113 protein-coding genes (2 of these 113 running past the window's edge) are annotated in these 113,459 nt (G+C 73.3%); 89 read left to right on the top strand and 24 right to left on the bottom strand.

Features of this window, described 5'->3' with window-relative positions:
- From secD to ABD976_RS12705, 4 genes are all read left to right on the top strand, one after another.
- A protein-coding gene (secD, locus tag ABD976_RS12720) for a protein translocase subunit SecD (protein ID WP_345362333.1) crosses the window boundary here: on the top strand, positions 1 to 642 show its end. The gene continues 930 nt to the left of window position 1, outside the view; 642 of the gene's 1,572 nt are visible here — the last part of the coding sequence; its start codon lies beyond the left edge, outside the window; it ends in the stop codon at positions 640 to 642.
- 1 nt (position 643) lies between these two features.
- Positions 644 to 1,831 carry a protein translocase subunit SecF gene (gene secF / locus ABD976_RS12715; protein WP_345362330.1) on the top strand — a complete coding sequence of 396 codons (1,188 nt, stop codon included), beginning with the start codon at positions 644 to 646 and terminating at the stop codon, positions 1,829 to 1,831.
- A 20-nt stretch (positions 1,832 to 1,851) separates the two neighbouring features.
- Positions 1,852 to 2,388 (top strand): adenine phosphoribosyltransferase, encoded by a 537-nt coding sequence (locus ABD976_RS12710; RefSeq protein WP_345362327.1) that lies wholly within the window; start codon positions 1,852 to 1,854, stop codon positions 2,386 to 2,388.
- Positions 2,389 to 2,575: 187 nt separating this feature from the next.
- Positions 2,576 to 4,888 carry a RelA/SpoT family protein gene (locus ABD976_RS12705; protein WP_345362323.1) on the top strand — a complete coding sequence of 771 codons (2,313 nt, stop codon included), beginning with the start codon at positions 2,576 to 2,578 and terminating at the stop codon, positions 4,886 to 4,888.
- A 237-nt stretch (positions 4,889 to 5,125) separates the two neighbouring features.
- On the opposite strand, the gene ABD976_RS12700 is transcribed toward ABD976_RS12705, so the two are convergent.
- Entirely contained in the window at positions 5,126 to 5,962 is an 837-nt protein-coding gene (locus ABD976_RS12700) for a peptidylprolyl isomerase (protein ID WP_345362320.1), read from the bottom strand.
- Positions 5,963 to 6,152: 190 nt separating this feature from the next.
- Between ABD976_RS12700 and ABD976_RS12695 the strand changes: the two genes are divergently transcribed.
- The 4 genes from ABD976_RS12695 to ABD976_RS12680 all read left to right on the top strand — a co-directional run bounded on the left by ABD976_RS12695 (position 6,153) and on the right by ABD976_RS12680 (position 9,437).
- Entirely contained in the window at positions 6,153 to 6,854 is a 702-nt protein-coding gene (locus tag ABD976_RS12695) for an MBL fold metallo-hydrolase (RefSeq protein WP_345362317.1), read from the top strand.
- A complete protein-coding gene (gene hisS / locus ABD976_RS12690; protein WP_345362314.1) occupies positions 6,854 to 8,116 on the top strand; it encodes a histidine--tRNA ligase in 1,263 nt (420 codons plus the stop codon). Before ABD976_RS12695 ends, hisS begins: the two co-directional genes overlap by 1 nt.
- On the top strand, positions 8,113 to 8,748 hold the full coding sequence (locus ABD976_RS12685; RefSeq protein ID WP_345362311.1) for a hypothetical protein: 636 nt from the start codon (positions 8,113 to 8,115) through the stop codon (positions 8,746 to 8,748). The genes hisS and ABD976_RS12685 overlap by 4 nt, the downstream gene beginning before the upstream one ends.
- Before the next feature lie 104 nt (positions 8,749 to 8,852).
- Entirely contained in the window at positions 8,853 to 9,437 is a 585-nt protein-coding gene (locus ABD976_RS12680) for a hypothetical protein (protein WP_345362308.1), read from the top strand.
- Here the strand turns inward: ABD976_RS12680 and ABD976_RS12675 are convergent.
- The 7 genes from ABD976_RS12675 to ABD976_RS12645 form a co-directional block, all read right to left on the bottom strand.
- Positions 9,400 to 10,812, bottom strand: coding sequence for a YibE/F family protein (locus tag ABD976_RS12675; protein ID WP_345362305.1), 1,413 nt, complete (start codon positions 10,810 to 10,812; stop codon positions 9,400 to 9,402). The two genes, ABD976_RS12680 and ABD976_RS12675, sit on opposite strands and share 38 nt — an antisense overlap.
- Positions 10,813 to 11,032: 220 nt before the next feature.
- Positions 11,033 to 12,178 (bottom strand): adenylate kinase family protein, encoded by a 1,146-nt coding sequence (locus tag ABD976_RS12670; protein ID WP_345362302.1) that lies wholly within the window; start codon positions 12,176 to 12,178, stop codon positions 11,033 to 11,035.
- Between the two features lie 109 nt (positions 12,179 to 12,287).
- The gene (locus ABD976_RS12665; RefSeq protein WP_345362299.1) at positions 12,288 to 12,581 is read right to left on the bottom strand and encodes a putative quinol monooxygenase; all 294 of its coding nucleotides are present in this window, start codon (positions 12,579 to 12,581) and stop codon (positions 12,288 to 12,290) included.
- Positions 12,582 to 12,706: 125 nt separating this feature from the next.
- Positions 12,707 to 12,907, bottom strand: coding sequence for a DUF397 domain-containing protein (locus ABD976_RS12660; protein ID WP_345362296.1), 201 nt, complete (start codon positions 12,905 to 12,907; stop codon positions 12,707 to 12,709).
- Positions 12,908 to 13,068: 161 nt separating this feature from the next.
- Positions 13,069 to 13,269: a DUF397 domain-containing protein gene (locus ABD976_RS12655; RefSeq protein WP_345362569.1), complete on the bottom strand. Its 201-nt coding sequence runs from the start codon at positions 13,267 to 13,269 to the stop codon at positions 13,069 to 13,071.
- 183 nt (positions 13,270 to 13,452) lie between these two features.
- Positions 13,453 to 13,647 carry a DUF397 domain-containing protein gene (locus tag ABD976_RS12650; RefSeq protein ID WP_345362293.1) on the bottom strand — a complete coding sequence of 65 codons (195 nt, stop codon included), beginning with the start codon at positions 13,645 to 13,647 and terminating at the stop codon, positions 13,453 to 13,455.
- Positions 13,644 to 14,510 (bottom strand): helix-turn-helix domain-containing protein, encoded by an 867-nt coding sequence (locus ABD976_RS12645; protein WP_345362290.1) that lies wholly within the window; start codon positions 14,508 to 14,510, stop codon positions 13,644 to 13,646. Before ABD976_RS12645 ends, ABD976_RS12650 begins: the two co-directional genes overlap by 4 nt.
- Positions 14,511 to 14,633: 123 nt before the next feature.
- On the opposite strand from ABD976_RS12645, the gene ABD976_RS12640 reads away from it, so the two are divergent.
- From ABD976_RS12640 to ABD976_RS12630, 3 genes are all read left to right on the top strand, one after another.
- A complete protein-coding gene (locus ABD976_RS12640; protein WP_345362287.1) occupies positions 14,634 to 14,870 on the top strand; it encodes an HC3 family zinc finger protein in 237 nt (78 codons plus the stop codon).
- Between the two features lie 70 nt (positions 14,871 to 14,940).
- Positions 14,941 to 15,528 (top strand): hypothetical protein, encoded by a 588-nt coding sequence (locus ABD976_RS12635; protein WP_345362284.1) that lies wholly within the window; start codon positions 14,941 to 14,943, stop codon positions 15,526 to 15,528.
- Between the two features lie 128 nt (positions 15,529 to 15,656).
- A complete protein-coding gene (locus ABD976_RS12630) occupies positions 15,657 to 16,703 on the top strand; it encodes an Rv2578c family radical SAM protein (protein WP_345362280.1) in 1,047 nt (348 codons plus the stop codon).
- Between the two features lie 35 nt (positions 16,704 to 16,738).
- Here ABD976_RS12630 and ABD976_RS12625 read toward each other — a convergent pair whose 3' ends face one another.
- Positions 16,739 to 17,755 (bottom strand): hypothetical protein, encoded by a 1,017-nt coding sequence (locus ABD976_RS12625; RefSeq protein WP_345362276.1) that lies wholly within the window; start codon positions 17,753 to 17,755, stop codon positions 16,739 to 16,741.
- Between the two features lie 270 nt (positions 17,756 to 18,025).
- Here ABD976_RS12625 and aspS point away from each other — a divergent pair, with 270 nt between their 5' ends.
- The 13 genes from aspS to ABD976_RS12560 all read left to right on the top strand — a co-directional run bounded on the left by aspS (position 18,026) and on the right by ABD976_RS12560 (position 33,179).
- A complete protein-coding gene (gene aspS, locus ABD976_RS12620) occupies positions 18,026 to 19,840 on the top strand; it encodes an aspartate--tRNA ligase (protein WP_345362273.1) in 1,815 nt (604 codons plus the stop codon).
- A gap of 237 nt (positions 19,841 to 20,077) precedes the next feature.
- The gene (locus ABD976_RS12615) at positions 20,078 to 21,292 is read left to right on the top strand and encodes a phosphotransferase (RefSeq protein WP_345362269.1); all 1,215 of its coding nucleotides are present in this window, start codon (positions 20,078 to 20,080) and stop codon (positions 21,290 to 21,292) included.
- Between the two features lie 460 nt (positions 21,293 to 21,752).
- Positions 21,753 to 22,136 (top strand): hypothetical protein, encoded by a 384-nt coding sequence (locus ABD976_RS12610; RefSeq protein ID WP_345362266.1) that lies wholly within the window; start codon positions 21,753 to 21,755, stop codon positions 22,134 to 22,136.
- Between the two features lie 69 nt (positions 22,137 to 22,205).
- Positions 22,206 to 22,796, top strand: a complete 591-nt coding sequence (locus ABD976_RS12605; RefSeq protein ID WP_345362263.1) for a carbonic anhydrase — start codon at positions 22,206 to 22,208, stop codon at positions 22,794 to 22,796.
- Between the two features lie 40 nt (positions 22,797 to 22,836).
- The gene (locus tag ABD976_RS12600) at positions 22,837 to 24,351 is read left to right on the top strand and encodes a SulP family inorganic anion transporter (protein ID WP_345362260.1); all 1,515 of its coding nucleotides are present in this window, start codon (positions 22,837 to 22,839) and stop codon (positions 24,349 to 24,351) included.
- 54 nt (positions 24,352 to 24,405) lie between these two features.
- Entirely contained in the window at positions 24,406 to 25,758 is a 1,353-nt protein-coding gene (locus ABD976_RS12595; RefSeq protein WP_369775176.1) for a replication-associated recombination protein A, read from the top strand.
- A gap of 362 nt (positions 25,759 to 26,120) precedes the next feature.
- On the top strand, positions 26,121 to 27,086 hold the full coding sequence (locus tag ABD976_RS12590) for a 2-hydroxyacid dehydrogenase (protein ID WP_345362257.1): 966 nt from the start codon (positions 26,121 to 26,123) through the stop codon (positions 27,084 to 27,086).
- Positions 27,087 to 27,228: 142 nt separating this feature from the next.
- Entirely contained in the window at positions 27,229 to 27,636 is a 408-nt protein-coding gene (locus ABD976_RS12585; RefSeq protein ID WP_345362254.1) for a DUF948 domain-containing protein, read from the top strand.
- Complete coding sequence (locus ABD976_RS12580) at positions 27,633 to 27,932, top strand: hypothetical protein (protein ID WP_345362252.1); 300 nt, start codon at positions 27,633 to 27,635, stop codon at positions 27,930 to 27,932. Before ABD976_RS12585 ends, ABD976_RS12580 begins: the two co-directional genes overlap by 4 nt.
- 70 nt (positions 27,933 to 28,002) lie before the next feature.
- Positions 28,003 to 30,675, top strand: a complete 2,673-nt coding sequence (gene alaS / locus ABD976_RS12575) for an alanine--tRNA ligase (protein WP_345362249.1) — start codon at positions 28,003 to 28,005, stop codon at positions 30,673 to 30,675.
- Positions 30,672 to 31,142, top strand: a complete 471-nt coding sequence (gene ruvX, locus ABD976_RS12570; RefSeq protein ID WP_345362246.1) for a Holliday junction resolvase RuvX — start codon at positions 30,672 to 30,674, stop codon at positions 31,140 to 31,142. The genes alaS and ruvX overlap by 4 nt, the downstream gene beginning before the upstream one ends.
- The gene (mltG, locus tag ABD976_RS12565) at positions 31,139 to 32,338 is read left to right on the top strand and encodes an endolytic transglycosylase MltG (protein WP_345362243.1); all 1,200 of its coding nucleotides are present in this window, start codon (positions 31,139 to 31,141) and stop codon (positions 32,336 to 32,338) included. Before ruvX ends, mltG begins: the two co-directional genes overlap by 4 nt.
- Positions 32,328 to 33,179, top strand: coding sequence for a shikimate dehydrogenase (locus ABD976_RS12560; protein ID WP_345362240.1), 852 nt, complete (start codon positions 32,328 to 32,330; stop codon positions 33,177 to 33,179). The genes mltG and ABD976_RS12560 overlap by 11 nt, the downstream gene beginning before the upstream one ends.
- On the opposite strand, the gene ABD976_RS12555 is transcribed toward ABD976_RS12560, so the two are convergent.
- From ABD976_RS12555 to ABD976_RS12545, 3 genes are read right to left on the bottom strand one after another with little or no spacing between them, the layout of a single operon-like run.
- Positions 33,180 to 33,443 carry an HPr family phosphocarrier protein gene (locus ABD976_RS12555; protein WP_345362237.1) on the bottom strand — a complete coding sequence of 88 codons (264 nt, stop codon included), beginning with the start codon at positions 33,441 to 33,443 and terminating at the stop codon, positions 33,180 to 33,182.
- A 25-nt stretch (positions 33,444 to 33,468) separates the two neighbouring features.
- Positions 33,469 to 34,698, bottom strand: a complete 1,230-nt coding sequence (locus tag ABD976_RS12550) for a PTS transporter subunit EIIC (RefSeq protein WP_345362234.1) — start codon at positions 34,696 to 34,698, stop codon at positions 33,469 to 33,471.
- The gene (locus ABD976_RS12545; protein ID WP_345362563.1) at positions 34,695 to 35,450 is read right to left on the bottom strand and encodes a GntR family transcriptional regulator; all 756 of its coding nucleotides are present in this window, start codon (positions 35,448 to 35,450) and stop codon (positions 34,695 to 34,697) included. The genes ABD976_RS12550 and ABD976_RS12545 overlap by 4 nt, the downstream gene beginning before the upstream one ends.
- Positions 35,451 to 35,727: 277 nt before the next feature.
- On the opposite strand from ABD976_RS12545, the gene ABD976_RS12540 reads away from it, so the two are divergent.
- The 8 genes from ABD976_RS12540 to ABD976_RS12505 all read left to right on the top strand — a co-directional run bounded on the left by ABD976_RS12540 (position 35,728) and on the right by ABD976_RS12505 (position 42,123).
- Positions 35,728 to 35,964, top strand: coding sequence for a PTS sugar transporter subunit IIB (locus tag ABD976_RS12540; protein ID WP_345362231.1), 237 nt, complete (start codon positions 35,728 to 35,730; stop codon positions 35,962 to 35,964).
- Positions 35,961 to 36,416: a PTS sugar transporter subunit IIA gene (locus tag ABD976_RS12535; protein WP_345362228.1), complete on the top strand. Its 456-nt coding sequence runs from the start codon at positions 35,961 to 35,963 to the stop codon at positions 36,414 to 36,416. The genes ABD976_RS12540 and ABD976_RS12535 overlap by 4 nt, the downstream gene beginning before the upstream one ends.
- Before the next feature lie 101 nt (positions 36,417 to 36,517).
- Complete coding sequence (locus ABD976_RS12530; RefSeq protein ID WP_345362225.1) at positions 36,518 to 37,141, top strand: prepilin peptidase; 624 nt, start codon at positions 36,518 to 36,520, stop codon at positions 37,139 to 37,141.
- 123 nt (positions 37,142 to 37,264) lie between these two features.
- Positions 37,265 to 38,470 carry a chorismate synthase gene (gene aroC / locus ABD976_RS12525; protein WP_345362222.1) on the top strand — a complete coding sequence of 402 codons (1,206 nt, stop codon included), beginning with the start codon at positions 37,265 to 37,267 and terminating at the stop codon, positions 38,468 to 38,470.
- Positions 38,470 to 38,994, top strand: coding sequence for a shikimate kinase (locus ABD976_RS12520; protein WP_345362219.1), 525 nt, complete (start codon positions 38,470 to 38,472; stop codon positions 38,992 to 38,994). Before aroC ends, ABD976_RS12520 begins: the two co-directional genes overlap by 1 nt.
- 52 nt (positions 38,995 to 39,046) lie before the next feature.
- Positions 39,047 to 40,153: a 3-dehydroquinate synthase gene (aroB, locus tag ABD976_RS12515; protein WP_345362560.1), complete on the top strand. Its 1,107-nt coding sequence runs from the start codon at positions 39,047 to 39,049 to the stop codon at positions 40,151 to 40,153.
- A complete protein-coding gene (gene aroQ / locus ABD976_RS12510; protein ID WP_345362216.1) occupies positions 40,150 to 40,581 on the top strand; it encodes a type II 3-dehydroquinate dehydratase in 432 nt (143 codons plus the stop codon). The genes aroB and aroQ overlap by 4 nt, the downstream gene beginning before the upstream one ends.
- 102 nt (positions 40,582 to 40,683) lie before the next feature.
- Positions 40,684 to 42,123: a glycoside hydrolase family protein gene (locus ABD976_RS12505; RefSeq protein ID WP_345362213.1), complete on the top strand. Its 1,440-nt coding sequence runs from the start codon at positions 40,684 to 40,686 to the stop codon at positions 42,121 to 42,123.
- A gap of 463 nt (positions 42,124 to 42,586) precedes the next feature.
- On the opposite strand, the gene ABD976_RS12500 is transcribed toward ABD976_RS12505, so the two are convergent.
- Positions 42,587 to 42,790, bottom strand: a complete 204-nt coding sequence (locus tag ABD976_RS12500; RefSeq protein WP_345362557.1) for a cold-shock protein — start codon at positions 42,788 to 42,790, stop codon at positions 42,587 to 42,589.
- Between the two features lie 234 nt (positions 42,791 to 43,024).
- Here ABD976_RS12500 and ABD976_RS12495 point away from each other — a divergent pair, with 234 nt between their 5' ends.
- The 4 genes from ABD976_RS12495 (at position 43,025) to nusB (ending at position 45,993) form a co-directional block, all read left to right on the top strand.
- A complete protein-coding gene (locus ABD976_RS12495; protein WP_345362210.1) occupies positions 43,025 to 43,699 on the top strand; it encodes a spermine/spermidine synthase domain-containing protein in 675 nt (224 codons plus the stop codon).
- 72 nt (positions 43,700 to 43,771) lie between these two features.
- On the top strand, positions 43,772 to 44,881 hold the full coding sequence (locus tag ABD976_RS12490) for a M24 family metallopeptidase (protein ID WP_345362207.1): 1,110 nt from the start codon (positions 43,772 to 43,774) through the stop codon (positions 44,879 to 44,881).
- Between the two features lie 74 nt (positions 44,882 to 44,955).
- The gene (efp, locus tag ABD976_RS12485; protein ID WP_345362204.1) at positions 44,956 to 45,519 is read left to right on the top strand and encodes an elongation factor P; all 564 of its coding nucleotides are present in this window, start codon (positions 44,956 to 44,958) and stop codon (positions 45,517 to 45,519) included.
- Between the two features lie 36 nt (positions 45,520 to 45,555).
- Positions 45,556 to 45,993, top strand: coding sequence for a transcription antitermination factor NusB (nusB, locus tag ABD976_RS12480; RefSeq protein WP_345362201.1), 438 nt, complete (start codon positions 45,556 to 45,558; stop codon positions 45,991 to 45,993).
- 152 nt (positions 45,994 to 46,145) lie between these two features.
- On the opposite strand, the gene bldD is transcribed toward nusB, so the two are convergent.
- Positions 46,146 to 46,634, bottom strand: coding sequence for a transcriptional regulator BldD (bldD, locus tag ABD976_RS12475; protein WP_010311046.1), 489 nt, complete (start codon positions 46,632 to 46,634; stop codon positions 46,146 to 46,148).
- A gap of 288 nt (positions 46,635 to 46,922) precedes the next feature.
- Between bldD and pyrR the strand changes: the two genes are divergently transcribed.
- The 21 genes from pyrR to metK all read left to right on the top strand — a co-directional run bounded on the left by pyrR (position 46,923) and on the right by metK (position 67,144).
- On the top strand, positions 46,923 to 47,510 hold the full coding sequence (gene pyrR / locus ABD976_RS12470) for a bifunctional pyr operon transcriptional regulator/uracil phosphoribosyltransferase PyrR (protein WP_345362198.1): 588 nt from the start codon (positions 46,923 to 46,925) through the stop codon (positions 47,508 to 47,510).
- Entirely contained in the window at positions 47,510 to 48,442 is a 933-nt protein-coding gene (locus ABD976_RS12465) for an aspartate carbamoyltransferase catalytic subunit (protein ID WP_345362195.1), read from the top strand. Before pyrR ends, ABD976_RS12465 begins: the two co-directional genes overlap by 1 nt.
- Positions 48,439 to 49,737, top strand: a complete 1,299-nt coding sequence (locus tag ABD976_RS12460; protein ID WP_345362192.1) for a dihydroorotase — start codon at positions 48,439 to 48,441, stop codon at positions 49,735 to 49,737. The genes ABD976_RS12465 and ABD976_RS12460 overlap by 4 nt, the downstream gene beginning before the upstream one ends.
- Positions 49,737 to 50,282, top strand: a complete 546-nt coding sequence (locus tag ABD976_RS12455; protein ID WP_345362189.1) for a PH-like domain-containing protein — start codon at positions 49,737 to 49,739, stop codon at positions 50,280 to 50,282. Before ABD976_RS12460 ends, ABD976_RS12455 begins: the two co-directional genes overlap by 1 nt.
- Positions 50,279 to 51,400, top strand: a complete 1,122-nt coding sequence (carA, locus tag ABD976_RS12450) for a glutamine-hydrolyzing carbamoyl-phosphate synthase small subunit (RefSeq protein WP_345362186.1) — start codon at positions 50,279 to 50,281, stop codon at positions 51,398 to 51,400. Before ABD976_RS12455 ends, carA begins: the two co-directional genes overlap by 4 nt.
- Entirely contained in the window at positions 51,400 to 54,717 is a 3,318-nt protein-coding gene (gene carB, locus ABD976_RS12445) for a carbamoyl-phosphate synthase large subunit (protein ID WP_345362183.1), read from the top strand. Before carA ends, carB begins: the two co-directional genes overlap by 1 nt.
- Positions 54,714 to 55,550, top strand: a complete 837-nt coding sequence (gene pyrF, locus ABD976_RS12440) for an orotidine-5'-phosphate decarboxylase (protein WP_345362180.1) — start codon at positions 54,714 to 54,716, stop codon at positions 55,548 to 55,550. Before carB ends, pyrF begins: the two co-directional genes overlap by 4 nt.
- Before the next feature lie 72 nt (positions 55,551 to 55,622).
- On the top strand, positions 55,623 to 56,168 hold the full coding sequence (locus ABD976_RS12435) for a hypothetical protein (RefSeq protein WP_345362177.1): 546 nt from the start codon (positions 55,623 to 55,625) through the stop codon (positions 56,166 to 56,168).
- A gap of 84 nt (positions 56,169 to 56,252) precedes the next feature.
- A complete protein-coding gene (locus ABD976_RS12430) occupies positions 56,253 to 56,759 on the top strand; it encodes a YbaB/EbfC family nucleoid-associated protein (RefSeq protein WP_345362174.1) in 507 nt (168 codons plus the stop codon).
- A 102-nt stretch (positions 56,760 to 56,861) separates the two neighbouring features.
- A complete protein-coding gene (locus ABD976_RS12425; protein ID WP_345362171.1) occupies positions 56,862 to 58,013 on the top strand; it encodes a WXG100 family type VII secretion target in 1,152 nt (383 codons plus the stop codon).
- A gap of 24 nt (positions 58,014 to 58,037) precedes the next feature.
- Positions 58,038 to 58,742 carry a hypothetical protein gene (locus ABD976_RS12420; RefSeq protein WP_345362168.1) on the top strand — a complete coding sequence of 235 codons (705 nt, stop codon included), beginning with the start codon at positions 58,038 to 58,040 and terminating at the stop codon, positions 58,740 to 58,742.
- 8 nt (positions 58,743 to 58,750) lie between these two features.
- Positions 58,751 to 59,419 (top strand): hypothetical protein, encoded by a 669-nt coding sequence (locus ABD976_RS12415; RefSeq protein ID WP_345362165.1) that lies wholly within the window; start codon positions 58,751 to 58,753, stop codon positions 59,417 to 59,419.
- 319 nt (positions 59,420 to 59,738) lie between these two features.
- The gene (locus tag ABD976_RS12410) at positions 59,739 to 60,248 is read left to right on the top strand and encodes a hypothetical protein (RefSeq protein WP_345362162.1); all 510 of its coding nucleotides are present in this window, start codon (positions 59,739 to 59,741) and stop codon (positions 60,246 to 60,248) included.
- Positions 60,238 to 60,795, top strand: coding sequence for a DUF3558 domain-containing protein (locus ABD976_RS12405; RefSeq protein ID WP_345362159.1), 558 nt, complete (start codon positions 60,238 to 60,240; stop codon positions 60,793 to 60,795). Before ABD976_RS12410 ends, ABD976_RS12405 begins: the two co-directional genes overlap by 11 nt.
- Positions 60,796 to 60,806: 11 nt before the next feature.
- On the top strand, positions 60,807 to 62,090 hold the full coding sequence (locus ABD976_RS12400) for a hypothetical protein (RefSeq protein ID WP_345362156.1): 1,284 nt from the start codon (positions 60,807 to 60,809) through the stop codon (positions 62,088 to 62,090).
- 70 nt (positions 62,091 to 62,160) lie between these two features.
- On the top strand, positions 62,161 to 62,940 hold the full coding sequence (locus tag ABD976_RS12395) for an ESX secretion-associated protein EspG (protein WP_345362153.1): 780 nt from the start codon (positions 62,161 to 62,163) through the stop codon (positions 62,938 to 62,940).
- 358 nt (positions 62,941 to 63,298) lie between these two features.
- Positions 63,299 to 63,616, top strand: coding sequence for an integration host factor, actinobacterial type (gene mihF / locus ABD976_RS12390; protein WP_345362554.1), 318 nt, complete (start codon positions 63,299 to 63,301; stop codon positions 63,614 to 63,616).
- On the top strand, positions 63,613 to 64,215 hold the full coding sequence (gmk, locus tag ABD976_RS12385) for a guanylate kinase (RefSeq protein ID WP_369774586.1): 603 nt from the start codon (positions 63,613 to 63,615) through the stop codon (positions 64,213 to 64,215). Before mihF ends, gmk begins: the two co-directional genes overlap by 4 nt.
- 99 nt (positions 64,216 to 64,314) lie before the next feature.
- A complete protein-coding gene (gene rpoZ, locus ABD976_RS12380) occupies positions 64,315 to 64,608 on the top strand; it encodes a DNA-directed RNA polymerase subunit omega (protein WP_345362146.1) in 294 nt (97 codons plus the stop codon).
- Positions 64,605 to 65,864: a bifunctional phosphopantothenoylcysteine decarboxylase/phosphopantothenate--cysteine ligase CoaBC gene (coaBC, locus tag ABD976_RS12375; protein ID WP_345362143.1), complete on the top strand. Its 1,260-nt coding sequence runs from the start codon at positions 64,605 to 64,607 to the stop codon at positions 65,862 to 65,864. Before rpoZ ends, coaBC begins: the two co-directional genes overlap by 4 nt.
- 68 nt (positions 65,865 to 65,932) lie before the next feature.
- Positions 65,933 to 67,144, top strand: a complete 1,212-nt coding sequence (metK, locus tag ABD976_RS12370) for a methionine adenosyltransferase (RefSeq protein WP_345362140.1) — start codon at positions 65,933 to 65,935, stop codon at positions 67,142 to 67,144.
- A 124-nt stretch (positions 67,145 to 67,268) separates the two neighbouring features.
- Here metK and ABD976_RS12365 read toward each other — a convergent pair whose 3' ends face one another.
- On the bottom strand, positions 67,269 to 67,724 hold the full coding sequence (locus tag ABD976_RS12365; protein WP_345362137.1) for a tRNA (cytidine(34)-2'-O)-methyltransferase: 456 nt from the start codon (positions 67,722 to 67,724) through the stop codon (positions 67,269 to 67,271).
- An 87-nt stretch (positions 67,725 to 67,811) separates the two neighbouring features.
- Between ABD976_RS12365 and ABD976_RS12360 the strand changes: the two genes are divergently transcribed.
- Positions 67,812 to 69,824: a primosomal protein N' gene (locus tag ABD976_RS12360; RefSeq protein ID WP_345362134.1), complete on the top strand. Its 2,013-nt coding sequence runs from the start codon at positions 67,812 to 67,814 to the stop codon at positions 69,822 to 69,824.
- A gap of 3 nt (positions 69,825 to 69,827) precedes the next feature.
- Here the strand turns inward: ABD976_RS12360 and ABD976_RS12355 are convergent, their stop codons facing one another.
- On the bottom strand, positions 69,828 to 70,838 hold the full coding sequence (locus ABD976_RS12355) for a polysaccharide deacetylase family protein (RefSeq protein ID WP_345362131.1): 1,011 nt from the start codon (positions 70,836 to 70,838) through the stop codon (positions 69,828 to 69,830).
- Positions 70,839 to 70,992: 154 nt separating this feature from the next.
- Here ABD976_RS12355 and ABD976_RS12350 point away from each other — a divergent pair, with 154 nt between their 5' ends.
- The 17 genes from ABD976_RS12350 (at position 70,993) to ABD976_RS12270 (ending at position 88,236) form a co-directional block, all read left to right on the top strand.
- The gene (locus tag ABD976_RS12350) at positions 70,993 to 72,570 is read left to right on the top strand and encodes a putative glycoside hydrolase (protein WP_345362128.1); all 1,578 of its coding nucleotides are present in this window, start codon (positions 70,993 to 70,995) and stop codon (positions 72,568 to 72,570) included.
- A gap of 59 nt (positions 72,571 to 72,629) precedes the next feature.
- Positions 72,630 to 74,429, top strand: a complete 1,800-nt coding sequence (gene ggt / locus ABD976_RS12345) for a gamma-glutamyltransferase (protein WP_345362125.1) — start codon at positions 72,630 to 72,632, stop codon at positions 74,427 to 74,429.
- Positions 74,430 to 74,646: 217 nt separating this feature from the next.
- Positions 74,647 to 75,192 (top strand): peptide deformylase, encoded by a 546-nt coding sequence (gene def / locus ABD976_RS12340; protein ID WP_345362123.1) that lies wholly within the window; start codon positions 74,647 to 74,649, stop codon positions 75,190 to 75,192.
- 1 nt (position 75,193) lies between these two features.
- Positions 75,194 to 76,117, top strand: a complete 924-nt coding sequence (fmt, locus tag ABD976_RS12335; protein ID WP_345362121.1) for a methionyl-tRNA formyltransferase — start codon at positions 75,194 to 75,196, stop codon at positions 76,115 to 76,117.
- Entirely contained in the window at positions 76,114 to 77,541 is a 1,428-nt protein-coding gene (locus tag ABD976_RS12330; protein WP_345362119.1) for an RsmB/NOP family class I SAM-dependent RNA methyltransferase, read from the top strand. The genes fmt and ABD976_RS12330 overlap by 4 nt, the downstream gene beginning before the upstream one ends.
- 402 nt (positions 77,542 to 77,943) lie before the next feature.
- Complete coding sequence (locus ABD976_RS12325; RefSeq protein WP_345362117.1) at positions 77,944 to 78,402, top strand: nucleoside deaminase; 459 nt, start codon at positions 77,944 to 77,946, stop codon at positions 78,400 to 78,402.
- Positions 78,399 to 78,800 carry an OsmC family protein gene (locus ABD976_RS12320; protein ID WP_345362115.1) on the top strand — a complete coding sequence of 134 codons (402 nt, stop codon included), beginning with the start codon at positions 78,399 to 78,401 and terminating at the stop codon, positions 78,798 to 78,800. The genes ABD976_RS12325 and ABD976_RS12320 overlap by 4 nt, the downstream gene beginning before the upstream one ends.
- Before the next feature lie 135 nt (positions 78,801 to 78,935).
- A complete protein-coding gene (locus tag ABD976_RS12315) occupies positions 78,936 to 80,255 on the top strand; it encodes an amino acid permease (protein WP_369774594.1) in 1,320 nt (439 codons plus the stop codon).
- An 83-nt stretch (positions 80,256 to 80,338) separates the two neighbouring features.
- Entirely contained in the window at positions 80,339 to 81,019 is a 681-nt protein-coding gene (gene rpe, locus ABD976_RS12310; RefSeq protein ID WP_369774595.1) for a ribulose-phosphate 3-epimerase, read from the top strand.
- Between the two features lie 31 nt (positions 81,020 to 81,050).
- On the top strand, positions 81,051 to 82,064 hold the full coding sequence (gene ribD / locus ABD976_RS12305) for a bifunctional diaminohydroxyphosphoribosylaminopyrimidine deaminase/5-amino-6-(5-phosphoribosylamino)uracil reductase RibD (RefSeq protein WP_369774596.1): 1,014 nt from the start codon (positions 81,051 to 81,053) through the stop codon (positions 82,062 to 82,064).
- A 51-nt stretch (positions 82,065 to 82,115) separates the two neighbouring features.
- Positions 82,116 to 82,760, top strand: coding sequence for a riboflavin synthase (locus ABD976_RS12300; protein ID WP_345362103.1), 645 nt, complete (start codon positions 82,116 to 82,118; stop codon positions 82,758 to 82,760).
- Positions 82,757 to 84,064, top strand: coding sequence for a bifunctional 3,4-dihydroxy-2-butanone-4-phosphate synthase/GTP cyclohydrolase II (locus ABD976_RS12295; protein ID WP_369774587.1), 1,308 nt, complete (start codon positions 82,757 to 82,759; stop codon positions 84,062 to 84,064). The genes ABD976_RS12300 and ABD976_RS12295 overlap by 4 nt, the downstream gene beginning before the upstream one ends.
- Complete coding sequence (gene ribH, locus ABD976_RS12290) at positions 84,061 to 84,540, top strand: 6,7-dimethyl-8-ribityllumazine synthase (protein WP_345362100.1); 480 nt, start codon at positions 84,061 to 84,063, stop codon at positions 84,538 to 84,540. The genes ABD976_RS12295 and ribH overlap by 4 nt, the downstream gene beginning before the upstream one ends.
- Before the next feature lie 9 nt (positions 84,541 to 84,549).
- Positions 84,550 to 85,002, top strand: a complete 453-nt coding sequence (locus ABD976_RS12285) for a PH domain-containing protein (protein ID WP_345362097.1) — start codon at positions 84,550 to 84,552, stop codon at positions 85,000 to 85,002.
- Between the two features lie 17 nt (positions 85,003 to 85,019).
- On the top strand, positions 85,020 to 85,781 hold the full coding sequence (locus ABD976_RS12280) for a nucleotidyltransferase domain-containing protein (protein WP_345362548.1): 762 nt from the start codon (positions 85,020 to 85,022) through the stop codon (positions 85,779 to 85,781).
- Positions 85,782 to 86,005: 224 nt separating this feature from the next.
- Entirely contained in the window at positions 86,006 to 87,028 is a 1,023-nt protein-coding gene (locus ABD976_RS12275) for a beta/alpha barrel domain-containing protein (protein WP_345362094.1), read from the top strand.
- Positions 87,029 to 87,156: 128 nt separating this feature from the next.
- On the top strand, positions 87,157 to 88,236 hold the full coding sequence (locus ABD976_RS12270; RefSeq protein WP_345362091.1) for a glycoside hydrolase family 172 protein: 1,080 nt from the start codon (positions 87,157 to 87,159) through the stop codon (positions 88,234 to 88,236).
- 34 nt (positions 88,237 to 88,270) lie between these two features.
- Here the strand turns inward: ABD976_RS12270 and ABD976_RS12265 are convergent, their stop codons facing one another.
- Positions 88,271 to 89,194, bottom strand: coding sequence for an MBL fold metallo-hydrolase (locus ABD976_RS12265; RefSeq protein WP_345362088.1), 924 nt, complete (start codon positions 89,192 to 89,194; stop codon positions 88,271 to 88,273).
- Positions 89,195 to 89,261: 67 nt separating this feature from the next.
- Between ABD976_RS12265 and uvrC the strand changes: the two genes are divergently transcribed.
- The 13 genes from uvrC (at position 89,262) to ABD976_RS12200 (ending at position 102,028) form a co-directional block, all read left to right on the top strand.
- The gene (gene uvrC, locus ABD976_RS12260) at positions 89,262 to 91,346 is read left to right on the top strand and encodes an excinuclease ABC subunit UvrC (protein ID WP_345362085.1); all 2,085 of its coding nucleotides are present in this window, start codon (positions 89,262 to 89,264) and stop codon (positions 91,344 to 91,346) included.
- Entirely contained in the window at positions 91,339 to 92,217 is an 879-nt protein-coding gene (gene rapZ / locus ABD976_RS12255; RefSeq protein ID WP_345362082.1) for an RNase adapter RapZ, read from the top strand. Before uvrC ends, rapZ begins: the two co-directional genes overlap by 8 nt.
- Before the next feature lie 17 nt (positions 92,218 to 92,234).
- Complete coding sequence (locus ABD976_RS12250) at positions 92,235 to 93,191, top strand: gluconeogenesis factor YvcK family protein (protein WP_345362545.1); 957 nt, start codon at positions 92,235 to 92,237, stop codon at positions 93,189 to 93,191.
- On the top strand, positions 93,182 to 94,168 hold the full coding sequence (gene whiA, locus ABD976_RS12245; RefSeq protein WP_345362079.1) for a DNA-binding protein WhiA: 987 nt from the start codon (positions 93,182 to 93,184) through the stop codon (positions 94,166 to 94,168). Before ABD976_RS12250 ends, whiA begins: the two co-directional genes overlap by 10 nt.
- A 221-nt stretch (positions 94,169 to 94,389) precedes the next feature.
- The gene (gap, locus tag ABD976_RS12240) at positions 94,390 to 95,400 is read left to right on the top strand and encodes a type I glyceraldehyde-3-phosphate dehydrogenase (protein WP_345362076.1); all 1,011 of its coding nucleotides are present in this window, start codon (positions 94,390 to 94,392) and stop codon (positions 95,398 to 95,400) included.
- Between the two features lie 287 nt (positions 95,401 to 95,687).
- Entirely contained in the window at positions 95,688 to 96,890 is a 1,203-nt protein-coding gene (locus ABD976_RS12235) for a phosphoglycerate kinase (RefSeq protein ID WP_345362073.1), read from the top strand.
- Positions 96,890 to 97,675, top strand: coding sequence for a triose-phosphate isomerase (gene tpiA, locus ABD976_RS12230; protein WP_345362070.1), 786 nt, complete (start codon positions 96,890 to 96,892; stop codon positions 97,673 to 97,675). Before ABD976_RS12235 ends, tpiA begins: the two co-directional genes overlap by 1 nt.
- Positions 97,676 to 97,884: 209 nt before the next feature.
- Entirely contained in the window at positions 97,885 to 98,118 is a 234-nt protein-coding gene (gene secG / locus ABD976_RS12225) for a preprotein translocase subunit SecG (protein ID WP_345362067.1), read from the top strand.
- A gap of 48 nt (positions 98,119 to 98,166) precedes the next feature.
- Positions 98,167 to 98,511, top strand: a complete 345-nt coding sequence (locus ABD976_RS12220) for an RNA polymerase-binding protein RbpA (RefSeq protein WP_345362064.1) — start codon at positions 98,167 to 98,169, stop codon at positions 98,509 to 98,511.
- Positions 98,512 to 98,660: 149 nt separating this feature from the next.
- The gene (locus tag ABD976_RS12215; protein ID WP_345362061.1) at positions 98,661 to 99,056 is read left to right on the top strand and encodes a YciI family protein; all 396 of its coding nucleotides are present in this window, start codon (positions 98,661 to 98,663) and stop codon (positions 99,054 to 99,056) included.
- Between the two features lie 62 nt (positions 99,057 to 99,118).
- Positions 99,119 to 99,592 (top strand): ribonuclease E activity regulator RraA, encoded by a 474-nt coding sequence (rraA, locus tag ABD976_RS12210; RefSeq protein WP_345362058.1) that lies wholly within the window; start codon positions 99,119 to 99,121, stop codon positions 99,590 to 99,592.
- A gap of 221 nt (positions 99,593 to 99,813) precedes the next feature.
- Positions 99,814 to 101,325 (top strand): FAD-dependent tricarballylate dehydrogenase TcuA, encoded by a 1,512-nt coding sequence (gene tcuA, locus ABD976_RS12205; protein ID WP_345362055.1) that lies wholly within the window; start codon positions 99,814 to 99,816, stop codon positions 101,323 to 101,325.
- A gap of 85 nt (positions 101,326 to 101,410) precedes the next feature.
- Complete coding sequence (locus tag ABD976_RS12200) at positions 101,411 to 102,028, top strand: GntR family transcriptional regulator (protein ID WP_345362052.1); 618 nt, start codon at positions 101,411 to 101,413, stop codon at positions 102,026 to 102,028.
- 235 nt (positions 102,029 to 102,263) lie between these two features.
- On the opposite strand, the gene ABD976_RS12195 is transcribed toward ABD976_RS12200, so the two are convergent.
- The 7 genes from ABD976_RS12195 to tkt form a co-directional block, all read right to left on the bottom strand.
- Positions 102,264 to 103,484 (bottom strand): glycoside hydrolase family 10-like protein, encoded by a 1,221-nt coding sequence (locus tag ABD976_RS12195; RefSeq protein WP_345362050.1) that lies wholly within the window; start codon positions 103,482 to 103,484, stop codon positions 102,264 to 102,266.
- A gap of 378 nt (positions 103,485 to 103,862) precedes the next feature.
- Positions 103,863 to 104,618, bottom strand: coding sequence for a 6-phosphogluconolactonase (gene pgl, locus ABD976_RS12190; protein ID WP_345362048.1), 756 nt, complete (start codon positions 104,616 to 104,618; stop codon positions 103,863 to 103,865).
- Entirely contained in the window at positions 104,615 to 105,571 is a 957-nt protein-coding gene (gene opcA, locus ABD976_RS12185; protein ID WP_345362045.1) for a glucose-6-phosphate dehydrogenase assembly protein OpcA, read from the bottom strand. Before opcA ends, pgl begins: the two co-directional genes overlap by 4 nt.
- The gene (gene zwf, locus ABD976_RS12180; protein ID WP_345362542.1) at positions 105,568 to 107,049 is read right to left on the bottom strand and encodes a glucose-6-phosphate dehydrogenase; all 1,482 of its coding nucleotides are present in this window, start codon (positions 107,047 to 107,049) and stop codon (positions 105,568 to 105,570) included. The genes opcA and zwf overlap by 4 nt, the downstream gene beginning before the upstream one ends.
- 53 nt (positions 107,050 to 107,102) lie before the next feature.
- Complete coding sequence (locus ABD976_RS12175) at positions 107,103 to 108,731, bottom strand: glucose-6-phosphate isomerase (RefSeq protein ID WP_345362042.1); 1,629 nt, start codon at positions 108,729 to 108,731, stop codon at positions 107,103 to 107,105.
- A gap of 208 nt (positions 108,732 to 108,939) precedes the next feature.
- Positions 108,940 to 110,046 (bottom strand): transaldolase, encoded by a 1,107-nt coding sequence (gene tal, locus ABD976_RS12170; protein WP_345362039.1) that lies wholly within the window; start codon positions 110,044 to 110,046, stop codon positions 108,940 to 108,942.
- 14 nt (positions 110,047 to 110,060) lie between these two features.
- Complete coding sequence (tkt, locus tag ABD976_RS12165; protein ID WP_345362036.1) at positions 110,061 to 112,160, bottom strand: transketolase; 2,100 nt, start codon at positions 112,158 to 112,160, stop codon at positions 110,061 to 110,063.
- A gap of 438 nt (positions 112,161 to 112,598) precedes the next feature.
- On the opposite strand from tkt, the gene ABD976_RS12160 reads away from it, so the two are divergent.
- On the top strand, positions 112,599 to 113,459 hold the 5' portion of the coding sequence (locus tag ABD976_RS12160; RefSeq protein WP_345362033.1) for a heme o synthase. Its footprint extends 66 nt past the window's final position; the window shows 861 of its 927 coding nt (coding positions 1-861); its start codon is at positions 112,599 to 112,601; its stop codon lies off the right edge, out of view.

Genomic DNA, 113,459 nt, shown 5'->3' with positions numbered 1-113,459 from the left:
CAGTCCGAGGCGGAGACGGTCTCGGCCACCCTCGGCGTCGCCTCGCTGGAGGCCGGGCTCATCGCGGGCGGTATCGGCCTGGCGCTCGTCGCGGTGTACTGCCTGTTCTACTACCGCCTGCTGGGCATCCTGACGATCCTGTCGCTGGTGCTCTCCGGTGGCATCGTCTACGCGGTGCTCGTGCTGCTCGGGCGATGGGTCGGATTCACCCTCGACCTCGCCGGGGTGGCCGGGTTCATCATCGCCATCGGCATCACGGCGGACTCGTTCATCGTGTTCTTCGAACGGCTCAAGGACGAGATACGCGAGGGACGCACGTTCCGCTCGGCGGTGCCGCGGGCGTGGCCGCGCGCCCGGCGCACCATCCTGTCGGCGGACACGGTCAGCTTCCTGGCCGCCGCGGTGCTGTACGTGCTGGCGGTGGGGCAGGTCAAGGGCTTCGCCTTCACCCTCGGCATGTCCACCGTCCTCGACCTGGTCGTGGTGTTCCTGGTGACGCACCCGCTGGTCGCGATGGCCTCCAAGAACAAGTTCCTGTCCAAGCCCTCGGTCTCCGGGCTCGGCGCGGTGCAGCGGATCAGCGACCGGGCTCGCGCCGCTCGCCGCCGGACGGGTCAGCCGACGACCGCCGAGGAGGCGTGACGTGACGACCCCAGGGAACGAGCAGCGGACCAGCATCTTCCACCGGCTCTACACCGGCACCGGCGCGTTCGACATCATCGGCAAGCGCGCCCGCTTCTACGTGTCGCTGGGCCTGCTGGTGCTCGTCTGCCTCGGCGCCGTCGGGTTCAAGGGCTTCAACCTCGGCATCGACTTCGAGGGCGGCACCAAGATCCAGATGCCCGCCGTCGGTGCGCAGGGCCCGATCGAGGACGACGCGGTCCGGGCCTCCTTCGAGGAGGCGCTGGGCCAGCCCGCCGAGACCGTCCAGACGGTCGGTGCGGGGGACAGCCAGAGCATCCAGATCCGGACCGAGTCGCTGGACGCCGCCGAGGTCTCGCAGGTCAAGGAGGCGCTGTTCGCCGACCTGCGGCCGTTGGACGTCCAGGGGCAGCCGAACCCGGCCGTGATCAGCGACAGCGCGGTCAGCGGCACCTGGGGCGGTGAGATCACCCAGCAGGCGCTGATCGCGCTCGGCGTGTTCCTGGTGCTGGTGACGGTCTTCCTGGCGTTCTACTTCGAGCGCTGGATGGCGGTCGCGGCGCTGGTCTCGCTGCTGCACGACGTCGTGGTCACCGCGGGTCTCTACTCGCTGATCGGGTTCGAGGTCACGCCCAGCACCGTGATCGGCCTGCTCACCATCCTGGGCTTCTCGCTGTACGACACCGTGGTGGTCTTCGACAAGGTCAAGGAGAACACCCGGGGCCTGCTGAGCACGACGCGGCGGACCTACGCCGAGGCGGCGAACCTGGCGGTCAACCAGACCCTGGCGCGCTCGATCAACACCTCGGTCATCGCGCTGCTGCCGGTCGCCGGTCTGCTCGTGGTGGGCTCCGGGCTGCTCGGCGTCGGCGTGCTCCGCGACCTCGCGCTGGTCCAGCTCATCGGGATGCTGGCCGGGGTGATCTCGTCGATCCTGCTGGCCACGCCGCTGCTGGTGGACTTCAAGGCGCGGGACCCGAAGTACCGCGAGCACACCGCCAAGGTGCTGGCGCGCCGCGAGCGGGCCGCGGCCAAGGAGGCCGGGATCGAGCCGCCGGAGCGCCCCGTCGTCGCGGCGGGCACCGCGAGCGGCCGCCGGGCCCAGCGGTCGAACGGCAATCCCGCGGCCGGTCCGGGCAAGACCCCGACCGGGAAGACGCGGCAGCCGTCGGGCAAGCGGCGGCGTTGAGCAGGAGGAGTGCGGGTTCCGTGCAGGTGGTGGACCAGACCGACAGCGCGTTGCGCGCGGCGGCCGAGCTGGTCCGGGAGGTCCCGGACTTCCCGGAGCCGGGAGTGCTGTTCCGCGACATCAGCCCGATGCTCGCCGACGGTCCGGCGCTGGCCGCCGTGGTCGGGGCGCTCGGGCGCGACTTCCGGTTCGACGTGGTCGCCGGGGTCGAGGCGCGCGGGTTCCTGCTCGGCGCCGCCGTCGCCCAGGCCGCCGGCACCGGGGTGATCGGGCTGCGCAAGCCGGGCAAGCTGCCGGAGGTCGCCGACCGCGTGGACTACACCCTGGAGTACGGGCGCGCGACCCTGGAACTGCCCGCGGGCACGCTGCGGGCCGGGCAGCGGGTGCTGGTGGTGGATGACGTGCTCGCCACCGGCGGGACCCTGGGCGCGGCGTGCCGACTGGTCCGGCAGGCGGGCTCCGACGTCGCCGCCGCGGCGGTGGTGCTGGAGCTGACCGCGCTGGAAGGTCGCGACAAGATCGCCGGGGAGGAGATCCGCGCGCTGCTCAGCGTGTGACCTGGACCACCCGTTCGGGTGGGTGTTCGATCGGTCCGGCCGATCGGTGGCGTGCCGGTCCCCAGCGCCAGGGGACCGCTGGGCGTTTCACACCCGCACCAGGGAAGGCCGATCACTCGGATGGCGTTATTCTCGACGTCTGGATCCCAGGAACGAGACCACGACGCCTTTGTGCCGGGAGCGTGCGTTGAGCCAACACGTCGAGTCCCCCGCTTCGGCGAGCGCGCCGCTCGCCGATCCGCGCCCCGCCTCGGCGACGCGACGTGTCCGGGCCCGGCTGGCCCGCCGGATCACCGCGCAGCGGGCGGCGCAGGTCAAGCAGGTGCTCGAACCGCTGGCCGCGGTGCACCGCGACCTGCACCCGCAGGCCGACCTGGGGTTGCTCCAGCGGGCCTACGACGTCGCCGAGGACAAGCACGCCAGCCAGCGCCGCAAGTCCGGCGACCCCTACATCACCCACCCGCTCGCGGTGGCCACCATCCTGGCCGAGCTGGGCATGGACACCACCACGCTCATCGCCGGGCTGCTGCACGACACGGTGGAGGACACCGACTACTCGCTGGAGCGGCTCGGCGACGAGTTCGGCGAGGAGGTGGCGCACCTGGTCGACGGCGTCACCAAGCTGGACAAGGTCAAGCTGGGCGCCGCCGCGGAGGCCGAGACCATCCGCAAGATGGTCATCGCGATGGCCCGCGATCCCCGGGTGCTGGTCATCAAGCTGTCCGACCGGCTGCACAACATGCGCACCATGCGCTTCCTGCCGCCGGAGAAGCAGGCCCGCAAGGCCCGCGAGACGCTGGAGGTGCTGGCGCCGCTGGCCCACCGGCTCGGCATGGCCACGATCAAGTGGGAGCTGGAGGACCTGGCCTTCGCCATCCTCCAGCCCAAGAAGTACGACGAGATCGTCCGGCTGGTGGCCAACCGGGCCCCGTCGCGGGACACCTACCTGCGCACCGTCGTCGACGAGCTCTCCGGGCAGCTCGACACCGCCCGGCTGTCGGCCAAGGTCGAGGGCCGCCCGAAGCACTACTACTCGATCCACCAGAAGATGATCGTGCGCGGGCGCGACTTCGACGACATCCACGACCTGGTGGGCGTGCGCATCCTGGTCGACGAGGTGCGCGACTGCTACGCGGCGATGGGCGTGGTGCACGCGCTGTGGCAGCCGATGCCCGGGCGGTTCAAGGACTACATCGCCCAGCCCCGCTTCGGCGTCTACCAGTCGCTGCACACCACGGTGATCGGCCCGGAGGGCAAGCCGCTGGAGGTGCAGATCCGCACCCACGAGATGCACCGCACCGCCGAGTACGGCATCGCGGCGCACTGGCGGTACAAGGAGACCAAGGGCCGCAACGGCGGTCAGTCGGGCGTCGAGGTCGACGAGATGGCGTGGATGCGCCAGCTCCTCGACTGGCAGCGGGAGGCCGCCGACCCCGGCGAGTTCCTGGAGTCGCTGCGCTACGACCTGGCGACCCGGGAGATCTTCGTCTTCACGCCCAAGGGCGATGTGATCACGCTGCCCTCCGGGTCGACGCCGGTGGACTTCGCCTACGCCGTGCACACCGAGGTCGGGCACCGCTGCATCGGCGCCCGGGTGAACGGCCGGCTCGTCGCGCTGGAGCGCAAGCTGGAGAACGGCGAGGTCGTCGAGATCTTCACCTCCAAGGCGGAGGGGTCGGGCCCGAGCCGGGACTGGCTGTCGTTCGTGGCGTCGCCGCGGGCCAAGGCCAAGATCAAGCAGTGGTTCGCCAAGGAACGCCGGGAGGAGGCGATCGAGTCCGGCAAGGACGCGATCGCCAAGGAGATCCGCCGCCTCGGGCTGCCGGTGCAGCGGTTGGTCTCGGCCGAATCGCTGGGCGCGGTGGCCCACGAACTGCACTACGTCGACGTCACCGCCCTCTACGCGGCCGTCGGGGAGCGCCAGGTCTCCGCCCAGCACCTCGTGCAGCGCCTGGTGACCATGATCGGCGGGCCGGAGCAGGCCGCCGACGAGATCGCCGAGCGGTCCACCCCGTCGACGCTGGAGGGGGGCCGCCGGACGCGCGGTGATTCCGGCGTGGTGGTCAAGGACGTCGACAACGTGTGGACCAAGCTGGCCCGCTGCTGCACCCCGGTGCCCGGCGACGAGATCCTCGGGTTCATCACCCGCGGCGGCGGGGTGAGCGTGCACCGCACCGACTGCACCAACGCCGACGAGCTGCGCAAGCAGCCGGAACGGCTGGTCGAGGTGCACTGGGCGCCGTCGGCCTCGTCGGTGTTCCTGGTGGCCATCCAGGTTGAGGCGCTGGACCGGCACCGGTTGCTCTCCGACGTCACGAAGGTGCTCGCCGACGAGCGGGTCAACATCCTCTCGGCCTCGGTGACCACTTCGAAGGACCGGGTGGCGGTGAGCCGGTTCTCCTTCGAGATGGGCGACCCGAAGCACCTGGGCCACGTGCTCAAGGCGGTGCGCAACATCGAGGGCGTGTACGACGTGTACCGGGTGACGTCCGCGGCCTGATCGGGTTCCCTGATCGGGTTCTTCGCGCCGGATCTGCTTGCCCGGCCCCCCGGCGGCTGGCAGCGTTCGGATGTCGCTCGCGGTGGGTGGGCGGCCGGTCCGGGGTGGTGCGCCTGCACCACCCCGGATCCTTGCTCGGGTGCCGGGTGGCGTTCGCGGGGCTCAAGCGGGTGAGGGGCACCTTCATCCGGCGTGGTTGGCTGAAGGTGCCCCTCACTCAGCTCCCGAGCGGGTGGGTCAGGCGTTCACGACGACGTCCTCGAAGGTGACGTCGACGTTGGGCTTGCCGCCCCCCGCGGAGGAGTCGAAGGAGCCGTCGTGGCCCTGCCGGGCGACCTCGTCGATGACCTGCAGGCCCTCCTCGGAGATGGTGCCGAACACCGTGTAGTCCGGCGGCAGCGGAGCCTCCCCGTAGACCATGAAGAACTGGCTGCCGTTGGTGTTCGCACCGGAGTTGGCCATGGCCAGGTAGCCGCGGCCGTACTGGAGCTCGGGGAAGGTCTCGTCGTCGAAGGCGTAGCCGGGGCCGCCGGTGCCCTGGCCGGTCGGGTCGCCGCACTGGAGCATCTGCAGGCCCTCGGTGCTGATCCGGTGGCAGGAGGTCTGGTCGAAGTAGTTCTGCTCGGCCAGGCTCACGAAGCTGTTCACCGCGCACGGGGCCAGCGCGCGGTCCAGCGTCACCGGGATCTCGCCTTGGCTGGTCCGCATCGTCACGCCGACGGTCCCGGTCGAGGAGACCTCGCCGCCCTCGGGCGGCTGCACCGGCTTGGCGGGCTCGCCCTCGGGGCGGTACTCGCAGCTCACCGGATCGGGCAGCGGGGTCGGCCGGGACGGCGGCGGGGCGAGCTCGGTCGGGATCTGGATCTCCGGCTGCGCCGGGGGTGGCGGCGCCGCCGCCGGGGTGTCCTCGCCGCTCCTGGTGAAGTAGAAGACGCCCACGACGATCACGATCACCACCGCGATCGTGGTGCCTGCCGTGATCATCCGGCGTCGCTTGGCCTGCGCCTCACGCCGCTCGAGCTGGCGTTCGAGCTTGCGCTTGGCCGCCTGGCGGCGTTGCTCGTTGCTGGGCACCTGCTCCCTCCCCGGGCCTTGGTGATGTTGTCGCGGGGAGTTTATGGGGCCGCTCACCGGTTGAACCTGAGAGCCCTCCTCAGGTTCGGCGAGCCATGCGGCGTCCGCCCCGGGAGCGGGGACGATAATCTGGACGTCGACCCGGGCAGCCGGGTCCGACACGTCGTCGTAGGTGGAAAGGTCGCGCCCCGTGCTAGTCCTCGGCTTCCCGGTCGGACCGCTGCAGGCCAACTGCTACGTGCTCGCCCCGGGGCGCGGTGGGCCCTGCGTGGTGGTCGACCCCGGTCAGGACGCCCTCGAACCGCTGGCCGAGCAGTTCGCCGAGAACGAGCTGACCCCGGCCGGGGTGCTGCTCACGCACGGCCACTTCGACCACGTCTTCAGCGCGGGCGAGCTGGGCGAGCGCTACGGGATCGCCTCCTGGCTCCACCCCGCCGACCGCCACATGCTCACCGACCCGGGCGCGGCGCTGGGCCCCGCCGGGCGGCAGCTCTTCGGCGACGGGCTGCGGATGAGCGCGCCCGCCGAGGTGCACGAGCTGGTGCCGGGCACCCCGGTCGAGGTCGCCGGGCTGCGCTTCGACGTCACCCACACCCCGGGCCATACCGGCGGGTCGGTGCTCTACGGCATCGAGGCCGAGGAGGGCGGGCGGCTGCTGCTGTCCGGCGACACCCTCTTCGCCGGTGCGATCGGGCGCACCGACCTGCCCGGCGGCGACCACGACCGGATGCTGGCCAGCCTGGCCGAGGAGATCCTCCCGCTGGCCGACGACGTGGTGGTGCTGCCGGGCCACGGACCGACGACGACCATCGGGCGCGAGCGCGCGGGCAACCCCTTCCTGCAGGGCCTGCCCGTTGCCGACGCCGTGACGAGGACAGAGAACCCCCGCTGATGAGCACCTTCACCGCCCCCAAGGGCATCCCCGAGTACTTCCCGCCGGAATCGGCCGCGTTCCTGGCGGTCCGCGACACTCTGTCGGACGCCGCCCGGCGCGCCGGGTACGGCTACATCGAGCTGCCGCTGTTCGAGGACACCGTGCTGTACGCGCGGGGCGTCGGCGAGTCGACCGACGTGGTCAGCAAGGAGATGTACACCTTCGCCGACCGCGGCGGCCGGTCGGTCACGCTGCGCCCGGAGGGCACCGCCGGGGTGATCCGCTCGGTCATCGAGAACGGCCTGGACCGCGGCCAGCTCCCGGTGAAGCTGCACTACGGCGGGGCCTTCTTCCGCTACGAGCGGCCGCAGGCCGGTCGGTACCGGCAGCTCCAGCAGGTCGGGGTGGAGGCCATCGGGGTGGACGACCCGGCGCTGGACGCCGAGGTGATCGCCATCGCCGACGAGGGCTACCGGCGGCTCGGCCTGACCGGCTTCCGCATCGAGCTGACCTCGCTCGGCGACAGCACCTGCCGCCCCGCCTACCGGGCCAAGCTCCAGGAGTTCCTGCGCGGGCTGCCGCTGGACGAGGCGACCCGGCAGCGCGCCGAGCTCAACCCGCTGCGCGTGCTCGACGACAAGCGGCCCGAGGTGCGCGAGCTGGTCGCCGACGCGCCGCTGATGGTCGACCACCTCTCGGCCGAGTCGAAGGAGCACTACGAGCAGGTCAAGGAGCACCTGCGGGCGCTCGGGGTGGCCTTCGCCGAGAACCCCATGATGGTGCGGGGGCTCGACTACTACACCAAGACGACCTTCGAGTTCGTCCACGACGGGCTCGGCGCCCAGTCCGGCATCGGCGGCGGTGGCCGCTACGACGGGCTGATGGCCGAGCTCGGTGGGCAGGAGTTCTCCGGCGTCGGCTTCGGCCTCGGCGTGGACCGCACCCTGCTGGCCTGCGAGGCCGAGGGGCTCACCGTGGGTGACCGGACGCGCTGCGACGTCTACTGCGTGCCGCTGGGCGAGGCCGCCAAGGCCCGGCTGGTCGCCGCCGCGGGCGGGCTGCGGCGCGCCGGGGTCCGGGTCGACCTCGCCTACGGCGGCAAGGGCCTCAAGGGCGCGATGAAGGCCGCCGACCGGTCCGGTGCCCGCTACGCGCTGGTGCTCGGCGAACGCGACCTGGAGTCCGGCGCGGCCCAGCTCAAGGAGCTGACCACCGGCGAGCAGCGGTCGGTGCCGCTGGATTCGCTGGTCGAGGTGGTCACCGAGGCCGTGGCGCGATGAGCACCGACGAGCCGGTCGCGCTCGACCTGCTGGACCGCAGGACCATCCGCGCCCGGGCGCGCAACGTGGCCATCGCCGCGCTGCTGGTCGGCGCGGCGCTCGGCGGCGTGGTCGGCCTGTTCGCGGGTCCGTTCGGCTTCGGCCTCACGTTCGCGGTCGTCGCGCTGCCGCTGCTGCTGCTGGCCTTCGCCGAGGCCCGCAAGACGGTGCGGCTGACCGGCACCGAGGTGTCGGTGACGGCGGTGGGCACCCGGGTGGTGGAGCTGAAGACGGTCGACCGGCTGGCGGTGTTCGTCACCGACATGCGCGGTGCCCGCACGGTGAACCTGCTGGTCGGCGGGCCGCCGAAGGGCAAGGCGATCAGCATCTCGCTGGCCATGTACGCCGGGACCGGCGGTCGGGAGCTCGGCGTGTACGCGCTGCGCAGGCTCGCCGACGCGCTGGCCGCCATCGGCGACACCCGGGCGCTGGTGCTCTCCGAGCTGATCGTCGCGCAACTGCGCGCCGAGGCCCGGGGCGACGCGGCGCCCGACCGCCCGCTGTACCGGCTCGCCTCGGCCGCCCCGGAGGGCCGCGTCGCCCAGCAGCTGCACCCCGACGCCGTCGCCCGCTTCGTCGCCGAACTCGGCTGAGCGCGCTCCGGCGAACGGGTGACACCCGCCGTCGGTGGGTTTGACGCGGCTCCACGTCGTCGATCCGGGTGAGGCGATGATGACGACGTAGGCGGAGGTGGTCCGTGCCGGGCTTCGCGCTGTCCGAATTCCCGCCGCTGGCGCTCGGTTTCTTCGGCCTGGGCACCGGTTATCTGATCTGGGGACCGCAGGAGTTGTTCGGGTTCCCACCGCGGAGCCCGTCGGTGGACCGGACGGTGGGCACCTGGGGCATCTGGATGCCCGGGTTCTGCCAACTGGTCACCGGGCTCATCCTCTTCGGCGGGCTGACCTGGTTCCCGGTGTTCACCGAACCACCGCTGTACATGGCGGCGCTGGCGTTCTCGGCCTACGGCATCCACTGGTTCTCGCTGGGGTGGAACCGCTACCAGGGCAACGACCCGCAGCCGAACGCGGGCATGGCGGTGGCCTTCGCGCTGCTGTCCATCCTCGGCGTCATCGTCTTCTTCAGCGCCGGGGAATGGCCGGTCGGCGTGCTGTTCGTCGGCTTGACCTGGGTCTACCTGAGCGAGGTGTTCGCCAGCGTCGGCAAGTCGGCCGCCGAGCGCTCGCTGGGCCTGGCGCACACCCTCACCGGCCTGTGGCTGATGTACCTGACGTACGCGGCGGTGCTCAACCTCGCCCTCGGGTACCAGCTTCCGCTGAACTGATCTCCGGGGCGCGGCGGAGCACCGGCATCGCCGCGCCCCGCTTCGCGCCGCGGGCCACCCGCTCGGCCACCGTGCCACCGGAGCCCGTGCCGTCGGTGGTGGGGGGAGCCTCCCGCACCGCGACCGCGGCGGCGATCGCGGTGGTGATCGGCACCGCCGCGATCAGCCCGATGCTGCCGACCAGGGTGCGCACCACCTCCTGCGCCACCGCCTGCGAGCTGACGATCTCGGCGAAGCTGCGGCCGGACAGCGAGTAGGCCAGCAGCAGCGGCAGCGCGGTGCCCGCGTAGGCGAGCACGAGGGTGTTCACCGCCGAGGCCACGTGATCGCGCCCGATCTGCAACCCGGCGGCGTAGAGCCGGCCGAACGGCAGCGTCGGGTTGGCGCGGCGCAGCTCCCACACCGCGCTGGTCTGGGTGACGGTGACGTCGTCGAGCACGCCCAGCGCGCCGATCACGATCCCGGCCAGCAGCAGACCGCGGGCGTCGATCTCGGTGCCCAGGGTGCCGATCAGGTTGGTGGTGTTCTCGTCCAGCCCGGTGAGCCGGGTCGCCGCCGAGAACAGGGCGCTGAGCAGCCCGATCAGGCTGAGGCTGAGCAGGGTGCCGAGCACCGCCGTCGAGGTCCGCGCCGAGAACCCGTGCGTCAGGTACAGCACCACGAACATGATCAGCCCGGCGCCCACCACGGCCACCAGCAGCGGGTCGCGTCCGGCCAGGATGGACGGCAGCACGAACACCACGATCAGCAGGAACGTGATGCCCAGCGCGACCAGCGCGGCGAGGCCCTGCCAGCGGCCGAGCACCAGCACGGCGGCGGCGAAGACCAGCCCCAGCACCAGCAGCGGCACCTCCCGCTGGAAGTCCACGACCTGGTACGACGAGGCCCGCTCCGGGTTGGCGCCCGCGTAGCTGAGCACGATCCGGTCGCCGACGCCGAACTCCGGCGTGCTCGGCCCGGTCGGCATCACCTGCTCGATGGTCTCGCCGGGCCGGGGGCCGTCGGTCATCCGGATGCGCAGCTCGACGCAGTCGTCGGCCGCCGGTCCGGTGGCGCCGCTGGTGCACGGGCCGGCCTGGGCGGCGACCACCTCGCCCCGCACCGGGTGCTGCCCGAGCCCCAGGTCCGCGCCGGTGCTCCGCTCCTGCCCGAACGGGTGCAGCAGCAGCACCCCGAGCACCGCGGCCAGCGCGAACGGCACCAGCGCCAGCGCCAGCAGCCGCTTCACCTTCCGCGACGAGGGCGGCGCGGCCCCGTGGCCGTGGCCATGACCGTGCCCGTGCCCGTGCCCGCGACCGGCCGCGCTCGACCGGCGGGCGGCCCGGCGCCTTCCCCGGCGGTGCGCGGGCGGTTCGGCGGGAGGCTGCTCAGTCACCCGGCAATTATGGGCGCCAAGGCCCCGCACCACCCCGAAGAGGGGCACCGGGGATCACGTCACCACCGCACCACCCGAACGAGGACCAGGTGAGGGGCACCCTTGCCCAAGTAACTGGAACAAGGGTGCCCCTCACCTAAATCCCCATCGGGTGACCGCCACCTGTTCGGGTGGTGAGTGCGGGGCACCTTCATCCGGCATAGTCGGATGAAGGTGCCCCTCACTCGCTTCCGGAGGTGTCTGCGGGGGTCTTGGTGAGCCGGTCGAGGAGGGGGTGTGCCGCCAGGAGCAGGGCGTCGGCGGTCTCGTCGGCGGTCCGCCCGGTGGTGTCGAGGACGATGCGGTCCGCCGCGCGGCGGCGCATCCGGTCCGCTTCGGCCGCGGCCCGCGCCGCCACCCGCCGCTGGACGGCGGTCGGCGCGCCGCGCAGCTCGTCGCCCGCGAGCAGCGGTGCCTCACCCGCGGCCCGGCGCCGGACCCGGTCGGCCAGGGTCGGGGCGTCGGCGTCGAGGTGGACCACGGTCACCGGCGCGTCCAGCAGCGCGGCCAGGTGTTCCGGCGCGGGCTCGCGGACCACGACGAGCAGCGCGCGGGCGCCCGCCCGGTGGTAGCCGCGTCGCAGGGCGGCGAGGTGGGCGGCTTCCAGCGCCGGATCGGGCCCGGGGTGGACGAAGCCGAGCTGGCCGAGGTCGACGTAGCCGGTCGGGACATCGCGTGCCCAGAGCTTCCGCAGCGCGCGCCACGCGGCGGTCGACTTGCCCACCGCGGCCGCCCCCGTCACGACCACCGCGGGCACCGGTGGGCCGTCGCGGGGCTCACCGGGCAGCTCGCCGGGCGGTGCGGGGCGCACGACGCACCGCTGGAGCAAGGCGTCCACGGTCTCCTCGGGACGCTGCCCGGACGTGTCGAGGACGGTGCCGGGGCCGTCGCGGTCGAGCTGGTCGGCCACGGCGAAGAGCTCGGTCAGCATCTCGGCCGACGAGCCGCGCCCGAGGAACCGCCGCCGCAGCTCCTCCCGGTCGCAGCGGAGCCGCACCAGCGCGAAGTCGACGTGGTCGGCCTCGGCCCGGTCTTCGAGGTGCGGCGCGATGCCCCGGAGCGGGTCCACGACACCGGACACGATCACCTGGCGGACACCGCGCTGCCGCAGGGGTCCGAGCATCCGCAGCAGGTTGTCGGCCTTGATGCGGTGGCTCGCGGAACCCCCGCCCGGGGGCGGCCCGACCAGGCCGAGCTGGTCGATGTCGACGTGCGCCACGCTGCCCCCGACTCCGGCGATGTGCGTGAACAGGCCCCAGCCGGTCGTGGACTTCCCCGACCCCGGCGCGCCGGAGATCCAGAGCACCCGGGTCCGCTCGTTTTCCACGCCCCGAAGCCTAGGCACCGGGGCAACCGGTTTTCGGCGCCGACGCCGCGCGGATCAGTCCACACCGGACCGCACGTCACCGCCGAGAGCGGCCGGTCCCGGGCGCCGATCAGCCGAACGGATGCCCCGACCGGCTGATCTCGTGCTTGCGGACGTGGTCGTCCGCGATGGCGACGGAGCCGGAGGGTGCTGGTGCGATCGCGCGCCAGGCGTCCAGGGCTTCCTGCGATTCCCAGTGCTCGAAGATGTTCACCCGCCCCGGTTCGGTGGGATCTGGTGAGATCGACAGGTCGAGGCAACCGGGGTACCGGCGCGCCTGCTCCACGAGGTCCTGGTGACCCGCGACGAACCGGTCCCGCTCGCTCGGGTCCACGTACACCTTCCCCGCGATGATCAGTGCCAAGGTGCTCTTCCTCCCCGTGTTGAGAACGTCCGGGGAGGAAGACCGGTTTCGCCCGCGAAATTCATCGGCGGCCCGGGCGGGAACGCGGAAGCGCCCTCCCCGTCGGGGGAGGGCGCTGTGCGGGGTCAGCGGTCGTAGCGGCCGGTCTTGATGGCGCCGAGGAACGCGGCCCACTGGGGGCCGGTGGTGGTGAAGTATCCGGTGGCGCGGTTCTTGGTGTCGCGGACCGCGGCGCCGTCGGCGACCCGGCCGACCTCGACGCAGGCAGAGCCATTCTGCGACCGGCTTGCCTTCCGCCAGTTCTCCGGCTCGTGCTCTACCGTCATGATTGCGCATCCATCCTGTTGATCACATCGGCGATGAGTCCGGATGTGAGGTCCGGGCTCATCGCAACATCTTTCACCCTTGCCGCCGCTTCCCGGTATGCCGCGACGTCAGCAGAGCTTCGAACGCGGCTGCGGTGTGGGAGCGCGGAGGTGGTGCGGGGTCAGCGGTCGTAGCGGCCGGTCTTGATGGCATCGAGGAACGACGCCCACTGGGGACCGGTGGTGGTGAAGTATCCGGTGGCGCGGTTCTTGGTGTCGCGGACCGCGGCGCCGTCGGCGACCCGGCCGACCTCGACGCAGCTGCTGTTCTGGCCTGATCGGCTTGACTTGCGCCAGTTGTCCGGTTCGTGCTCTACCGCCATCATCGCGCATCCATTCGGTTGATCGCATCGGCGATGCGTCCGGATGTGACGTCCGGGCTCATCGCAACATCTTCCACCTTGCTGCCGCTTAGCGGTATGCGGCGACCGGGTGCGCGGCGAGGCGGATATCGGTGCTGGAAGCGCGGAAGCGCCCTCCCCGCCGGGGGAGGGCGCTGCGCGGGGTCAGCGGTCGTAGCGGCCGGTCTTGATGGCGCCGACGAATGTGGCCCACTGGGGGCCGGTGGTGGTGAAGTATCCGGTGGCGCGGTTCTTGGTGTCGCGGACCGCGGCGCCGTCGGCGACCCGGCCGACCTCGACGCAGCTCGTTTGCTGGGCTGATCGGCTGGACTTCCGCCAGCCGCTAGGCTCCGTGTTCATTGTGCCCCTTCCAACTCGGTGATTCGCTGGGCAATAACCGTCGAGGACTGGTCGATGGTCATCGCTGCCCGCGCGACGCTATCGACTGCCTGTCGGTAGGCCGCCACATCCTCGGATTCCGAGAGGAACACGGAGGAACTCACGTGTTCCAGGTGGACGATCGGTGGGGCTTTCGGGAACTCGAAGTAGATGAACGGACCGCCGAGCGCTGCATGCCATGAGGTGAGAGAAGCGGGGATCACCTGGACTGTGACGTTCGCCTGCTCGGCCATCGTGGAGATGTGGTGAAGCTGTTCGGCCATCACGTCCGGGCCGCCGAGCTGCTTGTGCAGCGCGGACTCCTCGATGAACGCGTGGAAATCGGGAGCGTCGTTCCGCCGCATCAGGACATCACGGCGGCCGACTCGCATCGCAACGCGGGCATCCACCTCATGTGAGGGCATCCCGCCCATGACGGCACGTGCGTAGTCGGAGGTTTGGAGCAAGCCGGGAATCAAGATCGGCGATATGTCGGTGATCGATGTCGCGGTGCGCTCGAACTCCATCAGGTCGGTCAGTTCGTGGGCGATGCCGAGTGAACCCGCGGAGCCGGATTTGAGCCAGTTGACCCCGGTCACGTGCTCCCGTGCCATCTCGGTAAGGCGCTCGCGTTCGGCTTCGGAGGCGCCGAGCGCGGTCATGATCGAGGCCACCTCTTCGGGCGACGGCGAGCGAGTGGCCTGCTCATTGCGGGTGTATTTCGAGTGATGGCCGCCGATTCTCTGCGCCAGCTCTCGCACGGTCACCCCGGCGCGCTCCCGAATTTCGCGCAGCTCGGCGCCCAAGGCGCGATTGCGTGGTGATCCGGACCTGTTGCGGCTCATGCGCCAAGCCTAGATCCCCAGGGCTGCCCAGCGGAGGAGGTACCTGAACGGGTCATCGCCACCGTGGCGCAGTTGGCGCTAGCGTTGCTGCACCAACTGCTTGGTGCGGAGAGGGTGGCAGGAATGAAGTTCCGGCAGCATCCGTTCGGCTGGGTCCCGGCGGCCGAGCGGCGGCACGTGACGAGGGCGATATGGCGTGATGGCGACGAGATCGCGGCGTTGTGCGGCGAAGTCGTCGTAGCGGTCGACACCACCGAGTCGTGGTTCTGGGGGACGTGCGAGCCGTGCAACGTCGAGGCGCACCGCATCGTGGGCGTGCCGATGCCGGGCGCCCGGCGGCGCGGGACGGGTTCGCGATGACGGCGAACCTGGGGCGGCTGCTGGCGTTCGGCCGCATGGCGCGGATCGTCGGTGGCGGGGCGGTCGACCGGTGAGCGCCCGGACGGGGCTGGTCGCCGCGGGATTGGCGGTGGTGTCGGCCGCGATCGTCGCCGGACAGGTGGCGGGCGCGGGCTGGGTGGTGACCGCGGGCGTGCTGGCCAACGTGGGCCTGTTCGCGGTCTCCCGCGGCGGGTGGCCGGTCGAGCGGCCCCGGGTCAGCCGGTACCGGGCCGGTCCGAACCCCGGTCCGAATCCCAGGCCGAATCGGAGTGCTGCCGTGCCCGCCGATCCATTGATCAGGCGTGCCGAGTCGACGGTCCCGGAGCGGAGCGCGGCCGGTGCCTGCTGGGCGATCTCGTCGCGCGAGTCGCGCGTCCACCTGAACCGCGGCGGGGGTCGGGCGATGTGCGACCACCCGCTGCGCGGGGCGTGGCTGGAGGTTCAGGAGCTGGACGGCGTGGTCCGCCCCGGTGAGCACGTGCCGTGCAGCTCCTGCGTGGCGATCGACGGCACGGCGCGGCGATTCGCCCAAGCGCTCCGGGTCTCGGGCCCGCCGACGCCGACCGGGGCACCGCGGTGGGAGGTGTCCGACCCGATGCGGGAGACGAGACCGCTGCCGAGACCGATCGAGGCGTAGCGCCCCCGCGCGCGGGGCGAACGGCCGGTGCCCGGAGCCGTCGGATGAAGGGTGGCGCCGGAGGTCGTTCGGGTGGGGTGGGGCACGCGGGGTCGAGTTCGATCTCGAATCTGTGTTCGAATGTCCGTATGCGTTGGGAGGAGCAGCGGACCACCGCGGGGTTGGCGTCGGAGTTGCCGCTCGACCTGCCGGAGCCGGAGCGGCGCGGGGGACGGGCCGGGTTGCGGTTGCCGGAGCCGGTGCCGATCGAGGCCGGGACCGAGGAGGCCTACGCGATCGAGGTGCGGGCGAAGTCGATCCTGAACCGGGTGCCGGGGGAGTCGCACGTGCCGTTCCGGTGGACGGTGAACCCGTACCGCGGCTGCGGGCACGCCTGCCGCTACTGCTTCGCCCGCAACACCCACAGCTACCTCGACCTCGACACCGGGCACGACTTCGACAGCAAGATCGTGGTGAAGGTCAACGCCGGGACGTTGCTGCGCCGCGAGCTGGCCCGGCCGAAGTGGGCGGGCGAGCCCGTCGCGATGGGCACCAACACCGATCCGTACCAGCGCGCCGAAGGCCGCTACGGGTTGATGCGGGAGATCATCGGCGCGCTGCGGGACCGGGCCAACCCGTTCTCCGTCCTCACCAAGGGCACCCTGATCCTGCGCGACCTGGACCTCATCGCGCGGGCCGCCGAGGTCACCGACGTCTCGATCGCGGTCTCCCTCGGCTCGGTCGACGAGGAGCTCTGGCGCGGGGTCGAGCCCGGTGCGCCGTCACCGCTGCGGCGGCTGGACGTGGTGCGCCGGTTCACCGAGGCCGGGATCGGGTGCTCGGTGCTGATGGCGCCGGTCCTGCCCGGGCTCAGCGACGCACCGGAGCGGATCGAGGAGACGGTGGCCGCCCTGGTCGCCGCCGGGGCGCGTTCGATCACGCCGCTGGTGCTGCACCTGCGGCCCGGCGCGCGGGAGTGGTACCGGGCGTGGCTCCAGCGGGAGCACCCCGAGCTGCTGCCGCTGTACGCGCGGCTCTACGGCGACGGCTCGTACGCCCCGAAGTCCTACCAGCGCGACGTGGTGCGGCGGGTGACCGAGGCGATGCGGCGGCACGGGCTGGTCGAGCGGCCCCGGGCCGCCGCGGTCCGCTCCGAGGCCGACCGGGATCGGCAGCGGCAGCTCTCGCTGCTGTGAACGCAGTCCCCTGATCACCCCGCGTGCCGGTGGGTTCACCCGGTTGGTGCGGCGGGGGCCGCTCCTTCCGCCGGGTGCCAGCGGACGCCGAACACGCCCATGCCGAAGTCGAGGGCGACCGCGTGGGTGCGGCCGAACCGGTCCACCACCAGCGGTTTCGGCGGTTCCACCTCCTGCGTCGTCGAATCGCCGACGTAGCTCTCGGCCCTGGTCGGCGGGTGCGCCGGGTCGAACTGCACCTCCAGCACGTACTGCCGCACCGGCAGCCGGAACAGGCGGCAGAAGCTGTGGTCGGTCTCGTTCGGCCCGGTCGGGGGGTCGATGATCTCGAACTCCAGCAGCACCGTCTCCCCGCGCGCGAGCACGCGGTCGAACAGCAGCTCGCCCACCACCAGGTCCCGGGCGTGGTCGGTGAGGACCTGCCCGAGCAGGCAGGACCGGATCGGCCGCACGACCGGCGGGTTCAGCAGCGCCGACGCGCCGTCGAACATGATCACCCACCGGTCGACGCCGTTGCCCTCGGCGCGCACCAGCATCCGGGTGCGGATCTTGCGCAGCTCGCCCCGGTGGTCGACGTGCACCACGTCGTGGTGCGACAGCCGGGTGAGCTTGCTGTCGTGCGAGGTGTCGATCCTGGTCAGCAGCTCGGCGGCGGATTCGTTCTCGGCCCACAGCGCGCTCAGCGGCGGGGTGTCCGGCGGCGCCTGCCGGGTGCGCCCGCGCGGCCGGGGCGGCCCCAGCAGCGCCGACAGCGCGCCCTCCGGGACGCCGAGGACCTGTTCCAGCTCGTGCAGCGCCAGCAGCGAGTCCGGTCGCTCCGGGCGGCGGCGGCCGGACTGCCAGTAGCTCAGCGCGGTGATGCTCACCGGGGTCCCCCGGCCGCGCAGGCGGTGCTGGATGCGCTCCAGGCTGAGCCGGCTCGCGCGGATCGCCGCGCGCAGCGCCGCCTCGAACGGTCCGGTGCGCAGGAGCTGGGCGAGTTCGGCGGACAGGGCGTCCGGGTGCTGCGGGTTGCGGACGGTCGGATCGGGCCCGGTTCTCGAAGCGGTCATCGCTACTCCTCGTGTCCGCCGCGTGGTGGATTCACGCTCATCAGTGGGTCACCGCAGTGCGACGATCATGCCGCCGTCGGCGGTTCCCCGGGGGCGTCCCGGGGAATTGTGGCGCAGCTCCCCCGGCGCCGGTACCGACTTAGGGCGGTGCCCGTCCGGGCCTGCGCGCCGCGCCACCCGGCCCGTTGGCTAGCCTTGTTCCCTCGCCTCCGCCGCGTTCGCACCGGGGAGGCCCCACGAACGCCGAGCGCTGGAAGAGGAGCTCTCACCGTGATGCGCACGCACGAGGCCGGTTCGCTGCGAGCCGGTCATGCCGGGCAGTCCGTCACCCTCGCCGGGTGGGTGGCGCGCCGACGCGATCACGGCGGGGTGATCTTCATCGATCTGCGGGACGCCTCCGGCGTCGCCCAGGTGGTGTTCCGCGAGGGCGAGATGGCCGAGCTGGCGCACCGGCTGCGCGCCGAGTTCTGCGTCCAGGTCACCGGCGAGGTGGTCCAGCGCCCCGAGGGCAACGAGAACCCCGAGATCGCCACCGGCGAGATCGAGGTGACCGCCACCCGGCTGGAGGTGCTCTCGGAGGCCGCGCCGCTGCCCTTCCCGCTCGACGAGCACCTGGAGGTCGGCGAGGAGGCCCGGCTCAAGCACCGCTACCTCGACCTGCGGCGCAACGGCCCGGCCCGGACCATGCGGATGCGCAGCGAGATCAACCGGCTCGCCCGCGAGGTGCTGCACGGGCGGGACTTCGTCGAGGTCGAGACCCCGACCATGACGCGCTCCACCCCGGAGGGCGCCCGCGACTTCCTGATCCCGGCGCGGTTGCAGCCGGGCAACTGGTACGCGCTGCCGCAGTCCCCGCAGCTGTTCAAGCAGCTGCTCATGGTCGGCGGGGTGGAGCGGTACTTCCAGATCGCCCGCTGCTACCGGGACGAGGACTTCCGCGCCGATCGCCAGCCGGAGTTCACCCAGCTCGACATCGAGATGAGCTTCGTCGAGCAGGACGACGTCATCGAGCTCGGCGAGTCGGTCATCGCCGCGCTGTGGAAGGGCGTGCTCGGGCACGAGATCCCGCGTCCGATCCGCCGGATGACCTACGCCGAGGCGATGGCCGGGTACGGCACCGACAAGCCGGACCTGCGCTTCGGCCTGGAGCTGACCGAGCTCACCGAGTACTTCGCGGACACCCCCTTCCGGGTGTTCCAGGCGCCCTACGTCGGCGCCGTGGTGATGCCCGGCGGGGCCGACCAGCCGCGCCGCCAGCTCGACGCCTGGCAGGACTGGGCCAAGCAGCGCGGGGCCAAGGGCCTAGCCTACGTGCTCGTCGGTGCCGACGGCGAACTGTCCGGTCCGGTGGCCAAGAACCTCTCCGAGGCCGAGCGCGCCGGGCTGGCCGAGGCCGCCGGCGCGTCCCCCGGCGACTGCGTGTTCTTCGCCGCCGGGCAGCCCTCGTCCTCGCGGGCGCTGCTCGGCGCCGCGCGGTTGGAGATCGGGGAGCGCTGCGGGCTCATCGACCACGACGCCTGGTCGTTCGTCTGGATCGTCGACGCCCCGATGTTCGAACCGGTCGAGGACACCGACGACGTGGCGGTGGGCGAGGGCCGCTGGACCGCGGTGCACCACCCCTTCACCTCGCCGAACGCCGACTGGGCCGACACCTTCGAGCAGGACCCGGCCAACGCGCTGGCCTGGGCCTACGACATCGTCTGCAACGGCAACGAGATCGGCGGCGGCTCGATCCGCATCCACCGCTCCGAGGTGCAGGAGCGGGTCTTCGGGGTGCTGGGCATCTCCGAGGAGCAGGCCCGCGACAAGTTCGGCTTCCTGCTGGAGGCGTTCAAGTACGGCCCGCCGCCGCACGGCGGCATCGCCTTCGGCTGGGACCGGATCTGCATGCTGCTCGCCGGGGCGGAGTCGCTGCGCGAGGTCATCGCCTTCCCCAAGAGCGGCGGCGGGTTCGACCCGCTGACCGGCGCGCCCGCGCCGATCACCGCCGCGCAGCGCAAGGAGGCCGGGGTGGACGCCAAGCCGGCCCGGCCCCGGGAGGAGAGCCTGTCGGCGCCGCCCGAGGTCGTCGAGAAGCAGGGCTGATCGCGTTCCGGGGCGTCCGCGCGCGGACGCCCCGGTGCGACGCGCTGCCGCCGCGGTGCAACGCCGCCGTCGCCGCGTTCCGTCATCGGCGAAGGCGGCGGACGCGGGTGGGTGACCGCACCGAGGGGGTGAGGCCGATGGCCGGACACGCTGCGGACACGGGCGCTCACGGTTCGTGCGCCACTTGACCGGTCATGCCCGTCCGGGTGTGAGCTGTGGGGGTAGTGTCTGGAGACGATGAGCGTGGAGATCACCACCGGCCCACCGGAGGTCCGCATCCCGGCGAGCACGGAAGCGACCGACACCGTCGGCACCGCTGAAGCCGTGCTGGCCAAGCGCACGGGTGCCCCGGTCCGGCTCGCCGACGCGGAAGACCTGGGCGGCAGCGACCGCTCGGTGGTGCTGCGCGTCCGGGTCGCGGAGAGCCCCTTCGAGCTGCCCCGGACCCTGGTGGTCAAGCACTACGGCGAGTGCCCCGACGAGGCGCGCTCGGACCCGTTCGCGCACGAGGCGGCGAGCTGCCTGCTCAGCACCTCGCTGCCGCCGGAGGCCCGGGTGGGTCCGGAGCTGATCGCGCACGACGCGGGCGAGCGGCTCCTCGTCCTGGAGGACCTGGGCCGCGGTTCGACGCTGGCCGACGTGCTGTTCGCCGACGACCCCCGGGTGGCCGAGCGGGCGCTGCTGGCGTGGGCGCGGGCGCTGGGGCGGCTGCACAGCACCACGGCCGCCAGCGAGGCGGACTTCGACGCGCTGATGCGGCGGCTCGGGGAGCGGACTTGGACCGATCCGGTGGCCGACGACGTCATCCGGGCGGTCGACGAGCTGCCCGGCCTGCTGTCCCAGACGCTCGGGGTGCGGACCCCCGAGGCGATGGTGCGGCGGCTGGCCGACGCGTCCGAGCTGCTGGGCAACAGCCGCTACCGGGCGTTCAGCCCCTCCGACATCTGCCCGGACAACAGCCTGGTCACCGGTAGCGGCGTGCGGTTCCTGGACTTCGAGTGGGGCTGCGTGCGCGACGTCGCGCTGGACGCGGCGTACCTGCAGTACCCGTTCCCGTCGTCGTGGTGCTCCTACGCGCTGCCCGAGACGCTGGTCGAGAACATGCTGTCCACTTGGCGGTCGGAGATCGCCGAGGTGTGGCCGGAGCTGGACGACGACGAGGTGCTGCTGCCCCGGCTGTTCAGCTCGCAACTGCTGTGGGTGTGGGTCTCGACGTGGTGGTTCCTGCCGCGCACCGGGGAGACCGACCGGCCGATCGACCTGCACATGCCCTCGCCCCGGCGCAGCACGGCGCTGGTGGACCGCTGGCGGCGGCTGCGCGCCGACGCCGACGGCTCGGGGATGCCCGACATCGCCGAGTTCGCCGACCGGATGATCGAGGCGCTCGTCGAGCGGTTCGGCGCGGGCGCGCTGCACCTGCAGGCCTACCCCGCCTTCCGCGCCGAGGGCTGAGGACCGCTCTCGCCGGTGGCCCGGGCCGCCCCCGGCCGGGTGCACTTCGCCACATCGTCCGTCGCCCGGATTCATCCGGGCGGCGGTCGTCATGCGGGCGGTGCCGGGCGGAGCGGCGGCGCCACCGTGTTTCGCGCATGTTTCATGGCAAACCGTTCATGTTTTTCCGCGTTGCCCGATCCGGTAATGCTCGTCACAATCCGACTGGCCGAGTGGCCATCGTTGTCCTGACTCAGCGCAGCCGCGCAACCGGCTTACCGGCCACTTTAGAGTGAAGTCGGACGTACTCCACCGGGCTTCCGATAAACATATCTTCATTTTTCGTGGTCGTTCCCCCGAAACGCGACTTGCGCCTGCGCTACGCGGATCGGATATCTTGAGTTCAGCGTTTCGCTACTTCTTCCCCATAACGTCGGCGCGGCAGCCGAGGAGACGCGCTGCTCGAAAGGCGGAGGCAGTCATGTGCGGCAAGGCCTGGCAGACCGTGAGGGCGGGATCGTTCCTGCTCTTCGTGGTGCTGCTCGCCGTGGCCGGACCGCTGGACGCCCCGCCCGACGCCAAGGCGTCCCGCGTCGTCCCCTCCGAGGTCAAGTCGGAGACGAGTGAGCACCGCGAGGGCGAGAAGCTGCGCGAGCGGCTGCCCGGTGCCACCGTGCACCGCCGCTGCCTGATCCGGCACGAGGACCGGGGGCGCGTGGTGCCGTGGACGCCCGAGTGCGCCACGCTCCGGACCGGCTGCCGCTGCGCCTCCGGCGCCCCTCCCGATCGCGGGTGGCTGTCGAGAAGCGACGAATTCCGCTCGGAACGGCACTCGCCCGCCGCGCTCCAGGTTTTCCGGCACTGATCGCCCCGCTTTTCCGAATTGCATTCATCCGCGGTTTTCCGCGGAACCACTCGGAGCGAAGGCGAACAAATGAACTACGAAGACTTCGTGCGGAACGCCAGGCGTCATCCGCAGGCCCTTTCGCACGCCGCGCGCGGTGAACTCGCCGCAGGTCAGAAACCCGGCGCGCTGTTCATCGGATGCTCGGATTCGCGCGTGATCCCGTCGCTGATCACCGGAGCGGAACCGGGCGCCCTGTTCGAACTCCGCACCGCGGGCAACGTGGTGCCCAAGTACGCCCCGGATTCGGGATCCAGCGAAATGGGCACGATCGAGTACGCGGTGCTGCGATTGGGCGTTCCCGAGATCATCGTGTGCGGGCACTCGCACTGCGGTGCGGTCACCGCCCTCGCGGTGGCCGGGCAGGGGCTCGACGACCTCCCGGCGCTGTGCGGCTGGCTGGGCACCGGGAGCCGCAGCGGCGGACCCGTGCAGGACCCGGCGGTGCGCGCCGAGAGCCAGGCGCACGTCCGCGAACAGCTCGACGCGCTGCGCGAATACCCCTTCGTCCAGGACCGCGTGGCCGCCGGTGAGCTCCGGCTGCACGGCTGGTTCTACGAGATCGACACCGGCCGGGTCCACGCCCAGGACGCGGAGACCGGCGACTTCCTGCCGCTGTAACCCGGCGGCGACCTCCCACCCATCGACCACTGGAGTCACAGTGACCACTCGTACCTCGACGCCGCGCGCGGGAGGCCGCCGCTTCGGCGTCCCGGCGTGGCCGAAGGAGACCTTCGGCGCCGACCTCGGAGCCTCCCTGGTGGTGTTCCTGGTCGCGCTGCCGCTGTGCGTCGGCGTGGCCGTCGCCTCCGGCGTGCCCGCCGAGCTCGGCATCGTGACCGGCATCGTCGGCGGCATCGTCGTCGGTCTGCTGCCGGGCAGCACCATGCAGGTCAGCGGCCCGGCCGCCGGGCTGACCGTGCTGGTCGCCTCGGCGGTCAACCAGCACGGGCTGGCCGCCCTCGGCGTGATCGTCTTCGGCGCGGGCATCGTGCAGGTGCTGCTCGGCCTGAGCCGGCTCGGCACCTGGTTCCGGGCCATCTCGCCGTCGGTCGTGCAGGGCATGCTGGCCGGCATCGGGCTCGTCCTGATCCTGGGCCAGGTCTACCCGGTCGCCGGGATGGACCAGCCCGCCACCACCCCGGAGAAGTTCGCCGGGCTGCCCGACGTCGTGATCAACGCGGTGACCACCCCGGAGGGCCTGAGCGGTCTCGGGCTGGCCGTCCTCGTCCTCGGCGTGATGGCGGCGTGGAAGAAGGCCCCGGAGCGCATCCGGGTGATCCCGGCCCCGCTGATCGGCGTGGTCGTGGCCAGCGTCGCCGCGCTGGTGCTGGCGCTGCCGGTGGCCAACGTCGAGGTCGGTTCGCTGCTGTCGGCGCTGAACGTGCCCACCGGCCCGGAGTGGAGCGGCCTGCTCACCCCGGCGATGCTGGGCACGATCCTCACCGTCGCGCTGATCGCCTCGGCGGAGAGCCTGTTCAGCGCCGCCGCCGTGGACCGGATGCACGACGCGCCCAAGACCCGGTACAACACCGAGCTGGTCGCCCAGGGCGCGGGCAACACGGTCTGCGGTCTGCTGGGTGCGCTGCCGATGACCGCGGTGATCGTGCGCAGCTCGACCAACGTCAACGCGGGGGCCAAGACCAAGCTCTCCCGCGTCCTGCACGGCATCTGGCTGCTGCTGTTCGTGGTGGCGCTGCCCGGCCTGCTCGGCTTCCTGCCGTTCGCGGTGCTGGCCGCGCTGCTGATCCAGGCCGGGTGGAAGCTGCTGGAGCTGCCGCAGGTGGTGGCGCTGGCCAAGGAGCAGCGCGGTGAGGCCTTCGTGCTGGTGCTGACGGCCGGCATGATCGTGGCCACCGACCTGCTGGTCGGCACCCTGACCGGTCTGGCGGTGGCGATCGTCAAGACCGCGATCGAGGTCTCCCGGCTGTCGGTGAAAGCCGAGCACGGGGCCGAGCAGGTGCACGTCGAGCTCGGCGGCAACGCCACGTTCCTGAAGCTGCCCCGGCTGCTGGACCACCTGGAGAAGCTGCCCGCGAACAAGCACGTCCACCTGGACCTGACCACGGTGCGGCACCTGGACCGGGCCTGCCACCAGGCGGTCGAGCACTGGGCGGCGCAGCACCGGCGCGGTGAGGGCACCGTCGAGGTGGCGATGCCCGCCCGGGCCGGCTAGGGGGTCCGCACGGGCTCCCACCTCGCCGTCCGCCCCGGCCGGTAGCGTCGGGGTGTGAGCGAGGGGTTGTTCGACGAGGGCCTGTTCGGCGCCGAGGTCGAGGAGCGCGCGGGGGAGCGGTTGGCCGAGAACGCACCGTTGGCGGTGCGGATGCGGCCCCGCTCCCTCGACGAAGTGGTCGGTCAGGACCACCTGCTCGGCCCCGGCGCCCCGCTGCGGCGGCTGGTGGAAGGCGCCGCCCCGGCGTCGGTGCTGCTGCACGGTCCGCCGGGGACCGGCAAGACGACCCTGGCGAACCTGGTGTCGCAGGCCACCGGCCGCCGCTTCGTCGCGCTGTCCGCGCTGTCCTCCGGGGTCAAGGAGGTGCGCGGGGTGATCGAGGAGGCGCGCCGCAGGCTGGGCCGCTCCGGCGAGTCCACGGTGCTGTTCATCGACGAGGTCCACCGCTTCTCCAAGACCCAGCAGGACGCGCTGCTCGGCGCCGTGGAGGACCGGATCGTGCTGCTGGTGGCGGCCACCACGGAGAACCCGTTCTTCTCGGTCGTGGCGCCGCTGCTGTCCCGCTCGCTGGTGCTCCAGCTCCGCAGCCTCACCGAGGACGACGTGCGGGTGCTGGTGCGCCGCGCGGTGGCCGAGGAGCGCGGGCTCGACGGCGCGCTGCGGCTGGACCCCGACGCCGAGGACCACCTGGTCGCGCTGGCCGGTGGCGACGCCCGGCGGGTGCTCACCGCGCTGGAGGCCGCCGCCGAATCGGCCGGCTCGACCGGCGCCGAGGCGATCGACCTGGCCACCGTGGAGGCCACCGTGGACCGCGCGGCCGTGCTCTACGACCGCGGTGGCGATCAGCACTACGACGTGATCAGCGCCTTCATCAAGTCCATCCGCGGCTCCGACGTCGACGCCGCGCTGCACTACCTGGCCCGGATGGTCGAGGCGGGCGAGGACCCGCGGTTCATCGCCCGGCGGCTGGTGGTGCACGCCTCCGAGGACGTCGGGATGGCCGATCCCACCGCGTTGCAGACCGCGGTCGCCGCCGCGCAGGCGGTCCAGCTCATCGGCATGCCGGAGGGCAGGCTGGCGCTGGCGCAGGCGACCGTCCACCTGGCCACCGCGCCGAAGTCCAACGCCGTGATCACCGCGATCGACGAGGCGGCGGGCGACGTGCGCGCCGGGCGCGGCGGTCCGGTGCCGCCGCACCTGCGCGACGGCCACTACGCCGGGGCGGCCAAGCTCGGCAACGCCCAGGGCTACCGCTACCCGCACGACAAGCCCGAAGGCGTGCTGGCCCAGCAGTACCCGCCCGCCGAGCTCGTCGGCCGGGACTACTACCGGCCCACCGGGCGCGGCGCCGAACGCACCCTGGGGGAGCGGGTGCCCAAGCTAAGGGACATCATCCGCGGGTCTTGAGTGGTTGTTGTGGTCCCGTTGCTTGGGTGTGCCGGTGGCGGAACCTCAGCGGCCTTCTCGCTCCGGGCGCCCTTCCTCATGTACCAACCACGTACACAGCGTCAGGGCGTCCTCGCGAGAAGACCGCTGAGAACCCGCGGCGGTGCCGGTTGCTCAGGTGGGGCAAGGCGGAAGCGGCTTTCGCCGCTTGCCTGACGATGGTTGCGGGTGGCGCGTGTGTGGGGCGGGGCTGCGCCGTTCGCCTGGTGGTCCTGCTGGGTGCGGGCGCGTCTCCGCCGGGAGGCGTTGATCTCGTCGGGTCCGCCGCGGGTGGTGCCCGGGGTAGGTTCTGCCGCGACGCACTCGCGCGAGGAGGTTGTTCGGTGGACGAGCGGATCGTGGTGACCCGGGCGGTCCCGGAACCGGCGCTGGAGCTGCTGCGGGCGGCGGGCGAGGTCCGGGTGTGCGAGCAGGACCGGCCGCTGACCCCGGACGAGCTCCGCGCGGCGGTCGCGGGGGCGCACGGGATCGTGGCGATGGTGCACGACCGGATCGACGCCGAGGTGGTGCGGGCCGCCGGACCGGGGCTGCGGGTGGTCGCCAACGTCGCCGTGGGCTACGACAACATCGACGTGCCCGCGGTGACCGGGGCGGGCGCGGTGGTGACCAACACGCCCGGCGTGCTCACCGACGCCACCGCCGACCTGGCGATGGGCCTGCTGCTGATGGCGACCCGGCGGCTCGGCGAGGGCGAGCGGCTGCTGCGCGCCCGGCAGCCGTGGAACTTCCACCTCGGGTTCATGCTCGGCACCGGGCTGCGGGACAAGACCCTCGGGATCGTCGGCCTCGGCGGGATCGGGCAGGCGGTGGCCCGGCGCGCCCGCGCGTTCGGGATGCGGATCGCCTACACCGGCCGCAACCGGGTCGACGAGCGGATCGCCGCCGAGCTCGACGCCCGGTACCTGCCGATGGATGAGCTGCTGCGCACCTCGGACGTGGTGAGCCTGCACTGCCCGCTGACCGAGCGCACCCGCCACCTCGTCGACGCCGCCGCGCTGGCCGCGATGAAGCCCTCAGCGGTGCTGATCAACACCGCGCGCGGTCCGGTCGTCGACGAACGCGCGCTGGCCACCGCGCTGCGCGAGGGCACCATCGCCGCGGCCGGGCTGGACGTCTTCGAGAACGAACCCGAGGTGGAGCCCGGCCTGCTGGAGCTGGACAACGTGGTCGTGGTGCCGCACCTGGGATCGGCGACCACCGAGACGCGCACCGCGATGGCCGAGCTCGCGGCGCGCAACGTGGCGGCGGTGCTCGGCGGGGGCGAGCCGGTCACCCCGGTCGGCGGTTGAGCGGGGGCGAAACGCCGACGCGGCCCAATCGACCGGGTGCGGGTCCGGCGCGCTCGCCCCGGTAACGTGTCGCTCGATCAACCGCGCCGCGCGCCCAGTCCGCGCCGGTGCGCAGAACATGACGTTAATCACGGGAGGCGACGTGACGCCTACGCAGATCGCCGCACTGATCGCAGCCGGTGCGTTCGTGCTGCTGGTCGTGCTGCTGGCGATCCCGCTGGTCAAGCTCGGCCGCACGCTGGACGAGGCGACCACCGCGATCCGCAAGGCGCACGAGAACTCCGACCCGCTGTTCACCGGCGCCAACACCACGATCGATCACGTGAACACCCAACTGGAGCGGGTCGACGGGATCACGGCCAACGCCAAGACGGTCAGCGGCAACGTCTCGGCGTTGTCCTCGCTGTTCACGGCTACACTGGGTGGTCCGCTGGTGAAGGCGGCGGCCTTCTCGTACGGGGTGAGCAAGGCGCTGCGGACCCGTCGCAAGCGCAAGCAGGAGCCCGGCGGCAGGCACGTCCGCGGCAAGGGCAAAGGAGGGCGCAAGTGAGGCGCCTGTTCTGGTTCGGCGCCGGTGTCGCGGCCGGGGTCGCGGTGACCCGCAAGGTGAGCGAGACCACCCGCAAGGCGACACCGGCCGGGATGGCCGAGCAGCTCGGCGGCGCGATGCGCGAGCTGGCGGGTGCGGTCGGCTCGTTCGGCGCCGAGGTGCGCGCCGGGATGCAGGAGCGCGAGGAGGAGCTGCACGACGCGGTGGACGGCAGCAGCGCCGACACGGTGCAGTTCCGCCGGATCGAGGCCGACGACCGGGCGCCCGCGCGGCGAGCTCGGCGGGCGGGGCGCTGAGCGGCCGCGCCGCGCCGTCGTCCCGCCGCCACCACCGGCAGACCCGCTCCGAGACCTCCGAGGACCCATCGTGCAGACCCACGAGATCAACAACCGCTTCACCGAGCACTTCCGAGGCCGCGGCCACACCGTCGTCCCCAGCGCCTCGCTGATCCTCGACGACCCGACGCTGCTGTTCGTCAACGCCGGGATGGTGCAGTTCAAGCCCTACTTCCTGGGTGACGCCCCGGCGCCGTACCCGCGCGCCACCAGCATCCAGAAGTGCGTGCGCACCGGGGACATCGACGAGGTCGGCAAGACCACCCGGCACAACACGTTCTTCCAGATGGCGGGGAACTTCTCCTTCGGCGACTACTTCAAGGAAGGCGCCATCCGCAACGCCTGGGAGCTGATCACCGGCTCCCAGTCCGACGGCGGGTACGGGTTCGACCCGGCCCGGCTGTGGGTCACCGTCTTCGAGAAGGACGCCGAGGCCGCCCGGTTGTGGCAGCAGGTCACCGGCATCCCGGCGGAGCGCATCCAGGCCCGCGACGGCAAGGACAACTACTGGGACATGGGCGTGCCCGGTCCCGGCGGCCCCTGCTCCGAGATCTACTACGACCGCGGCCCGGAGTACGGCCGCGAGGGCGGCCCGATCGTCGACGAGGACCGCTACATCGAGATCTGGAACCTGGTGTTCATGCAGGACGTCCGCGGTGAGCTGTCCCCGAAGCTGGGGCACCCGCCGGTGGGCGAGCTGCCGATGAAGAACATCGACACCGGGATGGGCGTGGAGCGGGTCGCGTGCCTGCTGCAGGGCGTGGAGAACGTCTACGAGACCGACCTGGTGCGCCCGGTCATCGCCAAGGCCGAGGAGCTCTCCGGCCGCCGCTACGGCGCCGACCCCGAGGACGACGTGCGGTTCCGGGTGATCGCCGACCACGCCCGGTCCGGCGTGATGCTGGTCGGCGACGGGGTCACCCCGGGCAACGAGGCGCGCGGTTACGTGCTGCGCCGCCTGCTGCGCCGCATCATCCGCTCCACCCGCCTGCTCGGCGTGCAGGACCCGGTGCTCGGCGAGTTCAGCGCGGTGGTGCGCGACGCGATGGCCCCGAGCTACCCGGAGCTGGTCAGCGAGTACGACCGCATCGAGGCGGTGATGGTCAACGAGGAGAACGCCTTCCTCAGCACGCTGACCGCGGGGTCCAAGATCTTCGACGTCGCGGTCTCCGAGATCAAGGCGGGCGGCGGTTCCCGGCTGGCCGGGGACAAGGCCTTCCAGCTCCACGACACCTACGGGTTCCCGATCGACCTGACCCTGGAGATGGCCGCCGAGCAGGGGCTCAGCGTCGACGAGCAGGGCTTCCGGGACCTGATGGCCGAGCAGCGCCGCCGCGCCAAGGAGGACGCGAAGGCCCGCAAGTCCGGCCACGGCGACCTGTCGACCTACCGCACCCTGCTCGACGAGCACGGCAGCACCGAGTTCCTCGGCTACACCGACCTGCAGGCGCAGAGCCGGGTGCTGGGGCTGCTCGTGGGCGGGCAGCCGGTGCCGTCGGCCGGGGAGGGCACCGAGGTCGAGATGGTGCTCGACCGCACCCCGTTCTACGCCGAGGGCGGCGGGCAGATCGCCGACACCGGCACGCTGGTCGGTCCCGGCGTCGAGGTCCAGGTGCAGGACGTGCAGCGGGCGGTGCCGGGGCTGTTCGTGCACCGGGCCAAGGTCGTGGCCGGTGAGCTCGGCGTGGACACCCGGCTGGACGCCTCCGTGGACGTCACCCGCAGGCGGGCCATCGAGCGCTCGCACTCGGCGACCCACCTGGTGCACGCCGCGGTGCGCAGCGCCTACGGCAAGCGCGCCGCGCAGGCCGGTTCGCTGAACTCGCCGGGCCGGATGCGGTTCGACTTCACCGCGCCCGCGGCGGTCTCGGCCGAGGTGCTCGGCGGGGTCGAGGAGGAGGTCAACGACTACCTCCAGTCCGACGTCGAGGTGAACGCCTACACCACCACGATGGACCGGGCGATGGAGCTGGGCGCGGTCGCGCTGTTCGGCGAGAAGTACGGCGACCAGGTGCGCGTGGTCGACATGGGCGACTACTCCCGCGAGCTGTGCGGGGGCACCCACGTCGGCCGGATCGGCCAGCTCGGCCTGGTCAAGCTCGTCGCCGACTCCTCGGTCGGCTCCGGGGTGCACCGGGTCGAGGCGCTGGTCGGGATGGACGCCATGCGCCACACCAGCAAGGAGAGCCTGCTGGTCAGCCAGCTCGCCGAGCAGTTCAAGGTCCCCGCCGAGCAGCTCCCGGACCGCATCTCCGGGGTCGTCAGCCGGTTGCGCAGCGCCGAGAAGGAGCTCCAGCAGCTCCGCGTCCAGCAGGTCCTGCAGTCGGCGGGCGACCTCGCCGGCAAGGGCGTGGACGTGCGCGGCGTGACGCTGGTGGCCGAGCAGGTCCCGGACGGCGTGGACGGCGGCTCGCTGCGCGCCCTGGCGGCCGAGGTGCGCAACCGGGTCGGGTCCCGGCCCGCGGTGATCGCGCTGTTCTCCGCCGATGAGGGCAAGGTCGGCTTCGTGGTCGGCACCAACGACGCCGCCCGCGACCAGGGCCTCGCCGCGGGCGGGCTGGTGCCGTCGTTCGCCGCCGAGGTCGGCGGCCGGGGCGGCGGCAAGCCGGACATGGCGCAGGGCGGCGGTTCGCAGCCGGAGGGGATCCCGGCGGCGATCACCGCGCTGCGCGCCGGTCTGGACCGGGCGGTGTCCGGCGGGTGAGCGAGCTCCGGCCCGATCCCGGCCCGGGACGGCGCATCGGCGTGGACGTCGGTGCGGTCCGGGTCGGGCTCGCGCTCAGCGACCCGGCGCCGTTCCTGGCCACCCCGCTGGTCACGCTGCGCCGGGACGAGGCGGGCGGCGCCGACCTCGGTGAGCTCGCCGCGCTGGTCGCCGAGCACGAGGTGGTGGAGGTCGTCGTCGGCCTGCCCACCACGCTCGCCGGGCGGCACGGCACCGCCGCGCAGCTCGCGCAGTCCTACGGCGAGGCGCTCGCGGAGCGGATCGCACCGGTCCCGGTGCGGTTCTCCGACGAGCGGCTCACCACCGTGACCGCGAGCCGGATGCTCTCCCAGCGCGGGGTGAAGGGCAAGAAGCAGCGCGCCGTCGTCGACCAAGCGGCGGCGGTGGAGATCCTGCAGGCGTACTTGGACTCCCGGGGGCAGCAGACACGAGAGGAACTCCCGTGAGCGACGATCTGGGACTGTTCACCGACGAGCCGACCGACGTGCGCCGGCGCCGGTCGGACCCGGAAGCCTTCCGGCGCCGCAAGCGGCGGCGCTGGGTGACCGCGCTGGCCGCGGTGTTCGTGGTGGTGCTGGTCGGCGGCGGCGTGCTCTACGGCGCCAGCCAGATCGTCCAGCTCGGCGCCTACGAGGACTTCTCCGGCGAGGGCACCGGCCAGGTCGTCATCCGGGTCGAGTCCGGCGAGACGGTCAGCGCCATCGGCAGCACCCTCGCCGACCAGGGCGTGGTGGCCAGCACCAAGGCGTTCATCGAGGCCGCCGAGGGCGACCGCCGGATCAACGGCATCCAGCCGGGCTTCTACCTGATGCGCAAGGAGATGTCCGGCGAGGCCGCGGTCGAGCACATCATGTCGCCGGACGCCAAGGTCGGCCGGGTCGAGGTGCGCGGCGGGATGCGGCTGGAGGACCAGCTCGCCCCCGACGGCGGGACCACGCCGGGCGTGCTCACCCGGCTCGCCGAGGCCACCTGCGTGGGCACCGCGGAGTGCGTCAGCTCCGAGCGGATGCACGAGGTGGCGGCGACGGCGGACCTGCGCTCGCTGGGCGTCCCGGAGTGGGCCGTGGGCCCCGCGTCCGAGGCGGAGCCGCGGCGGCGGCTGGAAGGGCTGATCCTGCCCGCCGTCTACGACGTGAAGCCGGGCGCCAGCGCCGAGGACGTGCTGCGCGACGTGGTGACCCGCTCGGCGACGATGCTGCAGGCCGCCGGGCTGCCGCAGGCTGCGGAGGGCACCGGGCACACGCCGTACGAGCTGCTCACCATCGCCTCGATCGTGCAGAGCGAGGGCATCGGCAAGGACTTCGGCAAGATCGCCCGGGTGATCGAGAACCGGCTGGCGCCGCCCGCGATGCGGCTCGGGATGGACTCCACGATCAACTACCCGCTGGACAAGCCCGCGCTGCTCACCAAGCCGGAGGACCGGGACCGGCCGGGCCCGTACAACACCTACCTGAACTACGGGCTGCCGCCGACGCCGATCTCCGCGCCGGGCCAGGACGCCATCATCGCGGCGGAGAAACCGACCGAGGGAAGCTGGAAGTTCTTCGTGAAGTGCTACCCGGACGGCACCTCCTGCTTCGCCGACACCTACGAGCAGCACCAGGTCTACATCGAGGAAGCCAGGGCGCGCGGTGCCTTCTGAGCCGGCTCCCCGGCGGGCCGCGGTGCTCGGCTCGCCGGTGGAGCACTCGTTGTCGCCGGTGCTGCACGAATCCGCCTACCGGGCGCTGGGCCTGCCGTGGACCTACCAGCGGGTGGAGGCCGACGCCGACCGCCTGGTGGAGTTCGTCGCGGGGCTCGGGCCGGAGTGGGCCGGGTTGTCGGTGACCATGCCGGGCAAGCGGGCGGCGCTCGACGTCGCGGCCTCGGCCAGCGACCGCGCGGTGGCGGTCGGGGCGGCCAACACCCTGGTCCACCGGGCCGACGGGAGCTGGTACGCCGACTGCACCGACGTGGACGGGGTGCTGGGCGCGCTGCGCGGAGCAGGCGGTTTCCGGGCCGGGCACCGCGGACTCGTGCTCGGCGCGGGGGGCACCGCGGCGGCGACGCTGGCGGCCTTCGCCGAACTCGGGCTGGCCGACGTGGTGCTGGCGGTGCGGGAGCCCGCGCGGGCGGGCGAGGCGCTGGAGACCGCGGAGCGGGTCGGGATGCCGGTGTCGGTGCGCCGGCTGGCCGAGCTGGACCTGGCCGCGGCCGCGGCGGCGGCCGACGTGGTGGTGTCCACGCTGCCCGCGGGGGCGCTGGACCACCAGGCCGGGGCGCTGGCCCGGGCGCGGTGCCTGCTGGACGTGATCTACCACCCGTGGCCGACGCCGGCGGCCGAGGCCGTGACCCGGTCCGGCGGCCGGGTCGCCACCGGGCTGGACATGCTGCTGCACCAGGCGTTCGGCCAGGTCGAGCAGTTCACCGGCCGGAGCGCGCCGCGCGAGGTGATGCGCGACGCGCTCCAGGCCGCCGGCGGCGGGGTTCCGCTGCCGTTGTGATCAGTCCAGCTCGGACCCGATGAGCCCGGCGAGTTCCTCCAGCGCCGTTTCGGCCCCCGCGCCGTCGGCGGTGAGGACGACCTCGTCGCCGAAGCCCGCGCCCAGGGTCATCAGCCCCAGGATGCTGGCCGCCTCGACCGGGTCGGCGCCTTCCTTGCGGATGGTGATCGTCACCGGCGTGGCCGCCGCGGCCTTGGCCACCAGGGCCGCGGGGCGCGCGTGCAGGCCCACCTTGCTCGCCACGGTGACCCGTCGCTCTGGCATGTCCGTCCTCCGCTTCTTCCTGTGATCAGCTCTTGCCCGTGCTGTCGGCACCATTGTCCGCACCGGCGACCTCGGTCTCGTCGTCCTCCCGCCCCGGCGTGCGCAGGTTCCAGCGGATGATCACCCAGCGGAACACGAAGTAGTAGACCACCGCGTAGCCCAGGCCGATCGGGATCAGCCAGAGCGAGTTCTGCGAGATGCCGAAGTTGAGCACGTAGTCGATCGCGCCGGCGGAGAACCCGAACCCGGTGTGGATGTCCAGCGCGTTGACCAGGGCCATCGACGTGCCGGTGAGGACCGCGTGGATCAGCAGCAGCGGCCAGGCCACGAAGATGAAGGTGAACTCCAGCGGTTCGGTGACCCCGGTGAGGAACGAGGTCAGGCCCACCGAGAGCATCACCCCGCCGATGACCTTGCGCTGCGAGGTCGGGGCGCAGCGCCAGATGGCCAGCGCGGCGGCGGGCAGCGCGAACATGAAGATCGGGAAGAACCCGGTCATGAACGTGCCCGCGGTCGGGTCGCCCGCGAAGAACCGGGCGATGTCGCCCCGCTCGCCCTGGTAGTCGCCGAACAGGAACCACACCACGTTGTTCGGGATGTGGTGCAGGCCGAACGGCAGCAGCAGCCGGTTGATCACGCCGTAGATGCCGCCGCCGATCACGGCGTTGGCGGTGACCGCGTCGCTGAACGCGGTCAGGCCCGCGTCGAAGTACGGGAACAGCAGGCCCAGCACCACGCCCGCGATCAGCATCGCGAACGCGGTGATGATCGGGACGAACCGCCGCCCGCCGAAGAACCCGAGGTAGTCGGGCAGCTTGATCCGGTGGTAGCGCTGCCACAACCAGGCCGCGGTGAGCCCGGCGATGATGCCGCCGAGCACGCCGTAGGGGCCCTTGTTGTAGACGGTGCCGGCTTCCTGGTCGGTGATCTTCCAGAGGACGCCGGAGAGCACCAGGTAGCCGACGACCCCGGCCAGGGCGGTGGATCCGTCGGCCTTCTTCGCGAAGCCGATCGCCACGCCCACGGCGAACAGCAACGGCAGGTTGTCGAACAGCGCGCCGCCCGCCGCGCCGATCACCTCGGCGAACGGTTTGATCGCCGCGAAGCTGCCGAGCAGGTCGTCCTGCCCGAGCCGCTGCAGCAGCGCCGCGGCGGGCAGCACCGCGATCGGCAGCATGAGGCTGCGGCCCAGCCGTTGCAGGAGCGCGAACCCCCTTCTGCCCCCGCCGGGCCCGGTGGTGGTGCTGGCACTCATCGGTTACCTCCTGTGTGGCGGTGATCCCCGGAACCGTCCGGGTTCCGGTCGAGCTGCATCGTGACCTGGTACAGGTCCCCCCGGTACCAGGAAGTCATGTCCTCCACCGGACGTCCCCGCGCGGTGGAGACCCGGTGGAACACCAGGACGGGCGAACCCGGCCGGACGTCGAGCAGCGCGGCCGTCGCCGCGTCGGCGCCTTCGGCCAGCACGGTCTGGGTGCCGCGCTCCAGGTGCACGTCGTAGACCCGGGCGAGCAGCGTGTAGAGCGAGTCGGAGAGGTCCTGGCGCAGGAGCCCGGGCAGCAGCCCGGCGTGGTACCAGCCGCGCTCGACGGCCATCGGGGCGCCGTCGGCCTTGCGCAGCCGGTGCAGGTGGTGGGCCCGCTGGTCGCGGCGCAGGCCCAGCGAGGTCGCGACCTCCGGCGGCGGCGCCTGCTCGGTGGCCTGGAGCAGCACCGTCTCCGGTCGCATCCCGCGGCGGCGCATCTCCTCGGTGAAGGAGGCGAGGTGGAGCTGGGCGTCGACCCGGGGCCGGGTGGTGAAGGTGCCCTTGCCCCGGACCCGCCGCAGCAGGCCCTCGGCGACGAGCTGCCCGACGGCCTCCCGCACCGTCAGCCGGGACACCCCGTAGCGCTGGGCGAGCTCGCGTTCGGAGGGCACCGGGGAGCCGGGCAGCAGCTCGTTGCAGGCGATGTCGCGGAGGATCTCGCGGAGCTGGGCGTGCTTGGGCGTCGGGCCGTCGCCGAGCACGCCGCGGGTGGGGCCGCTCCGTCCCGGGTCGCCGAGCCCCGCACCGCCCGCCGGTCGTGATGGGGTCACGTCGCCTCCTCGCACCGCTTCCCGGCGCGTCCTGTCCAGCCGGTCCAGACGTTGGTACTGTCCGGTCTAAACCAGTTGGATGCGAACAATGCGCGGTCGGGCGATCGGGTGTCAAGACGGCGCCTGCTTCGTTGCCGCATCGACACCTCGCGGGCCAAGATCACCTGAACGGGGTTCCCCCGGGTGTCGGAGACGAAGGGAGCACGGGGTGGCGCAGGACAAGGCCGCGGCGATCCTGGCCGCACTGGGCGGCGGAGTCAACGTGGTGGAGATCGAACCGTGCATCACGCGGTTGCGGTGCGAGGTGGAGGACGCTGCGAAGGTCGACGAGGCGGCGCTGAAGGCCGCCGGTGCGCACGGCGTCCTGCGGCAGGGCGCGGTCATCCAGGTCGTCGTCGGCCCGGAGGCCGACACGCTGGCCGAGGACATCGAGGACCTGCGGTGAGCCTGGAGGTCGGGAGCCCGGTGGAAGGACTGGCCGCGGCGTTGTCCGACGTGCCGGATCCGGTGTTCTCCCAGGCGATGGTCGGCCCCGGGGTCGCGGTGCGGCCCGCCGGCGGTCGCGCCGACGCGGTCGCGCCGATCGCCGGCGTGGTCGCCACGGTGCACCCGCACGCCTTCGTGGTGGCCGCGCCCAGCGGCACGGCGGTGCTGGTGCACCTGGGCATCGACACCGTGAAGCTCCAGGGCGAGGGCTTCGAGCTGCACGTGTCCAAGGGCGACCAGGTGACGGCCGGGCAGCCCGTGGTGAGCTGGGACCCCAGCGGGGTGGAGGCGGCGGGCTACTCCGCGGTCTGCCCCGTGGTGGCCCTGGACCAGGCGCCCGAGGCGCTGGCCGACCTCCGCGAGGACGGCCCGGTGCGGGCCGGGGACACCCTCTTCGCGGTGGAGGCCTGATCCGGCACCCGCGCTGCTCGGCCTGATCGAGCAGCGCACCGTCGGACACGCCGGCGGTGCGCATCCGCCGCACCTCCCGGGCGGCGCCCGATGCTGGGTCCGTGTCGATCCTCACCGGACTCCTGCTGGGCGCCGCCGCGGGCGCGGCCGGTGCGCGGCTGCTGCGCGCGCTCGGCAGGGGAGTGCGGCCCCCGCCGCTGTGCTGCGCGTCCGCCGTCGCGGTGCTGTGGGCGGTGGTCGCGGCCCGGCTCGCGGGCGGGGCCTTCGGCTGGTGGTGGGCGCCGGTCCCGCTGCTGCTCGGCTGGGTCGGCGTGCTGCTGGCGGTCTGCGACCTGCGGGCCGCGCGGCTGCCGGACGCGCTGACCCTGCCCGCGCACCCGGTGGCCGCCTGCCTGGTCGGGCTGGCCGCGGCGCACCGCCCGGCGGCCCTGCCCGGGGTGCTGGTCGGCGCGCTGCTCGGCGCCGCGCTGTTCGGCGGCGGGTACCTGGTGGTCCGGCTGCTGGCCCCGGCCGCGCTGGGACCCGGCGATGTGAAGCTCGCCGCGCCGTTGGGCGCGGTCGTCGGTGCGGTCTCGGTCCCGGCGGTGCTGGCCGTGATGGGCGTCGCGGCGGTGCTCACGGCGCTCTGGTCGGCCCGCCGGGGCGGCGCCGGGGTGCCGCACGGTCCCGCGATGCTGCTGCCCGCGTGGTGCGCGACGGTCTTCCCGCCCTGGTGGTGGACCTGAGCGCCGGTGCCGCCGCGGCGCGGGCGCGCGGGTGCTCCGGGACGCGGATCGGCGGCGCGGGCGGGCGCCGGGGTCGCGACCCGGGAGCCCCGGCGACCACCGCGCGTGGCAGGATCTACAAGCGTGTTGCGCTGGATGACCGCTGGAGAATCGCACGGCCCCGCCCTCGTGGCGGTGCTGGAGGGCATGGTGGCCGGGGTGGAGGTCACCACGGCCGAGATCGCGACCCAGCTCGAACGGCGCAAGCTCGGCTTCGGCCGCAGCCCCCGGATGAACTTCGAGGCCGACGAGCTGGAGATCATCGGCGGGGTCCGGCACGGCCGCACCCAGGGCGGCCCGGTCGCGGTGCGCGTCGGCAACACCGAGTGGCCCAAGTGGGAGCAGGTCATGGCGGCCGACCCGGTCGACGAGGACGTGCTGTCCACGTTGGCCCGCAACGCCCCGCTGACCCGGCCGCGCCCCGGGCACGCCGACCTCGCCGGGATGCAGAAGTACGGCTTCGAGGAGGCCCGGCCGGTGCTCGAACGCGCCAGCGCGCGGGAGACCGCCGCGCGGGTCGCGGTGGGCACCGTCGCCCGGCAGTTCCTCCGCCAGCTCCTCGGCGTGGAGATCGTCAGCCACGTGGTCGCGCTGGGCGGGGTCGCCCACGACGGCGAGCTGCTGCCCGGGCCGGACGACCTCGACGCCATCGACGAGAACCCGGTGCGCGCCTTCGGCGACGCGGCCACCGAGCGGATGATGGCCGAGGTGGACGCCGCCAAGAAGGACGGCGACACCCTCGGCGGCGTCGTCGAGGTGATCGCCTACGGGCTGCCGCCGGGCATCGGATCGCACGTCCACTGGGACCGCAAGCTCGATGCCCGGCTGGCCGGCGCGCTGATGAGCATCCAGGCCGTCAAGGGCGTCGAGATCGGCGAGGGCTTCGCCAACGCCGCCCGGCGCGGCAGCGCGGCGCACGACGAGATCCACCCCGGCGAGGGCGCGCACTGGGTGCGGCGCGCCAGCAACCGCGCGGGCGGTCTGGAGGGCGGCATCACCAACGGCGAGCCGCTGATCGTCCGCGCCGCCAAGAAGCCGATCTCCAGCCTGCCCAAGGCGCTGGCCACGGTCGACGTGGTGACCGGCGAGCCGGCGCAGGCGATGCACCAGCGCTCCGACATCACCGCCGTGCCGCGCGCCGCCGTGGTCGCCGAGACGATGGTGGCGCTGGTGCTGGCCGAGGCCGTGCTGGAGAAGTTCGGCGGCGACTCGCTGCCGGAGACCCGGCGCAACGCCGAGGGCTACCTGACCGCGCTGCGCGAGCGCGCGGAGAAGCGGCAGGTGCGCTGATGGCGCCCCGGGCGGTGGTGATCGGCCCGCCGGGCGCGGGCAAGTCGACGATCGGGCGGCTGCTCGCCGAACGCCTCGCGGTGGGGTTCCGGGACACCGACGACGACATCGTGCGCACCGAGGACCGCGCCATCGCCGACATCTTCACCACCGACGGCGAAGCGGTGTTCCGCAAGATCGAGGAGGACGTCGTCGCCACGGCGCTGGCCGAGCACGACGGCGTGCTGGCGCTGGGCGGCGGCTCGGTGCTGTCCGAAGCGACGCGGGAACGGCTCGCCGGGCACCCGGTGGTCTACCTCTCGGTCGGGTTGGCCGAGGGGGCCAAGCGGGTCGGCCTGTCCACCGCCCGTCCGCTGCTGGCCGGGCTGAACCCGCGCGCCACCTTCAAGGCGCTGCTCGACGAGCGCATCCCGGTGTACCGCTCGGCGGCCTCGGTCGAGGTCCCCACCGACCGGTTGACGCCGGACGAGGTGGTGGCGCAGATCGTCGACGCGCTGTGGGGCGTCGACGGGTCGCCGAGCTGAACGCGAACGTGCGCCGGGGACGGGCGGCGCCGGACTCTCGGAAGGGACGATGATGACCGAACCGGTGCGGATCCCGGTCCGCGGTGCGCAGCCCTACGACGTGGTGGTCGGTCGCGGCCTGCTGGGGGAGCTCGTCGAGTTCCTGCGCGGCACCTCGTCGGTCGCGCTGCTGCACCAGCCCACCATCACCACGACCGTCGAGGCGGTCCGCGAGGAGCTGGCCGAGGCGGGCGTCGACGCGCACCGGGTGGAGCTGCCCGACGCCGAGGACGGCAAGAGCCTGGCGGTGGCCGGGTTCTGCTGGGAGGTCCTCGGCAAGATCGGGATGGACCGCAGCGGTGTCGTGGTGTCCTTCGGCGGTGGCGCGGTGACCGACGTCGCCGGGTTCGTGGCCAGCACCTGGATGCGCGGCGTGCGGGTGGTGCACGTGCCCACCACGCTGCTCGGCATGGTGGACGCCGCGATCGGCGGCAAGGCCGGCATCAACACCGACGCGGGCAAGAACCTGGTCGGCTCGTTCCACGAGCCCAGCGCGGTGTTCGTCGACCTGGCGACCCTGGAGGGGCTGCCGCGCAACGAACTCATCGCCGGGATGGCCGAGGTGGTCAAGGCCGGCTTCATCGCCGACCCGGAGATCCTGCGGCTGGTCGAGGCCGACCCGGACGCGGCGCTGGACCCGGCCGGCGAGGTGCTCGCCGAGCTGGTCCGGCGCGCGATCCAGGCCAAGGCCGACGTGGTGTCCTCCGACCTCAAGGAGTCGCACCTGCGGGAGGTGCTCAACTACGGGCACACCCTCGCGCACGCCATCGAGCGGCGGGAGCGGTACCGGTGGCGGCACGGCGCGGCGGTCAGCGTCGGGCTGGTGTTCGCCGCCGAGCTCGGCAGGCTGGCCGGGCGGCTCGACGACGAGACCGCCGACCGGCACCGCAGCGTGCTCGGCCTCCTCGGCCTGCCGACCAGCTACGACCCGGACGCCTTCGGGGACCTGCTGGAGGGCATGAAGCTGGACAAGAAGAACCGCTCCGGGCTGCTCCGGTTCGTCGTGCTCGACGGGCTGGCCCGGCCGGGCCGGCTGGAGGGCCCGGACCCGGCGCTGGTCGCCGCCGCGTACTCGGCGGTGACCGGCGAGCCCACGTCCGGCACGGAGGTGCTGCTGTGAAGGCGCTGGTGCTCAACGGCGTGAACCTCGGTCGGCTGGGCACCCGCGAGCCCGGCGTGTACGGCAGCACCACCCACCCGGAGCTGGTCGCGATGTGCGAGCGGGCGGGCACCGAGCTGGGCGTCGAGGTCGAGGTCCGCCAGACCGACGACGAGGGCGAGATGGTGCGCTGGCTGCACGAGGCCGCGGACGCGGGCTGGCCGGTGGTGCTCAACGCCGGGGCCTGGACGCACTACTCGATCGCGATCCGCGACGCCGCCGCCCAGCTCCGCGACGACCTCGTCGAGCTGCACATCTCCAACGTGCACCGGCGCGAGCCGTTCCGGCACACCAGCTACCTGTCGGACGTCGCCACCGCCGTGGTGGCCGGTTTCGGCGTGCGCGGCTACCCGCTGGCGCTGCGCTGGCTGGCCGAGCGGACCGGCTGACACGCCCGTCCTCGAATCCGGCGTTCCGCGCCGCGGCGCACCGACGATGGGGCGCACCGACGAGGGGCAGGGTCCAGGGCACGCGATTCGCGGGGGTGGGCGGTGGGGGAGCGCGGTCGGCTGCCGGTCGCGGCGGTGTCGGTGCTGCTGCTGACCGGGTGCGCGCCGGTGACCGGCTCGCCCACGCCGGAGGCGGTGCCCGAGCCGGTGCGGCTGAGCACCCGGGACCACCGGGAGAGCCCCGGCGTGGTCGCCTCGGGCGGTCCGGCGGCGCCGTACAACTACGGCCCGACGGTGCTCGACGACGCCGGGCGGTACCGGGTCTGGTGGTGCAGCCAGCTCCCCGGCGCGGGACCGGCGGGCGATGACGTGCTGCACGCCGCCTCCGACGTGCTGGGCGGTCCGTTCACCGCCGGGGGCGCCGCGGCCGAACCGGTGTTCCACGGGCGGCCGGGCGCGTTCGACGGGATGCACACCTGCGACCCGTCGGTGCTCCGGGTCGACGGCCGGTACTTCCTGTACTACACCGGTGCGGCGGGCGACCACGCGCACGGCAACGCGATCGGCGTGGCCACCGGCGAGGACGGCACGTCCTGGCGCCGCGCCGCGGGCGGTGCGCCGATCGCCACGGCCGCCGACGACGTGCGGCGGTCCAACACCTACGGCGCGGGCCAGCCCGCGGTGCTGCACCTGGACGGCTGGTTCTACCTGATGTTCACCGACACCACGGCGGCGGGCGCCGGGTGGAACGGCGCCGGGCAGTTCGTGCTCCGGGCCCGCGACGGCGCCTTCACCCGCGACGTCCAGGAGCTGACCGACGAGGGCTTCCGGCCGCGCGGCAGCGGTCCCCGGGCGCGGTCGGTGGTGGACGCCTTCAGCGCCGACTGGGCGTGGTCGGCGGCCCTGAACGCGTTCGCGATCGCCCACCAGACCGCGACGGGCACCACGATCACCTTCTGGGACCGGAACTTCACCCGGCACCCCTACGAACCGGTGCTCGTCCCCGGGCGGTGGCGGGAAGGTCCGGGTCTGGTGCGGACCCCGGAAGGCCACCTGCCGGTGTCCGGGGCGGATCCCTGCGGCACCGCGCCGATCGACGTGCTCCGGGCGACCGAGGACCGCGCGGCTCCCACCGATCTCCGCTGGTCCGGGCTCGACGTCGCGGGGTTCCGCGGGTGCGCCGAACCGGAGCGCGCGAGCGCGGTGCTGGACGGCTTCGGCGTCCCCTCGCCGACCCGCACCGTCGAGGTGCTCCGGGACGGGGCGAAGGTCCGCGTCGAACGCCGCTCGTTGGCCGAGGCCCTGACCCGCGCGGTGCTCGACGAGCGGGTGTCCGCAGTGGACGAACTGCCGGTGGCGGCCACCCTGGCGGGCGGGGCGCCCGCGCTGCGCTCGCCCGGTGGCGACGTCGGCCTGCTCGACGAGCGCGGACGGGTGTGGCTGGTGCCGCCGGAAGCCGCCCGCGCCAACGGTTCCCCGGTCGCCGAGGTGTCCTGGTCGGACTGGGAGGCCCACCCGCCCGGCGGCGATCTGCGCCCGTGAACGGCCCCGCGCGAGCGGCTGGCACCGCTTCGAGGACGGCCCGGCGCGCGGTGGTGTGCGTCGCTCAGGTGATCAAGAGCTGCCCGCCGATGGCCGGGAACGGCCCTCGGGGAAGGTCAGGGCGCGGGTGGCTCGTCGTCGGCGTCGACGTCGAAGGGCCGGCGCAGCCGATGCATCGCGGTGTCCCCGCGGTCGGGCCGCGGTGCCGCGGCGCGTGGCGACGAGGGAGCGGGAGCGGGTTCTTCGAACCGGGCCGGCGTGACCGGTTCGGCCGTGCGGGGCGCCGGGATGTCCCCGGCGCCGGAAGTGTCCGGGGTCTGGAAGAGACCGGTGCGACCGCCTCGGTCGCGGAGGACGGGGGAGGTGCTGATGAATTCCTTCTTCCTGCGATACCGCACCGGTTGGGTGCGGTGGGGGCCGGTGGTCCCGCCCGTCCGGGCGGGACCACCGGTCGGGCCGCTGCTCAGAGAGCGCGGACCACGTCGGCCTGGGGGCCCTTCGGGCCCTGGCTGACCTCGAAGGTGACCTGCTGGTCCTCCTCCAGGGTGCGGAACCCGGCGGCGTCGATGGCCGAGTAGTGCACGAAGACGTCCGGGCCGCCCTCGTTCGGGGCGATGAAGCCGAAGCCCTTCTCGGAGTTGAACCACTTCACGGTGCCCTGCGGCATGGTGCTGCCTCTTTCCTGGGAGCTGGTGGGGAAGCGGACCGCACCGCGGGCGCGGGGGTCCGGGCCGGGAAGACGGCGGCCGCCCCAACTCACCGAGAACAGCAGCGCGCCCGCATCAGCAATCCTGCGAGCGTGCGCGAACACGAACCAAGAAAACTACGACCACCACCGAGTCTACAGGTCCCGGGGCGCTCCGCCAGCGGCACCGGACACCGCGTCGCTACAGTGCCCGACATGTCCGGACATCTCGCCCGCGCCCGCTCGGAGCGCGGTGACGTCGTGCTGCTGCGCCGCGCCGGGGACGGTGCCCTGGAACTGCGGGTCAACGGGGTCTTCGTGATGGACACCGCGCACACCGGGACCGAACGGCTGCTGGCCACCGCGTCGCTGGATCTCGCGCTGCCCGGGCGCACCGGCGGCCGGGTGCTCGTCGGCGGCCTCGGCCTGGGGTTCACGCTGCTCGAAGTGCTCGCCGATCCGCGGGTCGGCAGCGCGCACGTGGTGGAGCTGGAGGGCGCGCTCGTCGACTGGCACCGGCGGGGGCTGGTGCCCGGCACCGCCGAGGCGCTGGCCGACGGGCGGGTCCGGACCAGCGTCGGCGACGTGGCCGAGGTGCTCGCCGCCGAACCCGAGGGCGAGCTCGACGTGCTGCTGCTCGACGTCGACAACGGCCCCGGCCACCTCGTGCACGACCGCAACGCCGCGCTGTACCGGGCGGAGTTCCTGGAGCTGTGCGCGGCCCGGCTGGCCCCGGGCGGCACCGCGGCGATCTGGTCGGCCGCGGAGGCCCCGGACCTGGCCGAGGCGCTGGCCGCGGCGTTCGGCGACTGCGCGCTCACCTCGGTCCCGGTGGTGCTGGGCCGCACCGAGACCAGCTACCACCTCTACACCGCGCGCCGCGCCGGGTAGCCGGTGGCGGCTTCCCGCCGAGGAACGCGCTGGGCGGGGTCCGGCCCGGTTCGCCGGGTTAGGCTTCCCGCCATGCCCGAATCGCACGCCCGCCGACGTCACGCCCTCCGCAGCTCGCTGCGCGAGCGGGAGCTGGACGCGATGTTGGTGACCGACCTGCTCAACATCCGCTACCTCACCGGCTTCACCGGGTCCAACGCGGCGCTGCTGGTGCACGCCGCCGACGAGCCCGACGCCGAGGGCGGCACCGTGTTCTGCACCGACGGGCGGTACCTGGCGCAGAGCGAGGACCAGGTGCCGGAGCTGGAGCGGGTGATCGAACGGGCCAGCGACCTGGCGCTGGCCGGCCGGGTGGCCGCCGAGCGCGCCCGGTACCGCCGGGTCGGGTTCGAGAGCGGCCACGTCACCGTCGACGCCCGGGACGCGCTGGACGACGCGGCGGGCACCGCCGAGCTGGTGCGCGCACCCGGCCTGGTCGAGCAGCTCCGGCTGGTCAAGGACGAGGACGAGATCGACGCGCTGCGGATGGCCTGCGCCGCCGCCGACCGCGCGCTGGCCGAGCTGATCGAGCACGGCGGGCTCCGGGCGGGCCGCACCGAGCTGGAGGTCGCCCGCGACCTGGAGGCCCGGATGCGGGACCACGGCGCCGCCGGACCGTCCTTCGACACGATCGTCGCCGCCGGTCCGAACTCGGCCGTGCCGCACCACCGCCCGGACGACTCGGTGCTGGCGCCGGGCGACTTCGTCAAGATGGACTTCGGCGCCCTCGTCGACGGCTACCACTCCGACATGACCCGCACCGCGGTGCTGGGCGAACCGGCGGACTGGCAGCGGGAGCTGTACCAGCTCGTGCTGGCCGCCCAGGCGGCCGGCCGGGCCGCGGTCCAGGTCGGCGCCGACGTCCGCGAGGTGGACGCCGCGGCCCGCGAGGTGATCACCGAGGCGGGTTACGGGGAGCGGTTCCTGCACGGTCTCGGGCACGGCGTCGGCCTGGAGATCCACGAGGCACCGACGCTGTCCCAGCGCGGGGCCGGTAGAATCGCCGAAAGGATGGCGGTCACCGTCGAGCCCGGCGTGTACCTGACCGGGCGGGGCGGGGTCCGCATCGAGGACACGCTGGTCGTGCGGCCCAGCACGCCCGAGCTCCTCACGTTGACGACGAGGGAGCTCGTCGCCGTCTGACGCGCCGACGCCGCACCGTCGACGATCGCGCCGACGCAACCCATTCGCAGCCAGCACGCAGGAGAGACCCCCACGTGGCGACCACGAACGACCTCAAGAACGGATTGGTGCTCAACATCGACGGCCAGCTCTGGTCCGTCGTGAACTTCCAGCACGTCAAGCCCGGCAAGGGCGGAGCTTTCGTGCGCACCACGCTGAAGAACGTGCTCTCGGGCAAGGTCGTGGACAAGACCTTCAACGCCGGGGTGAAGGTGGAGACCGCCAACGTCGACCGGCGGGAGATGACCTACCTCTACTACGACGGCAGCGACTACGTGTTCATGGAGCCCGACACCTTCGACCAGGTCTCCGTGTCCCCCGCCGTCGTGGGTGACGCGGCGGACTTCATGCTGGAGAACAGCAGCGTGGTGGTGGCCCGGCACGAGGGCGAGCCGCTCTACGTCGAGCTGCCCGCCTCCGTCGAGCTGGAGATCGAGCACACCGACCCGGGCGTGCAGGGCGACCGCTCCACCGGCGGTACCAAGCCCGCCACCCTGGTGACCGGCGCCGAGGTCCAGGTGCCGCTGTTCGTCGGCACCGGCGAGAAGGTCAAGGTGGACCCCCGGGACGGCCGCTACCTCGGCCGCGTCAACAAGTGACGGGGTCGGCGACCCCGGCCGGAAAGAGGGTGTGAGGTGGGTTCTCGGACCAAGGCCCGCAAGCGCGCCGTCGACATCCTCTACGAGGCCGACCTGCGGGAGATGGACCCGGTGACGTTGCTGGCGGACCGGGTCGGTTCCGCGGACGTGCCGCCGGTCGCGGAGTACACCATCACCCTCGTCGAGGGCGTGCAGGGCAACCGCGCGCGGATCGACGAGGTGCTGTCCCAGCACGCCGAGGGCTGGACGCTGGCCCGGATGCCCGCGGTCGACCGCGCGGTGCTGCGGCTCGGCCTCTACGAGCTGCTGTGGAGCGACGACGTGCCCTCCGCGGTGGCCATCGACGAAGCGGTGGACCTGGTCAAGGGCCTGTCCACGGACGACTCGCCGCGGTTCGTCAACGGCGTGCTCGGCCGCATCGCCGGGATCAGCGGACGGCTGCGCAAGTCGGTGCGCGCCTCCGGTGCGGAGTAGCCGCCGAGGCCAGGATCACACCGGCGTCGACCAGGATCACACCGACGACGAGAGGGGCGCTCCCGGATGTGGGGAGCGCCCCTCTCGTCCATTCGGGCCGCACCCGATCGTGTGGGGTTCGCCACGGCCCGTATCACGCCGTCCCGGTCGGCTCACTCCTCCCGGGCGGGACGGGCCTCCGGCGGGAGGACGCCCCAGTCGATGAGCTGCTCGGTGAGCTCGCCCGGGGTCATGTCGTAGATGATGGCCAGCGAGCGCAGGTCCTCGGTGCGGATGGACAGCACCTTGCCGTTGTAGTCGCCGCGCTGGCTCTGGATCGTGGCCGCGTAGCGGGCCAGCGGACCGACCTTCTCGGCCGGGAGCTGCTGCAACCGCTCCAGGTTGATCACGACCTTGGTGGCCGGTTCGGCGCCGGAGGGCACCCGGCCTTCCGGCAGGAGTTCCGCGACCGGAACGCCGTAGAAGTCGGCCAGCTCGGCGAGCTTCTGCACCGTCACGGCGCGGTCGCCGCGTTCGTAGGACCCGACGACCACGGCCTTCCACCGCCCGCCTGACTTCTGCTCGACGCCGTGCAGCGAAAGGCCCTGCTGCTGGCGGATAGCGCGGAGCTTGCTGCCCAGCGCCTTGGCGTAGTCGCCCATGTGGCGTGTCTCCGTTTCATTCGCCCCGTCAGCCGATACCGCCGACCGGGGAGCAAAGCTCAGATCAATACGGAGAGTAATATTCGCTTGCGAGCGTCACCAGGTCAAGTTGGTCTTCGTCGGGGCCGGGGCGAGTACCACCACACCACCCGGTCGATTGACCCGCGGACGCTGATAGCGTACAGGTCAGACCCGCTCGCGGCAGCCGCACTCGTCGGTCGGACTGCGGGCCAGGTCACACACCATCCTTTAAGGACCCGTCCAGTGAGGCGGGGAAGGAGGTCCACCGTGGCGTCACGCCAAGAGGCGGGCGCGGCGGATCCGGCCGGGCAGCGGGAGCTGCTCTCGGCCGGTGACGTTGCGCGCACGATCGCCAGGATCGCGCACCAGATCATCGAGAAGACGGCCCTGGACACCGGGGGCGACGACGTCGTCCTGCTGGGCGTCCCGACCCGGGGCGCGCCGCTGGCCCGCAGGCTGGCCGCGCGGATCGAGGAGTTCAGCGGTGTGGCGGTGCCCACCGGCACCCTCGACATCACGCTGTTCCGCGACGACCTGCGGCACCGCCCGAACCGGCCGCTGGAGCCCACCGACCTGCCCCCGGGCGGCATCGACCACAAGCTCGTCGTGCTCGTCGACGACGTGCTGTTCTCCGGCCGCACCGTGCGGGCCGCCCTCGACGCGCTGCGCGACCAGGGGCGCCCCCGCGCCGTGCAGCTCGCCGTGCTGGTCGACCGCGGCCACCGCCAGCTGCCGATCCGCGCCGACTACGTCGGCAAGAACATCCCCACCGCCCGCAGCGAGGACGTCGCGGTGCGGCTCGACGAGGCGGACGGCGCCGACTGCGTGGTGCTGCGGCGGGAGGAGGAGCGGTGATGCGCCACCTGCTGAGCACCGACGGGCTCGACGCGGCTTCGGCGACGGCGGTCCTGGACACCGCCGACACGCTGAAGCGCACGCTGCTCGGCCGCGAGGTCAAGAAGCTGCCGACGCTGCGCGGCCGGACCGTGGTGACCCTGTTCTACGAGAACTCCACCCGCACCCGGGTCTCCTTCGAGGTCGCCGGGAAGTGGATGAGCGCCGACGTGATCAACGTCTCGGCCAGCAGCTCCTCGGTCGGCAAGGGCGAATCGCTGCGGGACACCGCGCTGACCCTGGCCGCCGCCGGGGCCGACTGCGTGATCGTCCGGCACCCCGCCTCGGGTGCCGCGCACCGGCTGGCCGGGTGGCTGGCCGAGGCGGCCACCCAGGTGGTCAACGCCGGCGACGGGACGCACGAGCACCCCACCCAGGCGCTGCTGGACGCCGCGACGCTGCGGGAGCGGCTGGGCGAGCTGGCCGGGCGCCGCATCGGCATCGTCGGCGACCTGCTGCACAGCCGGGTGGCCCGCTCGAACGTGCACCTGCTGCGCGCCCTCGGTGCCGAGGTGGTGCTGGTCGCCCCGCCGACGCTGGTGCCCACCGGGATCGACGGGTGGGGCGCGCGGGTCACCCACGACCTCGACGCCGAGCTGCCCGGCCTGGACGCGGTGATGCTGCTGCGGGTGCAGGCCGAGCGGATGCACGGCGGCTTCTTCCCGTCGGCTCGCGAGTACTCGATCGGCTACGGGCTGAACGAGGCCCGGTCGGCCCGGCTGCCGGAGCACGCCGTGGTGCTGCACCCGGGGCCGATGCTGCGCGGCATGGAGATCGCCGGGACGGTCGCCGACTCGGACCGCGCCGCCATCACCCAGCAGGTCGGCAACGGCGTGCACGTGCGGATGGCGGTGCTCTACCACCTGCTGGCCGGAGAGGAGATCGCGGCATGAGCCGGGTGCTGCTGCGGGGCGTGCGCCCCTACGGGGAGGGCGAACCGGTCGACGTGCTCGTCGTCGACGGGACCATCGCCGAGGTCGGCGCCGCGCCGGGGACCGAGGCCGACGAGGTCGTCGCGGGCGGCGGCGCGGTGCTGCTGCCCGGCTTCGTCGACCTGCACACCCACCTGCGGGAACCGGGCCGGGAGGACGCCGAGACGATCCGCACCGGTTCCGCCGCCGCCGCGCTGGGCGGCTACACCACCGTGTTCGCGATGGCCAACACCGACCCGGTCGCCGACAACGCGGTGGTCGTGGAGCACGTGTGGCGGCGCGGTCGCGAGGTCGGGCTGGTCGACGTGCACCCGGTGGGCGCGGTCACGGTCGGCCTGGGCGGCGAGCGGCTGGCCGAGCTGGGCGGCATGGCCGCCTCGGCCGCCGGGGTCCGGGTCTTCTCCGACGACGGGCGCTGCGTGGACGACCCGCTGCTGATGCGCCGCGCGCTGGAGTACACCAAGGCGTTCGGCGGGGTCGTCGCCCAGCACGCCGAGGACCCGCGGCTCACCGCGGGCGCCCAGGCGCACGAGGGGCCGACCGCGGCGAAGCTCGGGCTGGCCGGCTGGCCCGCCCCCGCCGAGGAGTCGATCGTGGCCCGGGACTGCCTGCTGGCCGCGCACACCGGCGGCAGCCTGCACGTCTGCCACGTCTCCACCGCCGGGACCGCGGATATCCTGAGGTGGTGGAAGGCCCGCGACGCGGGCGGCGCCGTCTCGGCCGAGGTCACCCCGCACCACCTGCTGCTCACCGACGAGCGGCTGGCCACCTACGACCCGGTGAACAAGGTCAACCCGCCGCTGCGCACCGACGCCGACGCGGCGGCGCTGCGGCAGGCCCTGGCTGAGGGCACCGTGGACTGCGTGGCCACCGACCACGCCCCGCACGCGGACCAGCACAAGGACTGCGAGTGGTCCGCGGCCAGCCCGGGGATGCTCGGGTTGCAGACCGCGCTGGGGATCGTCGTGCGGACCATGGTGCGCCCCGGGCTGCTGGACTGGCGGGGCGTGGCGCGGGTGATGAGCGAGCGCCCGGCGCGGATCGCCGGCCTCGCCGACCAGGGGCGGCCGATCGCGGCGGGCGAGCCGGCGAACCTGGTGCTGGTCGACCCGGACGACGAGTGGACCGTGCGGGCGGCCGAGCTGGCCAGCATCGGGTCCAACTCGCCGTACGAGGGCATGCGGTTGCCGGGCCGGGTGCTGGTGACGTTGCTGCGCGGCCGGATCACCGCGCACGAGGGCGAGGTGAGGTTCTGATGGACCGCCTGATCTGGGTGCTGCTGACGATCGTGCTGATCGCCCTGGTGTTCTGGGCGATGCGGCGCGGCTGGGTGAACCGGGTGCGACGACAGCAGGCGGTGCTGGCGGAGTTCCCCGCACCGCCCGCCGAGCTCGGCACCGTCGAGCTGCGCCCCGCGATGACCGGCATGTACGTCGGCACCACCCGGGCGCCCGACTGGCAGGACCGGATCGCGGTGGGCGACATCGGCCACCGGTCCGAAGGCGTCGCGCGGCTGCACCCCTCCGGGCTGCTGCTGGAGCGCACCGGCGCGACCGCGCTGTGGATCCCGGCGGAGTCGATCGTGGACGCCCGCCGCGACCACAAGCTCGCCAACAAGGTGGTGCCCGGGGCCGGTCTGCTGGTGGTGCGCTGGCGCCTCGGCGAGACCGAACTGGACACCGGATTCCGCTTCGACGACAAGGCGGAGCACGAGCCGTGGGCCGAAGCGGTCCGCGGGCTCGGCCCCGCGGCCGTCGCGGCGCACGACACGACCGCGAATTCGCGGCAGGAGGACGAATGACCGCGCACATCCCGGCCGCGCTGGTGCTGGAGGACGGCCGGATCTTCCGCGGGCGGGCCTACGGCTCGGTGGGCAGCACGCTCGGCGAGGTGGTGTTCACCACCGGCATGACGGGGTACCAGGAGACCCTGACCGACCCCTCGTACCACCGGCAGATCGTGGTGCAGACCGCCCCGCAGATCGGCAACACCGGCTGGAACGACGAGGACGACGAGTCGGCCCGGATCTGGGTCGCCGGCTACGCCGTCCGCGAACCGGCCCGCATCGCGTCCAACTGGCGCTCCCGCCGTTCGCTGGAGGCGGAGCTGGAGGCCCAGGGCATCGTCGGCATCGCGGGCATCGACACCCGCGCGCTGACCCGGCACGTCCGGGAGGCCGGCGCGATGCGCGGCGGCGTCTTCTCGGGTGCCGAGCTGGCCTCCGACGCCGAGCTGCTCAAGCGGGTGACCGGCAGCAGCCCGATGGTCGGCGCCGACCTGGCCGGTGACGTCACCACCGCCGAGCCCTACGTGGTGCCCGCGCTGGGCGAGAAGCGGTTCACCGTGGCCGCGCTGGACCTGGGCATCAAGTCCAACACCCCGCGCATGATGGCCGCCCGCGGCATCGAGGTGCACGTGCTGCCGGCCGGCGCCTCGCTGGACGAGGTGCTCGCGGCGGGCGCCGACGGGCTGTTCCTGTCCAACGGGCCGGGCGACCCGGCCACCACCGACCAGCAGGTCGAACTGACCCGGCAGGCGCTGGACCGGAAGCTGCCGCTGTTCGGCATCTGCTTCGGCAACCAGGTGCTCGGCCGCGCGCTGGGCCGCGGCACCTACAAGCTGCGCTACGGCCACCGGGGCATCAACATCCCGGTGATCGACGCCGAGACCGGCAAGGTCGCCATCACCGCGCAGAACCACGGGTTCGCGGTCGAGGGCGAGCCCGGCGAGCGCTTCGACACCGAGTTCGGCCGCGCGATGGTCAGCCACCACTGCGCCAACGACGGTGCGGTCGAGGGCCTCGCGCTGCTCGACGGCCCGGCGTTCAGCGTGCAGTACCACCCCGAGGCGGCGGCCGGTCCGCACGACGCGGCGCCGCTGTTCGACAAGTTCGTTGACCTGATGAGTGAGGCGCGCTGATGCCCAAGAGGACCGACATCGAGCACGTGCTGGTCATCGGTTCCGGGCCGATCGTGATCGGCCAGGCGTGCGAGTTCGACTACTCCGGCACCCAGGCGTGCCGGGTGCTGCGCGAAGAGGGCCTGCGGGTCTCGCTGGTGAACTCCAACCCGGCGACGATCATGACCGACCCGGAGTTCGCCGACGCCACCTACATCGAGCCGATCACCCCGGAGTTCGTCGAGAAGGTGATCGCCGCCGAGCGCCCGGACGCGCTGCTGGCCACCCTCGGCGGGCAGACCGCGCTGAACACCGCGGTCGCGCTGCACGAGCGCGGCGTGCTGGAGAAGTACGGCGTGGAGCTCATCGGCGCCGACATCGACGCGATCCAGCGCGGCGAGGACCGCCAGATGTTCAAGGACATCGTGCGCTCGGTCGGCGGCGAGGTGCCGGAGAGCACGGTGTGCAAGTCGATGGACGACGTGCGCGCCTTCGTCGCCGACCGCGGCCTGCCGGTGGTCATCCGCCCCAGCTTCACCATGGGCGGGCTCGGCTCCGGCATGGCGCACACGCCCGACGCGCTGGAGCGGATGGCGTCCTTCGGCCTCTCCGAGAGCCCGGTGCACGAGGTCCTCATCGAGGAGAGCGTGCTCGGCTGGAAGGAGTACGAGCTGGAGCTGATGCGCGACAACGCCGACAACGTGGTCGTGATCTGCTCCATCGAGAACGTCGACGCGATGGGCGTGCACACCGGCGACTCGGTGACGGTCGCCCCGTCCATGACGCTGACCGACCGCGAGTACCAGAACATGCGCGACGTCGGCATCGCGGTGCTGCGCGAGGTCGGGGTGGAGACCGGCGGCTGCAACATCCAGTTCGCCATCAACCCGGAGACCGGCCGGATGGTCGTCATCGAGATGAACCCGCGGGTGTCGCGGTCCTCGGCGCTGGCCTCCAAGGCGACCGGCTTCCCGATCGCCAAGATCGCCGCGCGGCTGGCCGTGGGCTACACCCTCGACGAGATCCGCAACGACATCACCGGCGAGACCCCGGCGAGCTTCGAGCCGACGCTGGACTACGTCGTGGTGAAGGTGCCCCGGTTCGCCTTCGAGAAGTTCCCGGGCGCCGACCCGGAGCTGACCACCACCATGAAGAGCGTCGGCGAGGCGATGGCGGTGGGCCGCAGCTTCTCCGAGGCGATGGGCAAGGCGCTGCGCTCGATGGAGACCAAGTCGGTCGGGTTCTGGACCCGGCCCGACCCGGAGGGCGCCACCGCGGTCTCGACGCTGGCGGAGCTGCGCACCCCGCACGACGGGCGGCTCTACACCGTCGAGCGGGCGCTGCGGCTGGGCGCGAGCGTCGAGCAGGTGCACGAGGCCTCCGGCATCGACCCGTGGTTCGTGGACCAGGTCGCCGCCTGGGTGGAGCTGCGCGCGGAGCTGGTCGACGCCCCGGTGCTCGACGTGGAGCTGCTGCGCCGGGCCAAGGTCGCGGGCCTGTCCGACCGCCAGATCGCCGCGCTGCGCCCGGAGCTGGCCGGTGAGGACGGCGTCCGCGCGCTGCGCCACCGGCTCGACGTCCGCCCGGTCTACAAGACGGTGGACACCTGCGCGGCCGAGTTCGCCGCCCGCACGCCGTACCACTACTCGGCCTACGAGGCGGACCCGGCGGCCGAGTCCGAGGTCACCGAGCAGCGGGAGCGGCCGAAGGTGCTGATCCTGGGTTCGGGTCCGAACCGGATCGGCCAGGGCATCGAGTTCGACTACTCCTGCGTGCACGCCGCGATGGCGCTGCGCGACGCCGGGTACGAGACCGTGATGGTCAACTGCAACCCGGAGACGGTCTCCACCGACTACGACACCAGCGACCGGCTGTACTTCGAGCCGCTGACCTTCGAGGACGTGCTGGAGGTCGTGCACTCCGAGCAGCGCTCCGGCGAGGTTGCCGGGGTCATCGTGCAGCTCGGCGGCCAGACCCCGCTGGGGCTGGCGCGGCGGCTCACCGAGGCGGGCGTGCCGGTGGTGGGCACCCCGGCGGAGGCCATCCACCTGGCCGAGGAGCGGGGCGCCTTCGGCGACGTGCTCGCCGGGGCCGGGCTGCCCGCGCCGAAGTACGGGACCGCGACCAGCTTCGAGGGGGCCAAGCGGATCGCCGACGAGATCGGCTACCCGGTGCTGGTCCGGCCGTCCTACGTGCTCGGCGGGCGCGGCATGGAGATCGTCTACGACGAGCCGTCGCTGGAGAACTACATCGCCCGGGCCACCGAGGTCACCCCGGAGCACCCGGTGCTGGTGGACAACTTCCTCGACGACGCCATCGAGATCGACGTGGACGCGCTGTGCGACGGCACCGACGTCTACCTCGGCGGCGTGATGGAGCACATCGAGGAAGCCGGCATCCACTCCGGCGACTCGGCCTGCGCCCTGCCGCCCATCACCCTGGGGCGCCAGGACATCGAGCAGGTCCGCCGGTCCACCGCGGCCATCGCCCGGGGCGTCGGGGTCCGCGGGCTGCTCAACGTGCAGTACGCGCTCAAGGACGACGTGCTCTACGTGCTGGAGGCCAACCCGCGCGCCTCCCGGACGGTGCCGTTCGTGTCCAAGGCGACCGCCGCGCCGCTGGCCAAGGCCGCCGCGCGCATCATGCTCGGGGCCTCCATCGCCGAGCTGCGCGCCGAGGGCCTGCTGCCCGCCGAGGGCGACGGCGCGGACCTGCCGATCGACGCCCCGGTCGCGGTGAAGGAGGCCGTGCTGCCGTTCCACCGGTTCCGCACCCGCGAGGGCTACGGGGTGGACTCGCTGCTCGGGCCGGAGATGAAGTCCACCGGCGAGGTCATGGGCATCGACACCTCCTTCGGGCAGGCGTTCGCCAAGTCGCAGTCCGGCGCCTACGGTTCGCTGCCGGTCAAGGGCCGGGTGTTCGTCTCGGTGGCCAACAAGGACAAGCGCTCGCTGGTCTTCCCGGTCAAGCGCTTGGCCGACCTCGGGTTCGAGATCCTGGCCACCAGCGGTACCTCCGAGGTGTTGCAGCGCAACGGGATCGTCTCCACCGTGGTGCGCAAGCACAACGAGGAGGGCGACCAGCGGCGCGACGTGGTGGACCTGATCAAGGCGGGGGAGGTCGACATGGTGATCAACACCCCGTACGGCAACCCCGGCCCCCGGGTCGACGGCTACGAGATCCGCACCGCGGCGGTGTCCCGGGACATCCCGTGCATCACCACGGTGCAGGGCGCCGCGGCGGCGGTCCAGGGCATCGAGGCCGCGATCCAGGGCAACATCGGCGTCCGCCCGCTGCAGGCGCTGCAGGCGGCGCTGCGCGAAGGCGGACGGCGGTGACGCTCGGCGCGCCGTTCGGCGCGCGCCTGGCCGAGGCGGTGCGGCGGCGGGGCCCGCTGTGCGTGGGCGTCGACCCGCACCCCTCGCTGCTGGGCGCCTGGGGGCTCGGCGAGGACGTCGCGTCCCTGGAGCGGTTCGCGCTGACCGCCGTCGAGGCCCTGGCCGACCAGGTGGCGGTGCTCAAGCCGCAGGCCGCCTTCTTCGAGGCCTACGGCTCGGCCGGGGTCGCGGTGCTGGAACGCGTCGTCACCGAGGCGCGGCAGGGCGGCGCCCTGGTGCTGCTGGACGTCAAGCGCGGCGACATCGGGTCCACCATGACCGCCTACGCCAAGGCCTACCTCGACGAGCACTCGCCGCTGGCGGCCGACGCGGTGACCCTCTCGCCCTACCTCGGGTACGGCTCGCTGGCCCCGGCCATCGGCCTGGCCGAGCAGACCGGGCGCGGCGTGTTCGTGCTCGCCCGCACGTCCAATCCGGAGGGTGCGGGCCTGCAACGGGCGGTGACCGAGGGCGGCGGCGTCGCGCAGTCCATCGTGGACGCGGCGGCGGCGGGCAACGCGGGCGCCGATCCGATGGGCCACATCGGACTCGTGGTGGGAGCGACCGTCCGGGCCGGCGAGCTGGACCTGTCCCGGCTCAACGGCCCGATCCTCGCCCCGGGCCTCGGCGCCCAGGGCGCCACGGTCGACGGCCTGCGCGCGACGTTCGGCCCGGTGCTGCCGCAGGTGCTGCCCGCCACCGCCCGGGACGTGCTCCGGCACGGCCCCGGCACCGCCGAGCTGCGCAAGGCCGCCCGGCGGGTGCAGGACCAGCTCACCACCCTGCTCGACTGAAGCCGTGGCGGGGTGGTGGGATCTCGCCGATCCCGCCACCCCGCGCGGCGTCCGGCGGCTACGGTGACCGGTGTGACCGCAGCGGAACAGGTCGTGGCGCGACCGCCCAAGCCCCCGCGCGTGCTGCGCTGGCTGGTGCTGATGCTGGTGACCTGGCTGGTGACGGGCGTGTACGCCGTCATCGCCCTGGAGTGGGCGATCTGGAGCGGGGCGCTGGGTCTGGGCACCGTGGCGGTGGAGCGGACCGCGCGGGTCGAGCTGGAGACCGGCGACCGGTTCGGCTTGACCACGGCGCACGAGGACGGTTTCGTCACCTGCGAGGTGATCCCGGATTCGGGACAGGCCCGCTCCCTCTTCACCTACGCCCCGCACACCACCAGCCTGCGCAGCGCGCGCCTGCCGGACCCGGAGCGCGCCTGGTTCAGCGGCGGCGCCGAGGTCCGCTGCACCCACCCGGCCGTGGTCCTGCTCCCGGAGCGCTACTCCGAGACGGGGATCCACGCGATGGGCTGGCTGTTCGGCGCCTCGGGCGTGCTCTTCCTGGTCGTCGTGGTCCAGCTCTCCCGCCGCGTCACGTACTCCAACCGGAGAACGGCGCAGCTGCACGGGCGGTCGTGAGCGACCGCTCCGATGCCCCGAATCGGCCCCAGCGCCGCCGAGCCGTCCGCTACTGTTCGGTGCGACCGAAGCACCGTAGGCCGAATGGGGGAGTCCGTGAGCGGGGCGTCCGAGCGCATCCAGGAGATGATGCGCAAGTTCGAGGAGCAGGCCGCCAAGGCCGGTGAGCTGCAGGAAGCGATGCAGGGCTTGCAGGGCACGGCGAGCAGCCCGGACCGGTCGGTGACGGTGACCGTCGCCCCGTCGGGTGCGCTGCTCGACCTGCGGCTGACCCCCGGCGCCGTCCGGCACTCGGCCGCCGAGCTCCAGCAGACCATCATGGCCACCGTCCGGGAGGCCACCGCGAACGCGGCCGAACAGCTCAACGAGACCGTCGCCCCGATCCTGGGCGACCGGTTCGACCAGTTCCAGCAGGCGTTCAACGTCGAAGGCGTCGCGATCAAGCCGCCACCGGCCGACGACCAGGACGACCCCGCCCCGGAGCCGCCGCCCGCGGCCCCGCAGCCCGGACCGGCCGCCGCACCCCCGCGACCCAAGCCGGACGCCGACCCCGAGGACGACGACTTCTCCGACGAGTCCTTCCTGCGCTGATCCACCGGAAACCGACGCCCCCGCGGTGGCCGAAGTGACATGGTGCCCCGTGGCGGAGCGCGCACGACCGGTGGCAGCACGATGGTTCGCGGGAGGCAGGGGATGACGGCACCGACGGGCCCGGGGGATTTCCAGGCGCTCAACGAGGGTGACGGCGAGTCGAAGAACTGGTTCGAGCAGGCGGCGGGGCGCGGCTCGTCGGCGGTCGGCGCGGCGCAGGACCTCGCCGACGCCTCCTCGCCCCCGGAGTGGGGCGCGGCGGTGGTCTCGGCCCGGATGGAGCAGCTCGAACTGCTGTCCAGCCCTGGGCAATCGTTGATGAGCAACGGGCTCGGCTTCCTGGTGTCGATCGTCCTGAGCCCGCTCATCGAGATCGCCGAGTACGCGATTGGCGATCCGGAGCAGATGCGCTCCACCGGCGAGGGCTGGGAGCAGGTGGCCACCTGGCTCGACGAGGTCGGCGAGCAGGAGAAGCGGCGTGCCGAGGCCACCGCGGCGGGCTGGCAGGGCGCCGATGGCGACGCGTTCCGCAAGCAGATGACCGAGTTCGGCGACGGCGTCACCGCGCTGGCAGCCGACGTCCGGGACCTCAAGGGCACCCTGGACATGATCGCCGACATCTTCGACATGTTCGTCGAGTTCGTCATCCAGATCATCACCGAGCTGGTCATCGGCCTCATCGTGCAGTGGCTCGCCGCCCTCGCCGCGTCCTGGATCACCGCAGGCGCCTCGGTCGCCACCGCAGGTACCACCACGACCGTCCAGGTCGGTTCCACCGGGATGCGCATCACATCGCGCCTCGCCAAGCTCCAAGGGCAGCTCGCCAAGCTTCTCCGGCGCTTGGAGGACCTGTTGAAGAGCATCCGCGGGCCGCTGAACGCCCTGCTGGACCGGGCGGGTTCCGTTCCGGGTGGCCGGATGTTGGTGAACCAGCTCGGGAAGAGGAACCCGGCGTTCAGGGTCGTCAACCAGTTCGACTCGAACACCTTGGCCTCGACGACGAGCAACGTCTTCATGCGCGGCACGACCGGGGAAGGCGCACTGGCCGCCAACATCGGAGAGCAGGTGCTCAAGGGGGCCATCGGTGGCGAGACCAGCCTCGGTCGGGCCGCCGTCACCGCGGCGACCGACACAGCCACCGGTGCGGCCATCGAGCACGGGGCTTCGACGATCTACGACAACGGTCGAGGTGCCATCCAAGGCGACCTGTCAGCGGAGGAAAGGCAGTCGGCGCAGGAGAAGGGGTTCGAATGAGCAGCGGAGCGGGGCTGAGCTGACGTGGCGCGGCATCTCGGTGGGACGCTGGCGCTGCGACAGCACTGGTGTCGTCCGGACGAAGTGATCCGGTTGGTGGCCGCGTTCCGGGGCAGCGGCGTGCGGTTCGACGTCCCCGGGCTGTCGTGGGAAGGCCGCACCGGTGGTCGGGCCGCAGCGGAGGGCATCGAGCGCGGCATGATTGCCGCTGACCAGTTGATCAGCGGTTCGTGGGAGATCGCGGGCGCGAGTCCTCCGCGCATCGTCTACTTCGGGCCAGGGGTGCGGAGCCAGGTGCTCGCCGCAGCGGGGATGGAACGCGACAGCGCGGCCGAGCTGATGTGGGTGCTCACGTCGCAGCGCACGGCCCTGTTGCGGCGTCGACCAGAGTCGGTGGCCGAGGACGGCGGTGGGTTGTGGGACCGGGCCCGCCGTTTCGGCGCCGGGGTCCGCGGCTTCTCCCGAGAGGTGGTGGACGTCGTCCGCGACGACCGGCTCGGCGGTCATCCCGCCGGGGCGCCTGTCCCGCTCGCGGCGGTCGACGAGCTGGCGCAGCTCACCGGTGCCACCGTGGTCGGCCTGTCCCGTCGCCGGTTGCCGAGCGAGCACGGCGAGCGGGACTCCGCCGCGCTGCGGATCGGACTCGACGACCGGTCGGGTTTCGACATCATCGCTCCGACCGACGACGACGCCCACCGGCTCCATGCGCTGGCCACCGGGCAGAAGTAGGAAGAACCGTGCTCAAGGACCCGTTCGCCCTCGACGAGATCGCCGCGCGCACCTGGTGCCGTCCAGGCGAGGAACTGCTGTGGCGGATCGGTCCGCGCCGAGGTCACGTGGCTTCGGACATCGCCGGTCGACGATCCGCTCCGCACCACGCCGGGGACCGGATCGCCGCGCCGCGGCTCGAGGCGCCGGACTGGCCCGTACCCAGCGAGCCGGTCGGGGAGGGGCGTTACCACGGCGACGAGTGGGCGCACGATCCGTCGATCTGGGCGCAGGCCCGGGCTGGTGATCCGCGTGCCGCGGCGGCCCGCTGTGCCGATGGACTGGCTGCTGGACAGGCCGACGCCTGGTTGGTGCTGTCCGCGCAGCGCTTGGCCGTCGTGGTCGCCGAGTCCCACGCTCCCGAACCCGCGGCCGGCGGCTGGCTAGCCCGTGCCAAGTCGTTCGCCGAGAACGCGGTCCCGGGGTCCCGAACCGAGGACGTCGCCCTCACCACGCTGTGGGAGATTCCAGGGAGTTCAATCCACCACTTCGACGCGGTGCCCGCCGGACGCGAGATCGAGCCCCAGTGGTTCGGCCTGATCGCCTTCCACGACGGATCGGTGCTCATGGTCCGGGTGGACGGCAAGGTCGCAGCGGAATCCGTGGTGAGCGCCGGGGCAGGTGTGTTCGCCCCATGACGGCGGCGCGGTTCGTGCCCGTGGCGCCGCGCGGTGCTGCCGCTGGACGTGCTCATCGCGGCTGAGCCCTGGTGGACGGCCGGTCCGCCGACCCATCGCCTTCGTCGGGCTGCTCGGCTTCGCCATCGCGGTCCTGCTCCTCGGCTGAGCGGGTCGCGCCGCGCTGACGGCTGAACCCCGGCGTCACCCTTTCGTCATCTTCGCGAGTCCGGCAAACCGCCCCGCCCGTGGTGTGACGCACGCTATGTTGTGCGTCGACGGTATCCGATCAGCCACTGCGGGTGATCAACGGTGGCGCGCGGACGAGGGGAGTTCAGCGGTGGGTGCGCCTGAGGGGGAGAACCAGGTCGAACTGGACGCGATCGACCAGGCACGGATCGACAGCGCCATGGCGCCCGATGCCTCGGACGCCTTCCTGGGCGGGATGCTGGAGAACGTCGCCCAGGTCGGGCGGATCATGGCCGGTGCGGCGCGCAAGGCCGAGCTCGCCAGCGCGATCAACGCCGGTTCGGCGATGCGGGTGGAACCGGACCAGGTCGACGAGCTGGCGCGCTTCTTCGAGTCCAAGGCCACGGAGATGAACGACCGCTCCTACGACGTGCAGATGCTCGCCTACGTCTCCGCGCCGGGAACGGACCCGGTCAGCTCCCAGGTCGTCGACGCCTACGGGAAGGTCGGCGCCGGGGACAGCAACGCGTACTACGAGAACTACATCAAGCTCGCCGAGGTGTTCACCAACACGGCTGCCAACCTGCGGGCGAGCGCGGCGCAGGTCCGGACGAACGACCAAGACGCCGCGGACAGCTTGGGAGGCAATCTTGCGCAGTAGTCTGGCCGTCAGCGCGGTGCTCGCCGGTGTTCTGCTCGCGGGGTGCGGTTCGGGCGCCGACGGGGCCCTGCCGGAGCAGACCGGCACACCGGCGCCGGAGCCCACCGCCGAGGAACCGGCCCGCACGGCTCCGGCGAAGTCGGTGGCCGTGGCGGACCAGTGTTCGCTGCTGACCCCCGAGCAGCTCAGCGCCTTGGGATTCGACCAGCAGCCCCGCGCGCGCGAATCGCAGGGCGTTCCCGGGTGCCAGTTCGAGGCGGGCGAGCCGGGTTCGCCGGGGTGGGGCGCCTTCGTCGCCGCCGATCAGCGGACCATGCAGGACTTCCTCGCCGCCGGGCGGGGAGCTGTCCAGGGCGATCTCGGGGGGTACCCGACCGCCCAGGTCGACAACGGTTCCGGCTGCTTGCTGTCGATCGACGTCTCCGACTCGGGTTCGCTGTTCGTCAACGCCATCGTCCGCCCCGGGGCCGATCCCGAGGTGGGCAGCGGATGCGATGCCGCGACGCGCGTCGCGGAGGCGGCGATCGCCAACCTTCCCAATGCTTGAGGGGGCATCGGATGACCACTCCGAGAGACATCGAACCCACGCAGTTCGACGGGGTTTCGCTGGCCCAGATGCGGGGCTGGGTGCAGAACGGCTCACCGCAGGGCCTGTACGACAAGGCCGACCAGTGGAAGAAGGAGGACGAATACCTCCGCGAAGTCGCTTCGCAGGTCAGCGAGAAGCTGAAGCAGGTCGGGGCCGTGATGCAGTCCCGGTCCGGTGAGGCGATGCAGGACGCCGCCATGCCGGTGGTGCTGTGGACGGAGGTCGCGGCCGACAACGCCCAGGCGCAGTCGCTGCGGATGCAGGACCAGGGCGAGGCGTTCTCGAAGGTGCAGTCGTCGATCCCGAAGGCGGGCGAGGAGCAGGCCGTCCCGGACGACATGTGGATCGAGGAGACCTGGGACACCATGTGGACCGGCTCCACCGACGCCGAGGACGCCAAGGCGCACAACGAGAAGCTGCGCCAGGAGGCGGTGACGGCGTTCAACGCCTACGACAACGCCTCGCAGAGCAACGTCGCGGCGAGCGCGGTGTTCACCCCGCCGCCGCAGGGCGGCGCCAGCGTCGCGGTCGAGGGCGGGCAGCACCAGCAGGTCGGCCAGCTGCACCAGGCGCCCGCGCAGACCGGCAGCCAGTGGGCCGGTCCGGGTGGCGGTACCGGGACCGGACCGGGTGCCGGCCCGGGACCGACCCCCGGCTCGCCCGGTTCCCCGGGCACGCCCGGCGGACCTGGGGTCCCGCTGCCGGGTCGGCCGGATCCCACCAGGCCGGAGTGGAACACGCCTCGGCCGCCGACTCCCGGTCCGGACGGGCGCACTCCCGGTCCCGGCCCGGGGTCGCCCGGCGGTCCGGGCTCGCCCGGGTACGTCGGCCCGGGCGGCCGCGGTGGCTCCGGCAGGTCCGCCGGTGGTGCCGGTGCCGGGCGTCCCGGTGCGGGGTCCGGGGCCGGTGGCGGTCGCGGGGGCGCCGGTGGCGGTCTCGGCGCGCGCGGGGGTGCGGGTGCCGGTGGCGCCGGCGCCGGGCGCGCTCCGCTCGGGCCCGGCGGGGCCAGCGGGGTCGGCGGGTCGGCCGGGGCCGGAGCGACCGGCGGGACCGGCTCGTCCGGCGGTGCCGGGGGCGCGGGTGGTCGCGGTGGTGCCGGGATGGCCGGTGCCGGTGCGCGTCCGCAGGGCCGGCAGGGCGAGGAGGACCAGGAGCACGAGACCCCCGAGTACCTGAAGGGCGACCACGGCTTCTTCGACGAGGAGATGCCGAAGGTGGCCCCGCCGGTGTTCGGGGATTGGGAGCAGCGCTGATCGAGGTGTGGTGATCGCGGGCGGCATCGGTTGTCCGGTGCCGCCCGCGCTTGTCGACTGGGGAGCATCCGTGAAACTCGAACTGTCGGAACAGGCATTCCACCAGGCGTGGAAGCACTTCGGGCTGGGGACGAAGCCGTTGGTGCTCAACGTGCTCCCGGAGGGCGTGCTGCAGGGCGAGCGCCGCGCCGCCGAGCAGCGGGCCTGGGAGGAGCTGCGCCGCGCCGGCTTCGGCGACGAGGTGCGGGAGGACGACGTGCACGGCGTCCTGCTGCCGCTGCACCGCTACGAGCAGGCCTTCGACCTCACCTTCCGGGAGAGCGCGCCGTCGGGGGAGCAGCGCGCGATGACCGGGCTGGTGGCCGTCGCGCGGACCCGCGCCACCCTGGCGGTGCGGGCCGACGGCGGTGTCCGGCTGGCCGCGGTGCCCGCGGACTCGGCGGTGCGCGCGTTGCTCGGCGTGCTGCCCGAGGTGCGACCGGGGCCCGGGCGGGGCGTGTCGGTGCGCAGCGCGGCGGTGGAGCACGCGGCCTCCCAGGCGGGCTCGGACGACCGCGCGATGACCGAGGGCCTGACCAGGATGGGCGTGCGCCGCGAGGACGCGCGGTCCCTGGTGGCGATGGCGGGAGGTCCGCGCCTGGCGTTCGCGCAGGTCGGGGCGGCGGTGATGGACGGCGGCGGCAAGCGGCAGCGGGCGCCGATGGTGACCCACTGCTTCGCCAACGCCCGGGGCTGGTACCTGTTCGAGAACAGCACCCGCAGCGGCGAGGCGTGGACCACCATCGCGCCGATCGACAAGCAGCGGATGGCCGGCCGGGTGCAGGACCTGCTCAAGACCCTCCCGCGGTAGTCGTGGACCACCCGGGGTTCCGTGATGCGGAAGGTCGGCGAGTTCTTGATCACTTCGCCGGTGCGAGACATTTCACCCCGTCGTGACCTGCGAGGATGACACCGGCGTGGCTCAACGACCGGAAATCGGACACATTCGAAGAACTTTGGCCGAGATTGGTGCACTTCAGCGGCTTTGTTGATAGGACTGGCAGCGGCCCCGCGCTCGTGCACCCCTTGTACGGGCGCTTCCCGAAGGGCCTGCGCGGCGGTGCGGGTGAATCCCGCTCACGAAAACCGGACCCCGTTGGGGGGCCGTCGGGCCGAGTCGGTACCGTCGCCGCACCGATCAAGAGAAACCCCACATCACGGAGGACATGGTGGCCCTTCCCCAGCTGACCGAGGAGCAGCGGGCAGCAGCTCTGGAAAAGGCGGCTGCCGCCCGTCGCGCCCGAGCTGAGCTCAAGGAGCGCCTCAAGCGAGGTGGAACCACGCTGGCGGAGGTCCTGGACACCGCCGACAAGGACGAGGTCTTCGGCAAGATGAAGGTCTCGGCCCTGCTGGAAGCCCTCCCCGGCGTTGGCAAGGTGCGGGCGCAGCAGATCATGGAGCGCTTGGAGATCGCCAACAGCCGTCGGCTGCGCGGGCTGGGTGAGCGTCAGCGCAAGGCGCTGCTCGCCGAGTTCAGCGGCGAGTGATCGACGCACGAGCCGGCGCTGAGCCGAGGCAGGCCTCCGTGGCCGAGCCTCGGCTCACCGTCGTTTCCGGGCCTTCCGGCGTCGGCAAGTCCAGCGTCCTCGCCGAGGTGCGCGCGCGGGCGCCCGAGGTGTACTTCAGCGTCTCGATGACCACCCGCGCCCCGCGCGCCGGTGAGGTCGACGGCGTGCACTACCACTTCGTCAGCGCCGAGGAGTTCGAGCGCAAGATCGCCGCGGGGGAGATGCTGGAGCACGCCCGGTACGCGGGCAACCGCTACGGCACGCCGCGCGAGCCGGTGGAGCGGGCGCTGGCCGAGGGGCTGCCCGCGCTGCTGGAGATCGAACTGCAAGGCGCCCGGCAGGTCCGCGCGAGCATGCCCGAGGCGCAGCTGGTCATGCTGCTCCCGCCGTCCTGGGACGAGCTGGTGGAGCGGCTGACCGGTCGCGGGACCGAGGATCCCGAGGTGCTGCGGGCGCGGCTGGCCACGGCGCGGGCCGAACTGGCGGCTGAGCCGGAGTTCGACGTGGCCGTGGTCAACTCCGACGTGCGGAGCGCGGCCGAGGAATTGGTAGGATTGATTCTCGGTTCCCAGCGGTGAGCCGACGCGGGCCCGAGCGGCCGACCGCGTCGGTCGGCCCTAGGGGCTCGCGGCACCGCCGCACCGGAACAGTCATCCACAGGAGCAGGAGCCACCCACGTGAGCACCCCCAGCGCGCTGGCTGCGCTCAACAGCAGCCCGTCGACGAACACCACCGAGGGCATCACCTACCCGCCGATCGACGACCTGCTGGAGCAGGTCAGCTCGAAGTACGCCCTGGTCATCTACTCGGCCAAGCGCGCGCGGCAGATCAACGACTACTACGCGCAGCTCGGTGAGGGCCTGCTGGAGTACGTCGGCCCCCTGGTGGAGCCGGGTCCGCGGGAGAAGCCGCTCTCGATCGCGCTCCGCGAGATCCACGCGGGCGTGCTCGAGCACACCGAAGGCGAGTGACCTCCGGACGTCCCGAGGACCGCGCCGCGCCACCGCGGGTGGTCCTCGGCGTCGGTGGGGGTATCGCGGCCTTCAAGGCCTGCGAGGTGCTGCGCCGGTTGACCGAGTCCGGGCACGACGTCCGGGTGGTGCCGACCGACGCGGCGCTGAACTTCATCGGGGCCGCGACGTTCGAGGCCCTCTCCGGGCACCCGGTGCGCACCGGGGTCTTCTCCGACGTCGACGAGGTCCTGCACGTGCGGCTCGGCCAGGAGGCCGACCTGGTCGTGGTGGCCCCCGCGACGGCGGACCTCATCGCCCGGGCCGCCCACGGCCGGGCCGACGACCTGCTCACCTCGACGCTGCTGACGGCGCGCTGCCCGGTCCTGCTCGTCCCCGCGATGCACACCGAGATGTGGGAGCACCCGGCGACGCGGGACAACGTGGCGCTGCTGCGCTCGCGCGGCGTGGTGGTCGCCGAACCCGACCGGGGCAGGCTGACCGGCCCGGACACCGGCAAGGGCCGGATGCCCGAACCGCCCGAGATCGTCGACCTCGCCCGGCTGCTGCTCGCCGAGCGCACCGCGCTGCCCCGCGACCTGGAGGGCCGCCGGGTGGTGGTCTCGGCCGGGGGCACCCGCGAGCCGCTGGACCCGGTGCGCTACCTCGGCAACCGCTCCTCCGGTCGGCAGGGCTACGCGCTGGCCAGGGTGGCGGCGCACCGCGGCGCCGAGGTGGAGCTGCTGGCCGCGCACACCGCGGACCTGGTGCGCCCGGCGGGCGTCGAGCTGGTCCCGGTGGGTTCGGCGGCGGAGCTGCGGGACGCGGTGCTGACCCGCGCCGACGGCGCCGACGCGGTGGTGATGGCCGCCGCGGTCGCCGATTTCCGGCCGGTCGACCGGGCCGAGCACAAGATCAAGAAGACCGGCGCCGATCCGGAACCGGTGGCGCTGACCCGCAACCCGGACGTGCTCGCCGAGCTGGTGCGCACCCGCGACGCCGGGGAGGTCGACGTCCCGCTCATCGTGGGGTTCGCCGCCGAGACCGGTGACCCGGACACCTCGGTGCTCGACCACGGGCGGGCCAAGCTCGCCCGCAAGGGCTGCGAGCTGCTGGTGGTCAACGCCGTGGGCGACGGCCGCGCCTTCGAGGTCGAGGACAACGCGGGCTGGCTGCTGGGCGACGACGGGCAGGTGGCGCCGATCCCGTTCGGCGCCAAGTCGCTGCTGGCCGCCACAGTGTGGGACGCGGTGAGCGCCCGGCTGGGCCACCAGTAGGCTGTCCGCCCGGGTCCATCCGTCCGGATGGCCGCACGCACTTGCCGCCGTACACCTCAGGGAGAGCCGTGAGCCAGGATCCGCGCACCGGTCGCAGGTTGTTCACCAGCGAGTCGGTGACCGAAGGGCATCCGGACAAGATCTGCGACGCGATCAGCGACTCGATCCTGGACGCGCTGCTCGCCCAGGACCCGCGCTCCCGCGTGGCGGTGGAGACGCTGGTGACCACCGGTCAGGTGCACGTGGCCGGTGAGGTGACCACCGACGCCTACGCCGACATCCCGACGATCGTCCGGGAGAAGATCCTGGAGATCGGCTACGACTCCTCGGCGAAGGGCTTCGACGGCAACTCCTGCGGCGTCAACGTCGCGATCGGGTCGCAGTCGCCGGACATCGCGCAGGGCGTGGACACCGCGCACGAGTCGCGGGTCGAGGGCGTGATCGACGAGATCGCCTCGCAGGGCGCCGGTGACCAGGGCCTCATGTTCGGCTACGCCTGCGACGACACGCCGGAGTTCATGCCGCTGCCGATCGCGCTGGCGCACCGCCTGTCGCGGCGGCTGACCCGGGTCCGCAAGGACGGCGAGCTGCCGTACCTGCGCCCGGACGGCAAGACCCAGGTGACCATCGAGTACGCCGGTGACCAGCCGGTGCGGCTGGACACCGTGGTGCTGTCCACCCAGCACGCGGCCGACGTCGACCTCGACGCCGTGCTCGCCAACGACATCCGGCAGCACGTGATCGACCCCGAGGTCGGCGAGCTCGACCTGGACACCGGCGGGGTGCGCACGCTGGTGAACCCGACCGGCCGGTTCGTGGTCGGGGGCCCGATGGGTGACGCGGGTCTGACGGGGCGGAAGATCATCGTGGACACCTACGGCGGGATGGCGCGGCACGGTGGTGGCGCCTTCTCCGGCAAGGACCCGTCGAAGGTGGACCGGTCGGCGGCGTACGCGATGCGCTGGGTGGCCAAGAACGCGGTGGCCGCGGGGCTGGCGGGCCGGATCGAGGTGCAGGTCGCGTACGCGATCGGCAAGGCGGCTCCGGTGGGCCTGTTCGTGGAGACCTTCGGGACCGAGAACGTGGACCCGGTGAAGATCCAGGCGGCGATCAACGAGGTCTTCGACCTGCGCCCGGCGGCCATCATCCGCGATCTGGACCTGCTGCGGCCGATCTACGCGCCGACCGCGGCCTACGGCCACTTCGGCCGCGCCGACGTGGACCTGCCGTGGGAGCGCACCGACCGAGCCGAGGCCCTCAAGACGATCGCAGGCGCCTGAGGCCCGACGCCGGCTGGAACCAGGTGAGGGGCACCCTTGCCCAAGTAACTCGGACAAGGGTGCCCCTCACTCACGTCCCGAACGGGTGACGGCGGACGCGGTCCTGCCGGTGGCTCCGGAGGGCTCAGGCCGTGGCGAAGCCGATCTGCCGCCAGGCCTCGTAGACCGCGACGGCGGCGGAGTTGGCCAGGTTCATCGAGCGGATCCCGGCGCGCATCGGGATGCGCACCGGCTCGGTCGCGGCCTCGATCAGCTCCTCGGGCAGGCCCACCGATTCGGGACCGAACAGCAGCACGTCCCCGGCCCGGTACTGCACCGACTCGTAGGAGCGCTCGGCGCGGGCGGTGAAGGCGAAGATCCGCTCCGGGCGGATGGCCCGCCACGCCGACTCGACGTCCGGGTGGACGTGCAGCGCGGCGAGGTCGTGGTAGTCGAGCCCGGCGCGGCGCAGCTTGGCGTCCTCCACGGAGAAGCCCAGCGGTTCGACCAAGTGCAGCGCGCAACCGGAACCGGCCGCCATCCGGATCGCGTTGCCGGTGTTGCCGGGGATCTCGGGGCGGTAGAAGACGACGTGAAACACCCGGAATCCTGTCACAGCGCGGTCGCACCGGGGGCCTCGGGGCGCGTGCGCGCGGGGCGGTCGGCGGATTCTGGTAGAGAAGGGGCCATGGCAGCGGCACGGGGGCGGACCCCGCCCCAGGAGCGGACTTCGGCGCAGCGCCTGCCGGTGGCCCGCGTGCTGGTCGACGTGCCGCTGCCGGTGCACCTGGACCGCCCGTTCGACTACCTGGTGCCCGACCGGCTGGACGCCGACGCGGTGCCCGGCTGCCGGGTCCGGGTCCGGTTCCGGGGCAAGCTGGTGGACGGCTTCCTGCTCGAACGCCGCGAGACCTCGGACTTCGCCGGGGCGCTGTCCTGGCTCGAACGGGTGCCCTCGGCCGAACCGGTGCTCACCCCGGACCTGCTCGCGCTGGCGCGGGCGGTCGCCGCCCGCTACGGCGGGATGCTCGCCGACGTGGTCCGGCTGGTGGTGCCGCCGCGCGTGGCGAAGGCGGAGAAGTCCGTCGCGACCGAGCCGGGGCCCCCGCCGCCGCGCCCGGTGGGCGAGTGGTCGCGGTACCGGCACGGCGCGTCGTTCCTCGACGCCGTGCACGAGGGCCGGTCCGCCCGCGCGGTGTGGCAGGCGCTGCCCGGTGAGGACTGGCCGCGCCGGTTGGCCGAGCTCGCGGCCACCACGGCGGCGGCGGGCCGGGGCGCGCTGCTGGTCGTGCCCGATCACCGCGACCTGCGCCGCCTGCACGACGCGTGCGCGGACCTGCTCGGCGCCGACGGGGTGGTGGCGCTGGCCGGTGAGCTCGCCCCCGGGGAGCGCTACCGCCGCTGGCTGACCGCCCTGCGCGGCGGCACCCGGGTGGTCATCGGCACCCGGGCGGCGATGTTCGCGCCGGTGCCCGCGCTCGGGCTGGCGGTCGTCTGGGACGACGGCGACGATCTGCACAGCTACCCGCAGACCCCGTTCCCGCACACCCGCGACGTGCTCGTCCAGCGCGTGCACGCCGCCGGGGCCGCCCTGGTCGTCGGCGGTTTCGCCCGGACCGCGGAGGCCGCGCTGCTGGTGGAGTCGGGCTGGGCGCACGAGGTGGTCGCCGACCGGGAGGTGGTGCGCGGGGCCGCGCCCCGGGTGACCGCGATCGGGGAGGACTGGCAGCTCGCGCGGGACGAGGCGGCCCGCGCGGCCCGGTTGCCGTCGATGGCCTTCGAGGCGGCGCGCGGTGCCCTGGGGGCGGACGCCCCGGTGCTGGTGCAGGTCCCCCGGCGCGGCTACGTGCCCGCGCTGGCCTGCGGGGACTGCCGGGAACAGGCCCGGTGCCGCCGCTGCGCGGGACCGCTGGCGCTGCCCGGCGGGACCGACGGCGACGGTCCCCGCCCGGCGGCGTGCCGGTGGTGCGGTGCGGCGGAGGCGGCGTTCCGCTGCCCGTCCTGCGGATCGCGGCGGTTGCGCGCGGTCGCCGTCGGCCACGGCCGCACCGCCGAGGAGCTCGGCCGGGCGTTCAGCGGCGTGCCGGTGCGGACCTCCGGTGCCGGTGAGGTGCTGTCCTCGGTGCCCGCCCGGCCGGCGCTGATCGTGGCGACGCCGGGGGCCGAACCGGTCGCCGAGGGCGGCTACGGCGCGGCGCTGCTGCTCGACGGGCGGACCCTGCTGGCCCGGCCGGAGCTGCGGGCGGCCGAGGCGGCGCTGCGGTTGTGGTTCACCGCCGCCGCGCTGGTGCGCCCGGCCCGGGAGGGCGGTCGGGTGATCGTCATGGCCGATTCGGAGTTGCAGCCGGTGCAGGCGCTGATCCGCTGGGACCCGGGCTGGTTCGCGGGCCTGGAACTGGCCGAACGCGCGGAGCTGGGATTCCCGCCCGCGCGGCGGGTCGCCGCGGTCGACGGCACCCCGGAGGCCATCGAGTCGCTGCTCGACGTCGCCGACCTGCCCGCCTCGGCGGAGGTGCTGGGGCCGGTGCCGCTGGGCGAACCGGACGAGGACGGTGCCACCGAGCGGGAACGGCTCCTGGTCCGGGTCGACCGCGGGGAGGGCCGCGCCCTGGCCCGGTCGCTGCACGACGCCCAGGCGGTCCGCGCCGCCCGGAAGGCGGCGGAGCTGCAGGTGCGCCTGGACCCGCTGGAGATGCTGTGACGTTCAGTACCGGTGCACCTCGACATCGGGGGCGGGTTCGGCGGCGTCGGCGGGTGCCGAGATCCGGTCGGGGTCGCCGTCGGAGGTGTAGCGGCGGGCTGGATCGGCGGCCAGCGCGTCCAGCCACGCCGTCGAGCCGAACTCGGCTTCCGGGCCGGTCGGTCCCTGCGAGCGGATGCGCGGCACCGCGGCCGGGTCGAAGTCGGCCGCCCACGGCGACGGAGCGGGGTTCGAGCCGACGAGCATGACGCTGTCGTGCCGGTACGCGGTGCCCGCGGCCGCGCCCGCCACGGCCAGCGCCGGATCGTCCGGGCGCGCACCGAGCGGCAGGGCCAGCGACCGGACGGCCAGCCCCGGCACCGCGTCGGCGATGATCCGCTGCATCCCGGCGATCTCCGACCGCACCTCGGCGGCCCCGAGCCGGCCCAGGTTCGGGTGCCCGGCGGTGTGGTTGCCGATCTCGACGCCGAGCTCGTGCAGCGCGCGCAGGGTGCGCCCACCGCCCGGTTCGCCGAACGGCGGGTCGACGACGTAGCAGGTGGCGACGGGGCGGAAGCCCGGGTGGGCGGCGGCGACCTCGCGCAGCACGGCGATCGCCGTGCCCGGCACCGGGTTCCCGGCGGCGTCGACGGCGAACTGGGTGGGGGAGCCGTCGTCGAAGGTGAGCACGACGGGATGGCGGCCCGCCGGGATGTCGATCCGCCCGGTGGCGTACTCGGTGGCGGTCACCGGGACGTAGCCCTCGGCGGCCAGCCGTTCCAGTTCGGCGCGGAAGTCCGCGGGCGTCCGGTCGTACGCGCTGGCCGGTTCGGGCGTGATCCGGTGGTACATCAGGACCGGGACGTCGCCGAGTTCGTTGGCGCGCACCGATTCCGGCGTCGGCGGTGCGGGTGCCGGCGGTGGGGCGGCGGGCGGCGGAGCGGGCGGTGGCGCGACGGTCCCGGGAGCCGCGGAACAGGACAGGACCAGGGCGGTGACCAAGGCCAGCGGGACGGTCGCTGCTGCTGGGCGCATCGGCGTCCACGGTAGGCGCCCGCGCTGGGAGTGGGAATGCTCCACCCGGTTGATCCGCCCGGATCGGCCTGCGACAGTGGGAGTTCGGTCGGTGCTGCCGTCCGAAGTGCCCATTTTGCGGCCGAATTCGCCCGACGTCGGGGAGGCGGGAACGGTGACGGGAACCACGGGTCGACGGCATGTTCCGCGGGCGCTGCTGATCGGCGCGGGCGTGGTCTTGGTGGTGTTGCTGGGATTCCTGCTGCTGCGATGGCTGTCCACTTCGGACGTCGAAGTGCGCGGCGTCCCGGGGCGCCCGCTGCCGCCCGCGGCGGTGAGCGGCGGGGCGATCACGGTCCGCGCCGGGGACGACGCCGCCGACGCCCGGGTGCTGCTCGACGGGCGCGCGGTCGAGGTTGTGCGCGAAGGTCCGGAGCTCGCGCTGCGCCCGGGTCCGCTGCCCGACGGGACGCACCGGGTGTCGGTGCGGGTGCCCGGGTTGCTCGGGTCCGGCACCGTGGAGCGCGAGTTCACCGTCGACGGCACGCCGCCCGCGCTGCACGTCGAGGACTCGCTGCGCCCGGAGGCGCCGGGCGAACCGGTGACGGTGACCGGTCGCGTCGAGGGCGCCACCGAGGTCGCCGTCGCCGGCGCCGCGGTGGCCCCGGACCGGAGCGGCGGCTTCGCCGCGGTGGTGCCGAACCCGGACCGCGAGGTGCGGGTGCTCGCCACCGACGCGGCGGGCAACCGCGCCGAACGCACCCTGACCGTCCACACCAGACACCCGGGGATGCGCGCGGTGCACATGACCGGCATGGCCTGGTCCAGCGCGACGTTGCGCGAACCGGTGCTGGAGATGGCCCGGCAGGGCCGGATCGACACCGTGGAACTGGACATCAAGGACGAGAGCGGCGAGGTCGCCTACGACTCGGCGGTGCCGATGGCCGAGCGGCTCGGCGCCGACAAGGGCTACTACGACGCGCGGCGGGCCATCGACGAGCTGCACGCGATGGGCGTGCGGGTGGTCGGCAGGCTGGTGGCGTTCAAGGACCCGGTGCTGGCCGAGGCGTCGTGGCGCGGCGGGCATCCCGAGCGGGTCGTGCAGACCGCCGACGGGCGGCCGTGGACCTCGGGCGGCTACGGCGCCTTCGCGTTCACCAACTTCGCCGATCCGGTGGTGCGGCAGTACAACGTCGACCTCGCCGCGGAGGCCGCCGAGCTCGGGTTCGACGACGTGCTCTACGACTACGTGCGGCGGCCCGACGGCGACCTGGACCGGATGCGCTTCCCGGGCCTGACCACCACGCCGGAGGCCGGGATCGTCGAGTTCCTGCGGCAGACCCAGACCGAGGTGCGGTCCCGGGGCGCGCTGCTCGGCGCGTCGGTGTTCGGCATCGCGGTGGACCGGCCGACCCAGATCGCCCAGGACATCCCGGCGATGGCGCGCTACGTCGACTACATCGCGCCGATGGTCTACCCGTCGCACTGGGGGCCCGGGGAGTTCGGCGTGGCCGATCCCGACGCCCAGCCCTACGACATCGTCCGGCGCTCCCTCGCCGGGTTCGCCGAAGCGGTGCGCGGCACCGACGTGCAGATCATCCCGTGGTTGCAGGACTTCAGCCTCGGCCGGGAGTACGGCCCGGCGGAGGTCGCCGCCCAGGTCGACGCGGCGCGCGACGCCGGGATGCCGTCGTTCCTGCTGTGGGCGGCGAACTGCCGCTACACCGGGGAGGCGCTGGTCCCGGGCGGCTGACTTGTGGTCGCGGCGCGCGCTCGGCAGAGTGTGCGCCGTCACCGATGTGGGAGGTGGGGATGACCGCACGTTCCGCCCCGGCGCGGGCCGGTGCCGCGATCCTGGGCGCGCTGCTGTGCTCCGCGCTGGTCGCCCCGGTCGCGCACGCTTCGCCCCCGGCGCCGCCCAAGCGCGCCTCGGCCGTCGGCCACGGCGGCGCGGTGTCCAGCGTCGACCCCCACGCCACCGCGATCGGCATCGACGTGCTGCGGCGCGGTGGCACCGCGACCGACGCGGCGGTCGCCGTCGCGGCGGCGCTGGGGGTGACCGAGCCGTACTCCGCGGGCATCGGAGGCGGCGGGTACTTCGTGCACTACGACGCCCGGACCGGCGAGGTCGCCACCCTCGACGGCCGGGAGACCGCCCCGGCGGCGACCCGGCAGGACCTGTTCCTGGACGGCGGCGAGCCGATCCCGTTCGACGAGGCGGTCACCAGCGGGCTCGGCGTCGGCGTGCCCGGCACGGCGCGCACCTGGCAGGCGGCCCTGGACCGGTGGGGCCGGATGGACCTGGCGCGGGTGCTGCACCCGGCCGAACGCCTGGCCCGCAGGGGTTTCGCGGTCGACGAGACCTTCCGCGCGCAGACCGAGCAGAACCAGGAGCGGTTCCGCGACTTCCCCGCCACCCGCGAGCTGTTCCTGCCCGGCGGGAAACCGCCCGAGGTCGGCACCGTGCTGCGCAACCCGGACCTGGCCGACACCTACCGGGCGCTGGCCCGGCGCGGCGTCGACGCGCTGCACCGGGGACCGATCGCCGAGGACGTCGTCGCGGCGGTCACCGAGCCGCCGGTGGACCCGGCCGCCGACCGCGAGGTCCGGCCCGGCGCGATGACCGCCGCGGACCTGCGCGACTACCGGGTCGAGGAGCGCGCGCCCACGCACGTGGACTACCGCGGGCTGGACGTGTACGGGATGCCGCCGGCCAGCTCCGGCGGCACCACGGTGGGCGAGGCCCTCAACGTCCTGGAGGGCACCGACCTCGGGTCGGTGGACCGGGCGGAGTACCTGCACCGGTTCCTGGAGGCGAGCAAGATCGGGTTCGCCGACCGCAACCGGTGGGTCGGCGACCCGGAGTTCAGCGAGGTGCCGACCGAGGAGCTGCTCGGCCAGCGGTTCGCCGACATGCGGGCCTGCCTGATCCGCCCGGACGCGGTGCTGCCGACCCCGGTGGCGCCCGGCGATCCGCGCGACCCGCAGGACTGCCGGGCGGGCACCGCGCCCACCGCGGAACCGCACGAGGGTCCCAACACCACGCACCTGACCACCGCCGACCGGTACGGCAACGTGGTCTCCTACACGCTGACCATCGAGCAGACCGGCGGCAGCGGGATCGTGGTGCCCGGCCGCGGTTTCCTGCTCAACAACGAGCTGACCGACTTCAGCTTCACCCCGGTCACCCCGGGCGTGCCGGACCCGAACCTGCCGGGGCCGGGCAAGCGCCCGCGCAGCTCGATGAGCCCGACGATCGTGCTCCGCGACGGCGAACCGCTGCTGGCCGTGGGCAGCCCCGGCGGGTCGACCATCATCACCACCGTGCTCCAGGTGCTCACCGCTCGCCTCGACCGCGACCGGACGCTGGCCGAGGCGATCGCCGAGCCCCGGGCGTCCCAGCGCAACACCGCCACGACCGACGCGGAACCGGCCCTGCTGGCCGACCCGGCGACCGCCGAGCTCACCGCGCTGGGCCACCGCTTCGAGCGGACCGCGGAGATCGGCGCGGCGACCGGGGTGGAGCGGCTGCCCGACGGCCGGTGGGCCGCCGCGGCCGAACCCGACCGCCGAGGCGGCGGAGCCGCGGCGGTCCCCTACCCGACGAGATGACCCGACCCGGTGACCCGACCCGGCCCGGCCGGGTGATCGTCGTCAGGTGAGGGGCACCCTGTACCGCGTCACGTGGTACAGGGTGCCCCTCACTCCTGGCCCTTCCGGGTGATGTGGGTCTCCGGGCGGGCCCCGGCGTGCGCGGTTGTCGGGGCGGCCGGTGCGGGCGACTAGACTCGTCGGGTCGTCCAGGAGCCCGTCGTCGACAGGAGCCCGCGTGACCGTCCAGCCGATCAGACTCTTCGGCGACCCCGTGCTGCGCACCCGCGCGGACGAGGTGGTCGACTTCGACAAGGAGCTGCGCACCCTGGTCCAGGACCTCTGGGACACGATGGAGTCCCAGGGCGGTGCCGGGATCGCCGCGCCCCAGCTCGGCGTCGGCCTGCGCGTGTTCACCTACCACTGCGACGGGTTCGCCGGTCATCTGGTGAACCCCGAGTTCTCGGTCGTCGGCGACGAGGAGCAGTTCGGCCCCGAGGGGTGCCTGTCCATCCCCGGCCTGTCCTGGGACTGCCGCCGCGCCCGGCACGTGGTGGCGCGCGGGTGGAACATGCACGGCGATCCGATCGAGGTCGAGGGCACCGACCTGCTGGCCCGCTGCATCCAGCACGAGACCGACCACCTCGACGGCGTGCTGTTCGTGGACCGGCTCGACGACGAGACCCGCAAGGCCGCCCTGCGCGAGATCCGCGGGTCGGCGTGGTTCGACGGCGCCGCCCCGGTGATCAAGGAAAGCCCGCACCCGCTGTTCGGGAGGCGTTGAGATGCGCTTGGTCTTCGCGGGCACCCCGGCCGCCGCGGTGCCGTCGCTGCGCGCCCTGATCGACTCCGAGCACGAGGTCGCCGCCGTGGTGACCCGGCCGGACGCCGCCGCCGGGCGGGGGCGCAAGGTGCTGCGCTCCCCGGTGGGCGCGCTGGCCGACGAGCACGGCATCGAGGTGCTCACCCCGGCCCGCGCCTCCGCCCCGGACTTCTTGGCGCGGCTGCGCGAGATCGCCCCGGACTGCTGCCCGGTGGTGGCCTACGGCGCGCTGCTGCGCGAGGAGGCGCTGGCCGTGCCCCGGCTCGGCTGGGTCAACCTGCACTTCTCGGTGCTGCCCGCGTGGCGCGGCGCGGCCCCGGTGCAGGCCGCGATCCGGCACGGCGACGAGATCACCGGGGCCAGCGCGTTCCGGCTGGTGCGCGAGCTCGACGCCGGTCCGGTCTACGGGGTGGTCACCGAGGAGATCCGGCCCGCCGACACCGCGGGTGAGCTGCTGGGCCGGCTCGCGGAATCCGGCGCCGGGCTGCTGCTGGCGACCCTGGACGGCCTGGCGGAGGGCACCGTGCGCGGCGCGGAGCAGCCCGCCGAGGGCATCAGCTACGCGCCGAAGGTCACCGTCGACGACGCCCGCGTCGACTTCACCGCCCCGGCGGTCGCGGTCGACCGGCTGATCCGCTCGGTCACCCCCGACCCGGGGGCGTGGGCGGAGTTCCGGGGCGAGCGGTTCAAGCTCGGTCCGGTGGCGGTGACCGGCGAGACCGGCCTCGAACCGGGGGAGATCCGGATCGAGCGGCGCCGGGTGCTGGTCGGCACGGCGACCTCGGCGGTCGCGCTGGGCGAGGTGCAGGCGGCGGGCAAGAAGCGGATGGCGGCGCCGGACTGGGCGCGCGGCACCCGGATCGACGAAGGGGAACGGCTCAAGTGAACGATCATCGGCGCAGGCGCCCGTCGCGACCGAACGGATCGCGCCCGCCGAAGCGCAAGGACTCCCCGGCCCGGCCGCCGGCGGAGGTCGACCCCGCGCGGCAGGTCGCGCTGGACGTGCTGCGAGCGGTGCGGGAGCGGGACGCCTACGCCAACCTGGCGCTGCCGCAGCTCCTCGGCCAGCGCAAGGTCACCGGCCGGGACGCCGCGCTGGCCACCGAGCTGACCTACGGCACCTCGCGCGCCGCCGGCCTGCTCGACGAGATCCTCGCCGCGTGCAGCAACCGCCCGCTGTCCGATGTGGAGCCGACGCTGCTGGACGCGCTGCGGCTCGGCGCGTACCAGTTGCTGCGCACCAGGATTCCGTCGCACGCCGCCGTGGCGTCCACGGTGGACATGGTCCGCGCGGAGGCGGGATCGCGGCCCGCCGGGTTCGTCAACGCGGTGCTGCGCCGGGTCGGCGAGCGCGACGAGGCGGGCTGGATCGCCGAGCTGGCCCCCGATCCCGCCGCCGATCCGGTGGGGCACCTGGCGCTGCGCCACTCGCACCCGCGCTGGATCGCCCAGGCGTTCGCCGATGCGCTCGGCTCGACCGGCGACGAGCTGGCCGCGGCGCTGGCCGCCGACGACGCCCGCCCGGCGGTGCACCTGGTGGCGCGCCCCGGCGAGATCAGCGCCGACGAGCTGGCGGCGATCACCGGTGGCGACCCGGCGCCGTACTCGCCCTACGGCGTGCACCTGGAGGCGGGCGCCGGTGATCCCGGTGATCTGGAGCCGGTGCGGGAGGGCTTCGCCGCCGTGCAGGACGAGGGCAGCCAGCTGGCCGCGCTCGCGGTGACCCGGCCGGACGTGGCGGGCTCCGACCTGCGCTGGCTGGACCTGTGCGCGGGGCCCGGTGGCAAGGCGAACCTGCTCGGCGCCCTGGTCACCCTCGACGGCGGCGTCCTCGACGCGGTGGAGCAGGCGCCGCACCGGGCCGAGCTGGTGCGCGGGATCACCCGCGACCTGTCGGTGCGGGTCCACGTCGCCGACGGCCGCGACCCCGGCCTGGAACCCGGCTACGACCGGGTGCTGGTGGACGCGCCGTGCACCGGGCTCGGCGCGCTGCGCCGCCGCCCGGAGGCGCGCTGGCGCCGCAGCCCCGACGACGTCGGCGACCTCGGCAAGCTCCAGCGCGAGCTGCTGCTCGCCGCGGTGTCGCTGGCCCGCCCCGGTGGCGTCGTCGGCTACGTGGTCTGCTCGCCGCACCTCGCCGAAACCGAGGGCGTGGTCTCCGACGTGGTGCGCCGCTCCGGAGCCACCCAGCTCGACGCCCGGCCGCACTTCCCGGACGTCCCCCACCTCGGCGACGGCCCCGGGGTGCAGCTCTGGCCGCACCTGCACGGCACCGACGCGATGTACTGCGCCCTCCTCCGAGCCGCCTGACATGCCCGGGTGATCGTCGGTAGGTGAGGGGCACCCACGTCCAAGTAAGGACCGCTTTCGCCAATGGTCTGCGTGGCGGTGCGGGTGGCGGAACCTCAGCGGTCCCCTCGCTGCGGGATCGCCTCCTGATGTACCAAGCACGTACACGGCGTCGGCGCTGTCCTCGCGAGAAGACCGCTGAGAACCCGCGGCGGTGCCGGTTGCGTGCCTCACCGCATGCGGCTCCGCCGCATTCTGAAAAGACCCCTAACTGGGGCAAGGGTGCCCCTCACTCAGCACCCTTCCGGGTGAGCGCCGGTGGTGCGGGTGGGTCGCTGCGGTTCCGCGCCCCGGGGCGCCGCGCGGGGGTGGGTTCCGCGGGGAGGGGTGGCTAGGCTGCGGGGTGTTCCGGAGGAGGTGGCCGTGTCCGCAGCACCCGAGTACCGCGCCTGGCTGGAGGTCGCCGCGGCGGAGGCCCGGCAGGGCCTGGCCGAGGGCGGCATCCCGATCGGCGCGGCCCTGATCGGCGCCGACGGCCGGGTGCTCGGCCGCGGGCGCAACCGCCGGGTGCAGGACGGCGATCCGTCGGTGCACGGCGAGACGGCGGCGTTCCGCGCGGCCGGGCGCCAGCGCGACTACTCGGGCACCACGATGGTCACCACGCTCTCGCCGTGCTGGTACTGCAGCGGGCTGGTCCGCCAGTTCGGCATCGGGCGGCTGGTCATCGGCGAGGCCCGCACCTTCCACGGCGGCCACGACTGGCTCGCCGAGCACGGGGTCGAGGTGGTGCTGCTCGACGACGACGCCTGCGCGGAGCTGATGGCCGGGTTCGTCGCCGAGCACCCCCGGCTCTGGTACGAGGACATCGGGGAGGCGCGATGAGCGAGCCGACGCCGGTCGAGGTCACCCGCACCGGGGACCACCGGTTCACCGCCACCAACGGGCGCGGCGGGCGGGTGGAGATCGGGCCCGACGGCGCGCCGGACACCTTCACCCCCGGTGAGCTGCTGCTCGCCGCGATCGCCGGCTGCTCCGCGCTGACCGGGGAGAACCTGCTGGTGCGGCGGCTCGGCGAGGACGCCGCGATCACCTTCACCGCCGACCGCGACAAGCCCCCGGACGACCCGCACCGGTTCGCCGAAGTCACCGTGCGGGCGGAGTTCGACGGCGTGCTCGACGAGCGCTTGCTCGCCGCGGTGGAACGGGCGATCGAGCGCTACTGCACGGTGAGCCGCTCGGTGGCGGAGGGCACGCCGATCCGCCTCGAACTCCCGCGCTGACCCCGCGGCGCGCCGCGCCGTACAGTGCTCCGGGCGTGTCGGCGCTCCGGCGCGCGGGACGGGAGGACGACAGTGGAGCAGGAGACCACGCAGCCGACCGGGTTGCGCCGCGACCTCAGCGGCAGGCAGGTCGGCATGATCGCGATCGGCGGCGCGATCGGCACCGGGCTGTTCCTCGGGTCCGGGCTGGCCATCTCGATCGCCGGACCGGCGGTGATCATCGCCTACGCGGTGGCCGCCTTCGCCGCGCTCGCCCTGGCCTACGCGCTCGCCGAGATGGTGGCGGTGCGTCCGGAGCCCGGTGGTTTCGGCGCCCTCATCCAGCGCTACCTGGGCCGGTTGCCCGGTTTCGTCTCGCGCTGGATCTACTGGGCCGCGCAGGTGGTCAACATCGGCAGCGAGGTCATCGCGGCCGGGCTCTACGTGCAGTTCTGGTACCCGCAGCTCCCGCTGTGGTTGCCGGTGGTCGCCTTCTCGGTGCTGATGCTGGCGGTGAACCTGGCGGCGGTGCGGTTCTTCGGCGAGTTCGAGTACTGGTTCGCCATGATCAAGGTCGTCACCATCGTGGTGTTCGTGGTGCTCGGCGTGGTCTACATCGTCTTCGGGCTGCCCGGCCAGGAACCCGCGGGGCTGGCGCCGCTGACCGAGCACGACGGCTTCCTGCCCAACGGGATCGGCGCGGTGTGGCTGGCGCTGACCGTGGTGACCTTCTCCTACCTGGGCACCGAGGCGGTTTCGATGACCGCGGCCGAGTCGCGCGACCCGGCCCGCGACGTGCCGCGGGCGGCCCGCTCGATGGTGCTGCGGCTCGGCCTGTTCTACGTGCTCGGGATGCTGGTCGTGGTCTCCATCGTGCCGTGGCACCAGGTGTCGACCTCGGAGTCGGTGACCGAGAGCCCCTTCGTCACGATGTTCGGCATGGTGGGCATCCCGGCCGCCGCCGGGATCATGAACTTCGTGGTGCTCACCGCGGCGCTGTCGGCGATGAACACCAACCTCTACCTCACCGCGCGGATGACGCACTCGCTGGCCGCGGACGGCTACGCCCCGAAGTGGTTCGCCACCGTCAGCCGCAACGGGGTGCCGCGCCGGGCGCTGCTGCTCTCGGCGGCCGGGCTGGTGCTGGCCGCGTCGCTGTCGGTGTTCGCCGCGGACTCGGCGTTCCCGCTGCTGCTCGGGCTGGCGCTGTTCGGCGCGCTGGTGGTGTGGATCCTGATCTTCGCCAGCCACCTGGTGTTCCGCAGGCGGCGGGTCGCCGAGGGGCTGCCGCCGTCGCCGGTGCGGCTGCGCGGGGCGCCGGTCACCACCGTCCTGGCGCTGCTGTTCGTCGCGGCGGTGCTGCTGACCACGCCGTTCACCGCGCAGTTCAGCATCGCCTGGCAGGCCGGGGTGCCGTTCGTGCTGCTGCTCGTGGTGGCCTACTACCTGGTGGAACGCCGCCGGCGGGTGCGCTGAGGCGCCGGCCGCGGCGGCGCGGGACCGGTGCGCGGGTGCGGCCGGGGGCGGGATCTACACTCCCGCATGTGTCGAACCAGCCGATGATCGCGCCTTCCATCCTCTCCGCCGACTTCGCCCGCCTCGCCGACGAGATGACCGCCGTGGGCGGCGGTCCGGGCCGCGGTGCCGACTGGCTGCACGTGGACGTGATGGACGCCCACTTCGTGCCGAACCTGACGCTGGGCCTGCCGGTGGTGGAGTCGCTGCTCAAGGCGACCGAGATCCCGGTGGACTGCCACCTGATGATCGAGGATCCGGACCGCTGGGCGACCGGCTACGCCGAGGCGGGGGCGCACAACGTCACGGTGCACGTCGAGGCGGCGCAGGACCCGATCGCCCTCGCCAAGGACCTGCGCGCGGCGGGCGCCAAGGCGGGGCTGTCGATCAAGCCCGGCACGCCGCTGGAGTCCTACCTGGACGTGCTCAAGCACTACGACACGCTGCTGGTGATGTCGGTGGAGCCCGGTTTCGGCGGGCAGAAGTTCATCACCGAGGTGCTGGACAAGGTCCGCAAGGCCCGCGACCTGGTCGACACCGGCCACCTGAACCTGCTGGTGGAGATCGACGGCGGCATCAACGCCGACACCATCGAGCAGGCCGCCGAAGCCGGGGTGGACTGCTTCGTGGCCGGTTCGGCGATCTACGGCGCCGACGACCCGGCCGCGGCGCTGGAGGCGCTGCGGGACAAGGCGGCGCCGGGCTTCGCCCACGCCCGGCAGTGACCCGGTGAGCACCGAGGCCGAGCGGCGCGCGATGCGGATCGCCGTCGAGGCGGCGGAACGGGTGCGCGGCAGCACCAGCCCCAACCCGCCGGTGGGCTGCGTCGTGCTGGACGCCGCCGGTGCCGTCGCCGGGGTGGGCGCCACCCGGCCGCCGGGCGGTCCGCACGCCGAGGTGGTGGCGCTGGGCGAGGCCGGCAGCCGGGCCGCGGGCGGCACCGCGGTGGTGACCCTGGAGCCGTGCGCGCACACCGGGCGCACCCCGCCGTGCACCGACGCGCTGCGCGCCGCCGGGATCGCCCGCGTCCGGTACGCGGTGGCCGATCCCGGGGCGGCGGCGGGCGGCGGTGGTGCGCTGCTGCGCGCCGCCGGGCTCGACGTCGCGGGCGGGCTGCTCGCCGGGGAGGTCGCGGCCGGGCCGCTGCGCGCCTGGCTGCACCGCCAGCGCTCCGGTCGCCCGCACGTCACCTGGAAGTACGCGGCGAGCCTCGACGGCCGCGCCGCGGCGGCCGACGGCAGCAGCCGGTGGATCTCCGGACCGGAGTCCCGCGCCGAGGTGCACCGCATCCGGGCCGCCGCCGACGCCGTCATCGCCGGGACGGGTACCGTGCTCGCCGACGATCCCCGGCTCACCGCGCGCGGCCCGGACGGCGAGGCGCTGCCCCGGCAACCGCTGCGGGTGGTCGTCGGCGACCGGCCGGTGCCCGCCGGGGCGCGGGTGCTCGACGACGCGGCGCCGACGCTGCTGCTGCCCGGCGGCGATCCGGCGGCGGTGCTGGCCGCGCTCGCCGAGCGCGACGTGGTGGACGTGCTCCTGGAGGGCGGCCCCCGGTTGGCCGGGGCGTTCGTCGCGGCCGGGTGCGTGGACCGGGTGCTGGCCTACGTCGCCCCGGTGCTGCTCGGGGCCGGCCCGGCGGCGCTGGGGCCCGCGGGCGTGGCGAGCATCTCCGGGGCGTGGCGCTGGGACGTGGAAGGGATCACGATGAGCGGGCCGGACGTGCGGATCAGCGCCGTTCCCGGGCCCGTCGACGCCCGCCCGGCGCGGTAGCCCCGAGCGGGGTGGCAGAACGGCCGCGGTGCGCGGCAGCAGGGAGGCAAGGTGTTCACCGGGATCGTCGAGGAACTCGGGACCGTCGTCGCGGTCGGACCGCTGGACGACGGCGCGCGGCTGACCGTGTCCGGACCGCTGGTGACCAGCGACGTCCGGCACGGTGATTCGATCGCGGTCAACGGGGTGTGCCTGACCGTGGTGCGCAGCGGCGACGGCGAGTTCACCGTCGACGTGGTCGCCGAGACGCTGCGCCGCTCCGCGCTGCGTTCCCTGGCCGAGGGCGACCGGGTCAACCTGGAGCGGGCGATGGCGCTGGGCGACCGGCTCGGCGGCCACATCGTGCAGGGCCACGTGGACGGCACCGCCGTGCTGCGCGGCGAGCGGGACGGGCTGACCCGGTTCGAGCTGCCCGAGGAGCTCTCCCGCTACCTGGTGGAGAAGGGCTCGATCACCGTCGACGGGGTGTCGCTGACCGTGGTCGACGCGGGGCGGCGGGAGTTCACCGTGGCGCTCATCCCGACCACCGCGGAGCTCACCACGCTGGGCCGCCGCGCTCCGGGTGACGAGGTCAACATCGAGGTGGACGTGCTGGCCAAGCACCTGGAACGGCTCGCCGGGCCGCACCTGGCCGCCCGCGGCCGTGGTGCCCAGGCACTTCCGGGGGACAATGGCGGCGTCAGGGAGGCGCGGTGAACCCGGACCAGGTGAACCCCGAGCGCAAGGGTGCGAGCACGGTGAGCAACAGGTTCGACGACATCGAACGGGCACTGGCCGACATCGAGGCCGGACGTGCGGTGGTCGTCGTCGACGACGAGGACCGCGAGAACGAAGGCGATCTGATCTTCGCCGCGGAGAAGGCCACCCCCGAGCTGGTGGCGTTCATGGTGCGCTACACCTCGGGCTACCTCTGCGTCGGCATGACCGGCGCGGACTGCGACCGGCTCGACCTGCCGCCGATGTACCACCGCAACCAGGACCGCAAGGGCACCGCCTACACGGTGACGGTGGACGCCGCCGAGGGCGTGAGCACCGGCATCTCGGCCGCCGACCGGGCCGCGACCCTCCAGGTGCTCGCCGACCCGGACGCCACCCCGGCCGACCTCACCCGCCCCGGCCACGTGGTGCCGCTGCGGGCCCGGGAAGGCGGGGTGCTGCGCCGCCCGGGGCACACCGAGGCCGCCGTGGACCTGGCCCGGCTCGCGGGCCTGAGCCCGGCCGGGGCGCTGTGCGAGGTCGTCAGCCAGAAGTCGCCGGGGGACATGGCCCGCCGCGACGAGCTGGAGGTCTTCGCCGAGGAGCACGAGCTGGCGCTGATCACCATCGCCGACCTGATCGCCTACCGGCGGCGCTTCGAGCAGCAGGTGGAGCGGGTCGCCGAGGCGCGCATCCCCACCGTGCACGGCACCTTCCGCACCTTCGGCTACGACAGCACGCTGGACGGAATCGAGCACCTGGCGCTGGTCTACGGCGACATCGGCGACGGCGAGGACATCCTGGTCCGGGTGCACTCCGAGTGCCTGACCGGGGACGTGCTCGGCTCGCTGCGCTGCGATTGCGGTCCGCAGCTCGACGCGGCGCTGGCCAAGATCGCCGAGGTGGGCCGCGGCGTGGTGCTCTACATGCGCGGGCACGAGGGCCGGGGCATCGGCCTGCTGCACAAGTTGCAGGCCTACCAGCTCCAGGACGCCGGGGCGGACACGGTGGACGCCAACACCGCGCTCGGGATGCCGGTGGACGGCCGCGACTACGGCCAAGGCGCGCAGATCCTCTGCGACCTCGGCGTGCGGTCGGTGCGGCTGCTGACCAACAACCCGGCCAAGCGGGTCGGGCTGGAGGGCTACGGCCTGCGCATCGTGGGCCGGGTGCCGCTGCCGATCCGGCCCAACCCGGAGAACATCCACTACCTGCGCACCAAGCGGGACCGGATGGGACATCTGCTGGACGGACTCGACGACGGCGAGGACTCCTCGCTCAGCGGGGGGATGACTGCGTCATGAGCACCGAAGGACGGCCGCGCACCGAGGTCCCGGCGGCGGCCGGGCTCACCGTGGGCATCGCGGCGATCCGCTGGCACGACCGGCTGGTCGGCCGGATGCTCGACCGCGCCGTGGTCGCCGCCAAGGAAGCGGGGGTCGGTGAGCCCGCCGTGGTCCGGGTGCCCGGCTCGGTGGAACTCCCGGTGGTCTGCCAGCAGCTCGCCCGCCGGTACGATGCGGTGGTGGCGCTCGGCGTGGTCATCCGGGGCGGGACGCCGCACTTCGACTACGTCTGCGACTCGGTCACCCAGGGCCTCACGCGGGTCGCGCTGGACGAGTCGACCGCGGTCGGCAACGGCGTGCTGACCTGCGACACCCTCGAACAGGCCGAAGCGCGCGCCGGGTTCGAGGAGTCGATCGAGGACAAGGGGTTCGAGGCCACCGCCGCCGCGCTGGAGACGGCGCTGGTGCTGCGCGGGCTTCGCGGCGACGAGTAGAGGACGGCGATGGGTGCGCAGGCGGTGACGACGGTCGAGGTCCGGCCGCGCAAGGTGCGGCGGATCGCGATCCCGATCGCGGTGCTGCTCGTGGTGGTGTTCGCGGCGGTGGGGACGCTGCTGCGCAGCACCCCCACCGGCGTGGTGTTCCGGGTCTCCGACCAGATCGCGATGGGGCTGCTCGGGGTGCTGCTCGCGGCGGGCGTGCTGCTGCTGACCCGCCCCCGGCTGCGGGCCGATGCCGACGGGGTGGAGATCCGCAACATCATCGGCACCCACCGCTACTCGTGGGCGCTGGTGGAGGCGGTGAGCTTCCCCAACGGCGCGCCGTGGGCGCGGGTCGAGCTCCCCGAGGACGAGTACGTGCCGGTGATGGCGATCCAGGCCTCCGACGGCGAGCACGCCGTCGCCGCCATGCGCGCGCTGCGCGACCTGCGCCGCACCCTGCCCGCCGACGGCTGATCGCCATGCCCGGACCGATGCGCGACGACGTCTTCCAGGACCACGTGGCGGACCGGCTCGCCGCCCTGCCCGGCGTGCGGGCGGTGGCGCTGGGCGGCTCGCGCGCGCAGGGCACGCACCGCGCGGACAGCGACTGGGACTTCGCGCTGTACTACCGGGACCGCTTCGACCCCGACGACCTGCGCGCCCTCGGCTGGCCGGGCGAGGTGTCCGGGCTCGGCGACTGGGGCGGCGGGGTGTTCAACGGCGGCGCCTGGGTGACCATCGACGGCCGGAAGGTCGACGTGCACTACCGGGACCTCGACGTGGTGGAGCACCAGCTCGCCGAGGCCCGGCGGGGCCGCTTCGGCTGGGAGCCGCTGGCCTTCCACCTCGCGGGCATCCCCGGCTACCTGGTGGTCGCGGAGCTGGCCCTGAGCCGGGTGCTGCGCGGCGACCTGCCCACCCCGGAGTACCCGCCCGCGCTGCGCGCCGCCGCGCCACCGGTGTGGTGGGGTCAGGCCGAGCTCGGGCTGGCCTACGCCCGGGACAACCACGCCGCGGCGGGACGGCTGGTCGAGACGGTGGGAGCGGCGTCCCAGGCGGCCTGCCAGGCGGCGCACGCGGTGCTCGCGGCGCGCGGCACCTGGGCGACCAACGACAAGCGGCTGCTGTCGGCCGCCGGGCTCCGGTGGGTCGACGCCGAAGTGGCGGCGTGGTCGGCCGCCCCGGAGGTCCTGGTCGCCGGGGTCGACCGCCTCCGCGACGCGCTCGCCGCCGAGGTCACCGCCGCCACCTGATCCACCACGCCCATCACCCGGACGTGAAGTGAGTGAGGGGCACCCTTGTCCGAGTAACTTGGGCAAGGGTGCCCCTCACTCCGTCAGTGCTGGTTGAAGCGAGTGATGGGGTGTGGGAGTTCCGGTCGCGCACCCCGGCGGGTGGGCGGCGGTGGGTGGGGGACAATGGGGCTGCGACCCCGACGTCGTCCGGGAGGGGTCGTCGGGAAGGGGTGGAGGAGATCGTGAGCGTGGCCCAGGAGCGCAACCTTCGGCTGGTGCGGGACGTGACCGACGGACCCGGCGTGCGGCTCGGCGACATCCGGTTGCGCAACCGCCTGGTGACCTCGTCGAGCCTGCTCGGCTACGGCGTGGCCAACGCCAAGCTGGTGCCCTACGGCATGAGCCCGATCTCCCGGTTCGTCCCGCTCGAACGCTTCGGCGCCGTGACCACCCGCACCGTGACCGTCGAGCCGCGCGAAGGGCACTTCACCACCCGCGACGTGTGGCCGCTGCGCGAGCTGCCCGCGCTGCTCCAGCGCTACGGGCAGGCGCTGCGGCAGGTCGACGGCGGCTGGCTGAACGCCTTCGGCTGGTGCAACGTCGGCATCGACGCCTACCTGCGCGACTACTACCCGCGCACCCGGGGCCAGAACACCATCATCTCGGTCGGCGGGTTCTCCGCCGAGGAGTTCGTGACGCTGGTCGACAAGATCAACGAGGCGGTCCCCGCGGGCGAGATCGCCGCGGTCGAGTTCAACGTCTCCTGCCACAACGTGAACTTCGACTTCAACGCGATCATCGAGGAGGTGCTGGCCGAGGCGGTGCCGCGCAGCGCGCACCCGGTGATCCTCAAGCTCTCCCCGGACTACGACTACCTGGGGCACGCCCGGCTGGCCGCCCGCCACGGGGTCTCGGCGCTGACCGCGATCAACACGGTGAAGGGCCTGCGGCTCGACCCGAACACCGGCACCCCGCTGCTGCGCAACGGTTTCGGCGGGTTGTCCGGGCGCGCGATCAAGCCGATCGGGCTGCGCGTGGTCAAGGAGCTGCGGGACGCGGGCGTGACGCTGCCGGTGATCGCCACCGGCGGCATCCGCTCGTTCGACGACTGCCGCGAGTACTTCTGGGCGGGGGCCGACGCGGTGAGCCTGGGCAGCGCGAGCTGGTTCGCCAGCTACCCGGGCTACGCGCTGTCGCCGCTGCACGCCGCGCGGATCCGGGCCCTGCTGCGCCGGATCGAGCGGTACCAGCCGCCGTCCCGCTGACCCCCGCACGACTCCCCGCGCCGCCGCGGTGACCGCACCTCGCGGGAGCGGAATTCCGCCTGCGCCCCGGAAAGATCCCATACGCTGGTGATCGGGGACACACCGGGAGACGAGCACGGGAGGTCGGGATGTCCGGATACGGGACGTTCGGGAGCAGTCTGCGCGACCTGCCCCGGCTGCGGAGGGCGCGGCGCGGTCGGGCGTCGAGCTGGGACCGGAGCGGGGGCAACACCGACAACCTGCGGATCGAGCCGGGCCAGACCAGGCTGCTCGCCGACCTCACCGGCCCCGGCGCCATCACTCACATCTGGTGCACCGTCGCGCTGGACCACGTGGGTCGGCCCGTCGAGCTGGAGGGCGACTACCTGCGCCGGCTCGTCCTGAAGATCACCTGGGACGACTCGCCGCACCCGAACGTGCTGGTGCCGCTGGGCGACTTCTTCGGCATGGGCCACGCCCGCACCGGCAACTTCGCCTCCGCCCCGCTGCAGATGAGCCCGCAGGACGGGAAGGGCTTCAACTGCTGGTTCGCCATGCCCTTCGCCGGCCGCGCCCGGATCGAGCTGATCAGCGAGATGGGCGTCAAGCCGGTCACCTTCTACTACTACGTCGACTACGAGCAGTACCAGGACGCCGACCCGGAGCTGGGGTACTTCCACGCCCAGTGGCGCAGGCAGAACCCCACCGACGGGGTCGAACAGGGCGACCAGACCAACGAGGAGTTCCTCTTCGGCGGGCACAACACCGACGGCGCGGGCAACTACGTGCTGCTGGAGGCCGAGGGGCGCGGCCACTACGTCGGGTCGGTGCTCAACGTGCACAACCTGCGGCACACCCACCAGTGGAACTGGTACGGCGAGGGCGACGACATGATCGTCATCGACGGTGAGCCCTGGCCGCCCCGCCTGCACGGCACGGGCACCGAGGACTACTTCAACACCGCCTGGTGCCCGACGCAGGTCTACCACGCGCCGTACCACGGCATCACGATGCCGGGCGGGCCGAACTGGAGCGGCCAGGTGTCCTACTACCGCTTCCACGTCGAGGACCCCGTGGTCTTCGACCGGTCGATCAAGGTGACGCTGGAGCACGGGCACGCCAACAAGCGCTCCGACGACGTCTCCTCGGTCGCCTACTGGTACCAGGAGCTGCCGTCCCGGCCGTTCGGGCTGGCCCCGGTGGAGCAGCGCCTCCCGCGACCGCTGTAGCGGCGTCGGCGGGCCGCGGCTCAGACGGCCCGGGTCAGACCGCGCAGCGCAGCGGGCCGCCGTGGTAGGTGACCGCGTCGGCCAGCGCGGCGGGCAGGTCGAGCGGCTCGCCCGTCGCGTCGGCCCGCACCCGGTGCAGGTTGAGCACCAGGCGTTCGGCGTCCGGCCAGTCCGCGAACTCGCCGAGGTCGGCGCGCCGCGCGGCCTCCAGCGGGGTGAGCCCCGCCGTCCGGGCGTGCTCCCCGGTGGCGAGCACGAAGTCGTAGTAGCGGCGGTGCGCGTCCAGGACGGCGCGCACCCGCTCGCCCGGCACCACCGGGCCGTGCCCGGGGACCAGCACCCGCGCGCCGAACCCGGCCAGCCAGTCCAGCGAGCGCACCGCGCCCGCCACCGACCCCATGAGCAGCAGCGGCGTCACCTGGTGGAACACCAGGTCGCCGGTGAACAGCACCCCGTCGTCGGGCAGCCAGGCCACCACGTCACCGGCCGTGTGCGCGGCGTGCCCGGGGTGGCGCAGCTCCACCCGCCGCGCGCCGACGTGCAGGTCGAGCCGGTCGTGCAGCACCACCTCGGGCGCCCGGTGCGCGGTGATGCCCCACTCCGGCACCGGGTCCCACACCGGCGGCGGGTCGGCCAGCAGGGTGTCGGCGAGGATGCCCTCCCTGGTGGCCCGGTGCCCGATCAGCGTCGCGTCGGCGGGCAGCAGGGCGTTGCCGTGGGTGTGGTCGCCGTGCAGGTGGGTGTTGACCGCCCAGCGCACGGGCGTGCCGCCGGAGGCGGCGTGGACGGCGTCGAGGAACGCGCGGGTGCGCCGCGCGGTGGCGCAGGTGTCGACGAGCAGCGCGCCGCCCTCGGCGAGCACCGCGCCCGCGTTGTTGATCCACCAGGAGCCGTCGGGCTGCACCCAGGCGTGCACCCCGGGGGCCACCTCGACCAGCGCACCGCCCGTTCGCGTCATGCTCGCGATCATGCCAGGTCCGCGCCCGCTCCGGACCCGGTGTCGGCCGCGCACGTAGGGTGGGGGCGTGGCCGACCCGTCCACCTACCGACCCGCTCCCGGCACGATCCCGGACGCCCCCGGCGTGTACCGGTTCCACGACGAGACCGGCCGCGTGATCTACGTCGGCAAGGCCAAGAGCCTGCGCAGCCGGTTGTCGTCGTACTTCGCCGACCTCGCCGGGCTGCACCCGCGCACCCGGCAGATGGTGACCACGGCCACCGGCGTGCGCTGGACCGTGGTCGGCACCGAGGTCGAGGCGCTGCAACTGGAGTACTCCTGGATCAAGGAGTACGACCCGCGGTTCAACGTGCGCTACCGGGACGACAAGTCCTACCCGGTGCTGGCCGTCTCGCTGCACGAGGAGTACCCGCGGCTGAGCGTCTACCGGGGGCCGCGCAAGAAGGGCGTGCGCTACTTCGGCCCGTACGCGCACGCCTGGGCCATCCGGGAGACCCTCGACCTGCTGCTGCGGGTGTTCCCCGCGCGGACCTGCTCGGCGGGGGTGTTCAAGCGGCACTCCCAGATCGGCCGCCCGTGCCTGCTCGGCTACATCGGCAAGTGCTCCGCGCCGTGCGTCGGCCGGGTCGACGCCGAGGAGCACCGGCGCATCGTCCAGGACTTCTGCGACTTCCTCGCCGGGCACACCGACACCCTGGTGCGCCGGCTGGACAAGGCGATGCGGGAGGCCTCCGCCGACCTGGAGTTCGAGCGGGCCGCCCGGCTGCGCGACGACCTGGAGGCGCTGCGCCGGGCGATGGAGAAGCAGGCCGTGGTGCTCGGCGACGGCACCGACGCCGACGTCATCGCCTTCGCCGAGGACGAGCTGGCCGCCGCCGTGCAGGTGTTCCACGTCCGGGGCGGCCGGGTCCGGGGCCAGCGCGGCTGGGTGATCGACAAGGTCGCCGACAGCGACACCGCGGCGCTGACCGCCCAGTTCCTCACCCAGTTCTACGGCGAGCAGGCGGCGCTGGCCGACCAGGCCGACGCCGGGGGGAGCCCGGTGCCGCGCGAGGTGCTGGTGCCGTGCCTGCCCGACGGCGCCGAGGCGATCGGCCAGTGGCTCGGCGACCTGCGCGGCAGCCGGGTCCACCTGCGGGTGCCGCAGCGCGGCGACAAGCGGTCGCTGATGGAGACCGTGGAGCGCAACGCCAAGGAGGCGTTCCAGCAGTACAAGCTGCGCCGCGCCGGTGACCTCACGGCCCGCTCGGCGGCGCTGCAGGAGTTGCAGGAAGCGCTCGGGCTGGAGACCGCGCCGCTGCGCATCGAGTGCGTCGACGTCAGCCACGTGCAGGGCAGCGACGTGGTCGCCTCGCTCGTGGTGTTCGAGGACGGCGTGCCGCGCAAGTCCGAGTACCGCCGCTTCGAGGTCCGCGAGGGCGCCGCGGGCGGTGACGTGGGGTCGATCGACGAGGTGGTGCGCCGCCGCTTCGCCCGCTATCTGGCCGAAACCGGCGATGGATCCGGCACCGGGGACGGGGCCGGCACCGGGGACGGGGCCGGCACCGGCGACGGGGCCGGGACCGGTGATGGATCCGGGGACGGGGCCGGGACCGGTGACGAGGCCGGGCAGCCGGGCATCGACCCGGAGACCGGGCGCCCGCGCAAGTTCGCCTACCCGCCGAACCTGCTGGTCATCGACGGTGGTGCGCCGCAGGCCAACGCGGCGGCCGACGCCCTCGGCGCGCTCGGCATCACCGGGGTCGCGGTGATCGGGCTGGCCAAGCGGCTGGAGGAGGTGTGGCTGCCCGCCGACCCGGAACCGGTCGTGCTGCCCCGCACCAGCGAAGCCCTGTACCTGCTCCAGCGGGTCCGCGACGAGGCGCACCGGTTCGCGATCAGCTACCACCGCTCGAAGCGCTCCAAGCGCATGACGAGCTCCACGTTGGATTCCATCCCCGGCCTCGGCGAGACCCGCCGGGCGGCGCTGCTGAAGCACTTCGGTTCGGTGCGCAAGCTCAAGCAGGCCGGGGTGGACGAGATCGCCGAGGTGCCCGGGATCGGCAGGCGCACCGCCGAAACCGTGCACTCGGCGCTGGCCGCCCGAGGGGGAGGCGCAGAGCAGCCGGGCGCGGCCCGGCGACGGAGCACTGAAGGGGAAGGCAGTGACTGAGGAACACTCGGGCATCGAGGTCGCGGTGGTCAGCGGCCTGTCCGGTGCCGGGCGATCGACGGCGGCCAAGTGCCTGGAGGACCTGGGCTGGTTCGTGGTGGACAACCTCCCGCCGGAGCTGATCGCGACCATGGTCGAACTGGGGGCCCGGTCCAGCGGCGCGATCACCCGCGTCGCGGTGGTGATGGACGTGCGCAGCCGCGCGTTCACCGAGGACCTGGGATCGGTGATCAAGGACCTGGACGCCCGCGGCTACAAGCCGAAGGTGCTGTTCCTGGAGGCGACCGACGACGTGCTGATCCGGCGCTTCGAGCAGGTCCGCCGGGGGCACCCGCTGCAAGGCGAGGGCAGGCTGGCCGACGGCATCGGCACCGAGCGCGCGCTGCTGTCCAAGCTGCGCTCGGAGGCCGACCTGGTGCTGGACACCACGAACCTGTCGGTGCACCAGCTCCGGTCCAAGATCGAGGACGCGTTCGGCACCGAGGCGGGCACCCGCACCCGGGTCACCGTGCTGTCCTTCGGCTACAAGTACGGCCTGCCGATGGACGCCGACCTGGTGATGGACTGCCGCTTCCTGCCCAACCCGTTCTGGATCCCGGAGCTGCGCGAGTACAACGGGCTCGACGACGAGGTCCGCAACTACGTGCTCGGGCAGGAGGGCGCCGAGGAGTTCATGCAGAGCTACCAGCAGTTGCTGCGGCTGGTCGGGGCCGGGTACCACCGGGAGGGCAAGCGCTACCTGACGCTGGCGCTGGGCTGCACCGGCGGCAAGCACCGCAGCGTGGCGCTGACCGAGGAGCTGGCCCGCAGGCTGGCCGACGACGACGGGATGATGGTCAAGACGGTGCACCGGGATCTGGGGCGCGAGTGAGCGACGAGGGTGGTCCGCTGCGCGCGGTGGCGCTCGGCGGCGGGCACGGCCTGCAGGCGACGCTGGCGGCGCTGCGGCGGATCACCCCGGCGGTGACCGCGGTGGTGACCGTCGCCGACGACGGCGGGTCCTCCGGGCGGCTGCGCCGGGAGCTGGGCATGCTGCCGCCGGGCGACCTGCGGCAGGCGCTGGCCGCGCTGGCCGCCGAGGACGACGGCGGGCAGCTCTGGGCGCAGGTGTTCCAGCACCGCTTCGCGGGCACCGGGGCGCTGGCCGGGCACGCGGTGGGCAACCTGGTGCTGGCGGGGCTGCTGGACGTGCTGGGCGATCCGGTCGCGGTGCTCGACCACGCCTGCGCCCTGCTGGGCGTGCGCGGCCGGGTGCTGCCGATGTCGACCAGCCCGCTGGAGATGGAGGCCGACGTCCTGGGGCTGGATTCGGACCCGGACGCGGTTCGCACGATCCGGGGACAAGTCGCCATCGCCAGCACACCTGGTCGGGTGAAAGAAGTGCGATTGTCCGCCGTCGGCACCGAAGTCCCGAAGGCGTGCCCGGAAGCGGTGCAGGCCGTCCTGGACGCCGATCTCGTGCTGCTCGGACCAGGGTCGTGGTTCACCAGCGTGCTGCCTCACCTGCTGGTCCCGGAGCTGCACGAAGCCCTGGTGCGCACCACCGCGCGCCGCGTCGTGGTGCTCAACCTTGTCCCACAACCGGGGGAGACAGCGGGTTTCTCACCCGAACAGCATCTCGACGTACTCTCCCAGCACGCACCCCGGCTGCGCTTCGACGCCGTGCTGGCCGACGCCGATTCCGTTCCGACGCCGGACCGGCTCCGCGCCGCCGCGCAGGGCCTGGGTGCCCGCACCGTGCTGGAGCAGGTCGCCATGCCCACCCTGCCGGGCAGGCACGACCCGCAGGCGTTGGCGGCCAGTCTGCGGGCCGCGTTGGAGAGGAGGTCGGACCGGTGGCGATGACCGCGGCGGTCAAGGACGAGTTGAGCCGGTTGCCGGTGACCAAGACGTGCTGCCGTCGGGCGGAGGTGTCGTCGCTGCTGCGCTTCGCGGGCGGGCTGCACATCGTGGCCGGCCGCGTCGTCGTGGAAGCGGAGCTGGACGGCGGTTCCTCGGCCCGACGGCTGCGCAAGGAGGTGCACGAGCTGTTCGGGCACTCCTCGGACGTGCACGTGATCACCTCCGGCGGGCTGCGCAAGGGCACCCGCTACGTGGTCCGGGTGGTCAAGGACGGGGAGAGCCTGGCCCGCCAGACCGGGCTGCTCGACCCGCGCGGACGCCCGGTGCGCGGACTGCCCGCCCACGTCGTCTCCGGCGGGGCCTGCGACTCGGAAGCCGCCTGGCGCGGCGCTTTCCTGGCGCACGGCTCGCTCACCGAACCCGGGCGCTCCTCCTCGATGGAGGTCACCTGCCCCGGCCCGGAGGCCGCGCTGGCGCTGGTCGGCGCCGCCCGCCGGATCGGGGTGCAGGCCAAGTCCCGGGAGGTGCGCGGGGCCGACCGCGTGGTGGTCCGCGACGGCGACGCCATCGGCGCGCTGCTCACCCGGCTCGGGGCGCACTCCAGCGTGCTGGCCTGGGAGGAGCGCCGGATGCGCCGCGAGGTGCGGGCCACGGCCAACCGGCTCGCCAACTTCGACGACGCGAACCTGCGCCGCTCCGCCCGCGCCGCCGTCGCCTCCGCTGCCCGGGTGGAGCGGGCCCTGGAACTGCTCGGCCCGACCGCGCCGGACCACCTGTCGGTGGCGGGCAAGCTCCGGCTGTCGCACCGGCAGGCGTCGCTGGAGGAGCTCGGCCAGCTCGCCGACCCGCCGATGACCAAGGACGCGGTCGCCGGGCGCATCCGCAGGCTGCTGGCGATGGCCGACAAGCGGGCCCGCGAGCTCGGGCTGCCCGACACCGAATCCGCCGTGACGCAGGAAATGCTCGAAGCCGAGGCCTGACCGGTGCAGAGACGCCGATCACGGGTGCGCGGGCGCCGAACGCGCACGTCCGGCGCGGGGTGCGGCCGGTCGGCGGCACCACCCCCGCCATCCGGGTGTCCCCCGGCGACCTGCGACGAGCGCCCCGCGTGCGGACCGGCGATCGACCGATAGGGTTGGGCCGAGACCATCAAGCCCACCCGCCGCGTCGGCGGCCGGGTCAGTCACGAGGAGAGATCGGCGTGACCGTTCGCGTAGGCATCAACGGCTTCGGTCGTATCGGGCGGAACTTCTGGCGGGCGGCCACCGCCAGCGAGCACGACATCGAGATCGTGGCCGCCAACGACCTGGGCGATGTCGCGACCATGGCCCACCTGCTGAAGTACGACAGCGTCCTGGGCCCGATCGCGCAGGACGTCAAGGTCACCGGTGAGGGCATCGAGGTGGGCGGCAAGCTCATCAAGATCCTCGCCGAGCGCGACCCGGGCAAGCTGCCCTGGGGCGACCTGGGCGTGGACGTCGTGGTCGAGTCCACCGGCTTCTTCACCAAGGCCGAGGACGCGCGCAAGCACGTCGACGAGGGCGGGGCCAAGAAGGTCATCATCTCCGCGCCCGCCAAGGGCGAGGACCTGACCGTGGTGCTCGGCGTCAACGACGACAAGTACGACGGCACGCAGACCATCCTCTCCAACGCGTCCTGCACCACCAACTGCCTGGCGCCGATGGTGAAGGTGCTCAACGACTCCTTCGGGATCGAGCAGGGCCTGATGACCACCGTGCACGCCTACACCGCCGACCAGAACCTCCAGGACGGCCCGCACAAGGACCTGCGCCGCGCCCGCGCCGCCGCGGTCAACGTGGTGCCCACCAGCACCGGTGCGGCCAAGGCCATCGGCCTGGTGCTGCCGGAGCTCAACGGCAAGCTCGACGGCTACGCGATGCGCGTCCCGGTGCCGACCGGCTCGGTCACCGACCTCACCGCCACCGTCCGGGAGAGCACCTCGGTCGAGGCCGTCAACGAGGCGTTCAAGGCCGCCGCGTCCGAGGGCAAGCTGAAGGGCGTCCTCAAGTACAACGAGGACCCGATCGTCTCCAGCGACATCGTGACCGACCCGTACTCGACGATCTACGACGCGCCGCTGACCAAGGTCATCGGCAACCAGGTCAAGATCGTCGGCTGGTACGACAACGAGTGGGGCTACTCCAACCGGCTCGCCGACCTCGCCGCCCTCGTCGGCAAGAAGCTCTCCTGAGGTGAGCTGTGGTTCCGCTGCTCGTCGGTGCGGGTGGCGGAACCTCAGCGGTCTTCCCGCCGCGGGCTCGCCGACATCGTGAACGCCCGGTTCACCCGCGTCGGCGCCGTCCTCGGGGGAAGACCGCTGAGAACCCGCGGCGGTGCCGGTTGCGCGCGGTGCGGGAAGCGGCCTCGCCGCTTGCCTGACGGTGGTTCGGCATGTCGTGCCGACACCGCCGGGTCGTGGTTTTGGGGGACCCGTCCGGGGTGGTCCGGGCGGGTCCTCCCCTACTTGAGGAGCAGAGCGTGAAGGATCTCGACGATCTGCTGTCCGAGGGGGTGCGGGGGCGGCGCGTGCTGGTGCGCGCCGACCTGAACGTGCCGCTGGACGGCGACCGGATCACCGACGACGGGCGGGTGCGGGCCTCGCTGCCGACCCTGTCGAAGCTGGCCGAGGCGGGGGCGCAGGTCGTGGTGACCGCGCACCTGGGGCGGCCGAAGGGCGAGCCGGACTCGAAGTACTCGCTGGCGCCGGTCGCGCGGCGGCTCGGGGAGCTGCTCGGCGCGGAGGTCGCGCTGGCCGATGACGTGGTCGGCGAGTCGGCCCGGTCGGTGGTCGACGGCCTGACCGACGGGTCGGTGGCGGTGCTGGAGAACGTCCGCTTCGACCCGCGCGAGACCAGCAAGGACGACACCGAGCGCGGGGCGCTCGCCGACGAGCTGGCCGCGCTGGTGGGCTCCGGCGCCGCGTTCGTCTCCGACGGGTTCGGCGTGGTGCACCGCGAGCAGGCGTCGGTCTACGACGTGGCCAAGCGGCTGCCCGCCTTCGCCGGCGGCCTGGTGCTCTCCGAGGTGGAGGTGCTGCGGACCCTGTCCGGCGACCCGCGGCGGCCCTACGTGGTGCTGCTCGGCGGTTCCAAGGTCTCCGACAAGCTCGGCGTGATCACCGCGCTGCTGCCCAAGGTGGACTCGCTGCTGATCGGCGGCGGGATGGCCTTCACCTTCCTGGCGGCGCAGGGCTACGGCACCGGTGCCTCGCTGCTCCAGGAGGACCAGCTCGACAACACCCGGAAGCTGCTGGCCGAGCACGGCGACAAGCTGGTGCTGCCGGAGGACGTCGTGGTGGCCGACCGGTTCGCCGCCGACGCCGCGCACGAGACCGTCGCCGCCGACGCCATCCCGGACGGCTGGATGGGCCTGGACATCGGCCCGCGCAGCGTCGCCCGGTTCGCCGAGGTCCTCGGCTCGGCCGCCACGGTGTTCTGGAACGGGCCGGCGGGCGTCTTCGAGTTCCCGGCGTTCGCCGAGGGCACCCGGGGCGTCGCGCAGGCGATCATCGACTCCGCGGCCTTCAGCGTCGTCGGTGGCGGCGACTCGGCCGCCGCGGTGCGCACCCTGGGCCTGTCCGAGGACGGGTTCTCGCACATCTCGACCGGCGGCGGTGCGTCGCTGGAGTTCCTGGAAGGCAAGGACCTGCCCGGAGTGGCCGTCCTGGAAGGTGAGCGCTGATGGCCAGGCAGCCGCTGATCGCGGGCAACTGGAAGATGAACCTGAACCACCTCGAGGCCATCGCCCTGGTGCAGAAGGTCGCCTTCGCGCTGCCGGAGAAGTACTTCGCCAAGGTGGAGGTGGCCGTGCTGCCGCCGTTCACCGACATCCGCAGCGTCCAGACCCTGATCGACGGGGACAAGCTGCTGCTCAAGCACGGCGCGCAGGACATCTCCGAGCACGACTCCGGCGCCTACACCGGGGACGTGTCCGGGCCGATGCTGGCCAAGCTGGGGTGCGACTACGTGGTCGTCGGCCACTCGGAGCGGCGGGAGCACCACGCCGAGACCGACGAGGTGGTCAACCGCAAGACCCGGCAGGTGCTCAAGCACGGCATGGCGCCGATCGTGTGCGTCGGCGAGTCGCTGGAGGTCCGCGAGGCCGGTTCGCACGTGGCGCACTGCACGACGCAGCTCATCGAGGGCCTCAAGGGGCTCAAGGCCGAGCAGGTGCGGCAGGTCGTGGTGGCCTACGAGCCGGTCTGGGCGATCGGCACCGGCAAGGTCGCCACCGCCCAGGACGCCCAGGAGGTCTGCGCGGCGCTGCGCGCGGCCCTGGCGGACAAGTACGGCGCCGAGATCGCCGACGAGGTCCGGGTGCTCTACGGCGGCTCGGTGAAGTCCAGCAACATCGGCGAGCTGATCGGCCAGTCCGACGTCGACGGCGCGCTGGTCGGCGGCGCCAGCCTCAACGGCGACGAGTTCACCAAGCTCAGCGCGATGGCCGCGGGCGGCCCCCTGCCGTGAACCAGGTGCGGGGCACCGTCATCCCACTACGCCGGATGACGGTGCCCCGCGCTCGATGCCGGGCGTCCGGTGCTGATCCCGGCGGACCCGGCGCGGGCGGGAAGTCCGGGTTGTGAGACCGTCGGTGCGGCGTTCGGGTGGACGGTGGTCTACGCCCCGTTGGCGGCCCGGTACTCTAGGTTGCGAACCGCTGTGCGAACGAGGACGTGATGATTCTTTTCCTGCAGATCAGTCTGATCGTGTTGAGCGTGCTGCTGGTCCTGCTGGTGCTGCTGCACCGGGCCAAGGGTGGCGGGCTCTCCTCGTTGTTCGGCGGTGGGATGCAATCCAGCCTGGCCGGTTCGAGCGTGGCGGAGAAGAACCTCGACCGGATGACGTTGTTCGTCCTCGCGTTGTGGGTCATCTGCATCGTCGCGGTCGGCCTGCTGGTCAAGATCGGTTGAGCGGCCGGACGCGGCCGATCGACCCGGCGGCTTGGTGGGTGAGGTTGAATGACTGGTGGTAACGCCATCCGCGGCACTCGCGTGGGGTCGGGACCGGCCACCGGCGAGTCCGAGCGGGGCGAGTCGGCTCCGCGCCAGCGGGTCGACTACTGGTGCGGCAACGGCCATCACGTCCGGCCGTCGTTCGCGGTGGACGCCGAGGTGCCGGAGGAGTGGGACTGCCCGCGGTGCGGGAGCCCCGCCGGGCGCAACGAGGAGGATCCGCCCTCCGCGCGGCGCAACGAGCCGTACAAGAGCCACTTGGCCTACGTCAAGGAGCGGCGCAGCGATGAGGACGGCATGGCCATCCTCGAGGAGGCGTTGACCAGGCTCAGGGAGCGCAAGGGCCGCTGAGCGGCAGGTCCGGGAAGCCGGGTGGACTCGGGTCCGCCCGGCTTCGTCGTGTCCGGAGCGGGTATCCGGGAGGTCCGCGGGCGGTCCCGCCGCCCGCGCGACCGGCCGGGAACCGCTCGGCCACGAGGGGGAGGACCACCATGCGCTTCATGATGTTCGTCAAGGGCGATGCGCCCGATGAGGCCGCCGCGATGCCCGACGCCGGGACGCTCGAAGCGATGACCGACTACAACGAGCAGCTCGTGGACGCGGGCGTGCTGATCGCCGCCGAGGGCCTGCGGCCCAGTTCCCGGGGCTGGCGCACCGAGCTCGGGCCGGACGGCGCGCGCACCGTCGTCGACGGCCCGTTCGCCGCGTCCGAGGAGCTGGTCGCCGGTTTCTGGCTGCTCCAGGTGGAGTCGCGCGAGGAGATGCGGGACTGGTCCACCCGGTGCCCGGCGCCGGTGGAGGTCCGCGAGGTCTTCGAGATCGACGACTTCGCCGCGTACGCGCCGGAGCAGGCCGAGCGGGAACGGCGGCTCGCCGAGCGGATGCGCCGCGGCTGATCGGGACGTCCCGCGGTCGGGTTACGCTCGCGGCCCAGCCGGGCTGCAGAAGGAGTGCGCGAATGGACATCTCGACCGCCGACCTCGCCGACCGGGAAGGTCCCGCCGTGCGGAGCTGCGACCTGCAGTTCCGCGACCTGGGCGGGCGGACCGCGTTCGCCGGGCGGATCCGCACCGTGCGGTGCTCCCAGGACAACGCGCTGCTCAAGTCCGTCCTCGGCGAGGACGGGGACGGCCGGGTGCTGGTCGTCGACGGTGGCGGTTCGCTGCACACCGCGCTGATCGGCGACCTGATCGCCGAGATCGGCCGGTCGCACGGGTGGAGCGGCGTGGTGATCCACGGCGCGGTCCGCGACGCGGCCGTGCTGGGCGGGATGGACTTCGGCGTCAAGGCGCTCGGCACCAACCCGCGCAAGAGCACCAAGACCGGGGACGGTGCGGTGGACGAGGTCGTCGAGTTCGGCGGCGTCCGGTTCGTGCCGGGCGAGACCGTGGTCTGCGACCAGGACGGCATCGTGGTGGTCGCCGAAACCTGACGCCTCCGGGCGTGTCGTGCTGAGTGAGGGGCACCTTCATCCGACATGGCCGGACGAAGGTGCCCCTCACTCAGGTCACCGGAAGCGCCCGGGTGTCGTGCGCGGCGGTTCCGCCCGGGGGCTCCCCGGCGGCGGGGCGGGTGGGATTGACATCGGTGGGGACGTGATGCGTATTCTTGTGTATACAGTCGTGTACTGAATGGGTGGCGGAGGAGGAATCGATGGGCGAGCGGGTCGACGTGGTGGTCGTCGGCGGGGGCAACGCGGGGTTCTGCGCCGCGCACGCCGCGGCCGAGCAGGGCGCCCGGGTGCTGGTCCTGGAGAAGGCGCCGGCGGCCGAGGCGGGTGGCAACTCCTACTACACGGCGGGTGCGTTCCGGTTCGCCCTCGACGGCCTCGACGACATCGCCGACCTGCTCGACGACGAGACGACCCGGCAGCGGCTGGCCGACACCGAGCTGCCGCCGTACCCGCGCGAGGCCTTCGCCGCGGACATGCACCGGGTCACCGAAGGGCGCTGCGACCCGGTGCTCACCGACGTGCTGGTCTCGCGCTCGGCCTCGGCGGTGCGGTGGCTGGCCGACAAGGGCATCCGCTGGCGGCTGATGTACGAGCGGCAGGCCTACGTCTCCGGTGACGCCTGGGTGTTCTTCGGCGGTCTCTACGTCGGGACGGTGGACGGCGGGAAGGGCCTCATCGCGCAGCACGCCGCCGCGGCCGAGCGCGCCGGGATCGAGGTCCGCTGCGGCGCCGAGGTGGTGGCGCTGCACCTCAACGCAGAGGGCGACGCAGAGGGGAACGCCGACGGGCGCGGGGTGAGCTACCGGGACGCCGCCGGGGCCGAGCACCGCGTGTCGGCCGGTGCGGTGGTGCTCGCCGCCGGGGGCTTCGAGGCCGATCCGGCGCGCCGGGCCGAGCACCTCGGGGTGGGCTGGGAGCACGCGTACGTGCGCGGGACCGGCACCAACACCGGTGAGGTGCTCGACCTCGCGCTGGCCGCCGGGGCGGCGCCGCACGGCGACTGGGGGTCCTGCCACAGCACCGCGTGGGACGCCGGGGCCGACCCGGTGCGCGGAGACCGGGAGCTGACCAACCAGCTCACCCGGCAGAGCTACCCGATCGGGATCGTGGTGAACCGGGACGGGCAGCGGTTCCTCGACGAGGGCGCGGACTTCCGCAACTACACCTACGCCAAGTACGGCCGGGAGATCCTGCGCCAGCCGGGGGGCCGGGGCTTCCAGCTCTTCGACGCGCGGACCAGGCCGCTGCTGCGCACCGAGGAGTACGACTCGCGCCCGATCAGCGAGACCACCGCCGACACCCTCGACGAGCTCGCCGCCCGGGCCGGGATCGACGCGGACGGGTTGCGGCGCACCGTCGCGGAGTTCAACGCCGCCATCGTGGACGTCCCGTTCGACCCGGCGGTGAAGGACGGCCGCGCGGCCCGGGTGGATCCGCCGAAGTCGAACTGGGCGCAGCCGCTGGACACCCCGCCGTACTACGCCTACGCCGTCGGCTGCGGGATCACCTTCACCTTCGGCGGCCTGCACGTCGATCCCGCCGCGCGGGTGCTCGACACCGCCGGGGCGCCGATCGACGGGCTCTACGCCGCGGGCGAGCTGGTGGGCGGGCTGTTCTCCGGCAACTACCCGGGCGGCAGCGGTCTCACCTCGGGTGCGGTCTTCGGCCGCCTCGCCGGTCGACACGCGGCGGGCGCGTCGCCCGAGGACTGAGTGCATACCGGCGTATCCTGGTGCGGACCGGTGCGCGCCGCCGCCCGGTCCGCAACCGCGAGCGAGGAGGCCCGTCCTGTCCGAGGTGTACGACCGGCTGCGCGCCGACATCGTGGCCGGCGCGTTCGACGCCGGAGCCGCGCTCGTCGAACTCTCCCTGGCCGAGCGCTACGGCACCAGCCGCACGCCGGTGCGCGAAGCGCTGCGCAGGCTGGAGCAGGACGGGCTGGTCGAGCGCGGGGACCGGGGGATGCGGGTCCGCACCCGCAGCCCGGAGGAGATCCTGGAGATCTACGAGGTGCGGATCTCGCTGGAGGCGACCGCCGCCGCGGCGGCGGCCCAGCGGCACGGCGAGCTGGACCTGATCCGGATCCGCCGCGCGCAGGCCGCGATGGAGGCCACCGACACCGGTGACCCCGGGGCGATGGCCGACGCCAACCGCGCGGTGCACGAGCGGATCTGGGCGGCCGGGCGCAACGGGACGATCGTGGACCTGCTGACCCGGCTCAACAACCACCTCACCCGCTACCCGGCGACCACCCTGGCGCAACCGGGGCGCTGGACCGAGGCGATCGCCGAGCACCAGGGGATCATCGAGGCCATCGAGGCCCGCGACGCCGAGCGGGCCCACGACCTCGCCCGCGACCACATGACCCGCGCCCGGGACCTCAGGCTGCGGATCTACCAGGACGGGGACGACTGACGACCGGCTTCCCGTGGTGATCTGCGCGGCGGTGCGGGTGGCGGAACCTCAGCGGTCTTCTCGCTCCGGGAGCCGTTCCTGATGTACCAAACACGTACACGGCGTCACGGCTGTCCTCGCGAGAAGACCGCTGAGCGGTCACGTCCGAGCACGGGCGGCGGTGCCGGTTGACGGCCTCACCGCATGCGGCTCCGCCGCATCCTGAACGGCCGCTGGAGGCAGCCAGGGCCCGGCGCTAGCGCACCTGCTGGTAGTGCTCCGCGACCACGCGGTCCATCGCTTCGGCGGCGTTGGTGCGCAGCGAGGTGGCGCTGAAGAAGATGTCCCCCGACACGCCCGGGTGGTCCCGGTTCAGCGTCAGGTGCGCGGACAGCTCGCCCGGGTCGGTCCAGCCGGGGGAACTGCCCGCCCGGTGCGCGGCCTGCCCGACGTAGAGCTCGACGTCGGTGCCCTCGACGGTGCGGTGCCACCACGGCACCAGCGCGGCGTAGTCGGCCGCCGGGTGCCCGATGTACCAGTAGAGCTGCGGCGCGATGTAGTCCACCCAGCCCTCCCGGACCCACTTGCGGGAGTCGGCGTAGATCGCCGAGTACGACTCCAGGCCGCTGGTGGCCGAGCCCGCCGGATCGCTGCTCTCGTTGCGCCAGATGCCGAACGGGCTGATCCCGAAGCGCACCCCGGGCTTGGCGGCGTGCACCTCGCGGTCCAACGTGGACACGAGCTGGTCGACGTTGTGCCTGCGCCAGTCGGCGATGTCGGTGAACCCGCCGCCGTGGCGGGCGAAGGTGTCCCGGTCCGGGATCTCCACCCCGTCGGCCGGGTACGGGTAGAAGTAGTCGTCGAGGTGCACGCCGTCGATGTCGTAGCCGCGCACCGCGTGCATGATCGCCCCGGTGACGAACTCGCGGACCTCGGGCAGGCCCGGGTCGTAGTAGAGCTGGCCGTCGTACTCGAAGGTCCACTCCGGGTGCTGCCGGGCCGGGTGCTCCGGCACCAGCCGGGACGGGTCGGCGTGGGTGCTCACCCGGTACGGGTTGAACCAGGCGTGGAACTCCAGCCCGCGCCGGTGCGCCTCGTCGACCATGAACCGCAGCGGGTCGTAGCCGGGATCGCGGCCCTGCTCACCGGTGAGCCAGTGCGACCACGGTTCGCGCGGGGACGGCCAGAACGCGTCGGCGGTCGGGCGGACCTGCACGAACACCGCGTTGAGCCGGTGGTCGACCGCCTGGTCCAGCAGCGCCCGGTACTCGGTCCGCTGCTGCTGCGGGGTCAGGCCCGGGCGGCTCGGCCAGTCGATGTTGTGCACCGCCCCGATCCACATGCCGCGCAGCGCCGTGGTGGGTGACTGCGCCGCCGCTCCGCCGGTGCCGATCAGCCCCAGCAGGACCGCCACCGAAGCCAGGGCCAGGCACAGCACGTCGGCGCGGATCCGGCGGACGCCCTGCTCGCGGTTCATGCGCGCCTCCGACAACGCTGTCGTGGATCATCCCGCGACGGACAGGGTACGCACCCCGACGCCGTTCCCGCTGCCCCTTCGGCCAAGGACCGCTTTCGCCAATGGCCTGCTTGGCGTGCGGGTGGCGGAACCTCAGCGGTCCCCTCGCTGCGCCGATCGCCGTACCCACTTCGTACCCGGCGTCGGCGCTGTCCTCGCGAGAAGACCGCTGAGCGGTCACGTCCGAGAACGGGCCGCGGTGCGAGCTGACAGCGCACCGCATGCGGCTCCGCCGCATGCTGAAAGGACCCCTGAGCGGGCCGGTCGCCGACGAGCTGCGCGCCGCTTCCCGGGCTCGCGGGCGGCGGCGGTCCGGCCCGGAGACCGGACCGCCGGGGATCAGCTCGCCAGGTGCGCCGCGGCGTCCCGGTCGAGCAGCCACCGCGTGCGGTCCCGGCCGACCGCGCCCGCCGCCGGGATCTCGGCCGGTTCGGCACCGCCGAGCGCGGCGGCGACCGGGTCGGCCTTGCCCGCGCCGGCGGTCACCAACCAGACCTCCCGGGCGGCCCGGATGGCGGGCAGCGTCAGGGAGACCCGGGTCGGCGGCGGCTTCGGGCAGTCCCGGACGGCGGCGGTGGTCCGGACGTCCTCCCGCACCTCCGGCGTGCCGGGGAACAGCGAGGCGGTGTGGCCCTCCTCGCCGACGCCGAGCAGCAGCACGTCGAAGACGGGCACCTCGACGTCGGTCGCCGGTCGCGCCGTGGCGGCCAGCACCTCCGCGTAGTGCAGCGCCGCCGCGTCCACGTCGTCGCCGAACTTGCCGTCCGACGCCGCCATCGGGTGCACCCGCTCCGGGTCGACGCCGACGTGGTCCAGCAGCGCCTGCCGCGCCTGCGTCTCGTTGCGCTCCGGATCGCCCGCGGGCAGGAACCGCTCGTCGCCCCAGAAGAACTCGACGTGGTCCCACCGCACCGCGTCGCGCGCGGGGGAGCGGCGGACCTCCTCCAGGATCCGGATGCCGGTGCCGCCGCCGGTGAGCACCACCGAGGCGGTGCCGCGCGCGGACTGCGCGTCCACCAGCGCCGTGATCAACCGGGCGGCGGTGGCCGCGGCGAGCACCTCGGCGCTGTCGTGGACGACGACCTCGGCGCTCATCCGGTCCCCTCCTCGGCGGCCTCGGACTCGCGCTCGCCGCGCACCACGTCGGACAGGCCGTGCAGCGTCGCCTCGTAGATCTCGTCCGGGTCGAGCCGGCGCAGCTCCTCCACCAGGCAGTCCCCCAGCTCGCGGCGTTGCAGGCCGACCTGGCGGTCGGGCTGGCCGGGCTGGGTCAGGGTGCCGACCTTGCTGTCCGGGCGGATGATCTCGATGTCCCCGGCAGGCCGTTCCAGCGTCGCCGAGTACATCCCCGGACCGCCGTGGTGCTCCAGCCGCCGCACCGGGATGTCCAGGTAGGCGGCCAGCCAACCGGCCAGCAGGTCGGTGGACGGCGACGCGGGCGCACCCGCCACCGTCGCCGAGGTCACCGGTTCGTGCGGCGGCAGGTCCAGCGCGGTGGCCAGCAGCGCGCGCCAGGTGGTCAGCCGCGTCCAGGCCAGGTCGGTGTCCCCGTCGGTGTAGGACTCCAGCCGGGCCTGCAGGGCCGCGATCGGGTCCTCCTCGGCGGCCGAGTCGGTGATCCGGCGGTGCGCCAGCGCGCCGATCGGGTCCTTCGCCGGGCTCTCCGGGGCGTCCGAGGGCCACCACACCACCACCGGGGCGTCCGGCAGCAGCAGCGGCACCACCGAACCGGCGCCCTCGTCGGCCAGCGCCCCGTAGAGCCGCAGCACCAGCACCTCGGAGGCACCGGCGTCGCCGCCGATGCGGATCTGGGCGTCCAGCCGGGGAGCGGCCTGGCGGGCGCCGCGGGCCACCACGATCACCCGGCAGGGGTGCTCCCGGCTGGCCTCGTTGGCGGCGTCGATCGCCTGCTCCACCTCGGTGCCGTCCCCGGTGACCACCACCAGGGTCAGCACCCGGCCGAGCGCGACCGCACCACCGGTCTCGCGCAGCTCGACCATCTTCTTGTTGACCTGCGAGGTCGTCGTCGAGGGCAGGTCGATGATCACGGTCGCCTCCAGACGCGTCCGGTGCGGGCCAGCATCTCGTCCGCCGACGGCGGTCCCCAGGTGCCGGCCTTGTAGGGCTCGGGTTTGCCGTTCTCGGCCCAGTGCTCCAGCACCGGGTCGAGGATGCGCCAGGACTGCTCCACCTCGTCGTTGACCGGGAACAGCGACGGCTCGCCGAGCAGCACGTCCAGGATCAGCCGCTCGTAGGCCTCCGGCGAGGACTCGGTGAAGGCGTGGCCGTAGCCGAAGTCCATCGTCACGTCCCGGACCTCCATCGAGGTGCCGGGCACCTTGGAGCCGAACCGCATCGTCACGCCCTCGTCCGGCTGCACCCGGATGACCAGGGCGTTCTCGCCGAGCTCCTCGGTCATCGTGCTGTCGAAGGGCAGGTGCGGGGCGCGCTTGAACACCACCGCGATCTCGGTGACCCGGCGGCCCAGGCGCTTGCCGGTGCGCAGGTAGAACGGCACCCCGGCCCACCGCCGGCTCTCCACCTCCAGGGTGATCGCGGCGTAGGTCTCGGTGATCGAGTCGGAGGCGAAGCCGCCCTCCTCGTGCAGGCCCGGCACCAGCGAGCCGCCCTGCCAGCCGCCGGTGTACTGGCCGCGCGCGGTGGTCCGGTCGAACGGACCGACCGGCTTGGTCGCCGAGAGCACCTTCAGCTTCTCGGCGCGCAGGTCGTTCGGCGAGAACGAGACCGGCTCCTCCATCGCGGTCAGCGCGAGGAGCTGGAGCAGGTGGTTCTGGATGACGTCGCGGGCCGCTCCGATGCCGTCGTAGTAGCCCGCGCGCCCGCCGAGGCCGATGTCCTCGGCCATGGTGATCTGCACGTGGTCGACGTAGTGGGCGTTCCAGAGCGGTTCGAAGAGCTGGTTGGCGAACCGCAGCGCCAGGATGTTCTGCACCGTCTCCTTGCCGAGGTAGTGGTCGATGCGGAACACCGAGTCCTCGGGGAAGACCTCGTTGACGATGCGGTTGAGCTCCCGGGCGCTGTCCAGGTCGTGCCCGAAGGGCTTCTCGATGACCACCCGGCGCCAGTCCTCGCCGGTCGGGTCGGTCAGCCCGCTGCGGGAGAGCTGGGTGAGCACCGTGGGGAACGCCGACGGCGGCACCGACAGGTAGAACGCGTGGTTGCCGCCGGTCCCCCGGTCGGCGTCGAGCTCCTTGACGGTGTCGGCCAGCCGGTCGAAGGCCGCGTCGTCGTCGAAGGAGCCCGAGACGAACCGGATGCCGTCGGCGAGCCGGTTCCACACCGCCTCCCGGAACGGCGTTCGCGCGTGCTCCTTGACCGCCTCGTAGACGACCTCGCCGAAGTCCTGGTCGGCCCAGTCGCGCCGGGCGAACCCGGTCAGCGAGAAGCCCGGCGGCAGCAGGCCGCGGTTGGCCAGGTCGTAGATCGCGGGCATCAGTTTCTTGCGGGACAGGTCCCCGGTCACGCCGAAGATCGTCAGGCCGCACGGGCCCGCGATCCGCGGCATCCGCTTGTCCCGCGGATCGCGCAGCGGGTTCTGCCAGCGTCGCCCTGCCGAAGTCACTTCGCCTCCTGCCCGAGGTCTTGGATCGCCTTGACCAGTTCCACCAGACCGGCGGCCCGGTCGGTGAGGTGCAGCCGCAGCACCGGGCGGCCGTGGTCGCTGAGCACCTGCCCGTCGCCGAGCGCCTGCGCCCGCTGCAACCCGGCCAGCGAGTACGGCCGGTCCGGCACCTCGACGTCCTGCTCGGAGGCACCGGTGAGCTGCAGGAACAGGCCGTTCTGGTGGCCGCCCTTGTGGTACTGCCCGGTGGAGTGCAGGAACCGGGGTCCCCAGCCGAACGTGGTCTGCAGCCCGGTGCGGCGGGCCAGCTCGGGTCGCAGCACGGCCGCCGAGGCGTCGTCCAGCCGGTCCAGGTAGGCCTGCACCGCGAGGTACCCGCCTTCCGGCGCGGCGGCCAGGAAGACCTTCAGCGCCTCGCGGACGGTGGCCACCCCGACCGACAGCCAGTTCCCGGAGGGGTGCACCTCGATCGAGCCGTCGACCAGCGCCGGGGTCGCGGCCGGGCCGCCCGCCGGGCCGTCCAGCAGCGCCCGGGCCGCCTTCTTGGCGGCCTCCACGTCGGGCTGGTCGAACGGGTTGATGCCGAGCAGCCTGCCCACCACGGCGGTGGCGAACTCCCAGAGCAGGAACTGGCCGCCGAGCGGTCCGGTGGTGCTGATCGCGGCGCCGGACGCGTCCGGGCCGATGGCCACGGCGGTCGCGTCGTCGCCCGCGTCGGCGAACCCGATGGAGTCCGGGCCCTCCACCACGACCGGCAGCAGCCCGGTGCCGTCCTTGCCGGTGGACTCGGCGATGAGCTGCTCGGCCCAGTCGCCGAAGCCCGGCAGCCCGGAGCCCGCGTCGGCCAGCACGACCTTCTCGGCGCCCCGGCCGTGCGCGGCGCCCAGGGCCGCCGCCAGCCGCAGCGCCGGGTTGTCCGGGCCGTCGACGTGCAGCGCCCGGTGGGCCGCCGCCGCGTCGTCGAGCAGCGCGGCGATGTCGGCCCCGGCGAGCCCGGCGGGGACCAGCCCGAAGGCGGTCAGCGCGGAGTAGCGCCCGCCGACGTTCGGGTCGGCGGTGAAGACCTTGCGGTAACCCGCCTCCGCCGCCGCGGTCTCCATCGGGGAACCCGGATCGGTGACCACGATGATGCGGGTCACAGGATCGATTCCGTCCTCGCGGAACGCGGCCTCGAAGATCCGGCGGTGGCTGTCGGTCTCCACGGTGCTGCCGGACTTGGAGGACACCACGAGGACGGTGCGCTCCAGGTCGCCGGCCAGCGCGTCGGCGACCTGGCCGGGGTCGGTGGTGTCCAGCACGACCAGCGGCACCCCGGCGGCCGCGGTGATCACCTCGGGGGCCAGCGAGGAGCCGCCCATCCCGGCGAGCACGATCCGGTCCAGGCCCTCGGCCTGCAGCTCCGCCCGCAGCGCCTCGATCTCGGCCAGCAGCGGCCGGGAGGTGTCGTGCAGCGTCGTCCACGCCAGCCGGACGGCCGCTTCGCTCTCGGCCGCGGCGCCCCACAGGGTCGGGTCGTGGGCGGCGAGCTTCCCGGCAACCTGGTCGGCGGCCAGCCGGTCTACCAGCGGTCCGGCGTCGGCGGCCAGCGCCTCATCGGTGATGTCGACGGAAGTGTCGGTTGCCATGCAATTCCTTCAGCCTCTGGTGGGTGTCGTCGCCGGACCACCGAGATGTCCGAAGGACCAGGGCCAGCCCCATCGGGCACCGGGACGGCGCGGCGACCTGTCCGTGGGAACCAGTGCCCCCACAGTGTCGCCGACCCGGACCGGCGCGGCAGGCGCGCCGGTCCGGGCCGGGGTGGGCGGCCCGGTCGCCCGGACCGCCCGACCGGCCTTACTTCGCCTGGTCGAGCTGCCCGCGGACGGTGTCCAGCAGCTCTTCCCAGGACTTCTCGAACTTGTCGACGCCCTCGGTCTCCAGCACCGCGTAGACGTCGTCGAGGTCCACGCCGATCTCGGCGAGCTGGTCGAACACCTGCTGGGACTCGGCGGCCGTGCCGCTGACCTGGTCGCCGTTGATGTCGGCGTGGTCGGCGGCGGCCTCCAGGGTGGCCTCCGGCATGGTGTTGACCGTGTTCGGCGCGACGAGCTCGTCGACGTAGCGAGTGTCGGAGAAGGACGGGTCCTTCACCCCGGTCGAGGCCCACAGCGGGCGCTGCTTGCGCGCCCCCGCGGCGGCCAGCGCCTCCCAGCGCGGACCGGTGAAGACCTCCTCGTAGGCGGCGTAGGCCAGCCGGGCGTTGGCGATGGCCGCCTTGCCCCGCAGGTCCTGGCCGCCGGGGATGGACTCCAGCCGCTTGTCGATCTCGGTGTCCACCCGGGAGACGAAGAAGGACGCGACCGAGGCGATGCCGGACAGGTCGTGGCCGTTGGCCTTGGCCTGCTCCAGCCCCGCCAGGTAGGCCTCCATGACCTCCCGGTACCGGCTGACCGCGAAGATCAGCGTGACGTTGACGCTCACGCCCTCGGCCAGCGTGCGGGTGATCGCGGGCAGGCCCTCGGTGGTGGCCGGGATCTTCACCATCAGGTTCGGCCGGTCCACCGCCTTCCACAGGTCCAGGGCCTCGGCGACGGTGCGCTCGGTGTCGTGGGCCAGCCGCGGGTCGACCTCCAGGGAGACCCGGCCGTCCACGCCGTCGGTGGCCTCGTGGACGTTGCGGAACACGTCCGCCGCGTCGCGCACGTCAGCGGTGGTCAGCTCGCGCACCGCCTCGTCCACGGAGGCGTCCCGCGCCGCCAGCTCCCGCACCTTGTCGGCGTAGTCGGCGGCGTTCGAGATGGCCTTGGCGAAGATCGTGGGGTTGCTGGTGCAGCCCACGAGGCTCTTCTCGCTGATCAGCTCGGCGAGGTTGCCGGAGTTGATCCGCTGGCGGGACAGGTCGTCCAACCAGATGGAGACCCCGGCGTCGCTGAGCGCCTTGAGCTTCGGGTTGGTGGTCACAGGTATTCCTCCACTCACGCGTTGCCGCGCGCCTTGTCCAGGCTGCGCCGGGCTGCCGCGACCACGGCGTCGGCGGTGAACCCGAACTCGGTGAACAGGGTCTTGTAGTCCGCCGAGGCGCCGAAGTGGTCGATCGAGACGATCTCCCCGGCGTCCTTGGCGAACCGGTACCAGGTCAGCGCCGAACCGGCCTCCACCGCGACCCGCGCCGCGACCGAGGTCGGCAGCACCTGCTCCCGGTAGCTGTCGTCCTGGGCGTCGAACCACTCGACGCACGGCATCGACACCACACGAGTGGCAACGCCCTCGGCCTCCAGGATCTTCCTGGCCTCCACCGCGAGCTGGACCTCGGAACCGGTCGCGATCAGCACCAGCTCCGGGGCACCGTTCCCGGCGTCGGCCAGGACGTAACCGCCCTTGGCCACGCCATCGGCGGTGACGCCCTCCAGCGTGGGCACGCCCTGGCGGGTCAGCGCCAGGCCGGCCGGACCGCTGGTGTCCTCCAGGATGGCCTTCCAGGCCGCCGCCGTCTCGTTGGCGTCGGCCGGGCGGACCACGGACAGGCCCGGGATGGCGCGCAGCGTGGCGAGGTGCTCGATCGGCTGGTGGGTCGGGCCGTCCTCGCCCAGGCCGATCGAGTCGTGCGTCCAGACGTAGACGACCGGGGCCTGCATCAGGGCCGCCAGCCGCACCGCCGGGCGCATGTAGTCGCTGAACACCAGGAAGGTGCCGCCGTAGGGGCGGGTGCCGCCGTGCAGCGCGATGCCGTTGAGGATCGAGCCCATCGCGTGCTCGCGGATGCCGAAGTGCAGCGTCCGGCCGTAGGGCTGGGCCTGCCAGCTCCGGGTGGAGATGTCGGCCGGGCCGAACGAGTCGACGCCCTTCATCGTGGTGTTGTTGCTCTCCGCGAGGTCGGACGAGCCGCCCCACAGCTCCGGCAGCACCTCGGCCAGCGCGCTGAGCACCTCACCGGAGGCCTTGCGGGTCGCGATGCCCTTGCCGTCGGCCTCCCAGCTCGGCAGCTTCTCCTGCCAGCCGGCGGGCAGCTCGCGGGTGCGCAGCCGCTCCAGCAGCGCGGCGCGCTCGGGGTGGGCCGCCGCCCACTGGTCGAACCGGGCGCTCCAGGCGGCGTGCGCGGCCTTGCCCCGCTCGACGACCTGGCGGGCGTGGGCCAGCACCTCGTCGTCGACCTGGAAGGACTGCTCCGGGTCGAAGCCCAGCGCCTTCTTCACCCCGGCGACCTCGTCGCCGCCCAGCGCGGCGCCGTGCGCCTTGCCGGTGTTCATCTTGGTCGGCGCGGGGTAGCCGATGACCGTGCGCAGCACGATGAGCGTCGGGCGCTCGGTCTCGGCCCGGCCGGCCTCGATGGCCGCGAGCAGCCCGGCGACGTCCTCACCGCCGTCGACGGTCACCACGTGCCAGCCGTAGGCCTCGTAGCGCTTGGCGGTGTCCTCGCTGAGCGCGATCCGGGTGTCGTCCTCGATGGAGATCTCGTTGGCGTCGTAGATCACCGTGAGGTTGCCCAGGCGCTGGGTGCCGGCCAGCGACGACGCCTCGGAGGTCACGCCCTCCTCGATGTCGCCGTCGGAGGCGATCACGTAGATGTCGTGGTCGAACAGGCTCTCCCCGGTGGCCGACTCCGGGTCGAACAGCCCCCGCTCGCGGCGTGCGGCCATCGCCATGCCGACCGCGGTGGCCAGGCCCTGCCCGAGCGGGCCGGTGGTGGTCTCGACCCCGGCGGTGTGGCCGTACTCCGGGTGGCCCGGGGTCTGCGAACCCCAGGTCCGCAGGGCCTTGAGGTCGTCCAGCTCCAGCCCGTACCCGGACAGGAAGAGCTGGATGTACAGGGTCAGGCTCGAATGCCCGGCCGACAGCACGAAGCGGTCGCGACCGATCCACTCCGGGTCGGCGGGGTCGTGCCGCATGACGCGCTGGAACAGCGCGTAGGCGGCCGGGGCCAGGCTCATGGCGGTTCCCGGGTGACCGCTCCCGCAACGCTCCACCGCGTCGGCGGCCAGCACGCGAGCGGTGTCCACCGCGCGCTGGTCCAGTTCGGTCCAGTCCTCGGGGAGGCGCTTGGTGGTCAAGCGGGCAAGATCGTCGGTGACGGACACGGACGCAGCTCCAGTTTTTCCCTCGGCGCGGTGAATGCGGTCGCTGGACCGATTCGACCCGCGGTTATCCCTCGTCCGGTGGTCAGCCTAGTCGTGGCCGATCAGCCGCGCTGCGACCCGTCCGGACTGCTGTCCCTCCCGCTGGAAGGCCGGTCGGCAGGCCGGGTGGCGCCTGCCGGGAGCGGCGGACCAGCCGCGGCGGCGCGCGTCGCGCGCACGGCGGCGGGAGCGCGTCCAGCCTACCGGCGGCACCGTCGGTCGCCGGTGCGGCTCGGTGCGTGGCGGTGCGGCGCGCGGGAACACCCGAGCGACGGGCGGTGGGGTAGCGCGCCTACTATTCGAGGCGGTTCGATTCCGCGCGCCGGACCGGTGCGCGTCGAGTCGCTCGTGGACGTCGACTGGATCTAGGAGTGCCATGCCGCCGGTGAGGGCAGCGTCGTGACCGCCGTCGTCGACGCACCCCGGGGACGGCGCGCCCGGCGTCCCGGTGAGCTGCTCAAGGCCTACCTCGGCCTGATCAAGCCCCGGGTCATCGAGCTGCTGCTGGTGACCGCCATCCCGGCGATGCTGCTGGCCGAGCGGGGCATCCCGTCCCCGTGGCTGGTGCTGGCGGTGCTGGTCGGCGGCACCATGGCCGCGGGCAGCGCCAACGCGCTGAACTGCGTCGCCGACGCCGACATCGACCAGGTGATGAAGCGGACCCGGGCGCGCCCGCTGGTCCGGCACACCGTGTCCAACCGGCACGCCCTGGTCTTCGGGCTCGCGCTGGGCGTCGGCTCGTTCGGGTGGCTGTGGGCGACCACGAACCTGCTCGCCGCCGTGCTGGCGGTGGCGACCATCCTGTTCTACGTCCTGATCTACACGCTGGTGCTCAAGCGCCGCACCGTGCAGAACATCGTGTGGGGCGGTGCCGCCGGGTGCATGCCGGTGGTGATCGGCTGGGCCGGGGTGACCGGCACGGTGGAGTGGCCCGCGCTGGTCATGTTCGGGATCGTCTTCTTCTGGACCCCGCCGCACACCTGGTCGCTGGCGATGAAGTACAAGGACGACTACGAGCGCGCCGGGGTCCCGATGCTGCCGGTGGTGGCCCAGCCGATCGTGGTGTCCCGGCAGATCGTGGCCTACACCTGGCTGATGGTGGTGTGGACGCTGCTGCTGGTCCCGGCGACCGGCTGGCTCTACACCGCGTTCGCGGTCGCCGCCGGGGCCTGGTTCCTGGTGCTGGCGCACCGGTTGCACGTCGCCACCAAGCGCGGCGAACCGAGCAAGCCCATGAAGCTGTTCCACATGTCGAACACC

It is taken from the genome of Saccharopolyspora cebuensis (assembly GCF_039542665.1).
In the GTDB taxonomy this organism is placed as follows: Bacteria; Actinomycetota; Actinomycetes; order Mycobacteriales; family Pseudonocardiaceae; genus Saccharopolyspora; species Saccharopolyspora cebuensis.
The sequence above is the reverse complement of the archived record's forward strand: the minus strand, read 5'-3'. Positions and strand labels throughout refer to the sequence as shown.

What these genes read in the sequence shown, in the direction of transcription:
- hisS (WP_345362314.1), top strand. Translation starts at nt 6,854, where the DNA reads ATGAGCACCTTCACCGCCCCCAAGGGCATCCCCGAGTACTTCCCGCCG.
- ABD976_RS12685 (WP_345362311.1), top strand. Translation starts at nt 8,113, where the DNA reads ATGAGCACCGACGAGCCGGTCGCGCTCGACCTGCTGGACCGCAGGACC.
- ABD976_RS12660 (WP_345362296.1), bottom strand. Translation starts at nt 12,907, where the DNA reads ATGACGGTAGAGCACGAGCCGGAGAACTGGCGGAAGGCAAGCCGGTCG.
- ABD976_RS12655 (WP_345362569.1), bottom strand. Translation starts at nt 13,269, where the DNA reads ATGGCGGTAGAGCACGAACCGGACAACTGGCGCAAGTCAAGCCGATCA.
- ABD976_RS12650 (WP_345362293.1), bottom strand. Translation starts at nt 13,647, where the DNA reads ATGAACACGGAGCCTAGCGGCTGGCGGAAGTCCAGCCGATCAGCCCAG.
- ABD976_RS12645 (WP_345362290.1), bottom strand. Translation starts at nt 14,510, where the DNA reads ATGAGCCGCAACAGGTCCGGATCACCACGCAATCGCGCCTTGGGCGCC.
- ABD976_RS12640 (WP_345362287.1), top strand. Translation starts at nt 14,634, where the DNA reads ATGAAGTTCCGGCAGCATCCGTTCGGCTGGGTCCCGGCGGCCGAGCGG.
- ABD976_RS12630 (WP_345362280.1), top strand. Translation starts at nt 15,657, where the DNA reads ATGCGTTGGGAGGAGCAGCGGACCACCGCGGGGTTGGCGTCGGAGTTG.
- ABD976_RS12625 (WP_345362276.1), bottom strand. Translation starts at nt 17,755, where the DNA reads ATGACCGCTTCGAGAACCGGGCCCGATCCGACCGTCCGCAACCCGCAG.
- ABD976_RS12615 (WP_345362269.1), top strand. Translation starts at nt 20,078, where the DNA reads ATGAGCGTGGAGATCACCACCGGCCCACCGGAGGTCCGCATCCCGGCG.
- ABD976_RS12610 (WP_345362266.1), top strand. Translation starts at nt 21,753, where the DNA reads ATGTGCGGCAAGGCCTGGCAGACCGTGAGGGCGGGATCGTTCCTGCTC.
- ABD976_RS12605 (WP_345362263.1), top strand. Translation starts at nt 22,206, where the DNA reads ATGAACTACGAAGACTTCGTGCGGAACGCCAGGCGTCATCCGCAGGCC.
- ABD976_RS12555 (WP_345362237.1), bottom strand. Translation starts at nt 33,443, where the DNA reads ATGCCAGAGCGACGGGTCACCGTGGCGAGCAAGGTGGGCCTGCACGCG.
- ABD976_RS12550 (WP_345362234.1), bottom strand. Translation starts at nt 34,698, where the DNA reads ATGAGTGCCAGCACCACCACCGGGCCCGGCGGGGGCAGAAGGGGGTTC.
- ABD976_RS12520 (WP_345362219.1), top strand. Translation starts at nt 38,470, where the DNA reads ATGGCGCCCCGGGCGGTGGTGATCGGCCCGCCGGGCGCGGGCAAGTCG.
- aroB (WP_345362560.1), top strand. Translation starts at nt 39,047, where the DNA reads ATGACCGAACCGGTGCGGATCCCGGTCCGCGGTGCGCAGCCCTACGAC.
- ABD976_RS12500 (WP_345362557.1), bottom strand. Translation starts at nt 42,790, where the DNA reads ATGCCGCAGGGCACCGTGAAGTGGTTCAACTCCGAGAAGGGCTTCGGC.
- ABD976_RS12495 (WP_345362210.1), top strand. Translation starts at nt 43,025, where the DNA reads ATGTCCGGACATCTCGCCCGCGCCCGCTCGGAGCGCGGTGACGTCGTG.
- ABD976_RS12490 (WP_345362207.1), top strand. Translation starts at nt 43,772, where the DNA reads ATGCCCGAATCGCACGCCCGCCGACGTCACGCCCTCCGCAGCTCGCTG.
- bldD (WP_010311046.1), bottom strand. Translation starts at nt 46,634, where the DNA reads ATGGGCGACTACGCCAAGGCGCTGGGCAGCAAGCTCCGCGCTATCCGC.
- ABD976_RS12465 (WP_345362195.1), top strand. Translation starts at nt 47,510, where the DNA reads ATGCGCCACCTGCTGAGCACCGACGGGCTCGACGCGGCTTCGGCGACG.
- ABD976_RS12460 (WP_345362192.1), top strand. Translation starts at nt 48,439, where the DNA reads ATGAGCCGGGTGCTGCTGCGGGGCGTGCGCCCCTACGGGGAGGGCGAA.
- ABD976_RS12455 (WP_345362189.1), top strand. Translation starts at nt 49,737, where the DNA reads ATGGACCGCCTGATCTGGGTGCTGCTGACGATCGTGCTGATCGCCCTG.
- carA (WP_345362186.1), top strand. Translation starts at nt 50,279, where the DNA reads ATGACCGCGCACATCCCGGCCGCGCTGGTGCTGGAGGACGGCCGGATC.
- carB (WP_345362183.1), top strand. Translation starts at nt 51,400, where the DNA reads ATGCCCAAGAGGACCGACATCGAGCACGTGCTGGTCATCGGTTCCGGG.
- ABD976_RS12430 (WP_345362174.1), top strand. Translation starts at nt 56,253, where the DNA reads ATGGGGGAGTCCGTGAGCGGGGCGTCCGAGCGCATCCAGGAGATGATG.
- ABD976_RS12425 (WP_345362171.1), top strand. Translation starts at nt 56,862, where the DNA reads ATGACGGCACCGACGGGCCCGGGGGATTTCCAGGCGCTCAACGAGGGT.
- ABD976_RS12400 (WP_345362156.1), top strand. Translation starts at nt 60,807, where the DNA reads ATGACCACTCCGAGAGACATCGAACCCACGCAGTTCGACGGGGTTTCG.
- ABD976_RS12360 (WP_345362134.1), top strand. Translation starts at nt 67,812, where the DNA reads ATGGCAGCGGCACGGGGGCGGACCCCGCCCCAGGAGCGGACTTCGGCG.
- ABD976_RS12355 (WP_345362131.1), bottom strand. Translation starts at nt 70,838, where the DNA reads ATGCGCCCAGCAGCAGCGACCGTCCCGCTGGCCTTGGTCACCGCCCTG.
- ggt (WP_345362125.1), top strand. Translation starts at nt 72,630, where the DNA reads ATGACCGCACGTTCCGCCCCGGCGCGGGCCGGTGCCGCGATCCTGGGC.
- fmt (WP_345362121.1), top strand. Translation starts at nt 75,194, where the DNA reads ATGCGCTTGGTCTTCGCGGGCACCCCGGCCGCCGCGGTGCCGTCGCTG.
- ABD976_RS12320 (WP_345362115.1), top strand. Translation starts at nt 78,399, where the DNA reads ATGAGCGAGCCGACGCCGGTCGAGGTCACCCGCACCGGGGACCACCGG.
- ABD976_RS12315 (WP_369774594.1), top strand. Translation starts at nt 78,936, where the DNA reads ATGATCGCGATCGGCGGCGCGATCGGCACCGGGCTGTTCCTCGGGTCC.
- rpe (WP_369774595.1), top strand. Translation starts at nt 80,339, where the DNA reads ATGATCGCGCCTTCCATCCTCTCCGCCGACTTCGCCCGCCTCGCCGAC.
- ribD (WP_369774596.1), top strand. Translation starts at nt 81,051, where the DNA reads ATGCGGATCGCCGTCGAGGCGGCGGAACGGGTGCGCGGCAGCACCAGC.
- ribH (WP_345362100.1), top strand. Translation starts at nt 84,061, where the DNA reads ATGAGCACCGAAGGACGGCCGCGCACCGAGGTCCCGGCGGCGGCCGGG.
- ABD976_RS12285 (WP_345362097.1), top strand. Translation starts at nt 84,550, where the DNA reads ATGGGTGCGCAGGCGGTGACGACGGTCGAGGTCCGGCCGCGCAAGGTG.
- ABD976_RS12280 (WP_345362548.1), top strand. Translation starts at nt 85,020, where the DNA reads ATGCGCGACGACGTCTTCCAGGACCACGTGGCGGACCGGCTCGCCGCC.
- ABD976_RS12270 (WP_345362091.1), top strand. Translation starts at nt 87,157, where the DNA reads ATGTCCGGATACGGGACGTTCGGGAGCAGTCTGCGCGACCTGCCCCGG.
- ABD976_RS12265 (WP_345362088.1), bottom strand. Translation starts at nt 89,194, where the DNA reads ATGACGCGAACGGGCGGTGCGCTGGTCGAGGTGGCCCCCGGGGTGCAC.
- tpiA (WP_345362070.1), top strand. Translation starts at nt 96,890, where the DNA reads ATGGCCAGGCAGCCGCTGATCGCGGGCAACTGGAAGATGAACCTGAAC.
- secG (WP_345362067.1), top strand. Translation starts at nt 97,885, where the DNA reads ATGATTCTTTTCCTGCAGATCAGTCTGATCGTGTTGAGCGTGCTGCTG.
- ABD976_RS12220 (WP_345362064.1), top strand. Translation starts at nt 98,167, where the DNA reads ATGACTGGTGGTAACGCCATCCGCGGCACTCGCGTGGGGTCGGGACCG.
- ABD976_RS12215 (WP_345362061.1), top strand. Translation starts at nt 98,661, where the DNA reads ATGATGTTCGTCAAGGGCGATGCGCCCGATGAGGCCGCCGCGATGCCC.
- rraA (WP_345362058.1), top strand. Translation starts at nt 99,119, where the DNA reads ATGGACATCTCGACCGCCGACCTCGCCGACCGGGAAGGTCCCGCCGTG.
- tcuA (WP_345362055.1), top strand. Translation starts at nt 99,814, where the DNA reads ATGGGCGAGCGGGTCGACGTGGTGGTCGTCGGCGGGGGCAACGCGGGG.
- ABD976_RS12195 (WP_345362050.1), bottom strand. Translation starts at nt 103,484, where the DNA reads ATGAACCGCGAGCAGGGCGTCCGCCGGATCCGCGCCGACGTGCTGTGC.
- pgl (WP_345362048.1), bottom strand. Translation starts at nt 104,618, where the DNA reads ATGAGCGCCGAGGTCGTCGTCCACGACAGCGCCGAGGTGCTCGCCGCG.
- zwf (WP_345362542.1), bottom strand. Translation starts at nt 107,049, where the DNA reads ATGCCGCGGATCGCGGGCCCGTGCGGCCTGACGATCTTCGGCGTGACC.
- ABD976_RS12175 (WP_345362042.1), bottom strand. Translation starts at nt 108,731, where the DNA reads ATGGCAACCGACACTTCCGTCGACATCACCGATGAGGCGCTGGCCGCC.